This is a genomic window from Clostridium sp., assembly GCF_050717515.1.
GTDB lineage: Bacteria > Bacillota > Clostridia > Clostridiales > Clostridiaceae > Clostridium_AD.
In genome coordinates, this window is sequence record NZ_JBOITL010000039.1 from 57,672 (window position 1) to 173,014 (window position 115,343).

Consider the following 115,343-nt stretch of genomic DNA (forward strand, 5'->3'; position numbering starts at 1 on the left):
AGTAGATATACAAAATTGAACCTTATCACATCCATTTTCATAAAATTCATCTTGCAATTTTACTTCTATGTAAAATTTACTTTTTTCAAGTCCAATATAATTTAATTCATCTTTAATTTTATCTTGAAGATCTTTTGAAATATCACATCTAATTTCATGAATCTCACTGCCTAAAATCCTCATTTCACCCTCGTAAACTATTTTTTCTTTTTGAAGACCACTGATTATTTCACCACTATTAGTTAATTCTTCATATTCAGCTTCAATTTTTTCTTTATACTCATAAATGTCTTCAATAGTGGGTCCATACTTCCTCTTGCAAATGTTAATTTGATTTATTCTGCTATTCAAATATTCTAATTCTTTTTCATCATAATAAATTGTCTCTTTTAAGTTTCGGAGGTCTGTAATATTTTCTTCTATATTATAGTAGCTTTCTTCTATAGAATCCGTAATTGTTTTTATCTTTTCCAAATGTTTTTCTATGGTTCGGAGTTCCTTAATAGCAATAGCTAAATTGTAAAAAACAGAAGTATTTTCCTCATCGTTAATATACAACAATCCATAACTTTTTGATAAATGTTTCTCCAATTTCTCAGCATTACTGATGATTGCATATTTTTCTAAAAGTTCTGAGTCTTCACCAATTTTTATATTAGCGCTCTTAATTTCTTCTATTTGGTAATTTAAGAAATCAATTCTCTTTTCACGCTGGCCTTCATTTCCTTCAAGCTTGTGAATCCTGTTTTTAATCTCAGTAAGCCTTGCATATTTCTCATTATATATAACAAGAACCGCATTAATCTTATCATCCCCAAAGGAATCCACATAAAATATATGATTACCACTATCTAATAAATTATGATTATCATGTTGACCATGAATATCAAGTAAGGTCTTACTAATATATTTAACCTTTGATAGTAGCAATGATTTACCATTAACTTTAGCAATACTTTTTCCAGATTGAAATGTTTCGCGACTTACAATTACCATGTCTTCATAATCAATTTCCATCTCATCTAGTGCACTTTTATTATTTTTATTATCGATGGTAAATATAGCTTCAACATAAGTTTTATTTTCCCCTGTCCTAATTGTGTTTTTATTGAATTTCCCACCTAATACATAATTTATAGCATCAATCAAAATTGATTTTCCTGCTCCTGTTTCACCAGAAAGCACGTTAAATCCCCCTTCAAAATTAATACTTAAATTTTCAATTAGAGCAAAATTTTTAATATTTAATTGTAGGAGCATACTGACTCCTCCTATTCGCTAATCATTTTTTTGATTTTTTGAACTATCTCTTTTGTATCTTCTTCGCGCCTAACTAAAATAAAAACAGTATTATCCCCAGCTAAAGTTCCTACAATACCATTGAATTTTAAAGAATCTAAAGCTTCAGCAGCAGCAGGAGCAGCTCCTGCTATAGTTTTTAAAACTATAAATTTATCTACATGGTCAACATAAAGCACGGTTTGACAAAAAATATTAACCAATTTATTTGATAAGAAACTATCCTCTGGAGAAATAGTAGAATATTTGTGAGTTCCATGTGAATTCATAACCTTAATTAATTTTAATTCTTTTATGTCTCTAGAAACTGTTGCTTGAGTAATATCAAAACCTTTACTTCTTAGCTGCTCTGCTAGCTGTTCTTGAGTTTCAACTTCTCTAGCCTGAATGATTTCAATTATTTTCGCATGACGTGCAATCTTCATTTTTTTCTCCCTCGCAATCTGTAGTTCTAGAAATTATTTTTTTTCTTAAAATTTCAAAATAATTATAATCATTAAATTTCACCAATCTACATTTTTCATTTGAAACACTTACTAATATTTTCTCATAGTTATTTAGCTTTATCGCACGTTGTCCATCCAGTGTCAAAAATATACTTTCATGTTCACTTTTTATGTTTATAGATATTTCACTTTTACAGTCCAGCACTATAGTTCTCATAGATAGTGATAATGGGCAAATAGGTGTTACAGCTATAACATCTAGATTAGGATAAATTATAGGACCACCTGCTGATAGGGAATATGCTGTAGAACCTGTTGGCGTAGCTATTATTAGCCCATCCCCCGTAAAATCAATATAGAACTTACTATCTATGTGAAGTTCATATTTAACAACTCTGGCTAGCGTCCCCTTCGATACTACTATATCATTTAAAGCAGTATATTCTTCTTGATTATCTCTACCAGGCAATGTACAATTGAGAATCATTCTGTCTTCCACATAATAATCATCTTCAATAAGTTTTTTCATAGCCTTTTCAAATTCGTTTAGCTCCACACTGGAAAGAAACCCTAAATTACCTATATTCACTCCGAGTATTGGAATACTCGAGTTATTTAAATTTCTAGATGTTCTTAAAATAGTTCCATCTCCACCTAATGCTATAATAATATCTAAATCCTTATATTTTATATTTTCAAGACCAATTGAATCTTTAAACATAAATATGTTAGTTTCATCAATATATTTGCTAATAATATTTTTTACATATTTAATTATTTTGCCCTCTTTGTCCTTTGTGGTATTTATATTAATGCCAATGCTTTTCATAGTTCCCCCTTACCCCTAATTTAAATTTTTATGGGCTTCACTAACTAATAGTTCTATATTTTCCACCTTATAATTCACATAATGATCTTTAGATTTTGTAAAATAAATTAAATATTCAATGTTACCATTTGGTCCTTTTATTGATGAGTAATCCATATTGATAACATTTACATTGAGTTCTTCCAATAAATTCAAAACTCTAGTTATCACCTCTATATGTTGACTCTGTTTTTTAACCACGCCTTTTTTATTAACTTTGCCTACGCCTACTTCAAATTGTGGCTTTAATAGTGCTACACCACTAGCATTATTTTTTAATAGGCCCAGCAAATTTGGAATAATTTTTTCCAGCGATATAAATGACACATCAATACTTGCAAAGTCGGCAAGTTCCCCTATACTATCCAGGCTTAAATACCTTATGTTTGTATTTTCCATTGACACTACTCGCGCATCGCATCGCAGCTTCTTATCTAATTGGTCGGTTCCAACATCTATAGAGTATACTCTGCATGCTCCATGCAGCAGCATGCAGTCTGTAAACCCTCCTGTGGATGCTCCTATGTCCAGGCATACTTTATCTTTAAGGTCAATGTGAAAGGAGTCTATAGCCTTTTTAAGTTTTAATCCCCCTCGGCTTACATAAGGAATATCTTCTCCAATAAATTCAATCTTGGATGATAAATCTATTTTTTTTCCGTATTTGCGAGTTATAATTCCATCCACAAATATATTACCAGCAATAATATTTTCCTTTGCTCTTTCTCTAGAAAACAAAATTCCCCTTTGGACTACAAGAACATCTAATCTCTCTTTATTTTCTATCATGAAAAACTCCTTATAAATCCACTAAAGTGGATTGTTTAAATTAACTTTAGAATGCTTTGGAAAATTCCAGAAGCGTCTAGTTTATATAATTTATATAATATATCAACTGTTCCATGAGGAATAAATTCATCTTTAAAACCTAAATTAATAACCTTTGTTTTCTCCTCAAGTGTGTTTACATATTCTAGTACTAAGGAACCTAATCCTCCATGGACAATGTTATCTTCTATAGTTACTATTGAATATTTTTTATAGACTAACTCTGAAATTAGTGCTTCATCAATGGGCTTAATAAAGCAGGCATTAATTACTGTAACTTCTACTCCCATGTCTTTCAGTTTTTCTCTAACTAAAACAGCATTTTGGACCATTTTGCCTGTAGCTACTAATGCTATTTTACCGCCTTGGAAAAGAATCTCCCATTTTCCTCTTTTAAAATTTTGAATAGCTGACATGCTAATATTGGGATTGTCTCCTCCCCTAGGATATCTTATAGCAATTGGATAATCTTGTTTAACTGCAAAAGTGAGCATTGACTTAAGTTCACTGATACATTTTGGAGCCATAATTGTCATATTAGGAATATGAGATAAGTAAGATAGATCAAATATACCTTGGTGTGTTTCCCCATCTTGGCCAACTATGCCAGCTCTATCTATGGCAAAAATAACGGGTAGCTTTTGAATGCATACATCATGTACAATTTGGTCATAAGCCCTCTGAAGAAAAGTGGAGTAAACTGCAAAAATAGGTTTTAAACCTTGTGATGCCATTCCTGCCGCCATAGTAACTGCATGTTGCTCCGCAATCCCTACATCAAAAAACCTATTAGGAAACTGTTTTGAAAACTTCTCTAGCCCAGTACCTTCAGGCATAGCAGCTGTTATTGCAACTATATTTTTGTTTTCCTTTGCAAGGAGTGCAACCTGCTCCCCAAATCCATCTGAGTAACTTTCCTTAGAACTACCACATAACTCTCCAATTAAGGGGTTAAATGGGCCTACTGAATGATATTTACGTGGCTGGTTTTCAGCAAATTTATAGCCCTTCCCCTTTTTTGTTATAACATGAATAATTACTGGTCCCTCTGTATTTTTAGCTAGCTTTAAAACCTTACTTACTGCTTTAATATCATGTCCATCTATAGGGCCTAAATATTTTATACCCATATGCTCAAATAACATACCCGGAACAACAACCTGTTTAATTCCATCCTTAATTTTATGAATTGATTTGGCCATACCATTGCCTACAGTAGGAATTTTTCTAAGGGTAGAATTTATTTCTTTTTTTAATCTATTATAAGTTGGATCAATTCTAAATCCACTTAGGTACTTAGATATTCCTCCAACATTTTTAGAAATAGACATTTGATTATCATTAAGTACAATAATCATTTTAGTTTTCCTAAATCCTACATCATTTAAAGCCTCCATTGCCATCCCGCCTGTAAGCGCACCATCACCTATTACTGAAATAACATCATAATCTTTACCTTGCAGATCTCTAGCTCTTGCCATACCAAGCCCTGCAGAAATAGAAGTACTACTATGTCCTGCTTCAAAGCTATCATATTTACTCTCTTCTCTTTTAGGAAATCCGCTGAGTCCATCAAAATTTCTAAGTGTATCAAATTTATCTTTTCTGCCTGTAAGAATTTTATGCACATAAGATTGATGCCCTACGTCCCATATTATTTTATCACTATCTAAATCAAAAACATTGTATAAGCTTAGGGTTAATTCTACTATACCTAAATTTGAAGCTAAATGCCCTCCCGTTTTAGAAACTTTTTCAATTAGAAAATTTCTAATTTCCACTGCAAACATATTCAATTCTTCTATAGACATTTTTTTCACTGTATTTATATCATTAAAATCATCTAAAATTCTACTCATATTTCTCTACCTTCTTTATTAATTATAATATTAAAAAATCTCCAAAATAATATCACACAAATTTATTAAAAGAAACTTATTATAAGAAACTCATAATAGGAATGTATGAATACTACTAAGGTATTGATTTTATTTTGCCCACATTTATGGGGACATTATATCATATAATAATATTTAATTCAAAATCTATTTCCACTTAAATCATCACCTGCTGTGCTACATATTAAGGATTTTAGAAGGTTATCATTAATCGCAATAAATAGTTATTTTCAAAATTCCCTTTTCAATAAAAATTCTGTGATTTCTTCTAAATATTTTGTATCTGCCTCAAGTTTTTTTAATATTTGAAAACATTCCTGGGTTAAATCATTGCACTTTGACCTACACTTTTCTAAGCCATACATGGTTATAAAAGTTGTTTTATTATTACACTCATCGCTTTTTACATTTTTACCCAGGACATCAACATCTCCAATTACATCTAATATATCATCTCTTATTTGAAAGGCCAGGCCTAATTTTTCACCATACTCACTTAAATCCTCTAAATCTTCCACCGATGCATTTGCAAGAATTGCACCACTCACTATTGCCACTTTAATTAGTTGGCCTGTTTTATTTCTATGCATATAAAGAAGCTCTTCCTCAGATATTGCGATGCCTTCACTTAAAATATCGCAAATTTGACCAGCTATCATTCCTTGAGATCCAGAAGCAGTTGCTATGGTTGTGCTTGCTTTAATTTTGTTTAAATTTCCATCTAAACACTGATTTAGCATTATTATCATGGCCTCATTTAATAGTCCATCTCCTGCCAATATCGCTATTCCTTCCCCGTAAATTTTGTGATTAGTAGGTTTTCCTCTACGCAAATCATCGTTATCCATACTAGGCAGATCATCATGAATAAGAGAATATGTATGAATCATCTCAAGCGCCGCTGCAAAAGGCATTATATCTTTATAATCATTCTTGTACATAGCATATGTAAGAAGCATTAAAATCGGTCTAACTCTTTTCCCTCCAACTTTTATGCTATAAATCATTGCTTCGAAATTTCTATTGTCAATTTCAGGCTTATCATCAAAATAATCGCTTATCCACTGTTCTAATGTATCTTTAATGGATTTTGTATTCATTTTATCCCTTCTTTTCTTTATAAATTGTGGAAATAATATAGTTTAAGGCACATGAAAATAAATAACAAGCGCATATGCTACTCTATTTTGATTTGTTATTTATTTTCATGTGCCTAAATTAATTCTTAAGGTCATTTTAGAAGGAAAGTCTCCTATTTAACCGCTTCTGGTTGAGCTACAAATTCTTTTTCACCTTCAGCTGTTAGTACTTTTATTTTACCTTCTGTATCATTTAAAATTTTATATAAACTGTTGCAGATTTTTATACCTTCTTCATAAATATTCATAGTCTGTTCTAGTGTAATTTCATTTTCATCCATGACATCTACAATTTCTTCAAGTCTGACCATCATATTTTCATAGGATTCTTTTTTCTTTGCCATTAAAATTCCTCCAAATTGCTTATTTTAAACTCCGCACTACCATCTTTTAAGGTGATTTTCACCTGTTTTATATTATTCAAATTGCTAATTTCACTAATAACTTTATTTTCATTGTTTTGCAATAGTGCATAGCCCTTATTTAATACATTCAAGGGATTGTGTGCCTGCAAAAGAGCATTGAACTTTGAAAGTTTCTGCTTTTCTAATGAAATAACCACATTAAATTTATAACTTAAATTTTCTTTTAAATTATCTATACGAATATATTGATTAACTATATAATTTAAAGGATTATTTATCTTTAGTGATTTATTTAGTAAATTAACTTTATTGTATTCCTTGGTTAACTTAGATTCCACAGATCTCAATAATAATTCTCTAAGTGCTTTAATTTCATTATTTAAATCCTTTATATTCTTCACAGCAATTTCAGCTGCTGCTGATGGAGTTGGCGCTCTGTAGTCACTTGCAAAATCTGCTATAGTAAAGTCTGTTTCATGGCCAATTCCAGTAATTATAGGTATTTTAGAATCGTAAATTGCGTGAGCTAGGTTCTCTTCATTGAATGCCCATAATTCCTCTATAGAGCCTCCACCTCTTGCAATAATAATTAAATCAACATTTTTTGTGCTATTAAAATATTTTATACCACCTGCAACCTCCGCGCTTGCATTTACCCCTTGAACTAGGGCTGGATATATTAGAATGTTAACCAATGCGTTACGTCTTGTAGCCACATTAATAATATCCTTGATTGCAGCGCCAGTTGGTGATGTGATTATTCCTATTTTAGTAGGAAATGAAGGTATATTTTTTTTGTGTTCAACTGCAAATAATCCTTGTTTTTCTAATTTTTCCTTAAGATTTTGAAAAGCTAAATATAACTGCCCTTCTCCGTCTGCCTCTATATCATTACAATAAATCTGATATGCTCCCTCACGTTCATAAACAGAAACCCTGCCACGAACAATAACATTCATGCCATCTCTAGGGGTGATTTTAAGTTTATGTGTTTGTGATTTAAACATTACACAATTTATCTTTCCAAATTCGTCTTTTAATGAAAAATATATGTGCCCACTAGAATGTATTTTTACATTAGATAGCTCGCCTTTAACATTCGCATTGTTTAATATAAAATCACTATCTACTATTTTTTTTATATATCCATTAAGGGCAGTTACTGTTATTACTTTAATAAACATTATTCCTCCAGGCGGAACAAACATTTTTAATAAGCATTGTAGTAGTCATTAGCCCCGTTCCACCTGGTACAGGGGTAACAAAGCTTGCATGATCAATTACATCGTAAAAATTTACATCCCCTGTAATTTTACCATCTACCATTGTAGTTCCAACATCTATAACAACTGCTCCTTCTTTAATAAAATCGCCTGTAACAAACCCCGGTCTACCAATAGCCGCAACTATTATGTCTGCTGTTTTACAAACTTCTTTTAAATTTTGTGTTTTAGAGTGACATATAGTTACTGTTGCATCTTCATTAAGTAGTAATTGAGCTGCTGGTTTCCCTACAATATTGCTTCTACCTAAAACAACAGCATGTTTTCCTTTAATAACGCAACCAGTATTTTTAATCATTTCAATTACCCCTAAAGCAGTACAAGGCATAAAACACTTCTCTCCCTTATAAAATCTGCCCATATTCTTATCAGTTAATCCATCAATATCCTTTTTATCTGAAATTTTAGAAGTAATTTCTTTCTCATTATATTTTTTTGGTAAGGGCAATTGAAGTATTATACCGTCTACACTATTATCTTCATTAAATTTTTCTATAAGCTCTATAATATCTTTTTCGGAAACGTCTTTATCCAAATGAATACAACTATATGAAACACCCAATTTATCACAGAGATTATTCTGACTTTTTACGTATGACAAGGACCCGCCATCGTCCCCAACTAAAATGGTTTTAATTGAAGGCGCCCTTAGCCCCTTTAATTTACCTTCGCTTATAACTGCCTTAATTTCATCTCTGTATTTTTCAACTATTATTTTCCCATTAACTTTAATTCCCATATTATCCTCTCCTTTTGGTTGAAACATTAATTATTATAAGAGATTTCTCTTATAATTTCAAAATTCCTCTTTTATAGTAATAAAATAAAATAGACTAGCATATATCTAGTCTATTTCCAAGATGATTCCTCTACCATTAATACGAAAGGCTTCGACATTTAAGCCAAACTTTTAAATCATTTTTGCTAAGATACCATTTATAAAAGCTGGGGAACTATCTTCTCCATATTTCTTAGCAAGCTCTATCCCTTCGTTTACAGAAACCACACCTGGTATATCTTCCTCGAATAGTATTTCATATGTACTAATTCTTAAAATAGCTAGATTCATTTTTGATAGTCTATCCAATTTCCACTTAATTAGATACTTTTCAATATTTTTATCAATTTCCACCCCATGTTCATGAATTCCCGCCAGGACCATTGTAATATATGACATATCAATTTCTTTTAAATCCACATCTGTATACTCTTTGAAGTTTTCAATTATATCCTCATAACTCTCTTTATTTATTGACATTTCAAAAAGTAATTTCATTGCTACTTCTCTTGACTTTCTTCTATTCATTAGTAATCCTCCTAGTTTTTCTATCTTATATCATAATAATCACCATAAAAATATAAAATTAGTTTTAATTGAATTATTATGGAACTAATTATAATTATGTCCAAATTCACATATTTTTAACGACATTTCAGAAGGAAGGTCTCCCACCTATATTAAGTGGAGGCACATACTACAAGAAAAAGAAAACTTCAATAGATGTCTAAATTTCCTTCTGAAGTCGTTAATATTGCAGCTGCGAAGGTGATGATTTAACGTGGAAACACCCTCTGATTAGAGAGGGTGTTTCTTACTATGATTCTATTTCCTCTACCTTTTCTGTTTTGGGTAGTACAACATTTTGTACATACACATTTACTGCTGAAACTGCAAGGCCAGTCATTAGCTCTACAGATTTTTTTACATTTATTTGTGCTTTCTCCGTTACTTCTGGAATTTTAACTCCATATTCAACTACAATGTGTAAATCAATTACTGCACTATTTTCTCCTACATTGACTTTAACGCCTTTAGATAAATTTTTCTTACCACTTAATATTTGAGTTATTCCACCAACAAGACTAGCACTCATTCCAACAATTCCCTGTATTTCAGCAACAGCGAGTCCCGCTATAACACTAACTACATCCTCTGATATCTTAACAGTACCCATTTCTGTTTCATTTAAAATTTTATCTTCCATATTAGTACCCCCTTGTTTAGCTTAGGTAAAACATGATAATGCTACATTTATTATAGCAGATAAATATTTGATTTACAATTATTATTCTTTGATCTTAACATCAATATTCTCTAACTTTGTTTTACTCATAACAACATCTTGAATAGCACGAAGCTCTTCTTCTGAAAGTTCTTTCTTTGCACTCTTAACAAATATTTCTACCTTGTCATCTACTATACTGCAAAATGCTTGGTCAAATCCTTGAGCTTTTAATGCAATTTCTATGTCTGATTCATTCTGCGTTGACTTTGATACAGCTAAGTATTCATCCCCAGCCTTTTCCTTTTGTTCTTTTGGAGTTTTAGCGTCATCCATTAGTGCTTTAATGTTTTGAAGAGTTTTTGCACTGTTTTGATCTCTTGATAATATTGCTTCCGTAAAAAAGGTTGAAGAACTTTTGTTTTCTTTTAAAGATATTGCGCTTTTCTCTTTACTAAAATCAGCATCATTTACATATAATGGTCCATTTACCTGTGTTGCAAGATATGCTGCACAAACTATAAGCACTACCAAAGTAATAATTATACCAGATTGTTTTTTATTCATAATATTTCCCCCCATCTACCTTTCTAAGAAATTATATGCTAATTATTCATAGGATATACATTAACTTTTTTTTCAGGCAAATTAAATAAATTAATTACTGCCTGTCTAATCCTAAGTTCAGTAACTTTTTCATTTGAACCTTCTGCCACTACGCAAACGCCAGTAATAATGGGCTTGTATTTTTTTACAATTAGTGGTTCATTTGCATTTCCGTTATTGGACATAACAACCGTTCTTCCGTCATTTTTTTGAGTGGTATTTCTTTTCCCTCCTCCGGTATCATTTTCTACTGTTAGACTTTCAGAATCATTTATGTTTACTGCAGGAACACTCTCCTCCCCACTCTCAAAATAGATCATAAGCTGTACCTTTCCAACTCCATTAATTTGTTCCAGTGTTGATTTAAGTTTGTTTTCTAATTGTGATTCATAATCATTTAATCCCAAAATGTTTGTTTCTTTTACAACTTTATCCTTCTGAGTCTCGTCTAAGACAGCTGACGTTGAACTGGTGTTTTTGAAAAAACTACTAGCTAAAACTATTACAACTGCCACTAAGATCATTAATACCAAGTTTCCGAGTAGCTTGTCAGATTTTTTACCCTTACCAATTTTCTTTTTGTCATCACCACCATTTATTTTTGATTTAATATACTCAGTAAATTTACTAAGTAAATCATCATTGTTCATAGAAATCCCCCTCTTCTTTTATTTGCAACCTTAGGCCCATTTATATAAATATAAAATCAGTATGCAATTCTATTTTAATGAGCCTTATGGAATATGTTAATTGCAAGTCCTATGTTTTATGAATTTAATTTATAAACAGTAACAATACTCGCAGATATTTTAAATTTACTACTTAAAAGCCTTTTTATTTTATCCCCTTGTTCACCCTGCAAAATATCTCTTTTAGACGCATTCACACTTTTAGTATTAATTTCTATTTTCCTAATATTTCTGACCCCTTTATCTGCAATTCCAATTTCAATTTTATTAATATTGAATACTGCCTTTTTATCATCATAAACAATGTCTATATCAGCATTGTACTGATTTTCCGGATAAGCTTCTTGTAAATTTATAATACATTGCTTCTCTAAATTCACTTTAAAATTCTCAGTTGTGTTTAGTATATTAATATCTTTATACTTTTGTATATCTGTGACTACGGTACTTGATTCCATATAACTTGTTGCTTTCTTGGAATAAGAATAAAAATCAAAATTCTTATTAAAAATCTTTATTATAGGGTTTATAATTACTACAATTAGCAACAGTCCTAACACAAATTTAGCATATTTTTTCATATTATTATCTGGCAAAATCATCTCAACTGCAGTGATAAAAAACATTGCAATAGTGATGTTGATTACCCAGGCTTTTAATAACTCAATCAAATTAGCACCACCCCCTTTATAAATAGGTTTACAGTGGACAGTTAAGAGCTTAATTGCTTCAACCCATCATTATGCCTTTTCCAGTAGATGCTATTATTGCCACCATTATGAAAAACATTATACTTACAGATATTACACAGGACATTAAAAGAATAATAGAATCCCCTACTGAATTTATACAATCTACTATGCGTTTATCACTTATTGGCTCAATTAGTGCAGCTGTAACTTTATATATAAAAGACATAATTAACAGTTTTATAATTGGCAATAAAACTATTATTAAAATAATAACCAGGCCTAGTCCACTTATGGCATTTTTTAAAAGGAGCGAATATCCTGCTACCGTAGAAATTGCATCAGATAAACATTTCCCAACTACAGGTATAAAATTATCTACTGCAAATTTTGCTGTTTTAATAGTAACTTGATCTATGGTTTTTGCTGCTATGCTTCTTATGGTAATTACCCCAATAAAGACGGTCATTACTATTCCCTGAACCCAAATAGCAATTTGTTTTAAAAGCTTTGTTAAATTACTTATCTTATAATCACTGGATATATTGTTAACAAATTGTAGTACGAAGCCCATAAATATTATAGGAATGAGAATATCCACATAAACTCTAGAACTTATAGTAGCAAAGCCCATTATTACAGGGTCCAGCAGTGTAGCTTCTGTAAATCCTCCCACACTAGCCAGCAGCATCATTAATACTGGCATAAGTGCTGCCATAAAATCTGTCATACTTTGAATTGTGTTTTTAGCCAGGTCTACTCCTATATAAAAACTTTTAGTTATGAGAATGATCATTACACCATAACAGGCAAAATAAGCAATATTGGATAAACTTTCATTACTAAAAGCACTTTGGAGATTATTAAGTAGTGCGCAAACAATAGCAATAACTAAAAGACTCACAATTAACTCCATTGACGCATAAACTTCTTTAAATGTGGCTTTAATAAGGTAATTAGAGATCTTTTTTAAACTAAAACCATTTTCTCCTGTTTTCATAAAGCCATCAACAAAAGCTTTTGGTTGCATATCGTTAAATATCTCATACTTTGTTTTTATATTAGTAATATAATCATATAAATTGCTTATTTCCTTTTGCTGTTTTTCCCCAATTTTACCTATTTCGGTAGCCTGTACACTAATAGGCAAACATATTAAAAGCAATAAAATTATTATTATTTTTTTCATATTATACCTCTACATTATTTTTAGAATAGATTGCATTACTGCCATTAAGATAGGTATTGCTAAAACTAATATCAATATTTTCCCAGAAAACTCAACTTTTGCGCCAATGCTATTTTCACCAGCGTCTCTGCAAATCTCACTGCAAAAGGATGCTAAATAGGCAATTCCTAGTATTTTGAAAACTGTGTTTAAATAAACAACATCAATGTTGGCCCTATTTGCTAGTGTTTGTAAAAAACTCATTATTATTGTAAGTTTGTTTATCATAAATAAAAAAATTAATATTCCTGCTGCAATACTAACTTGAATAGCTAAATCATCCCTTCTGTCTTTAAATATAAAAACAATAAATAAAGCCATAAAAGCAAATGCAACAACTTTAATTATTTCCATAATGCCCCTCCTGTTTCTCTCTGTAACAGATAACAATTTTCAATTATTATCTCCTCTATGCTAAAATTGAAACAAAGTTTTAACAGAAGTAAATAGTTTGCTTACTAGATTTATCACCATCATAAGAATTAATATTACTCCGGCTAAATTTGCAACTACAGCAATGTCTTCCTTACCCCCACTTTTTAAAATCTTGTCAATAATAATTATCAAAATACCTGTTGCCCCTATTTTAAACAGCAAACTAACATCTAACACCAGAAAAACCTCCCCACTATATTAATACTATTACAATCATTGCCCCAAAAGAAAAGCCTAAATATCTGTACATTCTTATATTTTTATTCATAAAATCTTCTGATATTTTAATTTGTTTTTTTAAATTTGCAATTGTCAATGAAAATATACTGATTTGCCCTTCAATATCAGACTCTCCTAAGGTTTTAGATAAATCCAAAATAACATTTATATCATCAGGGTTTAGATATATTCTGTTTTTTATTAAATTCATGGCACTATTCATCGCCTCATATACATTTTCATAGTTATTATCAGATAATAATTCACTAGTTTTATTAAAAAGTTCACCTATAGGCTCTTTGCTTTTTTGTGCTACGCTTTTAAACGCATCTGGCAAAAGAGCATGTACATAAGTTATTTCATTTTGAAGTTGATATATTGCTCTTTGAACTTCATTTAGCTGAAAAACTCTATACTTTAACCTTTCACTATATATAAAACCAGCTAAAGTTGAAGCACTTAAAATCACAGCACATGCAATTATTTTAATCATTTACTGACCTCCATATATCTGTGCCTTTAGTAAAATCATAAATACATTCTATTGTCCCAATTCCTTTTTTGTTAGAAAGCACTATGCCTCTTGAAAATACGTAATTTTCCATAATATCTTTAAAAACTAATCTTTTATACAGATCTTCAATTCCAAAACCATGAATAGTTGTAATTAAACTAATACCAGAATTTAATGCCATTAAAATACTTTCCATATCATTTTGAGTGCCAATTTCATCACATATAATAACGTCAGGTGACATGCTTCTAATAGCCATCATTATCCCTTGGCTCTTTGGACAATTATCTAGTACATCTGTACGAGTGCCTACATCCATTTGTGGTATGCCTTTAAAGGAGCCTGCTATTTCAGACCGTTCATCAATTATAGAAACATTTTTACCATTAAAATTTCTATTTTTATCCCCCTGGGATATAATTCGCGAAATATCTCTTAGTAGAGTTGTTTTTCCACATTTAGGAGGAGATATAATAATTGTATTGCGCACTGAATTATCGTACATAATATAAGGCATTACTTTATCAGCGCAGCCAATAATTTCTTTGCATGCTCTTATGTTTATAGATGATATATCTTTAATAGTTTTTATGCTATTGTTCTCAATAACACAAATCCCACATAGTCCAACTCTATGTCCACCTTTTATAGTTATATATCCCTGTCTGATTTCATCTTCAAACGCATATATTGAGTAATTGCTAATTCTCTGCATTATATATTTAATATCTTCGGTCGTTGCAATATAGTCCCAAATTTCTTCAATATTCCCAATATGAATAAAAATAGGCTTGTTTACTTTTATTCTAAGTTCTTCAAGTTCCTGTATTTTACTAATCTGTTCCAATTTACTTCTAATAGTCTTAGGTAATATTTCAAATAAATCTTTTGTAACTAAAATTTTCATCACCCTCTCATATATAATTTCTATTATGGATTGCTGTAAAATATTCCATATAAATCTAAAAATCATTAGCTTAAACCATTCATTTTACATAATATATGTGGTACTTCTCCAAAAAAGAATAAAAAAAAAGAACCAAATTAGGTTCTTTTCAAATATATAATCTATAACTTATATTTATACTCTTAGCATGTAGTCGCCATTTCTGGTATCTATTCTTATAGTTTCACCTTCATTAACGAACATTGGAACTTGAATTATTGCTCCTGTTTCTACAGTAGCTGGTTTTGTTACACTTGAAGACGTATTGCCACGAACACCTGGTTCAGTAGCTGTTATAACTAGTTCTACAAAATTTGGAGCTTCCACTGAGAAAGCTTCATTTTTATAAAATTTTATTACAGCAAACATATTTTCTTTTAAATATTTTATGGCATCTTCAACTTTTTCATAGTTAAGTGGTATTTGTTCATATGTTTCTTGATCCATAAAGTAGTATAATCCATCTGCTGCATATAAGTACTGCATTTCTTTTCTTTCTATAACTGCCTCTTGTAATTTTGTAGTTGGGTTAAATGTTTTTTCTGTAACCCCTTGATTAATAACATTTCTTAATTTAGTTCTAACAAAAGCAGCCCCCTTACCGGGTTTTACATGTAGAAATTCTATTACTGTATAAACTTGTCCACCTTCATCAAATGTGGTTCCTTTTCTTATATCTCCTGCTGAAATCATTAAGTATCCCTCCAAAATTCATTGTTGATTCAATAACCCATTATATTATAACCTTATTAGATATATTAATACAACTTCTACAGTTATACTGCAGAAATTTTTTTTATCCCAGTAAATTTAAATTTGACTCGTTTATAATTCAAATTTTCATATGTGGTGATCCTTTTAAAATTTTTTTATAATCACAGTAAATATAAACATTACAGTGGAACAATGTTATTTTATCAAAACTTAATGATATTTGCAAATATAATTATGTAATATTTAAATAATTTACTTATTTTTTTTAAAATCAATACTTATAGTTGTAGTTTTAGCCTCTTTATTAATATTAATACTATTTATGCTTAAAATATTTTTACTTTCATTTAAAGAATATAAGGAAGTATGCAATAATTTTATATCTCCGATAAAATCTACAACCATATTACATTTATCTTTATCTATCATATTAATAGTTTTAACTCCAAAATCACTGTTTTTTCTTAAAAGTTCCAAAATGTCACTGTATCCATATTTTTCTACTACCACAAGATTTTTATCCACTGTAGTTTTAGCTACGCTTTGGTTTTTAATCCCATGGATTTTATCCATTACAAAAATTAGTTTAAAAGACAAAATCCCCATTATCATTATTAAAATAGTTAAAATCCCTTTAAATTTTCTATTCTTATACATCACTATACCTATAATATAACTTTGAAGTTAAAATTCCCTTCTTTTTTAATGTTTGGAGTTAATTTTTTAATTGAATAGTGCTCTTCTATTTGTCTTATCACATTAATATATTCCTCATAGTTATTAACTTCAATATCTATTTCCAAATTATCTTTTGTTATATTTATATTCTGGTAGCTGAAATTATTATCCTCAAAAAACTTGCTGAGTCCTTTATATTTTTCAATAATAACTGTATCTTTTTTACGAGTTTCTATAACATTAATAGTTTTATTTTCCCCAGCTTTCTCCCCCTCTGCATTCTTTATCTCATTAGAAATATTTAATATAAGGCTCATCAAAATAATGTTTACTATTAAAACAATTTTAGTACATAATTTAACTTTTTTATTCCATATTCCACTTTTTCTATCTTCGTACCAATTTGGGATGAATGTTTTTTTCACCATACTATCTACCCTTTTATTATCATATATTTTACCAATTGTTCCCGTTTTAAATTTTCTAATATTACCTTAGATAATGTAAGATATTTGAATCCTTCTATATTTAACCCTTCTACATTTGCATAATATATTTTTTTGCATAGTTTAGCATAGTCATTATACTTATCTAAAAACTCATTCATTGCATATGAAAATTTAAATAAGTGCAAATCCACAACCCTTACTATAGTATTAGCCACAATTTCATCGTTATGGCATATTAAAAAATATAAAATACAATTATAATAGAAAACAAATATATAGTTTTTTTCATTGATTTTGCTTGAATAATAATTTTTGAAACAAAATTGAATTAAGTTTACTTTTTTCAATTTTATATTATTATCAATGCAGCTTTCTAATAGGCCTAAGTTGTTTCCACTAAGACAAAAAACTAATATTTCCATATTAAATTTATCTTTTTTAATAAACTTATAGGTAAATGAAATATGATCTATGTCTTTATAATAATATCTTAGTTCATTTTTAATCAAATCATTAATCAGGTACTTTTTCACTAAAGGTAGGGTTACCATTTTAATATAAATCGTCTCACCCTCAACAAGAACATATAGGTTTTTGTTCTTTATGTCCATTTCAAAATCTTTTATATTTGGAGTATCCTTGTAATATGTATTTACATAAGCTATATTGTTAACCTTATTTAATATTATGTTTTTAGAAAATTCTATACCTGAAATTCTTTCTGCAGAAAATTCTAGGAGCATATTCCTTCTAAATTTCATTTTCACCACCACCATTTAATAGTATAATCAGTTGATATAAAGACACTTGCCACGTAGATGGCACCTTAATTATTAGTATAATCAGTTTTTATAAATACCATTTTAAAACTTTCACCATTTCCTTGTAGTTTAAAATAATCATTTCTATTTGCCCCATACTTGTAAGGTGTTGTAAAAATGAATTCATAGGTATTATTAGAATAACTCACCTTAGCTTTTTCATACTTTACTATGTAGTCTTTAGAATTATAAAAGAATTCATTTATTCCTATTTTTTTTATCACCTCATTATTTTCATTAATATAAGTAGAAAATAACGTCATTAAATACTCACTGTATCTTTGATAATTATCTTCTTTAAGTAGGTATTCTTTAGTATTTGTAGAATACTTTACTTCTGACATTTGGATATCAAATATATACATCATTATAATTAAACAAATTATTCCTACTAAAATAGTATAAACCATTATAAAGCCCTTTTTAGTTTGCATTTACTATTGCTAAACACCTCTCCATTGTTTGGCCATTGTACCAGCTCACTTTAATATAAAGTGTTCTTCCAGTTCTTGTAGCCACAAAGCCTTTCACATCATCTATAATTACACTTTTATAGGAACTATCCTCAGGTATACTATATTTTGTACCATATAAGATATAAAGATTGTTTTTGATACATTTTATGTGATTTATAGTGGTTTCATCAGAATAATTTATTTTAATAATATTATCCTCAGTTTTTACTGTACTTGCATCCTTATTCACTTCTTTTTCTATTATTGCTATGGCTTCGTTTAAATAATTAAACCCCTTATTTTCTAATACATTATTTTTATAATTTTTCAAATAAGAGTTGAGCATGATATCTACCACTCCTACCATTAAAAACACCAAACCCATAACAATTACTATTTCTATAAGTGTAACTCCACTTTTTTTCATTTATGGTCGCCTTTATATAAATCACACTGTAATTCTATAATATCCTCTGGACTACCCGAATGTAAGGTCAGCCTTAAAGTGTATACCTTAAATTCACATTTTAAGAAGCTCAATTGTATATAGGAATCCGTAAGGACTACCTTATCTGAAAACACGTCCATTACTCCTTTTTGAATTTTGTTCAAAGTCATATTTTCCTTATTTACAAAAACTCTGTTATTTTTTTGCAACTGCTCTAATCCCTCAAAGCTCATAGAATATATAATATTGTTTTTAAGGCACTCCATTATTGATATATTATTATTTATAGTTTTAATATCCTTTTTTATATTAAGAGAAGTTAAATTGAAGGACATTATGCAAATGAAAATCATAGAGAATATACCTAGGCTGCATAGCATCTCCAATAATGTAAATCCTTTTTTACTTATTGATTTTGACATATGATGTACCTACTCTCATTGTAATTTCGTGTTCTATTAAATTATTATCCCTTAATATTATTGTACATGCATCATTAGTAAAACCGTTTTTATCAATTTCAATGTCTCCATTTGTTCGCCTACCTTGAACTTTGTACAAGGTTATCTTGTTTGAAAATGCTAGTGTATTTACTGTACTAATAGCATTTTCTAAATTTATTTCATTCCTCTCTAAATCAAAAAACATTGTTGCGCTACAAGAATTTTTTCTACAATACATCTTTGAATTATTAATAAAACCTACTGTTGCATTGCAATAATATTCTGCATCTATTTTGTTTTTTACTGATTTATAGAACCTTACAGAAATAACGCTACAGCACACCATTATACTCATAATAGATATAGCTAAAATCATCTCGACCAATGTAAATCCCCTACGCATAAATTCACCTTTCTTATTTAATCATCATCTTCCATGCTGAAATGTCATTAAAATTTGCCCACGGAGTCCATAACGCTTAGCATTGGTAGCATAACCGCAAGTATTATTATTCCTATCATAACACCTAAAAATATTATTAGAATTGGCTCTAGCAGTGCAGTGGCTTTCTCTACGTTTTCCTCTGCATCTTCATAGAAGATATCTGCAGCTATTAAAAACATCTCATCTAAATTACCCGTTTCTTCTCCTATTTTTATCATAGCCACAAAAAATTGTGGAAATAGGTTCATTACATTTAGTGAGCTTGATAAATCTCCTCCTTTTTTAATATCATTAAAAACTGTTTTAAGCTTTAACTTAAAATATCTGTTTCCAATAACATCATGAATTATTTCAAAAGCTTTTACTAGCCCCACCCCACTAGTTAGTAATATATTAAGACCTCTAGTAAATCTTGTGTAAATAATACGTTTGTATACCGGGCCTAATATTGGGCAAACAAATTTAAATTTATCAATAGCCATCTTTCCATTTTCCGTTTTAAAGTATTCTATAAAAATAAAAATAAAAATTAAATTCATCATTAAAATCCATAAAAAGTTCGCTGCTAAAAAGTTACTCATCCCTAAAACCACTCTGGTTAACAATGGGATTTCAGCATGGAAAGAGTTTAAGTTTGTAATAAATACTGGAATTACCTTTATAAACAAAAAAAATGATACAATTGTTAATGTGACAAATACTGTGCAAGGATAAATCATTGAATTAGTAAATTTTTTTAATAGCTTATGCTCTTTTTCATAATAAACCGCCAATTCCTCTAGAATTATATCTAGTTTTCCACTCTCTTCACCTAAATAAATCATATTTATCATAAAATCAGGGTATACATTTATAGTGTTTTTCATACTTCTATGCAGTGAATTACCCTTTTGTACATTTTCTCTAATGCTTAGGAGACTGTTTTTTATAGATTTATGCAACATTTGCTGGTAAAGCAAATTAAGAATGTCACACATTGGAATTCCTGATTTAATACATATTGAAAATTGTTTGCAAAATATAGATATAGTTTTTAAATTGGGTTTAGTAGAAATTTCAGTTATTTTTTTTACACTCCTACATTTTATTAAAAATAATTCTTGTGCGCGAAGTCCTAATGCTAATTCTTCTATACTATCACTTTCACAACTGCCCTTTATTGTTGTTCCATTGGATGTTTTAGCCATATATTTAAATCTCATTTTATATTTCACCCATCACTAATCATCTAAAAAAGCAACTAGTAAGTATGCCATCTTTTTAGATGCCTTATTTAAAATTATAGCTGTGAGTAGCATTTACAAATTCTTCTATTGAGGTTACCCCTCTGCGCACTGCGTCGCTACAACTCTCCATAAATGAATCAGATTTTTTTTCACTGCAATATTTCCAAAGCTCATCACTTATGCCACTTCTTGCTATAATGGATTTATGAACACTATCTAACTTTAGTAATTCATATACCACTGTTCTACCTTTATATCCAGTCTCATTACATTTGTTGCAACCTGCTCCTTTATATATTTTCTCACCCCTATTAAATCCTAAATGCTGAAATTCTTCATTAGTAATCTCATATTCAATTTTACAAAAGCAACATAATTTCCTTATTAATCTCTGAGCAAGTACTACAACTAATGAATCCGCAACTAGATATGATGGAATACCCATATCTATTAGCCTAGATATAGATGTAACAGCATCATTTGTATGAAGAGTTGTTAATACTAAGTGTCCTGTTATTGATGCCCTCACTGCAATTTGTGCCGTCTCTTCATCTCTTATTTCTCCAAGCATTATCACATCTGGATCTTGCCTCAATATACTTCGGAGTCCAGTTGAAAAAGTAAGACCCGCTTTATTGTTTACGTTTACTTGATTAATTCTAGGCATATTATATTCTATTGGGTCTTCTATGGTAATGATATTTTTACTTTTACTATTAATCTCATTTAGTAGTGCATATAGTGTTGTTGATTTTCCGCTTCCTGTGGGTCCTGCCACGACAATCATTCCATGAGAAAGTTTTAATATATCCTTTAAAATCATAACTTTATCAGAGCTAAAGCCTAATGAGTCTAAATTAATAAATCTCTCTAACTTGTATAAAACCCTTATAACTAACTTTTCTCCATACATTGTTGGAAGGGAGGATACCCTAAAATCATAGTCTGTTCCATCTATATTTTCAGTTATCTTACCATCTTGTGGAATTAATTTAGTGGCTATATCCATGTTTGCCATTATTTTTATTCTTGTACATAGGGATTTATATACATTGCTTGGAATTTGATTTATTTCACTAAGAATTCCATCTACTCTCATTCTTAGTATTGCAAATTTCTTAAAGGGTTCTAGATGAATGTCGCTGGCTTCTGCATTTACGGCTTGCTTTAACAAGGAGTTTGTTATTCTTATAACCGGGGCATTTTCAGTCGAAAATTCTGAATGCGCCTCTTCATTTTTTTCACTTTCCTCTAACATATATTCTTTTCTCATTTCTTCAACTGCCACATCCACAATTTGTTTTCCATAGCAGTTTTCAATGGCCTCTGAAATATTACTAGCTAGTGCAAAGAATACTTTGATTTTTTTGTTTGTAATAAATTTAAGCTCATCAATAACTTTTATTTCAAATGGATTTGAAAAAGCAACATGCACTTCATTACTATTATCATAAAAGGGTATTACCCCATACCTATTAGCTACCTCCTTGGATATTAGTTTAAATGCTTGATTTTTTTTACTATTAGATTCCAGATCCGTATAAGATATGTTAAAATCATTCTCTACTATTAAAATAAGCTGATTTAAATCTATTTTTATGTCCCGTAGAATTATTTGTTCTTCACTGCAATTGTTCTTAAGTGAAATCGCCTTTACTTCTTTATACTCTTCCTCTGTAATTAGGTTTTTGTCTAATAATAATTGGAGTAGATTTTTTTTCATGTTATTATTTTACCTTTTCTTATATTAAATTTTTATAGGATCCTTTTGTAATTTTTGTCCACTTTTATAATTTTATTCACCTTTTAGGTCAGAAATTTTCGACAAAATAAAAAACATTGGTCAGAAGTTTTCGACAAAATAAAAAGCAACTGCGCTATTGTTAAATAGACAGTTGCTTTAAATCATCACCTTCTGAAATGTCATTAAATTAATTTAGAAAAAAACATCCTTCAAAGGTTACTTCTGCTGGACCTGTCATCAGAACCTCGTCTTTAGCAATCTCTACGTTAAGCACTCCACCGGGAACCTGTACCTCTACGCTTTTATCAATATATCCCAGTATGCTTGCTGCTACCACAGATGCACAACTACCCGTACCACAGGCTAAGGTAGGTCCTGCACCTCTTTCCCAAGTTTTGACCCTTATGATACCTCTTCCTACTATTTCGCAAAAATTTACATTTGTTTTTTCTGGGAATAGACTGTGTCTTTCAATATGCTTCCCTTCCTCAACCTGATAATCTTCCTGCGTTCCAAAAACAATAGTATGTGGTACTCCCATAAACAATGAAGTAATGTAATACTCTTTATGGTTAGCCTCTATCTTTTTATTAATTATTTCAGACCCAGATAACGCAGGAATACTACTAGGATTAAAATTATATTTCCCCATATTTATAGTTACACTTTCCGCTCTTCCATTTTTAATGCATATATTGGCTAGCTTTACGCCATCACCCGTTTCTATTTTCATGCTTTCTTGCTCTACATATTTTTTTTCAAAAACGTACTTCGCAAAGCACCTTATGCCATTTCCACACATAGATGCATAAGAACCATCAGCATTAATAATTATCATCTGAATATCTGCTATATTACTTTTTGTAACTATTAAAATCCCATCTGCACCTATTCCAAAATGTCTATCACAAAGTTTTATGGCCAATCCTTCCAAATTAGCATATTTGCCATCAAAATCTTCAATAACAATAAAATCATTTCCCGTTCCCTGCATTTTTGTAAAATTTATAATTTCCAAATAGCTCCTCCTTCTTGCAATACACCTAGTACGACTTTTCAATAATTTTCTTTAATGGTATAATATAAATATAACTTAACTTATTAATATTATATTATATAATGTGTTATTTACAAAGCATAAGTGTATAAATTTATAAAGTTTTAACAACATTTCAGAAGGAAAGGGTGATATGTATGGCATTAGATGGAATTTATTTATCTAGCCTCATTGAGGAAATAAAAGATGTTATTATAGATTGCAGAGTTGATAAAGTAACCCAACCAGAAAAAGATGAAATCATATTAAGTTTTAAAAAGAATAGAAAAATATATAAGCTATTAATAAGTTCAAGTTCAAACTATCCCAGAATCCATTTTACAGAATTTAATAAAGATAACCCAGCACAAGCACCTATATTTTGTATGGTTTTAAGGAAATATTTAAATACTGCAACGGTTTTAGATGTAAGACAAATAAACTCAGATAGGTTGCTAATTATAGACTTTAAAAGTAGTGATGAATTAGGCTTTGATAGTGTCTACTCACTTATAATTGAAATAATGGGTAGGCATAGTAATATTAGCTTAGTCCGTACCCGTGACAATTTAGTTATGGATAGCATAAAGCACGTTACAGCAGATGTTAACACTTTTAGAGTTTTATTTACTGGTGTGGATTATGCATACCCTCCTATTTCTACAAAACTAGATCCTTTTAATTTTAGTTATGATGATTTCTATGAGTATATAACTACTAAAGAAATACAATTCAAAGAAAAATTCTTTACAGGTACTTTCACAGGAATAAGTTCTAAACTCTCCTCTGAACTCTTGTATAGGTATTCTTCTCAATATACTGATTTTGATTTAGAACATGCCAAACACATTTATGACTTTACAGCAAATATTTTTAAATCACTATCTAAAAATACTTTTTTAGCTTCCTATACTGTGAAAGGTAAACTAGAAGATTTCCATTGTGTTAAGCTTACCTCTTTAAAAGATTGTGAATGCGAAGAGTATGATTCACCCTCTAAATTAATAGAAAATTTTTATTTTCAAAAGGATAACCATGACAGGTTAAATACTAAAAGCGCAAGCCTTCAAAAAATAGTTCATAACAATATTAATCGTTGTGATAAAAAGGTAAAAATACTTGTGGAGACCTTAAAAGAATGTGATACTAAAGGCTCTTATATGTTAAATGGTGAACTCTTAACTGCTAATATATACTCTCTTAAAAAGGGTGACAAATTTGCTGATCTTGTGAATTATTATAGTGAAAATGGGGAGTCCATAAAAATCAAACTTGATGAAAATAAAACTCCCTCACAAAATATTCAGTACTACTACAAAAAATATAATAAATTTAAGATAGCAGAGGAAATGGCCACAATTCAAATGGAACTTACTGAAAACGAATTGAAATATCTACATTCTGTACTTACTAACATAATAAATGTAGAAAACTATAATGGAATTGAAGATATTAAAAATGAATTAATAGAAACTGACTATATTGCATTAAAAAAACACACTAAAGGTAAAAATAAAAAGACAAAGGCAACTAAGCCTATGCACTTTGTTTCAAGTGATGGCATTGATATTTATGTAGGTAGAAATAATATTCAAAATGATTTCCTAACATTAAAACTTGCCCATAAAAATGATATGTGGCTTCACACAAAGGAAATTCCAGGTTCTCACGTTATTATTAAAAATTTTGGTGATATACCTGAAACCACACTACTAGAAGCTGGCAACTTATCAGCATTTTTTAGTAAATCTAAAAACTCTTCTAGTGTGCCTGTTGATTATACTCAGGTTAAAAATGTAAAGAAGCCTTCTGGTGCAAAACCTGGAATGGTTATTTACTCTACAAATAAAACTATGTATATAACACCTTGCGAAAGTACTTTAAAAAGGGTTGAATAAAAAATAGGAACGTGACCTATGGAAATTCCATACTAACGATGTATCTACATCATCCAAGGAAAAGTTCTTGCGCTTCGGTGAAACGGAATCAAATAGTATGTATTTTAACAATAGAAAAAGCAACCCAAAATCAACGGGTTTGATTTTGGGTTGCAAAAAATAAAACATGCTAATTATTTAAGATACCTCAACTACATTAAAGCCTTCTTTTTGTGCTTCATCCACAAAATTAGTTTCATCAATATGCATACAATAAACTTGTTTTCTATATTCTTTTGGAATGATTTCACTTAAAACTCTTAATGATGTGTGAACATTACCATCAAAATCATTAAGGCATGTATCATGATATATTAGATTACCTAACTTTAAAAAAGGAATTACATCTAAATTAGTCTCATATGTGTCTCCACTATAGAAAATATCATTTCCTTTATCAAATTTTAAGATATACGAATAGGTGTTAACTGCTTTAGAATGCTTAGTTAACGAAGGTGAAAATTCTAATTCTAAAGAATCAATTCTTCTATTTTCAGTATCAATGATAATAAAACTCTGGTTTTCAATTAAACCAACAAGTTCTAAAAAATTTCTTATTTTATCTTTCTCATAAAAGTAAACCTTTGTCACTATTTTATATTTCCAATAGCAAAATCCAATGAAGCTACCTAATGAACCTATGTGGTCTGAATGCATATGGGTAATCAAAACATGTACATTTTTTATTTCCTCAATTAAATCTTTTTCAACAATTGTTTTAAATACAGCATCTCCACAATCTAACAGTAAAAGTGTTTCATTTTTTATCATGTAAGCAGAAGTATTTCCTTCATTAGTAGTATATCCTGCTCCTCTTCCAAGGAATTTCAGTCTATTCATATCATCACTCCTAAAAAGTTATTTGACGTTATATTTCAAACCTTTCATATACATTAATCTTAAAACTATCTGGAGTAAGAATAAAATGTCCTACATCAATATAATTGGGTTTACTTATACCTAAAGGTTTACTTTTTTTAAAAATATTTAATAGTTCTTGAGTTTGTTCAGGTGAAATCTTTTCTAAGAAACGACAAATAGTAGCATGTGCCCCCCAAGGAAATTTAAGCTCAATTCCATATTCATGTGCATATCCAATTATTTTACTTGCATTTTCAAAAAAAGCGAGATTAGGAATTCCCCCAACAATTCCGCTATCTTGATTCATCAAGCACTCATAATACTCTATTTCTACTTTCTTGATTAATGAAGAGTTATTACAAACTATACTGGAGAGATTCTCTAACTTCTCTTTTACAGGGCTAAAACCATCTACCACTTGATACGTAGCTAACGTAGTGTGCATGTTGCTCCTGTCATATTTAATGGAAGAAGTGACTTGACTAATTTTTTCAGTAAACTTCTCTACACCAATCATTATATTCTCTGAATGTCTAAGAGCAATAATATATCCTCCTTTATTATCAGATATTTGTGGGATTAGTCCCTCTGCCTGGATTTTAGATGTATCTCTAAACTCAGCATATATCTTTTCCTGTTTCGCAAGGAATTCGTGAAAAACCATTTAATCACCTCTCATTCAAATCGATTTTTACCTCCTTCGTAAAATTTTGTTTGCAATATTTTTCTAATTTATATCTATGCTTATTATCATTATAGTTAAAAGGATCAATTTTAATGAATGATATTTATTATAAGCAAACTCTATGACTGTTTATTTTGCTTACTATACTCCGTCATAAAATACGACTACGAAACAACTTATAGATAGATTGCACCATTTAATACCAAAAACAACATTCAATTATGTATTTTGTATCCATAGCAAACACAAACTTCCAGTTTATGTCACGACCTCGGGGAACGTAATAATAACTGGAAGTTATTGTTTGCTATTAAGGAATTCTAATGGGATTTCAATATTTCTGCTCTTCTTATTTCAAGTCACGCAGGAGAAAGTCCATAAATGCCATTTTGAAGATTACTAACAAATCTATCTGGTTTCTTACCCACAGTATCTGGATCTAATATTCCCTCTGTGAATTTTGAAAGATAATACTTTAAATTTTCTTCTAACTCTGTTCCTTCTAAAGTTAATTTTTCACTTTTAAAATTAGATAAAATCAGCACTTGTTCAGTCAAACATTTTTTAAGTTGTGTTTTCATTCAGTTCCCCCCACCTTTTTTTATCAGTATTAAATACCATTATTCAAATATCGCAAATTAATATTGATTAAAAATTTATGAATATTGCGTACTAATGTCATATTATTTTCTCAGTTTATTTAAAAAAAGCATAACTTTAAATCTTCTCATCATTATAATTCCATAATCCTAGATGTCCATTTACTTCTAGCGGTTAAAATCCTGCTTTTTTTATAAATAGCAAACATAAACTTTCATTTTATGTCACGACATCGAGGGACGTAACAATAACTGGAAGTTATTGTTTGCTAAATAAGTTGGGTCGAACTTTTAGAATATTGTGAATCAACTTAAGTCTATATGCTATATTATTCCACACATTTAAAACTCTTAAATTGCAAATTAGAATTTACATGCTAATAGAACTTTAAGATTGCATTAAATTTCTAAGAAAGTCAGCTGTTGATAAAACTTCTTTAATATTTTTTTCGTTCTTCATATTTAATTTTACATATTGCATAATTTTTCTAATATCAGTTAATGAATTTTCAAATAACTCATTCATCCAATTATATTTTGGAAAAAGCCACACATGAAAGTGGTTTGAACGTTCTTCTTGAATAATAACTACTTCATTGATATCACTAATCTCATTTAAAGCTAATCTAGATTTATATATCAGGTTAGTAAGCTCTGTTACTTCATCTAAAGTAAATTGAGCAATTGATCTTAGATGTTTTTTTGATGCTATGATGAGAAAGCCCTTTAGAGGAATTTCTAAATCTTGCTGTATAAAAAAATTCTCTGTTTCCTTTATGATTCCGCCTGGAGGTATAATATTACCTTTACCTATTTCACAACCAATACATTCAGACTTCCACTCATTATTCATAAAATCTTTCATTATAATTCACTCCTTCTTTTTCTATATCTATAAATAAATACGAACCAGAATTGTTAAAGTTACAATATTCTACGACTACGAAACAACTTATAGATGGATTATACCATTTAATACCATGAAATAACATTCAATTATGTATTTTGTAACCATATCCTAGGTGAAATCCATGATTTTTTTAAAATATATAATTAGTTTTCTAATTCATTCAGCGAAATATAAGTCAAAAAATAAGACAAAGAATATATGTATAATATATCCCTTGTCTTATCTTCATTTAAAAATCCTCATAACCCTTCCAACAGTAGGATAGCGAATCCCTTGTCCTTCTACAGTAAGATGCATGATAGTATGAGCTTTCTCCAAAGTGACTTGCAATAAGAAGCGAAAAAACATTGAAATTCAATTTACAAATTCTTCTTTTTCCAATATAAAATTCTCGTAAGCCTGACAGGAAGCATAACAATTAATAATTGTTATGTCCCCCAGCGACCTACCCAGAGGTGGCTAGCGAACCTGAGCCAGGAAGGCGAATGTGAGTGTTAGAGAATTTTATATTGGAAAAAGATTAGAATTTGTTAATTGAATTTCACGTTTCGAGCTCATATTGCAAGGCACGGCGGAGAATTTTCATAGCTAGAACTCTTACTCTTCTTTTTTCTTTCTAGGTATTTCTTTTATATATTGGTAATAATAACATAAAAGTCTTCCATTATATAATTTCCTATTTTTATCTGCTTTATTTCCAAAGTCCTTTTGAAAGTCACCATTGGCGGTTATTACAAAGCAAGACCATTCATTTAGACTTCTATACATCTCTCCAAGATCAACCTGAAGTCTTTTTATTTCTGCTACTTCTCCTAATCTTTCTCCATAAGGTGGGTTTGTTATTATAACTCCATATTTCTGCCTAGAGGTAAAACTTTGCATTGGTATTTTTTGAAATTTTATAAAGTCCTTAACTCCGGCTTTTTCGGCATTAGCTATGGCTGTTCGAAGTAAACTTCCATCAATATCTGAAGCTAATATCTCGATTTCATTATTATTTACAGTTTTTCTTGCACCTTCGCGTACTTGCTCCCATATATCAGTCTCAATATTTGGCCAAGTTTCACTAACAAATTTTCTATTTATCCCTGGAGCAATATTTTTCGCTATAAGAGCTGCTTCTATGGCTATAGTCCCCGAACCGCAAAGGGGGTCAGCTAAAACTCTTGAACTATCCCATTTACTTATTAGCACAAGGGCTGCAGCTAAAGTCTCTTTAAGTGGTGCCTCACCAGCATATTCTCTATATCCTCTTTTATGCAGTCCCACACCTGAAGTATCTACGGATAGTGTTACTATATCCCTTAGAATCGCAACCTCTATCTTATACTCTGGGCCCTCCTCTGAAAACCATTCACTATCATATTTTTTCTTCATAGACTCAACTACTGCCTTTTTTACTATACCTTGGCAATCTGGCACACTATGAAGCTGTGATTTCACAGATTTACCTACAATATGCATATTGCCGTTTTCTGGTATTAAATTACCCCAATCAACTGCCAGCGTTCCTTGAAATAGCTCTTCAAAAGACAAGGCCTTAAATTCAGCCATCTTTATAAAAAGTCTTTCTGCTGTTCTAAGCCAAGTATTGCATATAGCAATGTCCATTTCATCGCCTTCAAAAGTTACTCTTCCATTTTCAACCTTTAAATCTTCGTATCCTAGTGCTTTTAGTTCTTTTGCTGTTACTGCTTCTATTCCAAAAGTAGTAGTGGCAATTAAAGTATACATCATATATTTATCTCTCCTATTTCTTCTTTTCTTTAGTCATCTTAAAAAAATAACTAGTAAGTATGCTAGTTACTCATTTAAGATACTTTATTGTTAGTATCACTCATATTATAATATCTCTATTTGTTATTATTGTCTAGAAATTTTAAATTTGAATCTAAATAAAAATACAAGTGCCAGAATTAAATCTGACACTTATTTTTAAAAATTATACTAATTATCTCCTGACTTGCTCTTTTCAGGTAAAACTAAGTTCAGTATTATGCCCACCAGGGTTGCAAGGGCTACCCCTGCAATCTCAAATTCTCCACCTGCAAATGGGAACTTAATGCCTCCTCCACCAACACCTAAAACTATTATCACTGAAGCAATTATAAGATTTCTCTTTTTACTAAAATCAACTTTATCTTCCACAAAAATTCTAAAACCAGAGGAAGCAATTATTCCAAATAACATTACACTAACTCCCCCGATTACTGGAAGTGGAATATTGCCTATTACTGCTGAAACTGGTCCTATAAAGGATAATATAATTGCTATTATTGCAGCTCCTCCAATAACCCAAACACTGTAGACCTTTGTAATTGCCATAACTCCTATATTCTCACCGTAAGTGGTATTAGGCGGTCCTCCCACAAACCCTGCAAACATTGTAGCAATTCCGTCTCCCAAAATTGATCTGTGTAGCCCTGGATCTTTTGTGAAGTCACGGCCGCAAACATTACTTGTAACATATACATGACCAATATGTTCTGCAAGTGTAACAAAAGCTACTGGAGCCATAAGCATAATAGCATTTATATTAAAGGTTGGCAAAACAAAACTTGGTAATGTAAAAAATTTCGCTTTAGCTATTTCCTGTAGAGCTTCCTTTGGAATTACTCCAAGGGACATAGAAAGTGCATATCCAATTACCATAGCAATGAGTATGGGTACTACCCCGAAAAATCCTTTGAAATACATAGTACCTATTATAGCAATTGCAAGAGTTGACATTGATACAAATATCCATGCGCCTCTAGATACACCTTCAAGTGCTGGAGTTGTAAAGGTTGAATTTAGACCTGCCCAATTTATTGCAACTGAAGCGAGACTTAGTCCTATTACAATTACAACCGAACCTACCACCACTGGAGATAACATTCTATCTAACCATTTGGTTCCTGCAAATTTAATAATTAAAGCTACAATTACATATACAAACCCTGCAGCAATAATTCCCGATAACATAGAACTTTGTCCATATGCCTTTGTGGCTACACCCATAGGTCCAATAAACGCAAAGGATGAACCTACATATGCAGGGAGCTTAGCTTTTGTACATAAAATATATAGTAATGTTCCCACACCACTACAAAACAGTGCAATTGAAGGACTAAGACCTGTAAGCATTGGTACAAGTATAGTTGCTCCTACCATAGCAAATAAGTGCTGGAAGCTTAGGGGGAGAGTCTTAAGTATTGGTAATTTTTCATTAACATCTACAATATTATTCATTTGTTCCTCCTTTTAGTCTCGCTGGACTATTTTAAAAGATTATTTATCTTCTTCGAAGTTATATCTCATATATACTTACTGAATCACTTTCGTCAATTTCTAAAAGCTCCACAGAAATCATTTCCTTTCCTGAAGTTGGTATGTTTTTCCCTACATAATCTGCTCTAATAGGTAACTCTCTGTGTCCTCTATCTACTAAAACCGCGAGTTGTATCATTTGAGGCCTACCACTTGCTATTATTGCATCAATTGCAGCTCTGGCAGTTCTTCCGGTATACAATACATCATCTACTAAAATTATTTTTTTCCCTCTTACGTCTATACCTAGTTCTGCATTGTTTAAAACTGGTTGCTCATTTATAGAGGTAAGGTCATCTCTATATAAAGTAATATCAACACTGCTTACGGGAACTTTAGTTCCTTCAATCTGTTCTATTAATAGAGCAATTCTTTTTGCAATTGGTACCCCTCTTCTTTTTATTCCTACAAGGATAATATCCTCTATTCCCTTGTTTTTTTCAATAATTTCATGAGCTACTCTTGTCAATGTTCTTTGTATGGCTTTTTCATCTAATAGCACTGATTTAAATTCCATAACTTTGCCCCCCTATTAAATAATATTTTTTACTTTTATTTTTAAAATATAAAAAAGCCTTTACCATAAAGGTAAAGGCATACTATACGCATAATAGTATTGCTATCATTATCCTTATGAACTCTCTGGAACATTTAAAGGCATAATTATTTAATTAACAACATATTATCACATATTATGTTCTATTTCAACTCATTTCTTAACTTGATTATAAGTTTTTCAAAATAATCTGGAAGAGGTGAAATAAATTCCATGTACTTCTTAGTACTTGGATGGATAAATCCAAGCATTTTTGCATGAAGAACCTGACCTTTCAAATTAAAATGCTGCTTTTTAAATCCATATACCAAATCTCCTACTAAAGGATGTCCTATCTTTGCCATATGTACTCTTATTTGATGAGTTCGTCCTGTTTCTAAGTTACATTCTACTAAGGTATAGCTGCCAAACCTTTCTATTACTTTATAGTGGGTAATAGCCTTCTTACCACTTTCTACTACTGCCATTTTAATCCTATCTTTAGGGTGCCTTCCAATAGGTTCATCTACTGAGCCGACCTCTTGCTTAATTATACCTTCTACAAGAGCTAAATAACTTCTTGTCATTGAATGATCTTTAAGCTGCTCCGCTAAAGAGCTATGTGAATTATCATTTTTAGCTACTACAAGAGCTCCAGATGTATCCTTATCGATTCTATGTACTATTCCTGGCCTTAGAATACCATTGATGCCTGATAGGTCCTTGCAATGATATAACAATGCATTAACTAATGTCCCACTATAATTTCCTGGCGCTGGGTGAACCACCATATCCTGTGGTTTATTAATTACAATTACATCGCTATCTTCATATATAACATCCAAAGGTATATCTTCTGCTACAACGTCTAACTCCGCAGGCTCTGGAATGGATAACTCAATTATTTCATCTACTTTTAATTTGTAATTACTTTTTCTACATTTGCCATTTACAAAGGCCGCTCCACCTTCAATTATTCCTTGAACATATGACCTAGATTTATTCTCAAGTCTAGTAGAAATAAATACATCTAATCTTGTACCAACTGAATCTTCATCAACTTTATACTCAAAACTGTCCATTTATACCTCATCCTTTACTATAGAAATTGCCAAAATCAAAGTACCTACAACTACTAACATATCCGATATGTTAAAAGTCGGAAAATAATATATATCTTTATAATGAAGTAAAATGAAGTCCACTACATATTTATAAAATAATCTATCATATAAATTTCCCAATGCTCCACTTATAATTAGTGAAAGACCTATCCTTAAGAATTTTGATTTTGGCTTATATTTAATAATATAATATATCATTCCTGATATAACAAGTAGAGTAACTAACGCTAGCAATATGGTTTTGTTTTGCAAAATTCCAAAAGCTGCTCCTCTGTTTTCTAAATATTCTAATCCGAAAAAATCTTTAATTAATATAATTCCATTATTATCTTTTAAAGAACCTAGGGCCCAAACTTTAGTTAATCTGTCCAATAGCAAACCTAAAAAAATAATTAATAGTTCCATACTTTTCCCCCTATTTAATATGAACAATTAAGTATATACTGCTACGAATATGTTTTAACCTAAATAATTCTAAACACATCCGCAGCAATATATACTTTTTTTAATCTGGTAACTGGTTTCTATATTGATCATTACTTATTTTCTCTATAGGTTCAACGTAGCCACCTTCGTCGTCATCATCATAATACTCAATAATGTCATCTAATTCATTAAAGCGGTCTACTACCATATAAGTATCTTCAGCGTCTATACCTACTTCACCAGTACTACTGTATCTAAAAGGCGTACCCAGTACATCTTCTTCAACTGGTCTATCATTTTTCAGCGCTGGTTTTTTATCACCTAGGTCATTTTCACATCCCACACAATTCTCTGCGTAAGGTATAAATTCTAGCCTCTCCTCAATTATATCCTTACCACAACTTTTACATTTCCCATAGGTATTATTTTCTATGCTCTTTAATGCATCTTGAATCTTTTTAATAATTGACATTTCATTGGCCTTAAGTGCTAATCCTTTTTCCATATCAAAAAGTTCCGTTGCAGTATCTGAGGGATGATTATCATAAAATGATATTTCAGATGCCATTTCACTATTAGAATTTATAACCCCATTTTGTTTAAGCTCTTTAATAAGACTTTGAACTCGCAACCTCTCATTTATTAATCTTTGTTTAAAATATTGTATTTTTTCCTCTTCCATGATAACAACTCCTCTAGTTATTATTATAGTAGTATTATCAAACTGATAAAATTCCTATAGGCTTATGTTTTCTCATGGAGTGAATTTTATTACAATTATTTAAAATTATTTTAATAATTATATATCTTAGTCCCTAAACATCCCATCAAATTTTTTTACATTTTTCACTATTTGATCTACGGTGTCTATTGACACTGTTTGCCTTGCGTCAGATATAGCATCGTCCGGAGTAATATGACTTTCAATCATTAATCCATCCGCACCTGCAGCTATTGAAGAAAGTGACATCCTTGCTACTAATTCACGCCTGCCCGTCCCATGGCTTGGGTCAACAACTATTGGAATACGATATTTTTGTTTAATTGCAGCAACACTACCTAAATCTAGTGTATTTCTTGTGTAGGTATCAAAGGTTCTAATACCTCGCTCGCAGAGTACAACATTTTCATTACCATTTGCCATAATATACTCTGCAGCATAGAGCCACTCTGATAGTGTTGCACTCATACCTCTTTTTAATAAAATAGGTGTTTTTAACTTTCCAACTTCTTTGAGTAAACTGTAATTGTACATATTTCTAGACCCTATTTGTAACATATCAGCATACCTTAGAACTAAATCTATATCCTTAGAATCCATAACTTCTGTTACTATTGGCATATTAAATTCATCGCCAACAATTTTAAGTGTTTTCAGTCCTTCTTCCATGAAACCTTGAAAGTCATAGGGTGAAGTTCTTGGTTTAAAAGCTCCTCCCCTTAATATATGTACACCTACTTTTTTCAAACCACCTGCTATGGCATGCATATTATCGTAACCTTCAACTGAGCAAGGTCCTGATATTATTATTTTTTCTTCTCCACCAATAATTATATTTTTAACCTTTACCAATATATCTAATCCACTATTTTTATGAACTAATAACTTTTCCATATACAAGACTCCTAAATTAGTTTTAACATATTATTTAAAATTTTTGTTGAATTCTCTACAGCAATATCCTTGAATTTTTCGTAATCCATATGAGCTCCATTATTTGCATTGTCTGATATTGATCTAATAACAATAAATGGTATTTTATTCAAATAGCACACTTGCGCTATACTTGCTCCTTCCATTTCACAAGCCAAACATTCAAACTCAGAATTAAGCGATTTTATTTTATCAATGCTTGCAATAAATTGATCCCCTGATACAATTCTCCCCATAAAATAATTGTGACCACTTATATCCTTACAAGCTTCTATTGCATGCTCTATTAGTTTTTTATCACATTTAAAATCAAAAGTATCCAGTCTCGGAATTTGTCCTAGCTTATCACCAAATATAGAAGTATCCATATCATGCTGTACTAAATTATCCGCTATTACAATATCTCCAGGGTATATATTATCCACAGTACCCCCTGCAATACCAACATTTATAACATAATCCACCTTAAAATCATCTATTAATATTTGGGCGCAAACTGCAGCATTAACTTTACCAATGCCACTCGTAACTATGACTACATTTTTATTATGTATAATACCAAAACTAAATTTCATATTAGCCTTAACCTGACATGTTTCAATTTCCATATCTCTAAGTAAAAATTCAACCTCTTCACTCATTGCTCCAATAATACCTATATTCATCCTTTTTCCTCCTTGCGTTTGCTCTATGATGCAGATGACAAATACTTATTTGAAAGTTCCTAATATATTATATCACATTTGCTACATAAAAAATCTCACCCATTGAGTGAGATTTTTTTGTTTTTACTCTTTTGCAAAAAAACTTTTTATTTCTTCCATGTCATGGTTATGAAAATCTTTTTCATCAATGTTTTTTAATGTTAAATTTGAACATTCTAATGGAGAAATATTTTTTTTATCTATGCTATTATCCTCAATTTCATTACCTGACTTGTTAATTTCACTACCCACATTATAACTCTTAAAGTAGTCACTTTCTAGACCTTCAAACATCTCAACTTGGCAATTCATAAAATTCCTAAATTTTGTCCTAAACTTTGCAAATTCTTGCTTAGTTCTATCATATTCATCATTTATCTTAAGTATATCTTCATGAGCTTTATCTACCATTCTTTGAGAAGAATCATTTGCACTTCTGATAATCAATTCCGATTCTTTTTGAGCAGAAGACTTTGCTTGTTCCGCAGCATTTTGAGCCAGCACCAAGGTATTTTGAATTGTAGATTCTATTTTAACATGATGATCTAATTTTTCTTCTAAAAAACTATTTTTTTCTCTTAAGGTTGAATTTTCTTTGTACATAAATTCATACTCTTCAGCTACCTTATCTAAAAACTCATCAACTTCATCAGCATTGTATCCTCGTAAGCTCTTTTTAAACTCCTTATTATTAATATCCATGGATGTCAATCTCATGCCTGTTCCCCCCTTAACTATATATATTGCTTTATTGCAACTTTTAAACGGTCCTTTTGAGTGCTTCCTATAATCTCTGACACCACGATCTTACCATATCCTCTAATGGTTATGGTATCATTACACTTTATAATCTTATCTTTTTTTAAACACTGAAAATAATTCACCAATATTTTACCGGTGGATATAAGTCCCACTGAATTATTTCTTGAAACATTGCATATAGCTGATACCATGCCATCAAGGCGAAGTGAGGTAGATATAATAATTTTTTCTTGGAATTTCGGTTCTGGAAGGTCCTGTGATGTATAAGGGTGTTCACTGACTTCACATGGACATTTACCTATATCATTCAAATTACTAATTATGTAACTGCTTATGTCACTGCACACTGGTACATAGCAAGATTCATCTCTAATTACTAAATCTCCTAATTTTTCTCTTTTAATTCCTAGTGACATTATTGCACCTAAATAATCCTTATGATGAAGGGTAGTAAATCTCGAGTTATTACTTATTTTCAATAATTTTATGGGATATATTAAGGGTTCTTCAAAAGATGAAAATGATAACATCCTTCTGTCTGAATCTTTAAATATCCCATTTGTAAATGATTTTACTTTATAATTTTCACATAGAACTGAAATTTGATTCCATATAATTGGCGATAAAAAATCATTAGTAAATATGATTTTATTTGTTTTTTGTGCTATTTGCATTTTACTAAATATATTAGAAATCAAATTTTTGTCTTCATGATTTATACTGTTTAAAAAATAGTTCTTATCCATTTAACTCATTCCTTAATCTACTAATTCAATAAACCAAGCACCATTGATTTTAAAATCATTATAATAAAAAGTGCGATTATTGGTGAAAAATCTACCATTGTATTGCCAAAATACTTATCTTGAATTTTTCTACCAGGCTCAAGTAGAGGCCCTGTAATTTTATGCAATAATTCTGTATATTGATTTGTACCCCTATAAACCCAAGATAAAATCACTTCTATAAATATTGCACCCTGCAGTACATTAAAAAATAAATCAAAAAATCTATAAACCAAATTTAATAACCTCCTGTATTCCTCTAATTATTTATTCCAATTAAAAATTCCCTTTGAACTTAGTTCATTTTTTAATTCGTTATCAACCTCTACATTAGATGGTGATAATATATATACTCCTTTTTCTACTTGCTGAAGGTCTCCACCTAAAGAGTAACAAGATCCTCCAATAAAATCCAATAATCTTTGCCCAGTTTTAGCTTCTAATCCTGTAGTGTTAACTACTACAATTTTTCTAGACTTCAAGTTATCACTAATTGTAGTTGCTTCATCAAAATCTTCTGGTTTAATAATAACCACTTTTGTAGATGCTGTAGTATGAATATTAACTACTTTACTTTGTTTTTTGTTTGCAGTCATCAAGGATTCAATATCCATATTATCATCATCTTCTTCAGTCTCCATTTCTTCAATTTCATCCGATGCATCCTCTGCCATACCTAAAAAACCCATAACCTTGTTCATTACTTTACCCATTGTTATACCTCCAGTTTTTTATAATCTCTTTCTCCAAATATTTTCTTACCAAGCCTTATCATATTAGATCCTGCTTGTAATGCAATTTCAAAATCTCCACTCATACCTAAAGATAAAAATTCCATGGTCACATTTTTGTATTTAAAAGTTTTTAGATTATCAAACATACTTTTCATCCCGTTAAAGTACATCCTGCAATCTTCTACATTACCAATTGGAATTGTAGCCATCAGACCTTTAACTTTTACGTTGTTACATTTCTCACAAGCTTGTATTAGAGAATCTATATCCTCCGCCGCTATGCCCGTCTTAGCGCTTTCTTGCCCTATATTAACTTGAATTAAAACACTGGCAATTTCATCTTTAGCCCCATATTGCTTTTCAATTTCTTGCAATAAGCGTATGCTATCTAAAGAGTGAATAAGATGAACTTTTCCAACAATATATTTCACCTTATTCCTCTGTAAATGTCCTATAAGGTGCCATTTAATGTCTTCTTCTAGGCTATCATGTTTTTCCATTAATTCTTGTACTTTATTCTCCCCAAAATCTCTAGCTCCAGCTGCATATGCTTCTTTTATTTCATGGATTTGTCTAGTCTTAGAAACGCATATTAGTGTTACATCTTCTGGAATTTCATTTTTTAAGACCTTATAAGCTTCGCTAATCCCCAACTATCCCTGCCTCCTTACTGCTCTTTTAATACAAAATCAATTACTAATTGGTTTCTTCCATTTCTACTTTAATTCTTCATTGAATGGAAAAATCCCTTCATTATTTTTATATTTTTATGTAATTTTTAATTATACTATTTCTTTTTATCTGTGTCACTCATGTACTCACTCTTAAATTTGCCTGTATACCCCAATATTTTAATATCATCTGCCTTAACAATGCTAATTTTAACTTGATTGATCTTTAAATCTTTTATATATGTGGCCTGCAACGTTAAATAATTATATAAAACATCTTCATTTCCTATGGCATTAATGTAGAATGGAACTACTATCTTAACTCCATTTAAATCAATAGGCGCGCCATTACATAATGCGTAATTATCATAGGTAATTCTTTGACCATTAACAGAAATCGCTTCTGCTCCTGCACTTCGGAGGTTATTTATCACTTGCGCAATATCACGATCATGAATTAACGGCGGATACTCCCCAAACTCACCCTCACCATCCTCCAATGTGATTTTAACCCCTGGGCCTTGAACATCAGTCTTTCCTAATATAATATTATTTTCATTAACTTCCTTTTGAATTTCTTCTAAAACCTTATACTTTTTTATATCACCACTATCATATTTCTTAAGCTTTAAGGTGGCATCATAATATTGCTGTTTTAAATTGTTTAGTTCAGAATATAATTTACTTCTTTCATTATAAGCTTCATTGTACTGTTTTACATCTAAAAAATTACTTTTTCCTTCAAATCCAATATTCATAGCTATAAGAAGTCCTACTATTATTGAAGCAATAAACACAAATATGGTAGCTTCGTTATTTTTCATTTAATCACCTCATTAATGAGATTTAGTTTTGTCTATTAAAAGACGTCTAATAATTGCGAAATTATCAAATATTCTTCCGCCGAATACAATAACTGCAGCCAAATAAATTGGAATTCCTAATTTATCTCCTAGATAAACCATTGCTACAGCTAGTGCTGAATTCCCGAAAAATCCTGATACGAAAATATCTGCTCTGAAATTACGAGAAATCGACCCTCTGAGCGCTCCGAAAACAGAATCTAAACATGCAAAAATCGCTACAGAAATATATGGAGAAAATTTAATTGGAATATCTATATTCCAAACCACCCCTAATATAATACCTATTAACAATCCTACAAAAGCAACCATTTTATCACCTCTATTTCTTTTCTATTGGTTTAGCAAACTCGAATTTATATGCTTTACTATATTTATTAATCTTAATTTTGCTTGATTTTTCCATACTTACATCGCAAACCTCACTCAGTGCCGTTGGAATTGCTCCTTGAAAACTGAGAACGCCTTCCAAAATGTCTTTTTTTCCAATTGCTTTAATAGTAACTCTTTCACTATAAGATATTCTTTGATCATTTATAATAATTGCATTCCCTGCATTTCTTATGCCACTTCGAGAAGTAAGTCTAATATCATTAATAGAAATTGCTTCAGCATCCGCCGCATTTAATTCATTTACTATAAGAACTAACTGTGTATCGTTTATACGCTGCGTCTTAGGATCACTACCAAAAATGTCACTTTTAGGAGTTATGTAGATTATTAGACCTTCTCCTTCTACTTCGGTTCCTCCAGTAAGTATCCTTGTCTCTTCCAGCTCTTTGTACAATAATCCACTTTGTTCATCTCTTCCCTTAGCAGCATTTTCATATGCCTTTGTCTTGGTATCTAATTCATCAATTTTTTTCTGCATCGCATCTTTGCTCTTTTTTAATTGTTGGTTTTCAGTTATAATTTCTGGCGTGTTCTTATTAGTATCCTCTGTTATACTTTGTTTGCCTATCATTTTAAATTGGTAAGTTATCATAAATCCTAACAATATGCATATTATACCAACAGACATTTGAGATCTAAACTTCTTCATAGACTTCCTCCTTGCTACTCTCTGGGGGAGATAATTGTTATTAATTTTCAATGCTATTTTCCTATAAAAATAACTGGGTTGGATTTAGCACTAACATCTACATATCCCTTGGACCCCTTATATTCAGGTTGTGAAATAATATTTATCGCCTTATTAAATTTGCTTGCCAAATCATCTGACGTTCCAAATTTAATGCACATTTCTCCAGAAAAAACCTTCACATCTAAAATATTATTTACATCTACCATAGTTATTACAACTGCACTACTAGTCTTTCTATACTTCGCAATAATATCTGTTATTTCATTTGCAATAGTTATTTTTCTATCATCCTCTGATACAATTAAATCTCCAACTTTACATTTTTCATAATTAAATCCAATTAAATTTACTAAGTTCTTATTTTTAATATCAGATCTTATTTCTAGCAGAATTCCTTTATTATCTAAAATATAATAAGTGTTGTTTACTTTCCCATAAAATACAGCTGTTCTTTCCTCTATTTCTATTACAATTTTATTTGGAAAAACTTTTTTAAATTTTGCACCTAGAATATAAGGATTTTGGGTAATTCTTTTTTTACTATCATTAAAACTTGCATAAAAGATATTACTTCCGAGCTTAATTGTAGCTGCCTCCTTAATTTCAACTTTAGAAGCATTTGAATTCCCTAGGATTTCAATAGTTGTAATGTTAAAATAGGGTAATTTAAAGCATAATGTAATCAATGTAGACAACATAATTATGGATAACAACACTAAACGTTTTACTCTTTTTTTGTGCTTTCTTTTATGTAATAATTTTTCTTTGTTTTCTATAATATAATTCCCATTTCTAAAACTATCACTTTTCTTGCTCATTCACTTCCCCGCATTCGATAATACATATTTTTTTGGAGTTTGCTCTTCTAAAATATAAATTTGTAGATTATAGCTCATGTTTTAGTTTAATTTATATTAATTACCTTTATAACTCACTTATCTATATATAATACCACTTAATTTAATTATTTTCATCCCAATTTGAATGTATTTTTTAGTATTTTTAAAAAATTAATATTATGTATGAGAGAGCACTATAAAAGGCATGCATTTGTGCATGCCTTTCCTTTTAATTTTTATTTACATTATGCCTTGACACATTTAAAAGTATTCCTATGGCAAACATATTGAAAACTAGAGCTGAGCCACCATAGCTTATAAAAGGAAGTGGTACACCCGTAACTGGCATTGAACCAGTAACTACTGCTATATTAATAATTGCTTGAATAGCAATAACAGATGTAATTCCAATAGCTAAGATGGTACCGTACATATCTTTAGCAGTAACTGCTATTTTAATACCTCGCCATACAAAAATTACAAATAATAAAATTATAAAAGTGCCTCCAATTAAACCTAATTCTTCACAAATTATCGGAAAAATAAAATCCGTGTGTGGTTCAGGTATGTAAAGGCATTTTTGTCTTGATTGTCCAATTCCTGCACCGGTTACCCCTCCTGATCCAAGAGCAAGCAATGATTGAACTAGTTGATATCCCTCACCTTGACTATCAGCAAAAGGATTTCTAAAATTCATAAGTCTTTTCAATCTATAATCTGCAGTAATTGCTAAAACACCAACTGCAGCTACTAAGGTAGTGCCTATAGCAAACATGTGTAAAAATCTTGCCCCTACCCCAAATAGAATAATTACAGTAACAATCATTATAACAGTTGCTATACTTAAATTTGGTTCGATCAAAATTAACCCGGCATAAAATCCTGAAACTAATAGGTAGGGCAATACCCCTTTAGAGAACTCTTTAACTTTTTCGCCTTTTATCTCTAAGCTTTTAGCCATATATAATACTATAGCATATTTTGCAATTTCCGAGGGTTGAAACCCTGCAAAGCCTAATGGAATCCATCGCCTAGCGCCATTAACGTCTTTAAAGCCAAATACAACAAGTAAACAAACTACAGTAAATACCATAATAATGCCAGTATATTTTTTAATCTTATGATAATCTATTTTAATTGCTACTATCATAAAAACAAAGCCAATACATGCCCATAATAGTTGCTTTTTTAAATAGTATTCTGGATCATTAACTTTAAAAGCCATCTTATATGAGCTGGCACTATAAACCATTACAACTCCGATGGCCACAAGAATCATTATGGTTGCAAATAATACAAAATCTATTTGTCCCATTTTAACCTTGGATTTTCGCATAATATACCCTCCTTAAATCATCTCCTGGGTCTCTGAGATTAACGACTTCAGAAGGAGATTTATCCTCCCACCGAAGTTTTATTTTTGTTATAGCATATGACCCCGACTTATAGTAGTGGGAGACTTCCTTCTGAAATGTCGTTAAACTCTAATAAGTAAAGGATAGAAATCCAAATATACATAAAATTACTGTTACAACGGAAAATATGGCTACGATTTTAGTTTCCTTCCACCCGCTTAATTCAAAGTGATGATGAATTGGAGACATTTTAAATACTCTCTTACCAGTAGCCTTAAATACTAAAACTTGAATAATAACAGAGAGCGTCTCTAGAACATATATACCACCTACAATAATAACAAGTAGTGGTAACTTTAGTATCATACCCACTGCTGCTACTGCGCCACCAAGTGCTAGGGACCCCATATCTCCCATGAAAATTTCTGCTTTATAAGAATTGAATTTTAGAAATCCTAATAAGGCACCTGCAAGTGCCGCGCAAAATATTGCAAGGGTAGAATGAAACATCATATTACTAACTAATGCAAAAAATGTCATGATTACTATTGTAACGGAGGTACATAAGCCATCTAATCCATCTGTTAAATTAACTGCATTTGTAGTTGCTGCAAAATAAACAATGATAAAAGGCACATACCAATAACCAAAATCTACACTTTTATTGAAAAAAGGTATTCTTATATCCGTTCCTATTTTAATTGAAGCATAATAACCAACCACGCCTCCTACTATGAGTAAAAGTAACATCTTTTGTTTAGATGTAAGTCCTTCATTTTTTTTACGTTTTATTTTTAGAACATCATCAATAAGTCCAATTAACCCAAAAGCTATAAAGCAATATAGTGCAATCATGGCTTCATCGTTTGTGTGCCTAACAATGATTAACATTGTAATTATTGTTGAAGTCATGAATATAATACCACCCATAGTAGGCGTGCCTGCTTTTTTAAGATGACTTCTAGGTCCTTCTTCCCTTATATTTTGACCAAATTTAAGTTTATGTAACATTGGAATCAATAGCGGCCCTTGTATAATTGATAGAAAAAATGCAATTAGAACTGCATAAATAATTAAACTCATTTCCCAGTCACCTCTTTAGCATTTATATGCTCTAGCGAATTTAAATTCGCACGCGAATTGAGATTCGCATGTGAATTAAGATTCACAAGTTCACTAACTATACTCTCAAATTTCATATATCTTGAAGCTTTAACTAAAACAACATCATTTGTAGCGATAATTCCTTTTAAAAATGAAATAACCTCATTGTAAGTTTCAAAACACCTATATTTATTTATATCACTAAATCCTTGTTTATATGCCTCATTAAATTCCCCTAAGGTAATTAATAAATCAATATTTTTAGCTTTTGCATATTCTCCAACTTGTTTATGTGCTTCGAAAGCATTATTCCCAAGTTCTCTCATAGTACCCAATATGGCAATTTTAGACTCTCCACTAACATTACAAAGCACATCCATTGCTGCTAGCATTGAATCTGGACTAGCATTATAACAATCGTTAATGATAGTGAATTTTTCACCCTTTGTTATATCTAAACGCATAGAGGTAGCTTCTAATTTTTTAAAGCCCCTAGCAATTTCATCATAATTCATACCCATTACCCGGGCGCAAGCTACTGCTAGTAAAGAATTTAGCACGTTATGTCTTCCAGGTATATTAACTTCAATTGTATTTTTAGTTAAAATTCCAGCCTCTATTAACCCGAATGTTATTTTGTGCTCAAAAATATTTAAATCACAAGCTTTAAAATCCGCCTTAGAATCAATTCCTGTTTTTATAGTTTTATAGTTTGCTGGGATTATATCTTCTAATAAATCATTATCTGAATTTACAATTAAAACGCTGTCCTTCGTAAAAAAGTCTGTTATCTCCATTTTAGCCTTTAAAATATTTTCTCTTGTTTTAAGATTTTCAAGGTGAGACATTCCAATGTTAGTAATAATACCAATATTAGGTTTTGAAGTTTCACATAGGTTGTGAATCTCTCCAAAATCACTCATGCCCATTTCCAGCACTGCAACATCATAACTTTTATCTAACATAAATATCATCATAGGTAATCCTATTTCGTTGTTAAAATTTCCTAAGGTTTTAAAAACTTTGAATTTTGCTGATAGTACCGCTGCTACTAAATCCTTTGTGGATGTTTTGCCTGTAGAACCTGTAATCCCTACTACTTGTAAATTCAGCTTATTTAAATAAAATTTTGCAAGATCCCTTAATGCTTTTTTAGTATCCTCTACCTTAATTACAGTAGTTTTCTTATCTAGCGAAGTTATATCAAATTTTATTTCATCAATTATGCAAATTGAAGCTCCTTTTTTGCTAGCCTCGCAGGTAAAATCATTAGCATTAAAATTTTCACCCTTTAATGCTATAAAAACATCCTTGTCTTTTATGGCTCTTGTATCCATGCAAACATTGTTATACAATGTATTTTCGCCTTTAACTAATATTTCTCCAAGCGTTGCGCAAATTATCTCATCTAGTGTAATATACTCCATCTAAAAACTCTCCTTTATTATCTCTGAAACAATTTCTCTTTCATCAAAATGTATTGTTTTATCTTTCAAAACCTGATAGTCCTCATGGCCTTTTCCTGCAATAACAATTACGTCACCTTTCATAGCAATTTCAATTGCTCTTTTTATAGCACTTGTTCTATCCTCTATAATTTCAAACTTCTGGTTTCCAATGCCGGATACTACATCATTAATTATTTGCATTGGGTCTTCAGTTCTTGGATTGTCAGAAGTTATTATTGATATATCACTAAGTTCGCTACCAATTTTACCCATGATAGCTCTTTTGGTTTTATCTCTGTCTCCACCGCAACCAAAAACACATATAAGTTTACCTTTTGTAAATTCTCTCACAGTTTTCAATATATTTTCTAGTGCATCAGGTGTATGTGCATAATCTAAAATTATTTCAAACCCCAAGTTATGTTTACTTTTAACAATTTCACATCGACCAAGCACTTGTACTTTTTCTAGCCCTAGTTTAATTGCAGATATGTCTATCCCCTCATTTAAACAAACTCCTATACAAGCAAGAGCATTATATATATTATAATTTCCTGGTATATTTAATTGGATTTCAAAAGAGTTGTCTTTACAATGTAGCGTGAAATTACTTCCCCTTGAATTCATTTCTATATTACTAGCCCTAATATCCGCACTAGAATTTAATCCATAGCTAAATTTGCTACTCTTAATTAAATTATAGGCATTGCCGCCATATGTATCATCAATGTTAATTACAGAGTTTTTGCTATACTTAAATAATAGTAGTTTTGCATTGAAATAATTTTCAAAGGTTTTATGAAAATCTAAATGATCTTGTGTTAAATTTGTGAAAATGCTCTCACAAAACTCTATTCCGTATACCCTATCTAAAGTCAAAGAATGAGAAGACACCTCCATAACACAATAATCCACACGTGCCTCTACCATTTTTTTGAAAAGTTCATGTAACTCTAGTGATTCTGGAGTAGTTCTTTCCGTATGGATTTTCTCGTCTCCAATAAAATTTGCTATAGTTCCAATAAGTCCAACTTTATGCCCTTGCTCCTCTAAAATAGCTTTAAGCATAAAGGCTGAAGTTGTTTTTCCATTAGTACCTGTAATTCCTATTATTTTCATCTTGCTACTAGGGTTATTATAGTAATTTGATGCACTTAGGGCTAAAGCCTTTCTGCTATCTGCTACTTTAATTACGCTGCAATTTAATTGTTTTGCTATATTCTTCTCACATACAATAGCAACCGCTCCATTGTTAATTGCATTTTGTATATATTCATGACCATCAACTTTATACCCTTGTACACAGAAAAATAAATCTCCACTTTTAATTTTTCTTGAATCATATTGAATTTCTTTTATATCTATATCAATATCCCCACTAATTAAATCCAAATTAATATTCTCCATAATTTTTTTAAGTTTCATATTATCACTCCCTTAAGTGTGGTCACTCATAAATGTGTGGTTACTCATAAATGTGTGGTTACTCATAAATGTGTGGTTACTCATAAATGTGTAGTTACAAATATAGCATGCTTACAAAAAAATATTTTTCTTATTATTACTAACCTGTTTTGAAAATAGTATACAGAATAAAGAACATTTCATAAAAAAATTACTATAACTTACAACATGGCAAATCAGACAATTCAAAAATTCTGAATGCCACCTTTTTTTATCATCTTTATGTTACACGAAAAGAAATAACAAGTCAAAGTTGCTCATTACTGACTTGTTATTTCTTCTCCTGTTCCTTATATAGTGTTTACACCATATTTAACTAGTCAGCCATAATATCTAAATGTAATGTAATGGTGGTTCCTTTTTTTACCTCTGCGCCTTCTACGCTTTGTTCCGAGACTATTCCATTGCCAATAAATTCAGCTTTCAAACCAAGACTATTTAACACCTCAGTAGCTTTTTCTGGACTATTCCCTTTAATATTTGGAACTATTACTGTATTACTATACTCTACTTTTTTATCGGTGTGTAATATAATTTGAGTCCCTTCTTTAACTGTATATCCAGGTTTTGGAGTCATATCTGTAATAACTTCTCCGCCTGTTGTTATTTTTAGTTTTAAATTACTTTCTCTTAATATTTTTTGAGCCTCGGCTTTTTTAAGACCTCTTACCTCAGGCACAATAATATCTCTAAGTAAACTTTTAGAAATTTCCTCATTAGAAGCATCAGATTTTAGTGCTAAGTAATTAAATATATCATTAAAAGCTTGTTTTGCAACCACTGTTGCAATCTGTCCACCATAATACCAAGATGGGTCTGGTTCATCAATTGAGACCAAAAGTGTTATTTGAGGGTCACTAGCAGGTGCCATTCCAGCAAATGAAGCAACATATTTCCCTGGTGCATAACCCACCCCTGTGGTATTAATCTTTTGAGCAGTTCCAGTTTTTCCAGCAATATGATATCCTGCAATATATGCTTTCTTACCGCCACCATTTTCTACAACCTGTTCTAGGTAAGATCGAAGCTGCTTTGCTATTGATTCATCCATTATTTTTCTTTCATTATAATTTGAAAATGCTTGGAGAACCGTTTTATTGCCTAAATCATCATAAGCTGCTATCTCTTTCATAACGTGAGGAGTTATTAGTTTTCCTCCATTTGCAATAGCATTAAAAGCCGTTAAATACTGCACTGAAGATAGAGTATTACCTTGACCAAAGGATGTTACTGCTAAATCAACCGGAGTCATATCTTTAGTTTTTCTAATTATTCCTAGAGCTTCTCCACTTAAATCAATACCAGTTTTTTTGCCAAATCCAAACAAGTAAATGTACTTGTTTAGTTTTTCTGCACCCAATCGTTTGCCAAGTTCCATAAATCCAACATTGCAAGAGTTTTTTAAAATATCAACAAAACTTTGAGATCCATGCCCTGTGGTTTTATGACACCTTATTACTTTACCGTTAACAATACTGCTACCATTGCAGACAAATCTATCAGTATCCTTAACTACCTTCTCTTCCATAGCCGCTGTAGCGGTAACTACTTTAAAAATAGATCCTGGCTCGAAGGTATCGCTTACTGCTCTGTTTCTCCAAGCTTTTTGATTTTCATCAAAGCTTTTAGTAAGGTCCCAAGGTTCATTTGGATTATAGTCTGGTTTATTAACCATACCTAAAATTTCTCCATTTTTAGGATTCATTGCAATTATAGTAACTGCATTTGCTTTATTATCAATCATAGCCTGCGCCGCTGCTTTTTCACAAAAATATTGAATCATCTCATCAATAGTAAGCATTACGTCTTTACCATTTATCGGCTTTGTATAATCTGATATTTTATAAGGCAAATCTTCACTTTTTCTATCAGTTTCAGAAAGGTTTATTCCAGGTACACCAGACAGATATTTATCGTAACGAAGTTCAACTCCTGTTAATCCATTACCATCAGCATTAGTATGTCCTAGAACGTTTGCTAAGAAATTATTATTGGGATAGTATCTTTTTGTATCTCCAGTAATTACAATTCCACGGAGCTTACTACTCGCCGAAAAATCAACAATTTTATCAGCTATCTCCTTATCTATCCTTCTCTTCAAAATGGCTGCCCCAACAGGTTTTCCCTTTGAATTTTTCTGAGTTAAAATAGATAAAACATTTTTAGAATCCATTCCAAGTATTTTAGCCAGTTCTGGTGCTATACTCTCCATAGTTAATTTGTTTTTTTCTGTAGTAGATCTTAATGAATTAAGGTCTAAGTCTACTCTAAAAACATTTGCACTTATAGCTAATTCTTTTTCATTTCTGTCTAAAATCCGTCCTCGTTGTGGTGCAATACGAACGTCACTTGTCCACTGCAATATTGCTCTTTCTTTGTACTCCTTTCCTTTAACTATCATTACGTAGCTTAACCTACTAACTAATAGCAAAAACAAAAGAAAAAGTATGAAAAAGACAGTAAGCATTCTACGTTTAACTAGTACCTTGTCCCTATACTCTCCTTTTGGCAATGTGGTTCCTCCTTACTAATATCTGTGAAAATGAAAATATAAAAGTATAATAATAATAATAATAATAATAATAATAATAATAATTGCTATCCTAAAACATAAATTTTTTTATCTTATTTACTATTTCGTTACTTACTTTAACTTCTATTTTTTTCTCTACTGCTAAATTATTTTTGTTCAAATTGCAGTATTGTACATCGCTAATCCGTGGTTTAACCATATGAAGTTTCTCTGTAGCTGTTTTCTCAATATAACTTATATTTCTAAACTTAATTAGTTGTACTTTATAGGCATCATTTTCTTTACTTATTGTTTCTATTTGGGCTCTAGTTTTAGACGTTGCATCCTGATAATTATAAATCATACAATATCTAGCAATAATAACAATTCCGATAACAAAACCTATAAGAATATTTGTAAGAACATTCTTTTTATTTTTTATATCCTTTAGTCTTTTACTTTGGTTTGTCTGTTGTCGTGATTTTTCTAAATCCTCATACTTTCGTTTTCGAGTCTCATGCTCTGGTGATAATACAGTATTCCCATCCATTCTAAACTTGTTTTTTTCTACTATCACTTTATTCACCCCATCCCTAAATTAGAACTAAATTTTTTGGGCCACTCTTAGTTTTGCACTTCTACTTCTCTTGTTAATTTCCAATTCTTCTTCTGTTGCCACTATAGGTTTTCTACTTATAAGCTTCACAATTGGCATTTTACCACACACACACATAGGTAACTCTTTTGGACATTTACAAGGATCATGTAATTCTTTAAATTCATTTTTAACAATTCTGTCTTCAAGTGATTGGAAGGTAATAACTGCCATTCTTCCGCCAGGGTGTAGTCTATTTACTCCATCTTGTATTGCCTTACTTAATATTTTCAGTTCTCCATTAACTTCAATTCTTATACCCTGAAATGTTCTTTTAGCAGGATGTCCGCCTTCTCTTTTATACTTAGCTGGAATAGCTGCATCTATAACATTCACTAGTTGTAGCGTAGTATCAATGGATTTTAAAGCTCTTCTATCAACTATAAAATTAGCTATCCTTTTAGAAAATTTTTCTTCTCCATAATTTCTTAAAACATCCCCTATTTCCTGCTCACTGTAATTATTCACCACATCATATGCTGACAAATCTTGACTTCTATCCATTCTCATATCAAGCCTTGCATCTTTCATATAACTAAATCCACGCTCCGCACTATCTAATTGAAAAGAAGACACCCCTAAATCCATAAGAATACCATCTACTTTTTCTATTCCCAATTTTTGAAGTATAGCTTCGATATTGTAAAAATTATCATGAACATATGTAACATTATTATATTCTTTAAGGTTTTCCGCGGCTGCTTTTAATGCATCCACATCTTGATCAATTCCAATTAACTGACCCTTGGGCGATAATCTTTTTAAAATCTCTAATGAATGCCCTGCGCCACCTAATGTACAATCAACATAAATTCCATCTTCTTTAATATCTAGTGCATCCAGACACTCATTTAATAAAACTGGTAAATGCTTAAATTCCATAATTTATCTCCTTTTATATACCTATTTCAATCTATATGCCGAGTTCCATCATTTTTTCTGCTATTTCATCAAAATTCATATCCGAATCATTATATTCATCCCATTTATTTTTAGCCCATATTTCTATCCTAGTTGATACTCCTATACTTACTATTTCCTTTTCTATTGAAGCATATTCACATAAATTTTGTGGTATTAAAGCTCTTCCTTGCTTATCTATTGTTATTTCATTAGCACCTGAGAAGAAAAATCTTACAAAGGCTCTTGCATCTTTACTGGTTAATGGAAGTTTTTTTAGCTTGTCCTCCATTATTGTCCATTCTGATAATGTGTATATATATAAACAACCATCTAAACCCTTGGTCAATATAAAGTCGCTCCCGAGTCCCTCTCGAAATTTGGTGGGAATGATTATTCTGTTTTTGCTATCAATGGCATGTTGATATTCACCAATAAACATTTTATTCCCCACCTTATAAATATTTACTCCACTTTAATCCACTTTAATCCATTCTAAACCACTTTTTAATATTATTCTATAGAAAAACGAAAATTCCTTCTTATTTTAAGGAGTTATTATCAATTTTTAATAATAATTAAAATTATTTGTTCTTTTGGTGGAATGTATTTACTTAAAATACATCTTTATCCTCACTCCATCTTTAATAAAAATTCATTACTATAATTTACTTTCTTGATATGCATTAGAATCTAGAGTATAATTCATAAGGTGTTAATAATTTAAGAGTAAGAAAGGAATGTACATATATATGAAGCTAGGAATTGTAGGTTTACCAAATGTAGGGAAGAGCACATTATTTAATGCAATAACAAAAGCAGGGGCAGAATCTGCTAATTACCCATTTTGTACTATAGAACCAAATGTAGGAGTTGTTAGTGTTCGTGACAAAAGATTAGATGTGCTAAAAGCTCTTTATAATAGTAAGAAGGTAATTCATACCGCAATTGAATTTTACGATATAGCAGGTCTTGTAAAAGGAGCCAGCAAAGGAGAAGGCCTAGGTAATAAGTTTTTATCTCACATCAGAGAAGTAGAATCTATAGTTCATGTAGTAAGATGCTTTAAAGATGACAATATCATTCACGTAGATGGAAGCGTTGATCCACTGCGAGATATAGATACTATTAATTTAGAACTTATTTTTTCTGATCTTGACGTTTTGGAGCGAAGAATGGAAAAGTCAGTAAAACTAGTTCGTTCTGGTGACAAAACAGCAAAAACAGAATATGAACTTATGGAAAGAGTAAAAAACCACCTTGAAGCAAACCTTCCAGTAAGAACACTTACATTTACTGAGGAAGAATTTATTTTTGTAAATAGCCTTTTCCTAATTACTTCAAAACCAGTATTATATGCTGCAAACATTAGTGAGGATGATTTAGTGTCCGGTAATCTAGATAATGATATGGTCAAAAAAGTTAAAGAATTTGCTGCAAATGAGAATTCAGAAGTAATTATAGTTTGCGCAAGACTGGAAGAAGAACTTTCCACTCTTGAGGATGACGAAAAAATGGAACTTCTAAGTGAATATGGCCTTGATGAATCAGGCCTAGATAAACTTATCCACGCAAGTTATAAGCTACTAGGTTTAATGAGCTATCTAACTGCAGGCCCTCAAGAAATTAGAGCATGGACTATAAACAATGGAACTAAAGCTCCCGCTGCGGCCGGAAAAATTCATTCTGATATTGAAAGAGGCTTTATAAGAGCAGAAATAGTTTCCTATGACAAATTAGTTGAATGTGGCTCGGAAGCCGCTGCTAAGGAAAAAGGACTATTTAGACTTGAAGGAAAAGAGTATATTATGCAAGATGGCGATGTAGTTAACTTCAGATTTAACGTTTAAAATATGAAAAAACAGGACTGATATTTAAAATATATCAGTCCTGTTTTTTTAATAGCGTTCAATCATCTCCTGGGTCGTTAAATCATTTTTTGCTACTATATTTTTTTAATTCCTTGGTAATAGCCGTCATCACTGCTTGAAAGTCCGTATCAGAATCTCCCATTAATACCTCCATAGCATCTTCTATAGATGTCATCGTATATATATGAAAGTTTCCATTTTTAATCTCTTTCTCGACTTCTGCACTTAAAACCAAGTCATCTGCATTAGACAGTGGTATCACAACGCCTTTGCCCACTATTGTATCTATTTCCTTGCAAACTCCAAAAAAACCCTCTATTTTATCATTTACTCCACCTATAGGTTGAACATCCCCAAATTGATTTACAGAACCTGTGACGGCGATATTTTGTTTTATAGGTATCTTGCTTAAGGCAGAAAGCATACATATTATTTCTGCCACTGAGGCACTATCCCCCTCTATTTTGCCGTAAATTTGTTCAAAGCTCAAATGAAAATCCACTGGTAGCTTATTGAAGCCCCCATTAATAGCACTTATATATCCCTTTAAAATATTAATAGATTTACTATGGATATTTCCACTTAGATTACTCTCCTTTTGAACATCGACAATATTTCCTTCTCCCTTATAGCAACAGCAAGTAATCTTTATTGGCTTACCAAAACATAAATATCCCGTATCAATTACTGATAATCCATTCACTTGTCCGATTTTACTATTTTTAACGTCAATAAGCATTTTCTTTTCAGTATAGTTATTTAAAATCTCCTTTTCCATAATGTCTTGCCTATAAGCTATGTGAATTATATCTTCTGCACTAATCTCTTGCTTATTTTCTTCGCACACCTTATTGTTTGATAGTGTTAATAACCTATTTATTTCATATTTATCATAGTATATTTTTTTCCTACTCTGAGCCTTTCGTGATAGGACCTTTGCAACTTCGCGTACAGCCCCTTTTGTAAGGACTTTAAAATTATTTTCACTACAAATATTATTTATCTCAAATATTAAAGAGCTCTTTAAATCATTGTTTATATTCTGCATAGGACTACACTCTGCTTTTATGGTAAAAATTTTTTTAAAGTCTTCATCGTAATTATAAAGCAAGTCATAAGTTTGATAATCCCCGATAAGAATCACCTTTTCTTTAATGGCTATAGGTTCAGGTTTTATGGTGCTTAATGAGACCAGGTCATAATAGCTTCTGTTACAACTCACATCCACTTTCTCTGTTTGCAATGATTTTTTCAAATAATAGTAAGCTGAAGGATTACTTAGCAGCGTGTTTGTTCTAATAAGCAAACATCCCTCATTTGCTTTTAACATACTACCACTTTTTATAAGTTCTATATTAGTAGAATAAGCCCCATTGTGATTTTCATATTCTATATTTCCAAGTAAGTTTGTTAAACTAGGATCTTGTTCAAATATTACTGGTGGACCGGCCTTCTTACTATTATCTACCATTACGTTTACAGCATATTTAAATATGATTTCATTTATTTTTTCCTCATCCTCATCAAAGCTTAGGGAATAATTATCTATAAGTTTTTTCTCAATATCACTTTCTACCATATGAAAATATTTTTGAACAACTTCATCTTCATTAAATCTAATTTTATATTCTTCTTTTAAATCATTCATTTCATTTTTGTAGTATTCTTCCATTATTTGTTTTAGTTTGTCTATATCCCTTTCTTCAATATCTTTTAATTCATCTAATATTTCCTTAGCCTTATCTTTTAAAATACGCACTGTATCCAAAATTTCTTCTCTTTTTTCACTATCTAGTATATCATATTCATTTTCAGTCATTTCTTTGCCGCTACTTAAAGGAATGAATGTAAATCCATTATTAGCAGATTTTATATCGAAGCCTTTGTCTTTAGCTGTTTCTATTAGTTTTGTAATTAGTTCATTTCTTTTCTTTTGAATATTTTCCTGAATTTCTTCCTTTTCTTTATTTGTAGAATTGTTATAAAACTGGAATGTGCACTCTAAATATTCATTCTGCATATTTTCCAGTGTTTCTTTTAGCTTATTACCCCCACCATTACTTACAAAAATTGGTTTAGGTGATTTCTCATCTTCATAGGATACATAACAAATATCTTTTGGTTTTGACCTGTTTTCGAAAATTTTATTTACATATTTCATAATATCTTTAAGAGCCTCTTTAGAAAAATCGTCTATTAAATAAATATTAAATCCCTCTTTATCTATACTAAGGGCAGTTTTAATATTTTCTATTACATCTAAATACTGTGGCAATGAATCTAATGGTTCTCGTGCACTCATATCTTCAATATCAAATTCGTATATAATGTCCTTTGGAGTTAATTCCCTATTCATATTCCGCCTCCTTTCAATCCTTTATTATATTAATATTCTTAAATTACGAATTTAGGAACAAATATTATCATTGTGAAATAATAATATTTTTCACAACTATGCATATATATTTTTTTATTAATGAAATGTCGTTAAAATTTAAAATAGACTTTTTTTAATACTTGAGTTAAATTACAACATAAGATATAATAAGTTATTGACTTTTTATATTTTTTATAATTTTCATTGTAAAGGAGTAATACTGATGGGGTTTAAAGACAAATTAACTAATAGCTATACACAGGCTTATTTAAAAAGATATGGTGATAGACTTACTCAAGCACAAGGTAGAGTTCTATCTGTCAAAGTAGAGGAAAAAAGTTACTTTAAAATATTTTACAAATTACTTGTAACCATCTTAGTTAAGGCAGATGGAAGTAAATCTATTGCTAAGTGCGTATTTAAAAAGAAGCGTTGGTTCAAAAAAATCAACTTTATTTCTGTGCTTCAAGGGCATTCTGTTATAATACAAGGAATGAAGGGTAAAAAAGGAAAAGAACACAGAGAGCAGATTCAAATTGTGAATATTAGGAATTTAACTACAAAGAAAGATCTGGTTCCCACAAAAGGGAATGCTCCTACTCCAAAAGTTCAAAGAGTAAGAGCTGATAAACGTTTTAAATAAATAAAAGCTATATGACTTTGTCATATAGCTTTTATTTATTTAATGGTTGTGAATTAAATATAAATACAAGCTATTTATAAAAGAAATAATCCCAGAGAAAAATACAATAATTGCCCATTGACCAAGATGGAGTGGTATCGTATGAAATACTGTTTGAAGCATTGGAATGTAAACTATGCTAAGTAGCATAAGTACGGATATTCCTGTAGCACCTATTAGGTACAAATTTGTAAAGGGATTAATTTCAAATAGTGATAGCTTTTCTGATCTACATTCAAATACATGTAGGAGTTGTGATAAAACTAGAGTTCCAAGGGCCAAAGTTCTACATGCCTCAATACTCATACCATAATATTTACCACCAATAAAAGACAATATTGTGCATACACCAATTAGACATCCGCGAATGACAATCTTTTCTGTAAGCCCTCTTGAAAATACACTTTCATTCTTTTCTCTTGGCTTTTCAAACATAATATCACCATCAGCAGGATCAACTCCAAGAGCAATAGCAGGAAGTCCATCTGTAACTAGATTTACAAATAAAATTTGTATTGGAAGCAGCGGATTTTCTAAATAGAACAAGGAGGCCAGAAACATGGTAAGTACTTCTCCTAAATTGCAGGATAATAAATACCTGATAAATTTTCTTATATTGTTATATATTACGCGCCCCTCTTCCACTGCTGCAACAATGGTTGCAAAATTATCATCTAAAAGAATCATTGAGGCTGCCTCTTTAGTTACATCTGTTCCGGAGATTCCCATGGCTATACCAATATCTGCTTCTTTTATAGCTGGGGCATCATTTACACCATCTCCAGTCATGGCAACAATTCCGTTACTCTGTTTAAAGGCTTTTACAATTCTTAGTTTATGTTTTGGGCTTACTCTTGCAAATATCTTGTACTTATTGATATTTTTTTCTAATTGCTTGTCATTTAATAGATCAAGTTCATCTCCAGTTATAACTTCACAAGGATCACTGCAAATATCTAACTCTTTCCCAATAGCATAAGCTGTATTTTTGTGGTCTCCTGTTATCATTACAGGTTTTATCCCCGCCACCTTGCATTTTATAACTGCCTCTTTTACTTCAGGCCTAGGAGGATCAATTATACCTGCAACACCTATGAAAATTAAATTAGACTCTAAATTTTCATTTTTCATAATACCTGACACTTTATAAGCCGCGGCGATACATCTTAAAGCCTTATAAGACATGGAATCTACAGCCCTAAGTAGAGCATTTTTATAACTCGGAAGCATGGGCTGCACGTTTCCATCTACCAATATATAATTACATTTTTCTATAACTCTTTCTGGAGCACCTTTAACATAGCAAACTTCTCTATCACCTTGGCGAACAATAACAGACATAATTTTTCTTGTTGAGTTAAAAGGTATTTCATATACACGTCTAGATTTGCTCAAAAATTCTTGTAACTCCTTAGAGCTTCCAAAAAATCCTTTAATCAATGCAGTTTCTGTAGGATCTCCAAAAAGGCATTTTCCTAGGTTTTTTCCATTGAAATCGTAATTACAATCATTACAGTATGTATATGCACTTTTCATAACTAGATTTAATGGAATTTTATCTGTGTCAACATGGTAAATCTGCCCATCAAAATACAATGCTTTTACTGTCATATTGTTTTCAGTTAGAGTTCCTGTTTTATCTGTGCATATTACAGAAGTACAACCTAGTGTTTCAACTGCTGGCAATTTTCTAACTAGCGCCTTCCTTTTAAGCATTCTAGATACCCCAAGAGCCAACGCAACCGTAACAATGGCGGTTAACCCCTCTGGTATAGCAGCTACTGCTAGACTTACCCCAAGTAAAAACATTGCGTACTTATCTTGTCCACGCCAAATACCCATAAGTGTCACAAGGGCGCAAATTATTATACAAAGTGCAACTAATATTTTTCCAAGATGATCCAGTCTTTCTTTCAATGGAGATTTTTCATTTTCAATGTTATGAAGCATATTTGCTATTTTACCCATTTCTGTGTTCATGCCCGTGGCAACAACCTTTGCTCTAGCTTTTCCTGTAAGCAGTATTGTTCCCATATAAATGTTACTATCACTAGAACCTGCACTTTTGTGTACTCCAGCCGACTCTCCAGTAAGCAGTGATTCATCTAGCATTGCGTTATTATCCTCAGTCAAAATACAATCTGCTGGAATTCTATCTCCACTTTCTAAAATCACTAAATCACCCTTTACTAGATACATGGCATCTATTACCAGTATCCCTCCACTTCTAATTACTTTAGCAGTTGGTGCTGAAAGCTTACTTAAAGCCTCCAGAGACCGCTCAGTTTTATACTCTTGAATAAAACCTAATATTCCATTCATTATAACTATAATAAATATAGTTATTGCATCCGCTTTTTCACCCATGACTCCTGAAATCAATGTTGCAGCAATTAATATCCAAGTAATAAAATCATTAAATTGAGAAAAAAATATTGAAACTGGAGATATCTTTTTTTTATTTTCTAATTTGTTATATCCAAATCTCTTTAGTCTAGTCTCAGCCTCTTCTGTGGTAAGCCCCTTTGATATGCTTATACTATCAAAAGCAGATCCTCCTTTCTTGTTTTTATCCTTTGACAATTGTTCGTTAATCACGTGCATGCCCCCTTATACTTCTCCCGCCTATATACCACTTACTAATTTTGTGATCTTACTATATTTTTTATTCTTTAATAATATATGTGTTTATTTGCTTACATATGAAAAGAATATAGTGTATTATTTTATTTAAAATACATAAGGAGTCAACTCAAATTAGTAATATGTAGAGCCTTAAAATCAAGCTTCTTTAGTTGAGAATCGAGAGTTAAGGTTGATTTTCCCTTTACAATATGGCAATTTCAATATAAACTAGTAGTAACAATGATTGTTAATAAAAATGACAAAAGAAAAACTAGGAGGCCATACGTGAAAAACATTATTTATGTTACTGGACATAAAAATCCAGATACTGACTCTATTTGCTCTGCTATTGCATATGCAGAGTTTAAAAATAAAACAGGAAAAATTCCTGCAGTTGCTATAAGACTAGGTGCAACAAATCTGGAAACACAATTTATTCTTAATTACTTTAAAGTAGCAGAACCTGAGCTTATAACTACGGTTAAAACACAGATTTCTGATTTAGATATAGATATTGTAGCTCCTATATCACCTGATATTTCTCTAAAAATGGCCTGGTCCATTATGAAGAAAAATAATATTAATACTCTACCTGTTATAGACGAAAATGAACGGCTCGCTGGTGTAGCTTCAATTTCAAATCTTGCCGCAAGCTATTTAGACATTTGGGATAATTCTATTCTTGCCAAAAGTAATACTACCCTTGAGAATATTTTAGATACTCTAGCAGCTAAATGCTTGTTTAAACCAGACGATACTTTTAAAATAACTGGAAAAATTATTGTAGCTGCTATGAATCCCGAAAGCACGAAAACTGTAATAGAGGCTGGTGACATTGCCATATGTGGCGATAGAGAAGATTCTCAGTCTTTAATAATTAATTCTAAAGCTTGCCTTTTAATTATTACAGGAAATCACCCTCCAAAGGATCAAGTTGTAAAACTTGCAAAAGCGAATGGTTGTACAATTATATTAACCCCTTATGATACTTTTACAGCTTCTAGATTAATAACTCAAAGTATTCCTATAGATTATGTTATGACCAAAAAAAATGTTTTAAGCTTTAATACAGAGGATTTTATTGAAGATATAAAGTATATTATGCTTGAAACTAGATACAGGAGTTATCCAGTAATTGATGAAAATAATAAAGTTATTGGAAGTGTATCCAGATTCCATCTAATATCCCAAAACAGAAAAAAAGTAATACTTATGGATCATAATGAAAGAAGTCAATCTGTGTCTGGCCTTGAAGATGCTGAAGTATTAGAAATAATAGACCATCATAGAATTGCAGATGTTCAAACTGGTTTCCCTATATATTTTAGAAATGAGCCTGTAGGTAGCACTTCAACCATCGTAGCCTCCATATTCTTTGAAAATGGAATTAGGCCTTCAAAAAGTGCTGCTGGTCTTCTATGTGCAGCTATAATTTCTGATACACTGCTGCTTAAATCTCCTACATCTACTATAGTAGATGAGCTTGTATTAAAAAGATTGGCTCAAATTGCCAATTTAAATGTAGAAGAGTTTGCTAAAGAAATGTTTAAAGCTGGTACATCTCTTGAGGGTAAAACTGCTCAAGAAATTTTCTACCAAGATTTTAAGACCTTTTCTCTTAATAATTATAAAGTAGGAGTATCACAAGTTGGTACCATGTATATTGATGGCTTTGACCCATTAAAAGAAGACATAATAAAGCTTATGAATAAAAAAGCCAAAGAAAGCAGCTACGACATTATTTTACTAATGTTAACTGACATATTAAATGGCGGTTCTGTATTAATAGCTGCAGGGCAACATAAAGATATTGTTTCAAAAGCCTTTAATGTTACTCTTAATGATAATGGTGTATATATACCTGGTATAGTGTCAAGAAAAAAACAAGTTATACCACCTATTGCCGCTGCCATAAATCAAATAAAGTAAATTATATAATACGAAATAAAAAGCAAAGCATTTGTTTTCATATGCTTTGCTTTTTTATTTAAATTTATTATACCCATAAATATTGTTATAGAACTATACTAATTTCAAAAGCAGAATAGCAATAAAGAGTACAAAACATATAGAATAGCTTATACTTAAATAATCCTTAATGCATGCGTCATCAATCTTGTTATTGTATTCTCCATAACTTTTTAGATAATGCATATTATTACCATTATAATGAAAATAAAAATTAACAGATTCTATATAAGCCGCTAGTATATCCACATTAAGAAGAGGTGTTTTCCAAAGATTATTAATATAATCCCCTTTAAACTTTATCTTTAAGTTTTTGTTTTTAAAAACATAAATTGAATATAAAAAAATTTCACCTATTAATGCTGGAATTATACAAGCTATAGATAGAATCCTACCTATTATATTCAAATTCTCATCAAAACTCAAATTGTAAACTAAAGTGAATATTACAGCAGCTCCGTTTCCAAACATTATAATATAAAATAAAGGCGCAATAAATCCACATATAAGCGATCTAGATATAGTGGACATTGTGTCATAAAAGTGTTTTCTTTCAGTGTGATGTAAATTCTTTCTTTCTGTATTACTTATATCTATTACTATAAAAGCTGTCAATGCATTGTATACCTCACCGTTTTTTATAAGAGAACTATTCTCCATAAAAGTAAGCCCAATATATATAGCAATTACAGCAGAAAAGTATATAAATTGCAACACATATATATTTTTTATTTTTTTCCTTAATTCTATATTAACGAAATTAAATAGCCCTTGCCTATCTAGTCTCCATAGCAATATACTAAGCAAACACCCAAATACATATCCTATTCCCATTTCCATCCCCCCCAAATCATTTTATTACGCGCTTTATTATTAATATATGAAGGGGACTCTTTAATTAAAACTATTTTTATATTATTTTTAAATCAACTAAAAATAGACATGCTTATATAAGCATGTCTATTTTAATAATAAATTTATTTACGCATGTTATTGACCATTTGCCACATTTCATCAGCAGTTTTTAAAGTAGAAGAAGTAAGCTGAAAGGCTCTTTGAGTTACAAGCATATCCGTCATTTCTTCTCCCATATCAACGTTGGATAGTTCTAAAAATCCCTGCATTATAGAATAATCAGTACTTTGCACAACCTGTGCACCAGGTTTCGGCATATACATACTATCTCCTATGGAAATCATTGAATCATCGCCAATAATATTTGAAATTTTTACTTTTCCCACAGGTAAACCGCCCTTGTTATCTTTTATAGTTACAAGACCTTTTTCATCTACCGTAAAATTATTTCCACTAAATTTATAAGGTCCATTTGCCTTATTAATATTATTACCCTGATTATCAATTATACTTAATCTATTCCCACCCTCGTCAACTATAGTCCCACTTGCATCTGTTTTAAAATTACCAGCTCTTGTATAAGCCATGCTACCATTCGGCTGAAGTACCTCAAAATAGCCTGTACCATCTATAGCTAAATTCGTCGGAAGCTCTGTAGCTGTGAGATTACCTTGTTTACTATCTCTTGTCCATTCGGAAGTCCTAACACCAGTACCATTTTGCAGTATTGCTTTACCGTTTTTATCAGTAGATACTGGATATCCTTTTCTATCAAGTGACTCGTATAGAAGGTCTTTGAAATTTGTACTAAGTTTTTTATAACCATCAGTATTTACATTTGCAATATTATTTGATATACAATCTAATTTTTCCTGTTGAGCCATCATAGAACTTTTGCTATTCCACATAAGTCTTAACATCTACTACATCCCCCCTCTTTTGCATGTTTTATCTTACTGTACCTACTTCATTAACAGCTTTTCCCAGTGTTTCATCCATGGCTTGTAAAACCTTTTGATTACTTTCAAAATTTCTCATAATTGTCATCATATTCACCATTTCATTTGCAACATTAACATTAGATTTTTCTAATGCACTTTGCCTAACTGTAACCGTTCCATTATCAATTGGATTTGCGGCCTCATACAAATTATCTCCAATTTTTTTAAGAGTTTTATAATCTGCAAAATCCACCGTGTTTAATTTATATAAGTTTTGACCATTAACTGAAATATTTCCACTTTTATCAACTTGAAGTTTACCATCGGAAACATTTAGAGGTTCTACTGCATTTGTTGCTTTATTTTTACATAGTACCTTGTCCCCACTATTGGTTACTAAATACCCCTGTCTATCAACATGAAAATCACCACTTCTGGTATAATAATTTTTAGATGTAATACCATCATTTCTTTGCACTGTAAAAAATCCCTTTCCTTCAATTGCAAAATCCGTGGATTTATCCGTTGTTTGAATAACACCTTGAGCGAAATATGTATTTAAATCATCGATTTTACTTCCCATGCTAAGGGAACCAATGACATTCCTAGTATTTACACCATTTGACATTTTGTCATAGTTTTGTATTAATACATCATCGAATTTTTTAATAGAAAGATTATCACCTTTAAAACCAATTGTACTAGCATTTGCTAAATTATTAGATACTACGCTTTGTTTAGCCTCTCCAGTTATGAGACCTGTCACTGCTGTATAAAGACCTCTAATCATTTTCCCACTCCCTTTTCCTTGTTAATAATTGGCATTTCATCAGGGTAACGCATTCCATAACCTCTAGCCTTTATTTCAACCTTACCTTTACTCATCTCATAATTTATCTTTGCACCACTTAATAAAATCGCTGAAATAATCAGACCTATCCCTATTCCTATTAGAAGTTTTCTATCACTTAGAAAGTCTATTAAATTTTTTATCTTATATATAAATCCTTTATTAATAGTACTTCCCCCTTACCTAAATGCATTATTTCTGATATTTCTTCCACAGATAGTCCTTCACTAAATAATTTTTTTATTTCCTTAACCTTTTCACTACTTTTGTTAAGCTCTTCATCTATAGTAATTTCATTTTTGTTTTCATCATAAATTTTTTCGCTATTTTCTATATGGTGAGTTTCTTCTAAATATGAAGTATTCAAGCTTTTTTTTGTGATCTCATTTTTTTTCATAGTTTCTTTCATATACATTATTTCACTTTGAAGTTCCAAAATACTTTCAGAAAATTCTCGTCTAAGTTCTCCTATTCTAATGTCGTAATCATGAGTATTTTCTATAGCATTTCCCAGTACTCCATCAAATGACTTATTCTGCTTTTTTATAGATAAGACATTTAAAATTACAAGAATCAATCCAATAAAAATTAATAACCCTGGCATATAATTCACTCCAAATTCTATACTATTTCATATTTCAGTTTTACAAAAGCTTTTCTTAGATTTACAAGTGCTCTGCTGTGAAGTTGACAGACTCTTGATTCAGATACATTCAAAATATTTCCTATTTCTTTTAGTGTAAGTCCTTCGTAATAATATAGTGTTAAAACCATTTTATCTTTCTCTTTTAGGATATCTAGGCCTAAAGATAAATATTCAATTTTTTCTTTTTCTTCTAATGCATTTTCGGGGCTTGGACTCCTATCGTCTTTAATTGTACCACTAAGGGGCATTTCATCCTCATCAGAAAATATTAAATCCTCCAGAGAAACTACAGATATATAATTTATATTGTTCTCAATGTCAGCCACCTCATCAATTGTAATTCCCAGTTCCTTCGCAATTTCATGATTTGAAGGCTCTCTATAAAGAAGTTTCTGTAGCTTCTCTATAGCTTCATTATACCTATTAAGTTTATCCATAGCGCCCTTAGAGATGGGACTATTCTTGCGAAGCTCATCAATCATAGCACCTTTTATTCTTATTGATGCATAACTTGAAAACTTCATGCCCTTAGTTGCATCGAATTTCCCTAATGCATCCATGAGTCCGAGCATTCCATAACTAATTAAATCTTCATATTGGACATATTTAGTTTTTCCAATTATTACTCTAGATGCGATATATTTAACTAAGGGTATATTGTTTTTAACAATTTGCTCACGCACATCAACTATACTCGCTATGGACATATAAACGCCTCCTAAATTTTTTTCATCTGTTCTCTCATAAGCTGAAATATATATTTAATAATTCTTTCTCTCGTTAAATTATCTAAGAATTCAAAACTGAGTCCGCAAACAAATCTACCTTCATCATCTTTTTGGATCCTCTTTGCTTGTCCCACTATATGTATATCTTCATTATTAACCCTTAAATTTAGCAAAATAAAGTCATTCATCATAATTTCTTCTGCTACTCTGACCTTCATACCACCACCACTTAAATCAACTATTACAATCTTCAAATATTCGCTCTCATTTATGGTCCTTGGATTTATTTTAGGCTCATTCTTAAGGTTTTTATATTTAGCGGTTTTTATCAATGGTACCCTAACATATTTTCTTCTTTGAATCTTTTCTATTTCCACAGGTTTTGATATGATTAAAATGGGTATATTTTCAAATTTACGCCCTATAACTGAAGACTTAAATTTATAAAGATTCTCTTCTTCATAATAAATTACATCTATAATAGCTCCTTTTGGCAATGGAACATATTGACCTGCGCTCATAGGAATACTAATTTCTATATAATCCTCTGTTAAATCTTGTATGTTGGTATTGTAATATTTTTCATCAACGAATATTTCTAATTTCTTGTTTATTACAAAATCCACCTTAATCATTATCCCAGCCCCTTACGAAAAAATGCTAAAAATTTTTTTAAATAACCCTTCAATACCTATACCACTTTTCTTATCATTCATACCTTCAATTTTACTTGCGATATTATTTATATCCCTAGCGGCCTCTGAACTGGGATAACTTACGATTACAGGTTGTTGAGCTCTTACTGCATAAGCTATTTTCTTATCTTCACCTATTTTGCCTAAATAGTCTAATTTCATATCAAGGAATTTAATAACAGCATTATTAAATTTATTAAAAGTTATATTAGCTTCATTATTATCTAATGATCTATTCACAATAACTTTCGCAGAATTTTTAATATTAAAATGTTTAACAGCTTTAAGCAGACTATACGCATCCGTTAGTGAAGTAGGCTCTGGTGTTGTTACAATTACTAAATCATCACAACAAGCAATAAAACCCAAGACACTTTTATTTACACCCGCACCCGTATCCATTATTATATAATCTAGTCCCGTTAAAGCAGTAAGTTTACTTAAAAATTCATTTCTTTGGGTTTCTGTCAAATCTTCCACTTTCATAAGAGCGGAACCTCCGGGAAGAAGTTTCACCCCAAATGGTCCATTTACTACAACCTCCTCAATTTCTTTGCCATTACTTATAACGTCAAATACGTTATACCGGCAAGAGCATCCCATTATAATATCATCATTTCCCATGCCTATATCTGCATCAAAAATCATAACTTTCCTACCCATCTTTTGAAGTGCAATGGATAAATTAACTACTATATTACTTTTACCCACTCCACCTTTACCAGAGGTAACTGTTATAATTCGAGGCTTACTATCCACACTATCAAGATTTTTCAATGCCATTTGTCTTAGCCTTTGTGCTTGGTCTAGCATATAGTATCCTCTCCTAATATGAGGCTAACAATTTTATCCTGGGATAACTCTTTAATATCATCAGGTACATTTTGACCAGTTGTCACAAAACTTAAGGGTGATTGTGCAGTTTCTAATATATTAAGTATGGAACCATAGGTGGAAGTTTCGTCTAATTTAGTTACTATTATACTATTATAATTCAAAATTTGATATCCTTCAATAATATATTTAATATCTTTGTTCTTTGTTGTAGAACTTAGCACTAATTGGATGTTTTTTGTATCTGCCTTTTCCACAAAAGTTCGAAGTTCGGATATTTGCATTTTATTTTTACTACTTCTTCCAGTAGTATCAATTAACACTACCTCGCATTCACTCATAGCTTCTATAGCATCTTCCATATCCTTCATATTGTATACCACTTTAAAGGGTATACTCATAATATCGGCATAGGTTTTAAGCTGTTCAACTGCCCCAATCCTGTAAGTATCTACGGTAATTAACCCTACTTTTTTCTTCTCAACTAGTGCAAGCCTTCCTGCAAGTTTTGCGATGGTGGTTGTTTTTCCTACGCCTGTTGGTCCTACAAGCACTATTCTGCCCTCTAATTTTGGCTTTGTAATATAAATCATTTCTTTTAAAACTAGTTTCAATTTTTCATAATCACTAGTTTGGAGTTTATTATCTTCCATTCCATAATCTTTGGTTTTAAAATTTTGAATTTTTATCATTATATTTACTATAGTTTCGCTATCTACATCATTGTCTTCTAATAATTTTTCTATATCACTTTTATTATTATTTCCTGGGCTATTATCGCTGGTAAGTTTACTAGAACTAGCCAGCTCACTAATAAGTGAGAGTTCACTCACACGTGAGAGTTCACTCACACGTGAGAGCTCACTTATCATAGTTTTCATTTGTTTCATTTCGCTCATTAGGTCAATTGTGGAATCAATACTGTTAACCTTTGCGTTAACAGTATTGTTCTCCTGTGCGTACCCCGAATTTCTGTGTACTACACTATTTTGTTTTTCAATCTCCTTAGGATACGGTTTAATTTCATTTTGCTTTTGCACAACTTTTTTAATTGCTTCTATACTTTCTTTCACATTTTGATCTTGCTCATTTATTTCATTTTCAATAGCAGCAGTAACTTCAATAATCTTTGCTGAGAATAATCCTTTTATTCCTGGTTTTCGGATTTTTCTTTGACTTATAATTACAGCTTCCGAGCCTAATTCATATCTTATTCTTGTCATGGCTTCGTTCATGCTACTCACTACATATCGTTTTATAATCATTCTAGAGTCACAACTCCTTCAGTTTTAATCTCAACTTCATTTGGTATCTCATTGAGAGAAAGCACACAAATGGTAGGAAACACCATCTCAATCAACCTTCTAAAGGCTGGTCTTATCTTTGGAGACACTAGTATTACTGGTTGATTATTATGAAAATAAATTGTGCTAATATTATTTTTGATAGAATTCAATATCCTACCTGTGGTATCTGGATCTACTGCTGGAAAAGATCCCTGTATGGACTTTTGAATATTACTAGAAACAACATTCTCAACTTCCGGTGAAAGCGTTATAATTGTTATACTTCCATTGTCATCAACTAGTCCATTACAGATACTTCTTCCCAGTGAAAAACGAACATATTCTGTTAACACTTCTATATCCTTAGTTATTCTAGAATTATCTGCTAGAGACTCGAGTATTGTAACCATATCCTTTATAGCTACTCTTTCTTTAAGTAAGCTTTGAAGGACCTTTTGTACTTCACCAATAGTCATAAGATCTGGTATTAATTCTTCCACTACAGTATTATATTTTTCTTTTACAGAATCAATTAGTAACTTAGTTTCCTGTCTACCTAGAAGTTCATAGGCATGATTTTTTATAGTTTCTGTTAAATGAGTAACCATTACTGTAGTTGGATCTACCACTGTGAGTCCTTTTATTTCAGCATCTTCTCTTTGATCATTATTTATCCATACTGCTGGCAGTCCAAAAGTCGGTTCAATAGTATTAATACCTTGTATATTAACATCTTCAGAACTAGGGTCAATACAAAGTAGCATGCTTGGCATTAAACTACCTTTAATTATTACAGTACCGCGGATCTTAACTACGTATTCATTTGTTTTAAGTTGCAAATTATCCTTAATTCTAATGGGCTGAACAACAATTCCCATTTCTAATGCACACTGCCTTCTTACTGAAGCAATTCTTTGCAGTAAATCTCCCCCTGTAGCTTCGTCTGCTAGTGGAATTAGTCCATATCCTATTTCTATTTCCATAGGCTCCACAGAAATCAGACTCATTACATTTTCTGGTTCTCTGTTTTCAGTTTCAATATTTTCTTGTTCATCAATTTCTATTTTCATAATCTTTTGATCTTTTTCGTCTTTATGTAAGAAATATGCACTAATTGCCGTAGCAATGGATAGCATAATGAAAACAAGACTAGGCATACCTGGAATTGCAGCCAATACTAATAATACCACTGATGCTATGGCAATAACCTTTGGAAATGCTGTAAGTTGCGATGTTACTTGAGTTCCTAAATTTGTAGTGCTACCAGATCTAGTAACCAAAATACCAGAAGCAACTGATATTAAAAGCGCAGGAATCTGGCCTACAAGACCATCCCCTACTGTTAGCCTAACATAAGTGGTTGCAGCTGTTCCAATTGGCATTTTAAGCATTACTACGCCTATAATTATCCCACCAAAAATATTAATGATGGTAATAATTATACCTGCTATTGCATCTCCCTTTACAAATTTTGAAGCTCCATCCATTGCTCCATAAAAACTAGCTTCATCTTGCAATTTTATTCTTCTCTCTCTTGCCTGTTCTTCAGTTATAACCCCTGCATTCAAATCAGCATCAATACTCATTTGTTTACCTGGCATAGCGTCCAGTGTAAATCTGGCAGAAACTTCAGAAACTCTACCAGCACCGGCTGTAATAACTATAAATTGTATAACTATTATTATTAAGAAAATAATTATACCAACTACATAATTACCTCCAACAACAAATTCACCAAAGGCCTCAATTATATCCCCTGCATAAGCTTCTGTTAGTATAAGCCTAGTAGATGAAATATTTAGCCCTAATCTTAAAAGTGTTGTGATAAGCAATAATGTTGGGAAAACTGAAAATTGCAAAACTTCTGTTGTAAACATTGTTAATAGTAAAATTACAACTGCTAGTGTAATATTAAGTGCAATTATTACATCAAGGAGCTTTGGTGGTAATGGAATAATTATCATTAAAATTATCCCCATTACGCCAAAGGCTACTAAAACATCCATATTATTTTTTATGTTGAATCTCGCTTTTTCAGCCACGGTTATCCTCCACTACTTTTTTTTCTTTAATTTGTATACTAATGCTAATATCTCGGCCACTGCTCCATACATTTCAGTTGGAATTTCTGAGCCTATATCTAACTCTTTATATATTAACCTTGCTAGTGGTTTATTTTCAATTATTGGGATATCATTAACACTTGCAATCTCCTTTATTTTTATAGCAACATTATCTGCACCAATAGCCACAACTATTGGTGCCCCTTCCCCTCCCTGCTCATATTTAATAGCAATAGCAAGGTGAGTGGGGTTTGTGATGACCACAGTAGCATCGGGAACTGCTTGCATCATTCTACTAGCTGCCATTTCTCTTTGCTTTTGCCTAATTTTCGATTTAATCTGTGGGTCTCCTTCTTGTTGTTTATATTCTTCTTTAACTTCCTGCATACTCATTTTAAGTTCTTTATTATGCTTATACTTTTGGTATGCAAAATCAATGACAGATATTATAAGCATTATTATGGAAATTTTTAAAAATATATCTATAACTAATTTTCCAAAAGCACCTAAAATAGCCTCTATTTTTAAGCTTCCATAATTCATTATATCTAAATAATTGTCTTTAACATAATTATAAGCTACAACTCCTATGGTAGTAATTATAGCTAAATTTTTAAGTAAATCCACCAAGGATCTTGTAGAAAAAATTTTCTTAAATCCGCTTATAGGACTTAGTTTTTTCAAATCTGGTTTAAGTGGTTCACCGGTTAATATAAAACCAGATTGCATTAAGCTTGCCACCACTCCCATTATCATAATAGGCACCATAATTGGTAAAACCAAAAGACCAAATTTCATTATAGAAACAACAAGCACAGTTTTGAAAGTTTCCTCAGTAACACTCAAGGTTAAGTAATTACTTAAAAAAAGACTTACCACCCCTTTTAAATTATCTAACATATAGGACCCCAGCATTATAAGCAAAAGTGTTGAGGTTATTAGTGTAATGGTAGATGATAATTCCTTACTTTTTGCTACTTGACCTTTTTTCTTTGAATCACTTTTCTTTTTAGGAGTAGCTTCTTCGGTTTTTTCACCACTATCTGCTGAAACAATAATAAGCATGGGTATTACTTTATAAAAAGCTTTAATTATATCTGGAATAGTATAAAAAGAACCTACTATTAACTTTATAACAGCTGGTAGCACTAGTGCAAAGCAACTGAGTCCTACTAGTATTTTTATTGGCATACCTAAAATCATAACATTTAATTGTGGTACTGTTCTTGATATAAGTCCCAAACATAAATCTGTTATAATAATTATCAAAATAATTGGTATAGCTATTTTGAGTCCCAGTGTGAAAAACTCTATAAATATTTTTACCATCATCATAGCTGTTGCTTGTGATAATATAAACTTACCAAGCACAATAACATTAAATGAATCAATAATAGCCCTTATTAGCATATGGTGACCATCTACAACAAAAAACATTACCAGACTTACCCAGTAAAGTAGCCTTCCAAGCAGCGTAACATTCTCATTGGATATAGGATCAAACATGCTCATCATGGAAAAGCCAACTTGGAAATCCATAAGCTGCCCAGCCATTTGTGCTGAAAAAAAACAAAACTTTGTTATGTACCCTAAGGTTAAGCCAGTAATAACCTCATCTATACAGAATATTATGAGTCCAGTGTTACTCGTAATTAATTTTACATTCTCATAATTAACGCCTGGTAAAATCAGAAAAGTGAAAACAACACAAAATCCAACTTTAGCCATGGCAGGAGTACCCTTAGGGAAGAAAATTGGTATACCCACAACGAATGATGATATTCGCAGGAGCACCATTATAAAGCCTAAATAATAAGCTGTATTAATCAATATAACTCCACCTAACCTCCCATATTAGCAATAAGTTCAAAAATTCTAGTTGTAAAATCAACTAAAATATGAAGCATCCAACTACCCATTAATAATCCAATTAGTGCTGCTGCAAGTAGTTTTGGCACAAAGGTTAAAGTTTGCTCCTGAATTTGAGTAGTAGCTTGAAATATACTTATTATTAACCCTACCAAAGTAGCTGTAAGTAGAATGGGGGCAGATACCATTATTGCAGTTTGAATAGCATCTTTTATTACAGATAATACAATACTCTCAGTCATTTAATTCACCTCAACTAAAACTCATAATCAATGATTTTACCAATAGATTCCATCCATCTACCATAATAAATAACAATAATTTAAATGGGAGAGAAATCATAACCGGCGGTAGCATCATCATTCCCATAGCCATAAGAATACTACCCGTAACAATATCTATTATAATGAAAGGTATAAATAATAAAAATCCCATTTCGAAAGCTCGCCTTAATTCACTTATTATAAAAGAAGGTACCACTGCATATAGGGGTACTTTATCATAGGTAAGTTTAGGCTTTCCATTGCTCATTACCACTTTGCCATTTGCATCAACTTCATTTTTAACTGTATCTTCTAATTTTCCCACCTCTAAAAAAAGTTTTAAGTCCTTAGCTCTTGTCTGTTTTAACATAAAATCCCTCATGGGTTTAGACCCTTTATCGATGGCAACAGATTGAGTTATTTTATTATTCAAATAGGGAGTTAAAGCTTCCTTATTGACTTTTGTAAAGGTTGGTGCCATAGTAAAAAATGTTAAAAATAGAGCAAGTCCAATTATAACCTCTTTTGGTATTGCCTGTTGAACACCAATAGCACTTTTAAATAAGGATAGCACTATAATTATCCTTACAAAACTGGTAGTCATTATAATAAATGAAGGAAGTAGGGTAAGTATAGTAAGCATAACTAACAGCTTAATATTATCCACATAATCTTTTGGAGTAGTTGCTTTATCAATAGAAAGATTAATTTTTGGTATTGGTAGTGTTTGTGGAGCAGCATTTACAACTTTTATTGTGACAATCCCCATTATTACCATAATCAAAGCAAAAATGATTAAATTTTTATTTTTTATTTTCATCTTTAGCACCCTTTTTCATAATATGTTTTTTGAAAAGTTCCTTCATGTCATCATATTGAGGTAGCTCTTTAATATTTTCAATTGTATTAATCTCTTCCTTTGGTAACTCAAATAAAATATGAATTTCCTTAGAACTAGAAGAAATCGCATAGGCTTTTTCGCCAATTTTTACAACTACAATACTATTTTCCTTAGATAGTGCAATCCGGTCTAAGACTTTCATGTATCTACCATTTTGCAATTTTTGAAGCTTAGTACCACCATATTTTAGAGATAGATATAAAATAAGTAATATAAAAGGTAAAAATATTATGATTTTAAAAAGTAATGTCCAAAATTCTAAATCCATGATTTTACCACCTACTGTACCAATATATCGTTAAAGTATATATGGGATATCTTTCCTTTTGTTAATATAGGATTTATGCCTGCAATTAACTGATTCTTTATAGCATCAACACCTGTTGCACTAAAGTCCGTAGTTTTTTTTGATCTAAGAGCTACAATGACTGCATCCCTAATTGTGGGTGTTTTTGTTACTAGCTCTGCTGCTAAATCCGCATTATCTTCGTATCCAATAACAACCTTGACCTTTAGATAACGCTTTCCATCCTCATCCAGTAAATTTACTAAGAATTCCTCCAAGGGATAAGTTACCTCATTACTTTCCACAGCTTTAGTTGTTGTAGACTTTGCGCCTGCTCCCTTTTGACCAATTAAATATGCCCCTGCCCCTGCACCACCTACTACAATTAATGCTAGCAGAACTATAATAACTATTTTTAAAGAATTTCCTTTTTTAGGTTTTTCGCTCATTTTTTAGTAGCCTCCTTTGCACTTGCAACAATTAAGATATTTACTCTTCTATTTAATGCCCTATTTGCTTCATTTGAATTGGGCACAATAGGTTGATACTCAGCGCAAGCAATAGATTTAAATCGCGCAGGATACGGTTGCCTCTTGACTGTTACAAAATATTCAAGCACATTTAAAGCTCTAGCAGAAGATAATTGCCAATTATTTCTATATTCAAAATTACTAATTGGTAAACTATCTGTATGTCCCTCTATTACAATATCATTAGGCAGCGTAGATATTAGTCCATTTATTGAATCTAACACGGGTTTACTTTTATCTATAATTTCGGCTTTTCCACTTTGGAACAAAATATTTGCTTTAAGTTGAATAATAACGCCCCTACTATCAGATTTTATAACTACCGTACCTTCAAGTTTTTGTTTTTTTATAAAGCTTTGAACCTTTTCATATATATCTTCTGTATCTTTAGTTTGTGTTGTAGTAGGTTCAGGTTCCCCCACCAATGGAACTTCTCCATTTTTTACATTGAACTCTAAAATACTTGTTCCAGTTTCACCTGTGAGTACTGATTGAAGTGAGGATGCAATTTGTTTGAATTTAGCCGCATCAACTGTGGAAAAAGAATATAATAAAACAAAGAAAGTTAGAAGAAGAGTCATGGTATCTGAAAAGGTAGCGATCCACGCATCTGTTCTCATTTCTTCTCCGCCACTTTTTTTTCTAGACATTATCTGTCACCCCAGCTGCTTTGGCTTGTTCTTCAATAAATTTAGCTCTATCTAAAGGAGATAAATAAGATGTCAATTTTTCTTCAACAATTCTTGGATTTACTCCAGATTGTATTGCTAGTATTCCCTCAAGCATCATTTCACGATTATTTACTTCAATGCTAGATTTATAATTAAGGTTTTGAGCCATAGGAATTAATATTAAGTTTGCAAGTAATGCGCCATAAAATGTAGTTATTAATGCTTTTCCCATACCAGAAGCCAGCGCTGAGGAATCACTTAGATTTGCAAGCATTTGAATAAGCCCTATAAGTGTACCAATCATACCAAAAGCTGGTGCATAAGCTGCCCAAGCTTTTAACATATTAGCTCCGTCACTATGACGGCGCTCCATTTCTCCTATTTCTAATTCCATAATGTCCTTTATTGTTTCTGGTTCTAGACCATCCACCACCATTTGAAGTCCTTTTTTTAAAAATTCATTTGTTAATTGTGCCATTTCATCTTCAAGGGATAAAAGTCCTTCTCTTCTTGCTTTTTTAGATAGTGTTGTAAAGCTATTAATAATCTCTGAACTAGAGGATGTACTTTCTTTAAACGATTGTATTGTAACCTTTGTTACTCTCCTCATGGCTGAAACAGGGTAAGCTATTAGAAGTGCAGCAAATGAGCCTCCTACAGTAATTGCTATGGAAGCAGGATCATAAAATATTTTTAAATTAGCTCCACCAGCTGACATACCCCATATAATTAACACAAATCCGATTAAAATTCCAATAGTGGTCAAATTATCATGTTTTTTCATGCCCCTACCCCCTATAACTTACCAGTAAATATCCTGTTTTTATATTTTATTATTTTATCAATTACTACATCTGTGCTCTCAAGCACAATGTACCTCTTGCCGTTTACTAAAGTTATTAATGTTTCTGGCATTGTTTCAATTTTTTCTATAACTTCAGCATTTAAGATAAATTCTTCTTTATTTAAGCCTGTAAGTTTTATCATGGGACCTCCTATGATTTACGATTTATTATACGTTATCTTTAATAAAACGACTAAAATCAAAGGAATTTGGTAAGCCTCAAATGCTTTTAGCATTTGAGACCTATTACAAATTCACTTTAGAATTTCCTGATTTATACTATCTCTTTAAACCTATTATATCCTGTAAAATTTCATCTCCAGTGGTAATTGTCTTACCTGCTGCTTGGAAGGCTCTACTTGCAACTATCATGTCTGTAAACTGCTCAGCTAGGTCAACATTTGACATTTCAAGCATTCCTCCAAGCATATCTCCGTAGCCTTTACTATTATCTAAACGTGTCTCACCATCAGCAGCAGTCGCATCAGCAACTACATATTTTCCTGTTCTTACTACTGGCTCACCAGAGTTAGAAGTATTTTGATATACATTTCCCCCTAATTTCGAAAGTCCAGCAGGATTCTTAAAGGAAGCTACAGCAATTTGCCCGAGTATTGCAACTTTACCACCCTCTAAAACAGCTTTTATTATGCCGTCCTTTTCTATAGAAAAAGTTGTAATTCTTACAGTTCCTGCTGGAGTTACAGGATCAGTAGTGGTATTCTCAGGAATAGCAATTTTTTCTGGTATAACAAGAGGAATAAGTTTTTGTTCTGTTTTTATATTTTTACTATTTGCATCAGCATAGTTTATAATTGCCTTGCCATTTGCATCATAATCTATGCTTGTATAAGCTTCACCATCAGTAACAGCACCATTTTCGTCAGTAATATTAGTAGTAGCTGTAACACCATAACCTAATACTCTCAATCCGTCTGAATTTAGTAAATTCCCTTCAGTGTCTAAAGTTAAAGCGCCGTCTCTTGTGTAAAATAAATTCATTCCATTCGTAGCATCTACTGTATAATCTGCTTTTAAACTTACACCAATTGCTGATACAGTTTCCGCTGAAGTTGCAATTGTAGCTCCACCTTTTGGTGTTGCGCCTTTAGCTACCATTAAATACCCTTCTCCATCCATAGCAACATCTAGAGGTCTAGATGTTGGTTGCATACCGCCTTGGCCTGTCATAGTGTCTATTCCTGCAACTTGCACACCTAGTCCAACTTGCCTTGCGTTAACTCCACCTTGGTTTGTTCCAGGAGCTAAAGCCTGAGTCATACTTTGACTTACCATATCTTGAAATCTAACTCTTGAACTTTTAAAAGCTGTAGTTCCACAGTTAGCTATATTATTTCCTACAACATCTAATTTAATTTGATTTGCCTTCATTCCACTTATTCCTGCATATAATGATCTTAACATAATATTACCTCCATTTTTTTATTCTTTTGGACTAACTTATAATGTAATCCTAATTTTTTATTAATCACTTTGCTTCTGTATTTCCACAAAGTTAAGCTTCCTAAAAGGTCCAGCTTATATCATAACTACACTATCTATATTGGTTATTACACTCGCTCCGCTTCCATTTTTATCTAAGGCGGTAATTACAGTCCTATTTTTAATACTGGTTATAAGAGCCATATCCTTATATAATATTAAGGCTTGTTTTGCGCCTTTATCCTCCGCCATATTTATTCCTTGGTTAATCTTCTTCATATCAGCATCATCAAAGTCAATATTACGACTATTTAGTCTTTGTGCTGCATGCGAAGATATGGTAAAACATTCTTCTTTTTTTATTTGTTTATCTAGAATTTTGTTGAAGGCATTCTTTTCTTTATCTAAGAAATTATCTTCAGTATTAACTTTATTGTTTTTATTTTTCAAACCTAGGTCTGCATACTGCGTAAAATCTGCTGTTGAATACAGTTTGCCATTTACTACTCTATAAGACATATCTAAGCGTCACCACACCATCACAATTAATTACTTCTTTTCTTCTACTTTTACGATGTACTCATAGTTTATATCCTTAGTTTTTTCAACACCATCTTCTTGCCACGCAATAGTTAGATTAGCTCCATTTGCATCCCTGAAGACACTTTTAACTATACCAGCATATTTTTTACTATCTTTTGGATCGGCACCTACTGGTATCAAAGCTTCAACTTGTTTGCCCATTAAACTAACTGCACTTGAAAAGCTTGTGTTTCCATTTATATAGTCTAATCTATAATCTGGTACATCTAAAATATCTGACAAAGTGTCCGCTGGAAAATTTTTCATAGACCCGTCTGTAAGTTGTACTGCCATCTTAGTCGTACCTGCTTCTTTATAAACTGCCTTGACAATCCCACCATATTGGACACCATTTGCATCAGAACTACTAAAAGCTACCATCTTACCCACTAGTGAAGACGATGTGGAAAAAGCCACAGTACTGTTTAGATTTGTCATCTGCTCGAGAGCTGCAAATTGAGCCATTTGAGATACAAATTCTGTACCATCCTTACCCTTGGTTGGATCTTGATTTTTAAGTTCTGCAGCGAGTATTTTCAAAAAAGAGTCTTTGTCCACTTCACCTTTTTTTACAATTCTAGTTCCTCTGTCAGTTGCTCTTCCTGATTTATTAGCTTCCTTTGTTGCTTCAATCTTCGCATCATTAGCTTCCTTTGTTTCTGCTTGTTTATTAATAGGAACTGCACTATTAGGTATAACTGGCGGTGCTATTATTGGTGATATAATCGGTCCATCTATAGGCATATTTATCACTCCTCTATGCTAAATTTTTTTACACAAATTTATTTACCTGATTTTCTTCTATAGCATAGTTATTGCTTATAGAAATATCTTCTTCAACATCTAAACCCATATTTGTACTTTTGTTATTATTTTTATTTCCATTGTTATTTTTCTCATTTGAGCCTTTATTAAAAAATGTGGAATCCTCATAAATATTTATATCTAAGCTCTGAATTTTAATATCCATGTTTTTTAACTTATCACTTATATCCTGAATATTTTGATTCAATAAATTATAAGTATCTTTATTTAGAGCCGATATACTAGCCTTCATGATTCCGCTTTCCATAGTAAGCTTTATAGTTATCTCTCCAAGTTCCTTAGGATTCATTCTTACTGTTAAATCCTTAATGTTATTGATTTCCATGAATTTTATATTTTTAATTACATCTGCTCCAAAATTACTTTTATCAATTACCAAGTTTACAGCTTGTACCTTTGCTGTATCTACAGTTTTTACAGTTTCAAATTGATTCATAAAATTAACTGCTTTTGATATTTTCATGTCATCCTTATCTTCGCCAAGCAAATTATTAAGAAATTTTTCTTCGGAGGAACTATTTCCTGAAAATTTACTTCCACTTTCAGAACTATTTGAGCTTTGCATTTGGGTTTTAGGAAGAGTTTCAGAAATAGTCTTATTACTTAGTTCTATAACTTTTTTTAATAGACTGTCTGTTATTGACTTATCCTCACTATTAATGCTAAGAGCTTGCATACTAGGACCTTTTAATAAGCTCAAATTTCCTTTTAACTCATCAACTACAGTAGTTAATTTTTGTAGAACTTGAACTATTTCAGAAGGTATAAGGTTACTTTCTTTTGATTTTTCTAGCAGTGCAACTATTTCACTAAGGTTGCCTTTTAACATACCTTTTGCATCTGGAGTTAATTCTTTTACAGCTGTTAACTGTTCTGCGCCTTTTAATTTCTCTATACCTGTTATTTGTTCTGCGCTTTTTAATTGCCCTACAGCTTTTATTTGCTCTATACCTGTTATTTGTTCTATACCCATGGTGCTTTCTAAATTAATAGAGTTAGGTTTACTTTCCACGTTTATAGTGGCGGTCGCTTCGGGAACCTTTTGAAACATAGAACTTAATAATTGAAGTAACTGCTGAAGTTGCGCCATTTGTTCCACAGATTTATCTGTAACTTGAAGCTCACTTGGTGAACTTTCTAAGGTCTGCTCAAGTTTATCTATAGCCACTTCTATTAAATTAATTATATTTGTTTTTAACTCCACATTACCGCAAGAATCATTAGAATCTTTTGGAATAATGTACTCTACTTCGCTTTTTTCAATGTCCTTACTTTCAACATCCTTACTCTCAACGCTCTTGTTTTCAACATTCGCGCCCTGATTTTCAACTTTTGTTTTATCTTGTTTCTCATCTTTACTGCATTTTTTCTGGGCATTTTCCTTTGAAGAATTCACAGAATTCAAGCCATGGTTATCTAAAACACTTTTGAAATCTTCACTTTTATTTGATCCATTTGGAATGCTTTGTTTTTTAGAAGTAGTATTAGTCATTACATTCATATTTACGTTCACTTTTTTCACCTCCTCTCCCTGTGGTTATTTCTAATAAAAGCATAAAGTGCAAACTCATCATTAGTCTTTTGCTCTATTAGATTCTGCTCTTTTATAAAAGCACTCTTTTGATTTTCTTTTAAGATTTCAACCGTTTTCTTTTCAACTTGGCATTGTTTAAGTTCTCGTCTTTTTTGCTCTACTATCTCTTCCTTATTCTCTAAGACTACTGAAGTCTCGTCCATAGCCAAATTCAGAGCATTTAAATAATTTTGTTTCATTTTCTGCTGAACGATAGATTCGTATGAATCTATCGTTCTATAGATTTTATATTTTTCTTCTAAACTATTTAGCTGCTCTTCCACCAGATTTCTCTGTCTTTGTGCTTCTTTAAATTGGAGTTTACTTTTATCTTCAATATCTTTTCTAATATCAAGAAGCTTTTGCATTCTAAACTTGTATACATCTGCCAATTTAAAAACTCCTCCCCTGAAACTACCTAAAATTTTTTAATCAAATATTTTTTTAAGCGAATTAATGCTAATGCTAAAATCCGTAGTTTCATTTACACCCTGTTTTAAATAGGACTCTATGTTTTCATTATACTTAATTGCATTGTCAATTTTTGTGCTACTTCCTTTTACATAGGCGCCAATATTTATTAAATCTTCTGAATCTTTATAAGTTGCCATAAGTTCTCTTGCTGTAGAGGCCGCTTGTTTATGATCTACCGTAGCAATTTCAGACATTAGCCTGCTTACACTAGCTAGAACATCAATAGCGGGATAATGATTTTTAGCAGCAAGGGCTCTAGATAACACTATATGCCCATCTAATATACCACGAACAGCATCTGCTATCGGTTCATTAAAATCATCGCCATCAACAAGCACTGTATAAAATGCAGTAATAGATCCTTTCTGTGACATTCCGCTACGTTCCATTAATTTAGGTAACATTGAGAAAACTGATGGAGTATATCCTTTAGTAGCTGGTGGCTCACCTATAGCTAGTCCAATTTCTCTCTGTGCCATGGCGAATCTTGTTACTGAATCCATCATTAAAATGACTTTTTTACCTTGATCTCTAAAGTACTCTGCAATCGCTGTAGCTGTAAACGCGCCCTTGAGCCTTACTAGGGCTGGTTTATCAGAAGTTGCACATACAATAATGGATTTTTTCATTCCCTTTTCCCCTAAATCTTTCTCTATAAAATCTAGTACTTCTCTTCCTCTTTCTCCTATAAGTGCAATAACATTTACCTCTGCTTTTGCCTCTCTTGCTATCATTCCAAGGGTTGTACTCTTACCTACCCCACTACCTGCAAAGATGCCTATTCTTTGACCTTCTCCGCAAGTTAAAAAACCATCAATAGCTCTAATTCCAGTAGGCAATACCTCTGTTATTCTACGTCTTTTTAGTGGATCTGGAGGAGATGTATTAAGTGAGTAAGCTGTGTATTTACTAATTTCAGCTCCAGCTAATGGAATGCCCAGGCCATCTAGGACTTTTCCAAACAATTCCTCAGAGCATTTAACGCTTAAGGGACTTCCAGTTGGTACTACTCTGCAACCTGGTGATATACCCACTAGTTCCCCAAGAGGCATTAAAATTACATCCTTATCTCTAAACCCAACAACTTCACAAGAGATTTCCTCATTTGATATATTATAAATTTTACACACTTCACCAACAAAGGCTGTTATTCCTTGAACTTCAATAGTAAGTCCTATAACATTCTTTACCACACCTTCGCAGTAAGTATAGTTAATATCAGGAAGTTTATTCATTAGGTAATCAAAATTCAGATTTATCATAATAGTTCTCGCCCTTCTAAATTTATATTAGTTCTTCCTTAAAAACTTCTATTATTTTTTCTATACCGTAAGCTATACTTACAATACTTTTACCTGTATCTTTCTCAATAACAGCAGTTCCATCATCTAAAAAATCATCTTCAATTACAAATATATCCCCTTGAAAAGCAAGTCTTTGTTTCCAATTTTCAATTTGCTCTACTATGGTAGCAAAATGAGAACTATTACTTTTTATAATATAGGATTTTATATTTCTTTCAGCTTTTAGAGTATTAAAAATCATTTCGTTTAAAGCATCTTTTTCCACTACTTCTCTTTTTAATATATTCTCAGCTATACTTATAACTAAATCCTTTATATGCTGCTGTTTATCTATTAAATACTGATTATACTCACTTTTAGCTGCAGTTAATAGGTCATCTGCCATAGCTCTCACTGCTTCTGCATCTAACCTAGCAGTTACCATAGCTTCGTTATAACCATTCTCGTAGCCTTTTTCGTAGCCTTCATTTTGCCCTTCTTCAAAAGCTTGCATTTTTGCCGCTGTTGCATCTATAAAAGATTTAGAAAGGATTTTCTCACTTTCTATTCGTGCATTCTCTAATATATTGCCAGCTATGTTTTCAAAACTTTCCATATTATCTCTTTTGGCCCCATGATTTTCATCCATAATTTCTCCGTAGGTAACATCTCTTAGCTGGGTGGTTATTTCTTTATCACCTTGCTCTATAATCCTTGAATTTTTTATAATATTAAAGGACGAGTGCATCTTCGCCACCTCTTGAAAGTACAATTTCTCCAGCTTCATCTAACCGCCTCAAAACACCAACAATTTTTTGTTGTGCTTTTTCAACATCCATAAGTCTAACTGGCCCTAAGAACTCCATGTCTTCTTTTAAAGATGCTGCTGCTCTCTTAGATTGGTTTTTGAAGATACTATTAGCAACTTCTTCTGAACATCCCTTTAATGCAAGAGATAAGTCCTTAGTATCTATTTCTCTTAATATTCTTTGTATTGAAACATCATCCAAGGTGATAATATCCTCAAATACAAACATTGATTCTTTAATCTTTTCTGCAAGTTCCGCATCTTCTCGCTCTAGCCCCTCTGTAATGTTCTTTTCAGTGGTTCTATCTACTTGGTTTAAAATATCCACTAGAGATTCAATTCCACCAATCACAGTAGTATCTGTTCTAATAATAGAAGATAACTTTCCATTTAAAACTTTTTCAATTTCTTTAATAACCATAGGTGAAATATTACTCATAGTTGCGATTCTAAAAGCTACTTCACTTTGCAAATCCAGTGGCAGTTCTGCCATTACCTGAGCAGCCTTATCCGCCTGCATATAACACATAATAAGCGCTATGGTTTGTGGATGTTCATTAGATATAACATTCAAAAGTTGATGAGCATCTGCTTTCCTTGCTATGGCAAAGGGTCTATATTGTTGGGTTTCTTCCATAACTTTGTCTAATATTTCCTTTGCCCTTTGTGAACCAAGTGCTTTTGAAAGCAAATTTCTAGCATACTCAACTCCACCTTCTAAAAGGAAATCCTTTGCCTTATTCATTTCCATAAACTCATCTAAAATTGACAGTCTTTGCTCAGCTTTAACTGAAACTATGTTAGCAATTTCGTAGGTTATCTTTTGGATATCCTTTTCTGGCAATTTCTTTATTATGCCCGATGAAGCGTCCGGACCTAAGGTTATAAATAAAATAGCCGCCTTTTGAATCCCTGTAAGTTTTTCACCTTTAGCCACTATTTATCACCTCTCATCTTCCGTCAGCCAAGACTTAATTATATCTGCAACTTGTTCTGGTTTCTCTTCAGCGTACTTCTTAACTTGTTTTTCCATATTAGAATTTTTATCATTAACTTCAAATTCAATAGGAGCAAAGAATTCTTCTTGCTTTGGAGCAATATTGTCTCCAATCACCATATCAATACCCTCAGTTTCTGTTTCTTTAGTCTTTTTGGACTTACGAATTACAACAAACAATAAAATCAATAATAAAATAGCTAAAACACCAAATGCAATGCGTTTGTATAGTGCAGATTTAGCAGCTGCTTTATCAGCATTTTCTATATCTAAAAGTGCTTTTTCAGCGGCTTTTTTACTCTCACTATCAAAATTCAAACCTTCTACAGTTATTGAGTCCTTTCTCTCTTCAGAGTACCCTATTGCTTTGGCAACTAAATTATTTACAGAAGTTTTAGTGTTTTCATCCAAATTACCATCTAGTACAACTGACGTAGTAATTTTAGTAATCCCACCAGGAGCTTTCACTGTACTTTCCACTACTTTCGAATTCTCATAATTTTTTGTTGATTCTTTATTAACCACATTCCCATCTTTAGGAGTTGTAGCTGTAGTGTTTTTTGAAGCTTCGTCTACAGGACTAGTTGTTAAATCTTTAGTAGTACTATCATTTATTGTCTGTATATCATGTGAACTTACTACTGCTCCCTTTGGGTCATATTTAACAGTGTCTTTTTTAACTGCATCAAAATTAAGTTCTGTATTAACGGAAACTCTTACTCCAGTTTTATATATAGGCTCTAATACCTTCATTATTTTTGCTTCTAAATTCTTTTCAACTTCTTTTTTTAACTCTAGTTGCTTATCCGTAGAACCAGTTAATGTATCCGCTTCTTTATCATATAAGCCCTCAGTTAAAAGCAAAAATTTATCAGATACTATGCTGACATTTTCCTTTGGGAGGTTTTCTACGCCTCCAGTAAGCAATGCAACTATTGCCTTTACTTGCGCTGTATTAAGCTTAGTGCCGGCTTTAAGTTTAATTACAACTGAAGCACTGGCAGGCTCCGTTTCGCGAACAAAAGCTGTGCTTTCTGGTAAAACCAAATTAACCTTAGCTCCTTCAATTTCTGGAAAAGACTTAATAGCTCTTTCAATTTCCCCAGCTAAAGCTCTTTGGTACATGATTTTAGTTTCTTTATCCGTAGGTGCCATTTTACCATTATCAAAAAGCTCAAATCCTTGACTTCCCTCTGTAATCTTAACCTCAGATACAAGCTCCATTCTAAGGCTATCAATGTCTGCCTTAGGTACTAATATGGAGTTATCACTCACCTTATATGTAACTTTTTTCTCTTTTAATTTCGCTAAAATAGCACCTGAATCCTCTGTTGTCATATTTGAAAATAACACATCATATTTAGTTTTCGATGCTATTACAATAAAAGAACCAAGGGCCACTATAACTACGGCCGCAAGTAAACTATAAGCTATTTTTTTACTTTTACTTAAATTACCCCAGCCTTGCGAAATCTTAGTCCTTACTTCGAGTAGCTTACTCATACCCAGCACCCCTTACTATATCTGCATTCTATTAAATTCCTGGTATGCCTCTACAAGCTTATTCCTAATTTGCACTGCCAGTTCTAGTGACAATTTAGCTTCTTCTGTAGATAACATAACCTTGTGCACGTCTTCTTCTTCACCTTTTATAAACTTTTGAGTAAGGTTATCTGCTTCTAATTGTTGATCATTAACTTCACTTAATTTTTCTTCTAAGGTGTCTAAGAAGTTATTGCTTTTCTTCTCACCTTCTACAGGACTACTTTGAAGTTCATTAAATATTTTTGTATTATTGACATAAGCATTAATATTCATAAATCACTCTCCTATTTACCGATTTCTAAAGCTTTAGAGAACATATTTTTTATAGCATTCATAGAATTTACATTTGCCTCATACGCTCTTGAAGACGCAATCATATCCGCCATTTCATTCAAAATATTTACGTTAGGCATAGTAACATACCCTTCTACATCTGCATCTGGATGTGATGGATCATAGACCCGTCTTAAAGGCGAATCATCATTTACAAGACCAACACTCTTTACTCCTTTAAAACTATCCTTGTATGTACCAGTAGATTTATCTAATTCCTGTTGAAGATTTTCTTGAAATACGGCTATTTTCCTTATATATGGTTGTCCATTTTCTCCCCTAGTTGTAGTTGCATTTGCTATGTTAGATGCAATAGTGTCCATCCTTAGTCTTTCTGCGGTTAACCCACTAGAACTTATTCTCATTCCCCTAAAAGCATCATTCATTACTATCTACCTCCTCCTATAATATAACTTGTAAGTGCAATCTTACTATTAGTTTGCTTTACCAGAGCGTTAAACATTAGTGTATTTGCCGCCTGATTGGTCATTTCAAGGTCTATATCCACGTTATTGCCGTCTTGCCTCATACTGGTATTCTCATCTCGCTTTATTGCAATATCTCCACTTCTACCAGCTGTTTGCATATGTTTCACGTTATCAGTTTTCATTATATTCTCACCCATACTGTCATTTAATGTGTCTTCAAATGTAACATAGAGTTTCTTATAACCTTTTGTATTAATATTTGCAACGTTGTTTCCTATAACTTTACCTCTAACTGCAGAAGCATCCATACTCTTTTTCAACAAGTTATAAGTATTTTCGCTTAACGAGCTTCCAATTATGCCCACAATAACCATCTCCCTTTATTTAAGGTTAGACATATAATATGAATTTCCTTCTTTAAATCTTAAATTTTACTAAAAATAGTTATTTTTTTTATTAACCCTAATAAATTCCACTTTAACAATTTCATTATATACTATTTAATTATCATAGTGAAGATTTTTTGAGACTTTTCATGAATTAAATTAATTCTAAAATTCAAACTGCCCCATTTCAATGTTAAAATGTCTATTTCAATGGTTATGTTTCATTTTAGTATTTTTTTAGTGTTTGCTTTTTGTTTACATACTCCTTTTATATTATACATTATTGTTGTAAATTGTCTATTAAATTAACAAAATAAGAAAAAAAAATAAATAACAAGTCAAATATCTTAATATACGACTTATTATTTATTATAATGTGCCTTATACAAAAGGAGACATGATTTTCATCAAGTCTCCTTTTGCTACTCTTATTTTTATCAGCTTCTAACATTTTCTAATATTCTTAATGCATCCTGTGGTAACTTGTTTGATTGAGCCATCATGGCATTTCCAGCTTCTATAAGAATATTATACTTAGAAAATCCCATCATTTCCTCAGCCATATCTGCATCTCTTATACCGCTTTCAGCAGATTGTATTTTATCTGCTATCTCAATTGTAGAATTATAACTACTTTCAAATCTATTCTCTAAGGCTCCAAATTTACTTCTAGCACTGATGATTACACCAAGGGCTTTGTCTACAAGTTCTAGGGACTTATCTATATCATTCACATTTACCTTTACCTCAGTCTCAGTCTTAAGTTCTAGCCCTATGGTAGTCAAATTATATTTTGGTATATCAATTTTTTCTCCTACATTAGCACCTGTAGCCATTTCTATAACCCTTGATCCTTTATTATCATTAGGAACATCATCAGCTAAAAGTTTAACTCCATTAAACTCAGTATTATTTGCCATGTCATCTGCTCCAGCTAACATTTGGTTTATTTCCTTTTGGATGGTTTCTTTGTCTTCTGGAGTTGTAGCTCCTCCAGCTGCTACTAATAACTCTCTAACTCTTTGGATACTACTAGTAATACCCTCAAGACCGCCTTCTGCGGTTTGAATCATACTAATTCCATCTTGTGTATTTCTAGCCGCCATCTGAAGCCCTCTTATCTGCATTCGAAGTCTCTCACTTTGAGCCATTGCATTAGGATCTTCTTTTGAACTATTTATTTTAATACCGGAAGATAGTCTCCCTAAGGCTCCACTTTGCTTAGTAAGATTCTTACTGTATGCTCTATATACATTTAAAGAGGCAATATTCTTATTTATTCTCATAAAATCAACTCCATTAAAGTTTTTTATTTACTTTCTATTTTAATATATCGGATATACTGAATTTCACTTTAGGAATTTACATGTATTTTCAACCCTATAAGTTCACAATTTCGTTTATTATAAGTTTTTACTATAACTTAAATAACACTAATATACCATAACATCTAAAGGGAACATACTCAAGCAATTTTCAAAGGAATCCATGGCATCTAGTTCTGATATCCTACCACTCATAAGATTTCTATATAGCATATATAGCTTTGTATGAAGGTCTGGATTCAATTGCTTAACTTCAACCATTTTTTCAAATATTTCATCTTCAACAGAACGTTTACTGCCCAAATCAAAAACACTAGATACATAACTTTGTAATCCCTCAATTTTCATTTTTAAATGAGGCTCAGAACAGAGATGACTTATTTCGCTCAGTTCTTTAATGATTTTCTGCATTACTTCTACTTTAACTGGAACTCCTTTATTGCTACTCATATAACTTCACCTTTCTTGATTTATAATATTACTTAAGGATATATTTAATACTTCGTTTAAAAAGTTAATAACTTTAGTCTAATGTTTATTTATGGATAAATTCTGTAGATAGATTTTAGGTATCCTATTTATATGCGCTTAAATTGCTTCGCAATTTGGTTGAGAATGGAGAGAAGATTTATTAGATATTCAAATGGCGCTTATACCTTGATTTTGGAAATAGGTATAAAGTATAGTCATAATTGGTCGATAATGGGTATATATATATAATTTTCTATACAGTTAAAAGATTTTGTTTGAAATTCTGGGAGGGAGAATAAAAAGCATCCACCCAGAATTGAAATAAATGGGGGCCTAAGGGTTTCTGAATTCACTATAAAATATTAATGGGAGATGGAATTAATGAAAAAGTTTTTATCAAAGGTACTAAGTGTAATAGTAGTTGCATCAATGGTTTTACCGGCTAGGGGAGAGGTTTTTGCGGCGGGAAAGATTAATTTCAAGGCAGATGTTACTAATAATGCCGGAATGCCAGATACGGTAAAGGTTACTGGTTTATTGGTGGGAGATATAGTTAACGTATATTCAAATTCATCATCATCTCCAACCCTCAAATCTTACGCAAACAAAGGCGAAGGAATAGGGAAAGCAACAGCAAAATTAGACAAAGGAGCAAAAGGAGAAAAAGGCTCAACAAAAGCATCAGCAATAGTAAGCGCTCAATTTCCAGTAATATCAAACGGTGTCTTTTCTGAAGAGCAGCCAGGATACATATTGGTAACAGTAACAAGAAAGGGTTTGACTGAAAGTCTTCCACTAATAGTAGATTATCCTATAGAAACACGAACTCCGACACCTGCAGTTGCTAATGTCACCGTTGCAAATAATGCAGGAATGGCAGACACAGTAACACTAACAGATTTAAAAGTAGGGGATATAGTTAAAGTATACGCAAATTCAGCAGTAGTAGCCGAAGAAGCATCAGAATCAGTAGCTCCAATGGTAACAACTACGGGGGAAACATCAATAATAAATCAACTTAATAGTGAGATGACTAACGCAGACAAAAAGCTTAACTACGTAAACGCATTTAGTAATAACTATTATAAGACCGCAACTATAAATTTTAAAAATGCTATAGATGCAGCTACTGCGCATTCAAAACTGATAAACGATATATACGCTATAACCGATATAACCGTTATAAACGATAAGTTAACCTTAATAAATTTACCCCTACATCAAAACCACCGAATATCAAAAATGCAATTTGGTCAAACACCTGAAAATTACCAAAACCAAATTGCATCAGCTGGACTAAGTATACTTGCTAAAGCTACAACTGATTTTGAAGGTGAATTTCTTAAAGCACCAATCGGAACTGCAACAGCAAATGCAACTAAAAAAGTAAAAGGTGCAACAGCAACACCAGGAGCAACAGCAACAGTAAGTATTCCAGACCTTGGAAGCAAGGGCGTATCCATATTTATAACAGTAACAAACAAGGGATCTCTTGAAAGTTTTAAAAGTTCTGAAATAAACTCTGTTGCAGAAATTCAACATCCATTACCAAATTCAATGGTAACTATTGTAAACAACGCAGGATTACCCGACACAGTAACGGTTGAAGGTTTAGATTTAGGTGTAGGAGATATAGTTAGCGTATACAAAGGCACCATCGACAACTATCAATTTATACAAAAAGCAACAGCAAAAGCAAATAAAAAAGTAAAAGGATCAACAGCAACACCAGGAGCAACAGCAACTGTAAGTATTCCACAACTTGGTGGAGATGGAGGAACCATAACTATAACAGTAACAAGAAAGGCTTTAGTCGAAAGTAAGCATTCTAACCCAATATATTTTAAAGGAGAAGGACAAACGCAACCACCTTCACCTTTAAACTAAAAGCGCTCTCAAAGGTGCCTGTCACTTGGGTGAAAAAGGAAAACCAAAAGACAAGTCATCATGCCGAAAGGTGTGGTGGCTTGTTTTTTAATTTTCGGACAGTCCGGGGTCTGGTGAAGGCTTGCAGACGTTTATTAACAATATACTTCTAAAACTTTTTTTCATTCTGTCCTATTTCCACCTGAACTTCCTCTATTTTACCTACCAGTCCTTTATTTTTTCTAAAATCAAAAATCAAAAGATAACCCTCATCTAATCCGTACTGCTCCAAATACCTTCCTAGCTGAATAAGCCCTTTTTTATGGTACGCTTCTCCATACCATATTTTTTAGCAAGCTCGCTTCGCTCACAAAGCTGCCTGTCACTTGGGCAAAAAAGGAAAACTAAAAGACAAGTCATCATGCCAAAAGGTGTGGTTGCTTGTTTTTTTCCTAGAAGCAAGTTCAATCATTTTATTCCATCGCTCGTTTACCTGTGATTTAGTATTTTGTGTCGAAAAATGTAACAAAATAGAGTGTTAAGTTTGTCCATATAATATGCATACTATATCTTAAAATTGGAAATATAATTCAAATTTATTTAGCAAGCTCAGGCAAGCCTTTACAAGTACCCCAGGGGTGTAGCAAGCTCGCTTCGCTCTCAATGGTGCCTGTCACTTGGGTTAAAAAGGAAAACCAGAAAACCAAAAGACAAGTCATCATTCCGAAAGGTGTGGTGGCTTGTTTTTTTCTTAGAAAAAAGTCACTCATTTTATTCCATCGCTCGTTTACCTGTGATTTAGTATTTTGTGTCGAAAAATGTAACAAAAGCGAGCGTTAAGTTGGTCCATATAATGTGTATACTATATCTTAAAATTGAATATAATTCAATTTTTTTTAGCAAGCTCAGGCAAATCTTCGCAAGTACCCCTGGGGTGTAAATTTTGGAAATTCATAAAATAATCACTATAGCAACTTAAAATCTAAGTTACTATAGTGATTAATTTTTTAGTTATGCACAACCTTCTGGTGGTCTTTGGTAGCAAAGCTAGCTTTCATTGTAATCTTTAGTTATTTTGTTGTGAATTCTCTCCATTCAACTGGTGAGTAATTATATTTATCATCTTTCAATACTATATAAACATTGTATTTTGTTTTTGGTGTTAATCCAGTTATAGGTATAGCTAATAATTCATCTTTTATAAGAGTCTTTTCATCTCTTGATATAACTAAATTATTATCTAAATTTCCATAATTTAATAATAGTTTTTCATCTGGCACCTCAGAATCTGCCGGTAACACTACATAGTAGGCGGTGGCAGCTTCTTTTGCTTGAATATTTAAATTGGCTAAACTTCCAACCACATCCACATCCACGTTGGGGTACTTCCATTCAAACCTTGGAGCATCTACATCCAAGTCAGATGTTAATATGCTTGTAACTCCCCCTAATGAATTTAAAAAATATAAAAATTTGCTTTTTAAACTCTTAAAAGTAGCTGTTATATTCTTCTGACTCTCCTTTTTAGTATCTAGTGTATTGTTTATAATTTTATTCGCACTAGGTAGGTAAGAAATTAAACTGTTCATTTTGGTCAAGGTATCTTTATTTGTAATAATACTTGTATCCGTACTTGCCAATTTCTCATTTACTTCATAAACCAAGTTAATTAGTTCATCAGTCTTCAACATAATATTAACATAATATGCCGGTGAAACATTGCCTGCATTATCTACTACTACAATAGTATAATTTGGTTCTATACTATCTAAAGCAGCTTCTAAGCCCGTTGTATCTATTTTATAGGAAGTTTTATTTTGTACCTTAATAACTTTTCCATTTCCAGCTTTCACTGAATTCTCAAGTTGTTTTATGGTAATTATACTATCATAATCCTTTACAATAAATACTCTTGCCTCTTCAGATTCACCTGGCATATTTGGATTTTCTGAAGTTTTAACTATAATTGATTCTCCTACTTTTACAACTATATTTGATAAAAGAGCTAATGTGGAGCTTTGGTTATCCACTATAATGCTGTCATTTGTATCTCTTAAAGACGCTCCTCCTTCTGAGGAAGCTCCCACACCATTAACTATAAATAACTTGTACTTTTTATCTATATAGCTTAACCCATCCTCCATGCCCAAAGGAGCTTTAATAATTTTACTAAATCCATCTCCAACTAATTTTGTAACATCTTTATTTTGTAGTGCCAGAGCTTTAAATGGATCATAGGGATTACTCCCGCTAGGATCATTCCACGTACTTAACCCTATCCATTCTTTCTTATCCTTATCTTCCCATTTCCACCCTTTTACTTGCGGAAGATTTTCTAGGGGTATAAGCCATGCAGTTTCCCCTAGAGCAGGTGCAGTGGTTAATGTAATTTCAGTTCCTGCCTTTACCCTTTGTTCAAGCATAATTGGTTTTTTAGGTAATATTTCTTCTTTAATAGTTACTATAGAAGGAGTATCACTAGATACCTTTCCATACACTTTTGGAACTCTTCCATAAGTATCAGGAGTTCCAAGGCCCGAATACTCAGTCGCTATATACACATCATAATTCCCGGCTTTGATCAAAGTTTTTTTACTATCTAATTTACGAAGTTCCAATTTTTCACCAATTAATTTATTATACAATTGTGTTCCGTCCCAAGCATTAGCACTCATTCCATTTAAATTGTCCATTGCTCCAAAATTCTTCATATCTAATACTACTTTAGAAGGCACAATATAAATATATTGATCTAAAGGGCTATTCTTAACTGAAGGTGTCCAATTGCTAATTGTAAAATCTCTTACATCTACCCCTAAATTGGCATTATCATTATCTTTAGCCGCATTATCTTTTATAAGGGGTGCTTCTACTTGTTTGACCTCCGTTGGTGCACTTTCCGCTCTTCCCAATCTAGTTATAGTAATCCATATGCTTTTTCCATATGCATCTAAATCTAACTTTTGGGTTAATGCGATTTTATCTCTAGTTACCTTAGCTTCTCCTAATTTATATTTACATGATTCATCACTATATATTCTTACTAGTTCTCCCTCTTGTATTTTCCTAGAATCATAGCTGATGCCTGTTTCAATGCCTATTACCTCAACTGAATCATTTTTACCATTATTATTATAAATGGATATCTTATTAGTATCGTTTAGCATTTCTGAAGGCAATACTAAATCTAAAGTTATAGTTTTGTTATACCCAATTGCACTACCCTTATAAGTCCTAATTCCATCTTTTACTGTAACCTTTTCCGTATCCCAAATTACCACAAGCTGCTTCATAATATTGTCACCCATTATAGCAGCTACTTTTTCTGGCAGATATTTCTTCTCAATAAATTTAATATCTTCATTAACATCACTAAAGTCTACAACTAATTTTAAGCTATCCATATTCAAAACATTTTCTGTTGTGTTTTTTCCACCAATTTCTTCTGGCTTTACATCTATACTACCATTGAGGGCAACTCTAAAAAGTTTTCCTTTAGTTGTGTTGTAATATATATATCCTGCAACAATATTAATATATCCTACTGAATCCTCCGTGAGCTTAATTTTTTCTCCACTTCCATCAGTTTTAACCTTGTATAATTTGCTACCATCATCATAATTACTATAATAAAGCCAGTCATCAAGTACATTTATATGGAATCCTTTGTTTATTTCTGATGCCTTACCCTTAATTTCTACTACACCACCAGTACCATCTTTTTTAACCTTGCTTATAGTTCCATTCCCTGAACAATAATAAACCCAATCTCCAAATACTTGCAGGCTAGTTGCATATTCATCACTTAGTTTACCTCTATAAGTTCCTTCTTTGTTTATTACATAAGGCTTATGTCCATCAGCATGATTAATATAATAAATCCAATCTCCATCAATGTTAATATAAGCAACCTCACCCACTTGTGAATTACTGCTGTTATTATCAGCTATAACTTTACTACCATGATTAAGTACAGCATCAGAACCATTTTTTTTAACCTTATACAGCATGCCTCCATCTGAATGGTTACTATAATAAATATCATCTCCAGATAAAGTTATATAAGCTGCTTTATCATCAACTACAAGCTGCTTTTGGGAACCATCTAATTTAGATTTATATAATCTACCTCCATCAGTGTAATTACTATAATAAACATAATCTTGGGATACATTTATATATTGTGCTTTATCTTCACCTATTTTTTTATTGTACACCCCATCAAATGCCATTTTATAAAGAGCTTCCTTATCCCCTGGATTTGAATAATAAATATATCCCTCTGAGTCCAATGCAGCTATACCATTATTAACAATATTTCCTCCCGTATTACCTGCTCCATAGTCATCAAAGGTATATAAGGAACATTTGTTTACCAAGTTATACTGAATATTGAAATATCCTTTTGCAAGGATTGTTTTGTCACTAGCCAATATGGATATTTCTTCTGTTATTTCACTAGAAGTATAAGCTATAATTTCCCCTAAATTTTTAATGGCACTACTATGCTTTAACTTAAAATACTTTGCCCCGGTTATCCCAATTAAATTAGTTGGGGTAACACTAATTAGCTTAACATCGCTTCTTACTACGATTTGTAAATCTATACTTGGAGATTGTAATTTATACTCCTGAGTATTTATATTCCATACATATATATGATTTTTTCCTTGTGGATCGATATAAGTCATCTTATCATATTTTCTCGTTACATTATTTCCATCTAAAAAACCGTATTTAAGTATACTTGAAAGCTTCTCATAATTTACATCATAGGTAAAATAAACATCATAATCCTTATTTAAAATAATCTCATTAACTTCTTTGGAATGGGTTAATAAATAATCAGCGCAGTAGGCCTTGTCTGCAATTATAACTAGTCCATTTTCTCCTGGTAATCCAGCGTATATATTTTTTATGTAAAAATCCATAATAGTTGGCTTTAAGGTCTCATGGCCGTCTTTTGTTTTTACATTTGTAATTTCGATTCTATAACCCTTACCTTTTGTGTAATTGGTATAAGGCTTAATTGTAAAAGACTTATAATTGCTGTAATCCACTATTATATTAATCGATATAGGTATGTTTGTAGCCTTATCATAAACTTTAACGTTATTGTAATTTATAGTGGTTAAATCTACCTCTTTATTAAAGTTAATCTTCCATACTTTATCAGGCATTACATTAAATTTATTAATAATGGTCTTATTATCATTTGTTATTCCTCTAGCCATACTTGAAACACAAAAGACACTTACCATAAGTACAAATATCAATGCACTAATGGTGCTTATAAATTTATTCTTTACATACATAGTTCGCTCATCTCCCTAATATTTTACAATATTATTAATTATTGTTTAATTAAATCATTCTTCTATTAATACTTCGTTTAAAGATCTAATAACTTTAATGAAAGGTGCCTGTCACTTGGGTGAAAAAGGGAACCCAAAGGGCATCAAATTGATGAAAACTACTTAACTATATGCTTCACACCGAAAAAACCACAAATATATACCTTCATATATTTTGTGGTTCCCTAGTTACCCCCGAGATTCTCTTGTATTTTAAGTCCCTGTTGAACCCCAAATAAGCATCAGTAACTATTACTTTAGCTACTGATGCTTATTTAAATATTATTCTATATTTCATTTTTCTTCCCTCTCCGCCTATTACTCTAACTTTGCTTGCTAATTTACTTTTTTAAAATATCACTTAGCATCATACACATTATTTTATAGCCTTTAGTTTTGCAATATCTGACCAATTGTTTGCTGTGATAATTTCTACACTACTCATGTCTTTTCTTATACTCTTAACTTCACCTTTAATTTCGAAAGCTTCATGTTTCAAGTTTTCTTGCTCCGCTGAAATAACATCAGTTTTATGCTCCAAAGCTCTTAATATTTGAGTATGTTCTTCCTGTGTGGTTTTAATTGATATAATATCACCTTGTATTGATATTATATCGCCTTGTATTGATTTAATATCACCCTGCATTGATTTCATGTCACCTTGCATTGATTTCATGTCACCTTGCATTGATTTCATGTCACCTTGCATTGATTTCATGTCACCTTGCATTTCCTTTAGAATATCTAATATTTCCTTATCCATAAATTCACCACCTAAATCTTTTTATTTTATTATATCATATCACAACTGTGGTTGAAATATAATTTTTTTCTAAAAATAGTATCTGCCATAACCTTTATGCTATCTACTACCTTTCCATCTTCTATAGCCTTTAACATTTTAGTTTGTTTTTCTGCATATATTTTTTGAGTTTCCTCCATAGCCTTTTTGATATTTTTTTAACTTCTGTAGCTCTTTGTTTAGACTTATTTGCATTATTACTTCCTTCCATGGATTTGGACGAAAGCTCATTTATATTTTTATCTGTTTTTCAAGCATTAGACTTTAAATTGTAAATTATTTGAATACTAGCTTGATGACATTGCCACTTGGGTGCTTGAGAAGGCTACCTGAGCTTGCTATATTTATTTGCATTATTTTACAAGTGCCTGTCACCCTAGTGAACACTGCTATCAATAAAATCTTTATATCTTTTTCTTTGGTTACTCTTCGAAAAATAGGATAAAATTTTATTTGAAGTTATTAACTCCTCTTTCTTATCTCCAATATACATCCCATAACTGCTCCACTTATAATCTTCTGGCTTTTCAACCATTTGTGCTCTTTTAGGATTTAAGTGTATATACCTACTTACCTCTAATACATATTCATCTTTCTATATTATTTCAGCATTATATCTTGATTGAAACAAATGACCTATAAAATTATATTTCTTATTAAAATTCTTTGCATAAAAATTATTAATTCTACCAATATAAAAATTTATAGGCTTTTCCTTTGCTTCTATTTGTATGTGTACATGATTTGTCATCAAACAGTAACTTATAATTCTATAACAATCTTTGTAATAACTTAGTGCCTCTTCCATACATTTTAAATAAAATTCAAAATCAATTTCTTCTTTGAATATATCATTTCTACGGTTACCTCTAGCTGTTACATGATACATAGCTCCAGGATACCATTCTAGCTTTTTTCTTCCCATTTCAAGATTCTCCTGTCAATTTTTATTATCTATATTATTGACAGGCTTTACTATTTTAATACTTTTATTTTTACATTCTTTTACAAGTGCCTGTCACCCTAGTGAGGAGGTTAATACTGCATGTAATATTGTGAGAATGGTGAACTTATTATGGACAAGTTCCCAGGCTGGCTTTGCTATTGCCAAAAGTTAATCTAAGATAACAATTATGCTAGATTAACTAAAAAACACTTCATATATTCTTCAGAAATTAAAGAATATATGAAATATTTATTCTTATTATCGCAATCGCAAAATTTAATTGTAACTTTAAAATAAATGAATACTATTCATTTATAAGAGATATTATATTTTTAACCTGCTTTTTTCGGCAGTTTCCCTGGGGTACTTGCGAAGGCTTGCCTGAGCTTGCTAAAATCAAACCAAACCAAACCCTTGTAACCCAATAAAAGGATTTGATTTGATTTTAAATGGAAGCCATTCACGGAATCTCTGAGGGGTCGTTTGTGAGCGAAGCGAGCTTGCTATCATTTTTATTTTACATACTCTGACACAAACCACCAGATAGCAGGTAGCATTGCGAAGGAATACATAAACATTTACTTCCTTCTTGCTATAAAATAAATCCAACTACAAGATATAATAATGCTGATACAGCAGCAGCTACTGTTGCATATGGCACTTGGGTCTTAACGTGGTCTATGTGATCAGATCCCGAACCAAGAGATGCAAGTATCGTTGTATCTGATAGTGGTGAACAGTGATCTCCATAACATCCCCCACCCATTACTGCTGCAATCGTTGCATATACAAGTGTTGTATCAGCTACTCCGCCTGCCAATTGTAATGCCATCGGTATTGCTATTGGTGTCATTATTGCGTATGTTCCCCATGATGTACCTGTGAAGAAGGCTATAAATCCACATACTAAGAATGTAAACACTAAAAGTAAAGTAGGAGTCATCCAAGCTTGTGTCAAATTAATTACAAATTGAGCCGTACCTAACTCTTTGCTTATTGTGTTAAGTCCATACGCTAATGATAATATAAGCATAGCGGACATAACACCTTTAATACCATTTGCAGCTGTTTCCATAAGTTCTGTGATTGTACCCATTTTCTGTATAAGCATTACTACAAATTGAAATGCTACCGCACACATAAAACCTTCTAATGTCTTTGCTGTTCCAATTGCTATATAAGTTCCTAATGTTACTGTAATTATTATTATCGCTGGTGCAAAGAAGTTTATGATTAAGTTAGGTTTTATGCCTTCATTTGGCTTAATATCAGTTAACTCTTTACCAAGTAAAGGTTTTGCTTTATCCCACATAACCTTTCCTGTTTCCATTGTTCTTTTCTCTGCAGCTTTCATAGGTCCAAAGTCAGGTATTATTTTCATAGCTATTAACCCAACCATAAGTGTTGCTGTAATACCATAAAAATTATATGGCACCATTTTTATAACTGCATTCATTGCAAGGTTCTTATCTGTAAAAGCTCCAGTTGCAACAAGTAATCCTGCCATATATACACCCCAGGATGAAAAAGGGATAAGTGTGCAAACAGGCGCAGAGGTTGAGTCGCATATGTAAGCTAGCTTTTCTCTTGATACTCTTGCTTTATCTGTGATATTCCTCATAACTGTTCCAACATATAAGGGACTGAAATAATCACTAAAGAATATAAATATTCCAAGAAGCCAAGCTATTATTTGAGCACCTTTTGCATTTATGTTTCTTTTACTTATTGCTTTTGTAAAAGCATCGATTGCTCCTGACTTTTGAAAGAATGCCACCATGATACCTACAAAAACTTCAATACTTAGTACCCAAATAAAGTCAGCAGTTCCTAGTGCCTTTTGTAGCAATCCAGAAAATCCGAATAGGACATTTTGTCCAGTAATAAGTATCCCAACTAGTACACCCATCAGAAGTGAGAATATTGCTTCCCTTGTAATAAATGCTAGTACTAATGCTACAAGAGCAGGTAATAGTGATAAAACTCCAAAATTTGCTGCGGAATCCATAATATTTCCCCCTTTTTATTAAAAAGTTCTTTTAGTGAATTTAATGTTTTTTTACAAATTCTAATCTCACCCTCTTTCCTCTTAACTTGCTCGTATACTTAAATGTTCCATTAAGTTCTTCCATAGCTTCTCTAAACCATATTACATCACTAGTGTTTCCAGGGAGTCGCCTAGACGATCATCGTTAAGATTGCTTGGATTTATGCCCTGTCCCAAAAGGATTTCACACTCCAACTGTGAAAATGTGTTTTCTACATGAACAAGCGGAGTTCTACCCATCAAAACATTTATAATCATTGCCTTTATTAAAACACCAATACTTATTTTTACTCTTGGATCTAGTGGCCCAACAAATTGGTCTATAAACTCTGGACTATTAAGTACATCACACATTGCAGAAATTACTGGTTTCATTCCTAAATTGTTTACTTCAATATATTCTGATGCTACCATTTCTTCATAATCAATATCTTCATTATTACTTGACATTATACTCACCTCGCTATAGAATTCTATGTGAGTATGTATATTCGACATAATTAATAAAATCATTTTTGTATTTATTGCCCTTTTAATGAATTTATTGTAAAAGTAATTTGTTAAAAGGGTTTTTATATAGCCACTGATGCTCATTCTAATTTTTTTCCGCCTTTTGTTCTTCTGCTATCGCTATCTATAGCACTAACCTGTGCTGCTAACTTGTCTAGCCTATGATTCAAATTTCTTAGTTGTTGTGGAGTAACGGCGACTTGCTTACCTTGTTCCGCTATCTCTCTCATTTGAAGCAGCTTCGCCTCTATGATGCCCAACATATTTTGTCTATACTGCACCCACTCTAACTGTTGCTGCAATTCTTGTTTTAGCTCTTCTTTCTCATCCATTATTACTATGCCCAAGCATCCAAATTTTGTCCTACACTAGTGTCTACCGCAACATTCTTCATCATATCTGTCATCTGAGTCATATTTTCTTTCCCTGTATCCATAGCTATTTTCATTACTGCTATACCTGCATCTTGTTGTACTCTTGCTTGGCTCATTACCATTGACAAAGATCCTATGTCCATATGATTACCTCCTATTTACTATTTTTTTCAAGTAAGAATTACCTTACCGCTATTCCAATCTTCCCAAATCTTTCAGTTATATCTTGAAAAACATCATCCTCAATTTCATCATAAAAATGCTTATCTTTTTCTCCCCAATAAACTTCAACCTTTAAATGATTTATTTGTGGTCTAAGGGTAATTAAATTTTTTACATTTTTTCTTTTCCGAGCATTCTCTAACAATTCAAATACAAAAATATTCCCCCCATTTTCTTTGTCATTTCTCCAAACTCCATTATAGCAATAATTTAAGCTACATAGTTTGGTATCAAGTTCCCACAAATTTAGCTTTACACCATCTGATAAGTAATTATATTTTTCATCGGATACAAAACTTTCTTTATTTTCCATGTGATATCATCCTTCCTATAGTAAAAAGAACCAGAGTTTTCACCCTGATTTCTAAATTTCACACCCCTGAAGTGCTTTTACGGATCAACGTTACATCTTGCTATAATTAAGGTCGCACCCGCATCAACTATTCCATCTTTGATGAATTTCTAATTTCCTTATATTATCTGGCTGACACTACCCCTTTCCAATAAATATATGAACAAAGTGAATACGTTTATTGGTTGCTAGCGAGGGATTTAATCCCGAGCTTGCTATGATGTCCAAGACTCGCTATGAGTGGTTTGCTAAACCTTTCTCAGCGCGGTTCCCACCCGCTATATGATACGCCCTTATCTTGGCGCTCTGTCTGTCACCCTAGTGCTAATTTTAATTTGAAAACAGTGTGTTTTTTAGTTTTGTTATTTCCTCTTCACTTAATTTAGAATATTTTTTAATCTTCTCAATTGATTCACCATCTAATAGCATTTCTGTTGCTATTCCTATTCTTTCTTCAAACTTTCCTTCTTCTCTTCCCTCTTCCTTGTAGTGCAACTTTCTAATCTCGTCTATACTCAATTTAAATGCACCTCCATTTTCCTTTTTATATTCTTCATATCTCTTTTCTAACTCCGGATTTTCAATTAAAAATAAGTATTCTAAAAAATCTACTAATGCTTTTATTTGATCAATATTTTTAACTTTATCATAACTTTTTAATTCCTCTGCTAATTTTATTTTTGCCTTTAATATATCTAAATCATGTGCTCCAGTTTCTAATAAAGCCTTTGCCATTTTAAAAACTAATTTCAACGGGTTATTGTCATTAATTTTTTCAAGCTTTATTTTTTCTACGTCAATAGTTTTAAAATTATATATTAGTATATCACTCTTTATCTCAGGTAATTTATATACATATTTTTTATCTTTTCCTCGCTGGCCTTTATACGTATATATTGCTGCAGCCACGATTTCTGACGCATCCTTATTTTTATACCTGAATTTGTCCCATATTCTATAAAAGTATCTGAACATTCTTTCTGCAAAAACTTCATATCCACTGCTATAGCTTTGTACTTCTACATGTATAAATAAGATCTTGCTTCCTTTATCTTTTAATCTTACCTTTATTATTTTATCTGATATTACCTTTTCACTACTATCTTTATCAAATATATCTTTCTGTATTTCTAGTAGTTCCTTATCTAAGGATTCTGCTTCTAATTTCCAATCTATTTTATTAAATATCTCTGGAAAAAGTAATTCTACGACTTCTATTTCAAAAGCTTCTAATATGGACTTCCAAGCTGCATCAAAATCATGTTTTTTCGTCAAAGTTTATTCACTTCCTTGTAATTCTGTAATTCATTATTAGTTTTATTATATCACATTGATTTTTCCTTTACACTACTTTAAGCTATTAAAATAATATCATGAAACTATCCCCCACGACAAAAAACCTACTGAAATATATTTGTATATCTCCGCAGTTTACAGCCTTCAAATTTCCTTATATTAAGTAGCTTAGCCTCTATTATGTCCAGCATCTTCTGTCTATACTTCACCAATTGTAGCTCCCGCTCCAATTCTTTCTGTAGTTCTTCCCTTTCATTCATCAGTTCTCTATGGCTTAGTATCCAAGTTTTGTCCTACATTAGGGTCTACTGCAACGTTCTTCATCATTTCTGTTATCTGAGTAGCAGTTTCCATTGCCATCTTCATTACTGCGATGCCAACTGATTCTTGTACTCTTGATTGACTCTGAGCTTGCTATATTCATTTGCATTATTTTACAAGTGCCTGTCACCCTAGTGAGGAGGTTTGCCGACGAACTTGCTTAGCTTCCTTTCCTGTATCCATTGCAATTTTCATCACTGCTACACTAGCTGATTGTTGTGCTCTTGATTGACTCATTATCATTGATAGTGCTCCTATGTCCACTTGATTACCTCCTATTTACTTATTTCCAAAATTTACACCCCTGGGGTGCTTGCGAGGGCTTGCCTGAGCTTATTGCGCATTTCCTTGCCACTTAGTCATAAGATTTAATACACTTTTCTGCATTTCATCAGCTTGCTTTAGCATTGATTGTGCTGCTTCTTGTATTATACTGCTTTTAGTCATTTGCATTACTTCTTTTGCCATGTTTGCATCATTTATTCTAGAATCTGCACTTGTTAAATTATAGCCATAGTCACCTACATTGCTATATATGTGTTCTAATGCATTTTGGTATGAACCAAATTTACCGCGCTGTGTTGAAACTATTTCTATAGCTTTATCAACTTTTTCAAGTGAATTTTCAGCTTCTTCAATAGAAATAACTGTTACATCATCTATTCCTAAATTCTTTGTTCTGGCATCAAAAAGCTGAATTTGAAATTTTTCACCTGAATTTGCGCCCACTTGAAGTTCTAGTGTGGGCATTTCATCCTCTTGTTGTGTATGCATGCTAGCAGGTATTGAATTTTTAATTTCTTGGACTAAATCATTTTTTAATTTATCAGAAATATCTGCTGCTCCAGTTGGGTGATATATCTTCCCACCAGTATAATCTGTTATTTCATTAAAATCATCATCTGGAAAAATTCCTCCCATGGCAAAAAAGTATGTCTGAATATCATCACTGTCAAATCCCGTAGAAACATTTAAACCTTCAACAGCACTTTTAGCATTTGATTCTGTTGAACTACCAGCTTCATTTTTAGTATCTGTAAATACAATAAAAACTTTTTTAGAATCTTGTCTATATGATAATTTGTTACCAATTACACCTCCTGGAACAGAATTCTCTATTATTTCATAAGGTTTTGTACCATCAGTAGCACTTAACCCATTTAGTTCATTTGCTATTTGATTAGGATCGCTTTCAAAGTTTTTTATATCATATGGATTCCCAACACATAAATTCACTATAGCAACTTTAGTATCTGCAACACCATTTAAGCTTGAAACAAAATCCCCTATCCCACTTTTCACTGTATTGATATTAGTTGTCATACTTGCTGAATTATCCACCATAAACACTATATCCAATTTAGAGCTAGAAATTGGTTGTATTGCTTTATCGTTATTAATAGGTGGTGATAAAACATTTATTGTATTAAATTCAGTATCATTAGCTATATCATTAATGGAAGCTTTTACACTTTCAAGTTCATTTTGAATTTTCATTCTATCTGCTCCATTTAAAGTTCCATTTAATGCCTGTATAATAAGATCCCTCATTCTTAAAAGATTAGGGTTTTGTATAGAACCAAGTCCCGCTTCCGCTGTTTGAATAAGAGAAACACCATCTTGAATATTCCTACCTGCCTGTTCAAGTCCTCTAATTTGTGCCTTCATTTTTTGATCTATAGCCGATCCAGCTGCATCATCAGCAGCACTATTTATTCTAATCCCTGAGGAAAGCTTTTCCATAGCATCAGATTTCACTTTTCCTGCAGTATTAAATTTATTATAAGCAGTTAGTGCATTTATATTATGATTTATTATCAAAAGAAACACTCCTATCAAAAACATATAAAATTAATTAAGTAACATTTAACTATCGGTTATTTTTACCATAACTTAACTTAGTATAGACTATTATCTAATTTCTTTTTTTTAAATGCTTTAGACTTATAAAACCCGAGTAAAATATAGTATTAGTTCCTACCACAAAATGAGCAACAGTAGCTATTTATATAGCCACTGTTGCTCATTCTAATTTTTTCCCGCCTTTTGTTCTTTTGCTATCGCTATCTATTGCACTAACCTGTGCTGCTAACTTATCTAGCCTGTGATTCAAATTTCTTAGTTGCTCTGGAGTAATGATAGCTTGCTTACCTTGCTCCGCTATCTCTCTCATTTGTAACAGCTTTACTTCTTTGAGGTTAAGCATCTTCTGTTTCTCCTGTGCCCACTTTATTTCCTGTTGTAACTGTTTATGTAGTTCATCTTTCTTGTCCATCTGTTTATCAGCAATTACATCTAATTTCTGTCCGATATTAGGATTTATTGCATCATTATGTTTCTTTTCTATCATTGGATTATTATTTTTTTCCCCTGTATCTATATTCGTCTTCAATACTACATTGTCAGCACGTTCTTTAACCATTGATAGTGCTGCCACATCCATGTGATTACCCCCTATTTATCATTTTACCAAGCCAAAGCTATCCTAATTGAATGAGCCTATTTATCTTGTTTTTCTATTTTTATAGCCATTGATACTCATTCAACTATTCCTTCATTTTCTGTTTTTCTACTTTCTTCATCTAATGCATTTATCTGTGTTGCTAAATCATTTAGCTTACAATTTAGAACTTCAATCTCTACTTCACTAAAATTCTCATCTTTAGCCTGCTTCGCTATTTCTCTCATTTGCAGTAGTTTTACCTCCATGATGCCTAGCATATTATGTCTATACTTTACCCTATTCAATTCCATCTTTAGTTCTTCTTTTTCACCCATACCTATGCCCTAGTATCCAAGTTTTGTCCTACATTAGAGTCTACTGCAACATTCTTTATCATTTCCGTCATCTGAATAGCATTTTCTTTACCTGTATTCATTGCTATCTTCATTACCGCTATACTAGCTGATTGTTGTACTCTTGATTGACTCATTATCATTGAAAGTGCTCCTATATCCATTTCATTCCCTCCTTGTATCTTATTTTTTTCAAAAATAGTCAGCGAAGATTCTCGCTCTTTATGAAAACCTATTAATATTGCTTAATTCTTTATTAAAATAGACATATATGCCATAGTATCATATCCATTTTCTTTAAAAAGCTTAAATGTATTATCAAAAAATGTTTTATTATGTTCTATAGCCCTTGAAAAAGAATATATAACTCTGACAACTGAAGCTTCATCTAGTTTTTTATTATAAGCAGCCACACCAATCAAGAGCATTTTAATAAGTGAATAATTTACAACTAGCTTCATATAGTCATCAAAAACTCCATCCTTAGAAATTATAGGAAACATTTCTCTAAATGAATTATTTACAAGAAGGTTTTCAAAAATATATTCGTGTTCCCTCACAAAAGGCTCATAATAGTTTACATATGCCTCTTTATAGTTTTCTCCTACCTCTTCTACTTTAGCTTCAGCAGTATATTCTATTCCTTTTAAAAATTCATTAACACAGTCTATATACGGCTTACTGTTTTGACAAAATCCTATTGAAAACCTTTGGTCATTAAATTCTTTCATAAGTTCCATCTGTATTGTTAAATTTATAGGAATGTCTCCAAGAGATTTTTTCAAACTTTCATTTTCAATAATGTTATTGTATTCTTCAATAAGTTCAGGTATTTCATGCACTCTATTATTATTAAGATATTCTTGCACTTTTTTCATGCATATACCTAGAATAATCAATCTATCCGTTAGTGAGTATTTTCTATTTTGAATAAGAGATATACTAAACATCCTAAGTAACCAAAAATGCTTCTTTACATTATTAGAATTCTGAATATTATCAGTGTCTATACTGTGGGCAATATCATGTTGTGCCTCTTTTAATTCTTCAATTTCGTCAAACTCCATAACTTTAGAATTTAACAAAACTAATCTTGCAGCTTCCGGACAGGAAAGCGTTAATGATTTTTCATATACTCCATTAACTACATTTGTGACTCTTGGGTACGTTATACACACCTTGGATAGAAATTCAGCTCCTAGTTTTTTTTGAATACCACATAATTTATCTTCGTCAAAAAAGGGGCAACAGCCGTTGTCATACATCTTTATTTTTGCATAATTCTCAGTAGAAGGATTAGAGCGGTTTCTAGTTACACTTTTATTAAGTAAAGGCTTTAGCACTTTATTTGAAACCCTTCTGTACTTTTTATAAGTGTTCTCATCGATAGGCACCTTCCAACCATAACAGCAGTTATCTTCGCAAATAGGACCTATACACTGAAAATATTTCATATATTGTGGTGTCAGTAATGTTCTTTTTTCCATAAAAAGCACCTTCCTCTGATTGTTTAAGTTAAAAAGATTAAGGAGCCAGAGCTTTCACCCCGACTCCTTAATATTACTTTATAAGTTTTTAAATTATCTTAATAATTGAAGAACTTGTTGTGGTTGTTGGTTAGCTTGAGCAAGCATAGCTTGAGCAGCTTGGTTAAGAATATTGTTTTTTGAGAATGTTGACATTTCTTTAGCCATATCAACGTCTCTGATTCTTGATTCAGCTGAAGTTAAGTTTTCTGCTGATGTTCCAAGGTTTGCTATTGTATGCTCTAATCTGTTTTGGATTGCTCCAAGCTTACCTCTTTCAGTTGAAACAGATGCAATAGCTTTATCTAAAGTATCAAGTGCTAATTGTGCACCAGATTTTGAAGATACATCTACTCCTGCCATTCCTAGTGCAGCAGTTCTCATATCATTTACACCAAATGTAAGAGTTTGACCTCTGTTAGCTCCGATTTGGAATGTCATGCCACCATTTCCACCAGCTTCTGTTTGAGCTTGACTTAATCCTAAGTCAGCAACAGCAGATTTACCTACTTTATCAGTTAATGATACTGGACCACTCTCACTTATGATTTCAAAAGCACCATCTTTGGTTACATTAACTTTAACAGCTGCAATGAATCCTGGCTCTGCAGATGATTTAGCTCCTGATGATGTATTCGCAACAGTTATTGCAGCATTAATATCAGTCTGCATTAGAGCTGCTACATCAGCCATAGGATCAGTATTTGTGTACACAGCACTAGGTGTTACTTCCATAGTAACTCCATTTATTGTTGCATTATACAAATCAGTAACCGCAACAGTTGTTCCATTATAAGTACTTGCTCCTGCAGTTGTACCAGCACCACCAGCTGTCATAACTTTTGCAACACCTGCAGCTCCTACAGTTACTTTAGAGTCTACTCCCTTAGAACCGCTCTCTATAACTAAATTTGATCCATCACTGTAAGCATTTACATGAGCTACATTTTTACCTGAAGCATCAATTGCTTCATTAATTTTTTGACCTATTAATGCAGCAGCTGCTTGCTTAGTGTTTGCGTCAGTTGTAGCACCTTTAAGTACATTCTGCTCATCTGAAGTTAGATTTTGCCAATTAACTTCTATAGCAGTACCATCAATAGTTATTGTTTCTTTTACAAAGTCAGTACCAGCAGCAGCTGCATTAGTAACTGCACCTTTTACGATACCTGATGTTAGTTTTGCAACTATTGATCCTGTAGTAGAATTTTGACCAACAGATGCTCCAGAAGTTTTTAAGCCACCATTTAAAAGTTTTTGTGTGTTAAATTCAGTAGTGTTACCTATTCTATCAATTTCACTCTTTAACTGTGTAACTTCATCTTGAATTGACTTTCTATCAGCATCAGTGTTTGTTCCGTTTGCTGATTGATCAGCAAGTTCTCTTACTCTTTGAAGAATTGAGTGAGTTTCGCTTAATGCACCCTCTGCTGTTTGAATCATTGAAATACCATCTTGAGCATTAGCTGAAGCTTGGTCTAATCCTCTGATTTGTCCTCTCATCTTTTCTGATATAGCAAGACCTGCTGCATCGTCTCCTGCTTTGTTAATTCTAAGACCTGATGAAAGTTTTTCCATTGACTTACCAGCCTTACCTGCATTGATTCCCATATTTCTGTTCGCATTCATTGCGCCCATGTTGTGATTAATTATCATAATAAATTCCTCCTTGAGTTTTTAGTAGGACATCCTTGTCCTCTATTTGTTATTTATAGTTAAGCTCGCTATGAGCTCTACTAACTAATTTGTTGAAATATTGCTTATCATTTTGTCGTTGTTACTTTCTTTGTTGAATTTCATCATCCAGTTACCATCAATGATTTCATTGCATATTCAACACCAGGTTAATTTTCATCAGTTAGGCAACCTTCTGCAGTCAATATTTGTTACTTACAACTAAAAAGTTTAATGTATTTATCAAATAACATCTTATTAGCTACTTACATTTTCAACTTCTATTATTTATATCGTAGACTAAATTATATACTTTATAGTTTTTTTAAAATTATTTTATAGATTTTAATCTTTTATTCATTTCTATATTTGTTTATTAAACGTGCCTGAATTAACATAAAAGCTTTTATTATAATTATTATTAGCATTTTTAGTTATTTGTATTTTATTTAATTCTTCTTTTGTATCTTCTTTCTTTGCTTTCATTAATTCTAATAATTCATGCTGCACCTTTAATATATCTAGCTCATCACATATATTCGCAAACTCTTCAGTAGTATATTCAATCTTTTCCATATTTTCAATAACCATCTGTCTACTATCTAATAAACCATCTAATTTATTAATTTCGTCCTGTTGCAGCGCCCTAATAAGTTCTATAGTTACCTGCTTAAATTGTACTAACATTTGTGTCAATTCTTTCATAAGAATTTCTCCATTCTATAGCTTTTGCAAGCAATTTACTGTCCCCCACTTAATTGTTGTGTTAACCAATTTGATTGGGAATTCAGTTTATTCATAGCTACTTCCAGTTTTGAAAACTGCATATAAAATCTATTTTCTCTAGCTGATAGACTTTTTATCATTTCATTTATCTTTTTATCTTTCTTTATAATATCCTCAGATAATATAGATTTTATATCCCCTTTTACGCCTGCTTTTTGAATTAAAATCCCTTTTTTACCAGTTGTTCTTGTATAATCTTGTATAATATCATTTATTCTTTGAAATATACCTTGTTCGCTGTTTCTTTTATTTCTAACAATACTTGTATCACCTTCACTATATGGTATTGTAGATTGCTTTGCAAACAAGTTAGCAACCTGTTCACCTCTAGTTTCAATAGCATTTTTTAGTTTTTTCTCATCTATTATAATCTTTCCTCTTTGAGTTGTATCTGCTGAAGTTGATAACCCAATATCTGAAAGATATATGCCTTCGCCTTCTACTCCTTGAAAAAAAGCACTTCTCATTGAACTAAGCATATTGTCTAAATTTGAGTCACCCTTTAACAACCCTTGTTTAGCCTTAATTTCCCATTGTTTAATTTCATCTTCCTTCATATCTTTTTTCTGTTCATCAGAAAGTGGAAGATACTTATATTGCTTCTTTTCATCAGTTTTTCGACTGACCTTCTCTACTAGTTCATTATATTTATCTATGAACCCTTTGATTTTATCATAAGTTTTTTGAGAATTTCCAGTAACGGTAATGTTATTTGTTGTTTTTTCCTCGGTTAAGGTATAGTTAACTCCATCTATTGAAAAAGTATTACCTGGTTTTGTAACAGGAATTCCATCTGTAGAACCTGGAGGAGTTATTGTAACTTTAGCATTTTTTCCAGCTATTAGATCTCCACTAACATATGACTTTGCTATTCCATTTGCATCTTTAGTTGAATTTAATTTTAACCCTGTTAAAACACCACCCGCTACGCCCTCTGTTACCTTTAATGATGCTGACTCTCCTATTTGTAAACTCTCTAGACTAAAACTCTTTGTCAATTCACTAAAATTTAGTTTAACAGCTCCAGAAGTACCTTGGTTAATCTTATCCATTAATTGTGATATTGTATCACCCGCTAATACAGTTATCGATTTATTTGTTTGTGGAGGTCCATTATAATCAAAGGTCAGCGTTCCATCACTTATACCTAATTCACTTAATTTTGTAGTATATTTATCTATTTCTCCACCTAGCGTTGTTTTTATTTCATTTGCACTCTCTATCTTTGCTGCTGTAGCTAATTGATTTACCACCACACTATAGTTTCCAATTACAGCTCCCACAGAAGTCGTAGCGCTAACTCCAGCACCTTTCGTTGTGTCACTATTAACGGCCTTCACATCAAACCCCGCATAGTTGTTTTTACTTAACATATTAGTATCGGATTTTAAGTTATTAAAATATGTATCTGTAATAGTAGCTGTATCTGATAATATATCCCTATAAAGTTCTTGCCTCCAAGATACTATTTGTCTATCCTGTTTCATCTTATCCACTCTCATGGTATAAGGTTTCATCATTTGCTTTACAGTAGCCTCTGTATCCATCCCTGAAGCCATACCAGTAATTCTCATTTAATACACCCTCCTCTTTTATATAATTGATAGTTGAGAATTTTTTTTATACTACGTATAAAAATTTCCATTCTCCGTTCTCAATTTTTCGTCTATTTCCCGCCTTTAGATATCTTATAAGCCTCATTCCAAGTATCCCTAACATCATCAATCAGCGGGATTATCTCATTCATGATTTCTTCACTTTTCTTAATATTAGCATCCGTAAGCCTTCTTACTATAAAATCATAAACCTTCATTAAGCTTTCCGCCCATTCACCACCCTTTGCCACATCCAATGTTGCCATTAATTCATAAAATATATTTTGAGTTTTTACAATGTTTTCATGAGCCTTTTTAGCATCCTTATCTAAAATAGCTTGTCTACCTATTTTTGAAAATTTTACTGCTCCATCTACTAACATCAAAAGCAATTGCTCCTTTGATGCGAAATTCACACTATTATTTTTATAAGTATTGAATGCATTCCCATAAGCGTTCATTGCCATATCCAATCACCTCTACTTTTTAGTATCTATAAAATTCCCCATGATTCTTTGTTCTTTTTCTAAAACATCTTTAAAAACCTCTACGTCATATTGATTATTTCTAAATGCACCTACAGTTATTTTATGATTGTTCTTATATTTTAAAAGCTTACTGCTAAATTCTTGATAAGACTTTGAGTTTTCTTTAGGATTTCTATCTTTATTTACAGATATTGACCCTTTTCTATGAATTACACCAGACTTTGTAGTATCTTTAACTCTTTGTCTTATTTCAACATCAATTTTATTTAATTTAAATTCCATAATACCCCTCCCATCTTTATCCTAGTGGGTTACGCATTTTCTCTAAAAGGTTACTACTTTTCATACTGAAAATTATGCCTTTTTATCTACTAAAATACCGGCCATTTCGCACATTTTAGCTACCATATCTAGTATTTTTTTTGAGGGGATTTCTTTTATCACTTCATTGGTATTGTTATCAATTACCTTTATAATCATTTGATTAAGAACATCATGCTTTTCATACTGCACATGAGTACCTTCACCCTCTAAAAATTTATTTATTTTACTTACTGCATTTTTAACTTCTTTTTCACTATTATCACTTCTACTTAGTGAACTATTGATTTCAACAGGCTTTGAAACCACAAGATTTTCTGCAACTTTATAAAATTTATCTAAATCTGCGGATTTTTTTCCACTAATACCCCCAATATTCATGCTTGCCCCCCCTAATTTATTTTTTTAATTTTTCTAGAGTTGATGCATCAAAAACCATAGCTCTTTGGTTTTCATCTGTAACTTCTTTATAAAGTTCACTCCTTAAAATACTAATTTCCCTTGGTGCACTTATAGCAATTTTTACAGAGCCATTTTCAATTTTAACTATGGTTATTTCAACATCGTCACCTATTAATAAGGATTCGCCTTTTTTTCTACCTATTACTAACATCTATTCGTCCTCCTTGCCTCTTTCTGGAGTACATGACAATTATCACTTGTTATCCGCTTTATATAGTGGTTGTTTTATTTTGTATTTATCATTATCTAATATTAGTTGTTCCCCTAAATTTTCTTTTATATTAATAATTATAGGAGCTTTTAAATTAGTAGTCATATCTTCAATATTTGAACTTAAAGTTACTGTAGTTAATACTAATACTGCTTCAGGCGTCGCAATTTGGAGTTCTTTTATATATGTATCCGGTATTTTAAATTCGTAATCCATAAGGATTGTAAAGGGTGATACCAATACTAAACCCACTTCAGCATCTTCAATTGAGTGTAATATACTAAAAATTTCATTACTTTCTAAGGGAAAAATTATAAAGTTTTTAAGTTCCTTAAATCCCGGTAGACCTTTTTTGAACACTATAACATCTTCATCACCATATGCTCGAGCGCCATGGTACTTAGTAACTATCTCCATAATACAAATCAACTCCTTTAGTGAAAATCATTTTGCTCTCGATTTTCAATTTCCAACTCTCCACTACCTCAAGTAATCTAGCAATGAAGGCTGAAGTACCTTAGCACTAGTTTGTAGCGATGCCATATATATGGTTTGCATAGTAGCATATTCCATGGATTTTTCTGTAATATCTATATCCTCTGTTGAAGACAGGATTTCTGTCATATTAAAATTTGCATCTACATTCCTATCTTCAGCACTTTCCATTCTATTCTGCTTTGAACCAACCTCAGAACGTAACTTTAAAACATTTGTCATAGCTTTTTTTATTCCTGCTAAATCCCCCTTGATCAACTCTTTAATCTCATCAGGTTTTACTGAATCAAGATGGCTAGTAATATTACCCAGTAATTTCATAAGATTCTCATCACCTGTTCCATAATTTATAACTTGTGATGCTGTAATATTATAATCCATAGTAACTCCTTGGGACACTTCTACGAGTAGCTTGTCAGGTCCTTGGACTAGGCCTAAATCTTTAGTTGCAGCGGTATCGGAGAATCTTATAACACCTGATGCACTACTAATTTCAAATCTTCCATCAGCATTTGCTTTAACTGTAACTATTGTAGTTGGTGGTGGTGTTGTTCCATTAATACTTTTTTCAAGGATCTTAGCTGCATCCCCCATAGTTGTACCACTTTTAATATCATCAGTTATTTTTACGTCCATCGATACTCCATCTAAATACATGTTAAATGTATCACCTTTATTTACCGCTGTACCCGCATAAGCCATTTCTATCCCTGTACCTTTAGTGACCACTTTTGGTTTTAGGTTACAAATCAACTCATCATTTTTTCCACTTGCATCTTTTCCTGTTCCCGTAGGGTTACTTGTTCCGTCTGTGCCACCAAATATATATTTACCATCAAAACTTGTGTTAAGTATTTGTGATAATTCCCCCACCTTTTGATTTATCTCATCCTTAACAGCTTGTCTTTCATCTGCACCATAACTACCATTTCCAGCGGATAATAAAAGATCTTGAATTCTTCCAACTACATTCCCTACCTGTCCTAATGCTGTATCCGTTGTATCAAGCCAATTTATTGAATTTTTAATGTTACTATTATATTGTTTATTTGCATCTATCTCTGAATACATTTGCATTATTCTAGAAGCTTTAGAAGGATCGTCCGAAGGTCTTTTTATTTCTTTACCAGAGGACATTTGATTCTGAAGCCTACTCAGATTAGTTAAATTTGTTCTCATATCTCTCAAGAAATTATTTGAAAGCATTTTATTGGTTACTCTCACATCTTCACCCCTTAACAATTAAATTCTATTTTTATCTTTTTAAACCATTAATAACCAAATCTAGAAGTTCATCCACGGTTGAAATAATCTTTGCATTAGCTTGATAAGCATGTTGATATTGAATCATGTTAGCCATTTCCTCATCCAAAGATACACCTGAGATGGAGGCTCTTGATTCATCTAAATTTGCCAGTACTATTTCATGGTTTTTTACAATTCTTTTTGCCTCTTGGTTATCTACTCCTACCCTATTAACTATATCTGTAAAATAACCATCCACAGTCATTCCATTTGAATCGGATTTAACCATCATCACTCCTAAAGTAGCATCTTGCGCAAATTTACCCGTCAAAAAACCATCTCTTGTTGTATCCACATTAATGCTTTGAATCCCTAATCTTACATCTCTAAGCTTTGCAATGGCTAATGCTCTATATCCATTAGTTGCTCCTGGAGTATCACCTTGTCCAACCTTAATCTTCATAACATCATCAAGAATTTCTTTGTTAATAGAGATGTTACCTGCTGTAATTTCTTGCTCCGTGCCTCCAAGCTCGCTATTAACAAAAAACATTAACTTATCCTTCGTTGCATCACTTTCCCCGCTATGCACCGCATTTATAGAGAATGCAATACCCTTAGCTAGACTATTTAACTCATTTACATATTTATCTATATCTGCTTGCACGGACATAAATCCTTTAAGCTCTCCCGTTGCTGGAGAAAATAGTTTTAAATCAGTAAATGAAGCACCATCCTCAATTTTACTACCATCTGCTTTAATAGCATTACCCTCATTATCTGACCAAAGCACTCTACCTTGATCTAATTCTTTATATTCAGCAGCACTCAAGGTCATGGTCATAGTTACCTTATTTTTATCCGTTGCCATATTCCCGTTTTTGTAGTAAGTCACCTCATAACTTCCATCTTTACCTGGTTTTTGATTATCCTTTGGTACAATACTACTTACATAAGAAAATCTTCTTACTTCGTCATTTGGGTTAGACTTTATAAGGTATGCATTTCCCATACCTGAGGTCTCATCCGGTTTAAGATCTTCCCCACCTAATGCTTTTTTATCAATAGTTATACCAAATTTAGTACTTAACTGATCTACTAACAAATCTCTTTTATCCATTAAATCATTAGGCTCATTTCCACCAATTTTTACACTTATAACCTGTTTATTTAATTCATTTATTTGATTAAGCATACTGTTTACATCCACTACATTCTGCTTAATAGTCTTTTGGCTATTATCTTTTAATTTTATTAACTGATTATATGTATTATTTAATTCATCTGTAAGCGCTTTGGATTGTTGTGCCACTACAGTTCTTGCATTTGAACTTTCTGCACTATCTGAAAGTACTTGCCAAGATTTAAAAACCTTACTTAATAAAGTTGACACCCCTGTGTCGCTAGGCTCATTCATAATACTTTCAATTTCTGAAAGAAATTTTTCACGTCCTTCATACCAACCCGTTGTTCCATTTTCTGTTCTTATCTGATAATCTAAAAAGGTATCTCTAATTCTTACTATAGAAGAAACCTGTACCCCAGTACCTAATTGTCCTGGT

General features: G+C 31.7%; 123 protein-coding genes and 3 pseudogenes (2 of these 126 cut by a window edge). 5 read left to right on the forward strand and 121 right to left on the reverse strand.

The annotated features are described in order from the left end of the window. The 30 genes from recN to dapF form a co-directional block, all read right to left on the reverse strand. Positions 1–1,260 carry the 5' portion of a DNA repair protein RecN gene (gene recN / locus ACREV6_RS22320; RefSeq protein ID WP_431580251.1) on the reverse strand. The gene continues 429 nt to the left of window position 1, outside the view, so 1,260 of the gene's 1,689 nt are visible here — the first part of the coding sequence; it begins with the start codon at positions 1,258–1,260; its stop codon lies beyond the left edge, outside the window. An 11-nt stretch (positions 1,261–1,271) separates the two neighbouring features. Continuing rightward, positions 1,272–1,724 (reverse strand): arginine repressor, encoded by a 453-nt coding sequence (locus ACREV6_RS22325; RefSeq protein WP_431580252.1) that lies wholly within the window; start codon positions 1,722–1,724, stop codon positions 1,272–1,274. Then, entirely contained in the window at positions 1,693–2,574 is an 882-nt protein-coding gene (locus ACREV6_RS22330; RefSeq protein WP_431580253.1) for an NAD(+)/NADH kinase, read from the reverse strand. Before ACREV6_RS22330 ends, ACREV6_RS22325 begins: the two co-directional genes overlap by 32 nt. A gap of 15 nt (positions 2,575–2,589) precedes the next feature. Beyond that, complete coding sequence (locus ACREV6_RS22335) at positions 2,590–3,402, reverse strand: TlyA family RNA methyltransferase (RefSeq protein WP_431580254.1); 813 nt, start codon at positions 3,400–3,402, stop codon at positions 2,590–2,592. A 35-nt stretch (positions 3,403–3,437) separates the two neighbouring features. Next, positions 3,438–5,300: a 1-deoxy-D-xylulose-5-phosphate synthase gene (dxs, locus tag ACREV6_RS22340; RefSeq protein ID WP_431580255.1), complete on the reverse strand. Its 1,863-nt coding sequence runs from the start codon at positions 5,298–5,300 to the stop codon at positions 3,438–3,440. A 269-nt stretch (positions 5,301–5,569) separates the two neighbouring features. Continuing rightward, complete coding sequence (locus tag ACREV6_RS22345; RefSeq protein WP_431580256.1) at positions 5,570–6,439, reverse strand: polyprenyl synthetase family protein; 870 nt, start codon at positions 6,437–6,439, stop codon at positions 5,570–5,572. 152 nt (positions 6,440–6,591) lie between these two features. Then, positions 6,592–6,822, reverse strand: a complete 231-nt coding sequence (locus ACREV6_RS22350; RefSeq protein ID WP_431580257.1) for an exodeoxyribonuclease VII small subunit — start codon at positions 6,820–6,822, stop codon at positions 6,592–6,594. Continuing rightward, positions 6,822–8,027: an exodeoxyribonuclease VII large subunit gene (gene xseA, locus ACREV6_RS22355; protein ID WP_431580258.1), complete on the reverse strand. Its 1,206-nt coding sequence runs from the start codon at positions 8,025–8,027 to the stop codon at positions 6,822–6,824. The genes ACREV6_RS22350 and xseA overlap by 1 nt, the downstream gene beginning before the upstream one ends. Further along, a complete protein-coding gene (locus tag ACREV6_RS22360) occupies positions 8,017–8,865 on the reverse strand; it encodes a bifunctional 5,10-methylenetetrahydrofolate dehydrogenase/5,10-methenyltetrahydrofolate cyclohydrolase (protein WP_431580259.1) in 849 nt (282 codons plus the stop codon). The genes xseA and ACREV6_RS22360 overlap by 11 nt, the downstream gene beginning before the upstream one ends. A gap of 171 nt (positions 8,866–9,036) precedes the next feature. After that, positions 9,037–9,432: a transcription antitermination factor NusB gene (gene nusB, locus ACREV6_RS22365; RefSeq protein WP_431580260.1), complete on the reverse strand. Its 396-nt coding sequence runs from the start codon at positions 9,430–9,432 to the stop codon at positions 9,037–9,039. 289 nt (positions 9,433–9,721) lie between these two features. Then, entirely contained in the window at positions 9,722–10,111 is a 390-nt protein-coding gene (locus ACREV6_RS22370) for an Asp23/Gls24 family envelope stress response protein (RefSeq protein ID WP_431580261.1), read from the reverse strand. An 81-nt stretch (positions 10,112–10,192) separates the two neighbouring features. After that, a complete protein-coding gene (locus ACREV6_RS22375; RefSeq protein WP_431580262.1) occupies positions 10,193–10,696 on the reverse strand; it encodes a SpoIIIAH-like family protein in 504 nt (167 codons plus the stop codon). Positions 10,697–10,734: 38 nt separating this feature from the next. Continuing rightward, on the reverse strand, positions 10,735–11,385 hold the full coding sequence (spoIIIAG, locus tag ACREV6_RS22380) for a stage III sporulation protein AG (protein WP_431580263.1): 651 nt from the start codon (positions 11,383–11,385) through the stop codon (positions 10,735–10,737). 116 nt (positions 11,386–11,501) lie between these two features. Beyond that, positions 11,502–12,095: a stage III sporulation protein AF gene (gene spoIIIAF, locus ACREV6_RS22385; RefSeq protein WP_431580264.1), complete on the reverse strand. Its 594-nt coding sequence runs from the start codon at positions 12,093–12,095 to the stop codon at positions 11,502–11,504. A gap of 58 nt (positions 12,096–12,153) precedes the next feature. Continuing rightward, the gene (spoIIIAE, locus tag ACREV6_RS22390; RefSeq protein WP_431580265.1) at positions 12,154–13,302 is read right to left on the reverse strand and encodes a stage III sporulation protein AE; all 1,149 of its coding nucleotides are present in this window, start codon (positions 13,300–13,302) and stop codon (positions 12,154–12,156) included. 9 nt (positions 13,303–13,311) lie between these two features. Continuing rightward, on the reverse strand, positions 13,312–13,695 hold the full coding sequence (gene spoIIIAD / locus ACREV6_RS22395; RefSeq protein WP_431580266.1) for a stage III sporulation protein AD: 384 nt from the start codon (positions 13,693–13,695) through the stop codon (positions 13,312–13,314). Between the two features lie 60 nt (positions 13,696–13,755). Beyond that, positions 13,756–13,953 (reverse strand): stage III sporulation protein AC, encoded by a 198-nt coding sequence (gene spoIIIAC / locus ACREV6_RS22400; RefSeq protein WP_164955803.1) that lies wholly within the window; start codon positions 13,951–13,953, stop codon positions 13,756–13,758. Positions 13,954–13,969: 16 nt separating this feature from the next. After that, positions 13,970–14,488, reverse strand: coding sequence for a stage III sporulation protein SpoIIIAB (spoIIIAB, locus tag ACREV6_RS22405; protein ID WP_431580267.1), 519 nt, complete (start codon positions 14,486–14,488; stop codon positions 13,970–13,972). Next, positions 14,481–15,416: a stage III sporulation protein AA gene (gene spoIIIAA / locus ACREV6_RS22410; RefSeq protein WP_431580268.1), complete on the reverse strand. Its 936-nt coding sequence runs from the start codon at positions 15,414–15,416 to the stop codon at positions 14,481–14,483. The genes spoIIIAB and spoIIIAA overlap by 8 nt, the downstream gene beginning before the upstream one ends. 174 nt (positions 15,417–15,590) lie before the next feature. Next, positions 15,591–16,148, reverse strand: a complete 558-nt coding sequence (gene efp, locus ACREV6_RS22415) for an elongation factor P (protein WP_216296641.1) — start codon at positions 16,146–16,148, stop codon at positions 15,591–15,593. 273 nt (positions 16,149–16,421) lie between these two features. Next, entirely contained in the window at positions 16,422–16,742 is a 321-nt protein-coding gene (locus tag ACREV6_RS22420; protein WP_431580269.1) for a hypothetical protein, read from the reverse strand. A 92-nt stretch (positions 16,743–16,834) separates the two neighbouring features. Beyond that, positions 16,835–17,275 carry a hypothetical protein gene (locus ACREV6_RS22425; protein WP_431580270.1) on the reverse strand — a complete coding sequence of 147 codons (441 nt, stop codon included), beginning with the start codon at positions 17,273–17,275 and terminating at the stop codon, positions 16,835–16,837. A 5-nt stretch (positions 17,276–17,280) separates the two neighbouring features. Next, positions 17,281–18,057 carry a hypothetical protein gene (locus ACREV6_RS22430; protein WP_431580271.1) on the reverse strand — a complete coding sequence of 259 codons (777 nt, stop codon included), beginning with the start codon at positions 18,055–18,057 and terminating at the stop codon, positions 17,281–17,283. Between the two features lie 65 nt (positions 18,058–18,122). Continuing rightward, positions 18,123–18,551 carry a hypothetical protein gene (locus tag ACREV6_RS22435; RefSeq protein WP_431580272.1) on the reverse strand — a complete coding sequence of 143 codons (429 nt, stop codon included), beginning with the start codon at positions 18,549–18,551 and terminating at the stop codon, positions 18,123–18,125. After that, positions 18,541–18,999: a hypothetical protein gene (locus ACREV6_RS22440; RefSeq protein WP_431580273.1), complete on the reverse strand. Its 459-nt coding sequence runs from the start codon at positions 18,997–18,999 to the stop codon at positions 18,541–18,543. Before ACREV6_RS22440 ends, ACREV6_RS22435 begins: the two co-directional genes overlap by 11 nt. Next, positions 18,996–19,442: a type II secretion system protein gene (locus tag ACREV6_RS22445; RefSeq protein ID WP_431580274.1), complete on the reverse strand. Its 447-nt coding sequence runs from the start codon at positions 19,440–19,442 to the stop codon at positions 18,996–18,998. The genes ACREV6_RS22440 and ACREV6_RS22445 overlap by 4 nt, the downstream gene beginning before the upstream one ends. Beyond that, positions 19,423–19,866: a PulJ/GspJ family protein gene (locus ACREV6_RS22450; protein ID WP_431580275.1), complete on the reverse strand. Its 444-nt coding sequence runs from the start codon at positions 19,864–19,866 to the stop codon at positions 19,423–19,425. The genes ACREV6_RS22445 and ACREV6_RS22450 overlap by 20 nt, the downstream gene beginning before the upstream one ends. A 47-nt stretch (positions 19,867–19,913) precedes the next feature. Next, positions 19,914–21,110, reverse strand: a complete 1,197-nt coding sequence (locus tag ACREV6_RS22455; protein ID WP_431580276.1) for a type II secretion system F family protein — start codon at positions 21,108–21,110, stop codon at positions 19,914–19,916. Positions 21,111–21,177: 67 nt separating this feature from the next. Further along, on the reverse strand, positions 21,178–22,857 hold the full coding sequence (locus ACREV6_RS22460) for a GspE/PulE family protein (RefSeq protein ID WP_431580277.1): 1,680 nt from the start codon (positions 22,855–22,857) through the stop codon (positions 21,178–21,180). A 208-nt stretch (positions 22,858–23,065) separates the two neighbouring features. Further along, positions 23,066–23,887, reverse strand: coding sequence for a diaminopimelate epimerase (gene dapF / locus ACREV6_RS22465; RefSeq protein WP_431580503.1), 822 nt, complete (start codon positions 23,885–23,887; stop codon positions 23,066–23,068). A 185-nt stretch (positions 23,888–24,072) separates the two neighbouring features. Here dapF and ACREV6_RS22470 point away from each other — a divergent pair, with 185 nt between their 5' ends. Continuing rightward, positions 24,073–25,812 carry an Rqc2 family fibronectin-binding protein gene (locus ACREV6_RS22470; RefSeq protein ID WP_431580278.1) on the forward strand — a complete coding sequence of 580 codons (1,740 nt, stop codon included), beginning with the start codon at positions 24,073–24,075 and terminating at the stop codon, positions 25,810–25,812. A 177-nt stretch (positions 25,813–25,989) separates the two neighbouring features. Here the strand turns inward: ACREV6_RS22470 and ACREV6_RS22475 are convergent, their stop codons facing one another. From ACREV6_RS22475 to mraZ, 30 genes are all read right to left on the reverse strand, one after another. Beyond that, positions 25,990–26,691 carry an MBL fold metallo-hydrolase gene (locus ACREV6_RS22475; RefSeq protein WP_431580279.1) on the reverse strand — a complete coding sequence of 234 codons (702 nt, stop codon included), beginning with the start codon at positions 26,689–26,691 and terminating at the stop codon, positions 25,990–25,992. A 28-nt stretch (positions 26,692–26,719) separates the two neighbouring features. Beyond that, positions 26,720–27,376: a hypothetical protein gene (locus ACREV6_RS22480; RefSeq protein WP_431580280.1), complete on the reverse strand. Its 657-nt coding sequence runs from the start codon at positions 27,374–27,376 to the stop codon at positions 26,720–26,722. Positions 27,377–27,756: 380 nt separating this feature from the next. Continuing rightward, positions 27,757–27,978: a hypothetical protein gene (locus tag ACREV6_RS22485; protein WP_431580281.1), complete on the reverse strand. Its 222-nt coding sequence runs from the start codon at positions 27,976–27,978 to the stop codon at positions 27,757–27,759. 406 nt (positions 27,979–28,384) lie between these two features. Beyond that, entirely contained in the window at positions 28,385–28,861 is a 477-nt protein-coding gene (locus ACREV6_RS22490) for an HIT family protein (protein ID WP_431580282.1), read from the reverse strand. Next, positions 28,842–28,988 (reverse strand): hypothetical protein, encoded by a 147-nt coding sequence (locus tag ACREV6_RS22495; protein WP_431580283.1) that lies wholly within the window; start codon positions 28,986–28,988, stop codon positions 28,842–28,844. Before ACREV6_RS22495 ends, ACREV6_RS22490 begins: the two co-directional genes overlap by 20 nt. Positions 28,989–29,503: 515 nt before the next feature. Beyond that, positions 29,504–30,643 carry a THUMP domain-containing class I SAM-dependent RNA methyltransferase gene (locus ACREV6_RS22500; protein ID WP_431580284.1) on the reverse strand — a complete coding sequence of 380 codons (1,140 nt, stop codon included), beginning with the start codon at positions 30,641–30,643 and terminating at the stop codon, positions 29,504–29,506. A 210-nt stretch (positions 30,644–30,853) separates the two neighbouring features. Then, positions 30,854–32,137 (reverse strand): uracil permease, encoded by a 1,284-nt coding sequence (gene uraA, locus ACREV6_RS22505; protein WP_431580285.1) that lies wholly within the window; start codon positions 32,135–32,137, stop codon positions 30,854–30,856. Between the two features lie 58 nt (positions 32,138–32,195). Beyond that, complete coding sequence (pyrR, locus tag ACREV6_RS22510; RefSeq protein ID WP_431580286.1) at positions 32,196–32,732, reverse strand: bifunctional pyr operon transcriptional regulator/uracil phosphoribosyltransferase PyrR; 537 nt, start codon at positions 32,730–32,732, stop codon at positions 32,196–32,198. Positions 32,733–32,914: 182 nt separating this feature from the next. Next, positions 32,915–33,832: an RluA family pseudouridine synthase gene (locus ACREV6_RS22515; RefSeq protein WP_431580287.1), complete on the reverse strand. Its 918-nt coding sequence runs from the start codon at positions 33,830–33,832 to the stop codon at positions 32,915–32,917. Further along, positions 33,833–34,279: a signal peptidase II gene (gene lspA / locus ACREV6_RS22520; RefSeq protein ID WP_431580288.1), complete on the reverse strand. Its 447-nt coding sequence runs from the start codon at positions 34,277–34,279 to the stop codon at positions 33,833–33,835. Between the two features lie 100 nt (positions 34,280–34,379). Beyond that, positions 34,380–34,982 (reverse strand): TraR/DksA C4-type zinc finger protein, encoded by a 603-nt coding sequence (locus tag ACREV6_RS22525; protein WP_431580289.1) that lies wholly within the window; start codon positions 34,980–34,982, stop codon positions 34,380–34,382. 126 nt (positions 34,983–35,108) lie between these two features. Then, complete coding sequence (gene aroF, locus ACREV6_RS22530) at positions 35,109–35,915, reverse strand: 3-deoxy-7-phosphoheptulonate synthase (RefSeq protein ID WP_431580290.1); 807 nt, start codon at positions 35,913–35,915, stop codon at positions 35,109–35,111. A gap of 11 nt (positions 35,916–35,926) precedes the next feature. Then, on the reverse strand, positions 35,927–36,619 hold the full coding sequence (locus ACREV6_RS22535; protein WP_431580291.1) for a 5'-methylthioadenosine/adenosylhomocysteine nucleosidase: 693 nt from the start codon (positions 36,617–36,619) through the stop codon (positions 35,927–35,929). A 123-nt stretch (positions 36,620–36,742) separates the two neighbouring features. Continuing rightward, positions 36,743–37,375 carry a DivIVA domain-containing protein gene (locus ACREV6_RS22540; protein ID WP_431580292.1) on the reverse strand — a complete coding sequence of 211 codons (633 nt, stop codon included), beginning with the start codon at positions 37,373–37,375 and terminating at the stop codon, positions 36,743–36,745. Positions 37,376–37,392: 17 nt separating this feature from the next. After that, positions 37,393–38,166 (reverse strand): YlmH family RNA-binding protein, encoded by a 774-nt coding sequence (locus ACREV6_RS22545; RefSeq protein ID WP_431580293.1) that lies wholly within the window; start codon positions 38,164–38,166, stop codon positions 37,393–37,395. Positions 38,167–38,186: 20 nt separating this feature from the next. Beyond that, complete coding sequence (locus tag ACREV6_RS22550) at positions 38,187–38,441, reverse strand: YggT family protein (protein ID WP_431580294.1); 255 nt, start codon at positions 38,439–38,441, stop codon at positions 38,187–38,189. A gap of 27 nt (positions 38,442–38,468) precedes the next feature. Further along, positions 38,469–38,918 (reverse strand): cell division protein SepF, encoded by a 450-nt coding sequence (locus ACREV6_RS22555; RefSeq protein ID WP_431580295.1) that lies wholly within the window; start codon positions 38,916–38,918, stop codon positions 38,469–38,471. Positions 38,919–38,920: 2 nt separating this feature from the next. Further along, positions 38,921–39,592: a YggS family pyridoxal phosphate-dependent enzyme gene (locus ACREV6_RS22560; RefSeq protein WP_431580296.1), complete on the reverse strand. Its 672-nt coding sequence runs from the start codon at positions 39,590–39,592 to the stop codon at positions 38,921–38,923. A gap of 134 nt (positions 39,593–39,726) precedes the next feature. Continuing rightward, on the reverse strand, positions 39,727–40,434 hold the full coding sequence (locus ACREV6_RS22565; protein ID WP_431580297.1) for a DUF881 domain-containing protein: 708 nt from the start codon (positions 40,432–40,434) through the stop codon (positions 39,727–39,729). Between the two features lie 12 nt (positions 40,435–40,446). Beyond that, entirely contained in the window at positions 40,447–40,785 is a 339-nt protein-coding gene (locus ACREV6_RS22570; RefSeq protein ID WP_431580298.1) for a small basic family protein, read from the reverse strand. Positions 40,786–40,795: 10 nt separating this feature from the next. Beyond that, positions 40,796–41,515: a DUF881 domain-containing protein gene (locus ACREV6_RS22575; RefSeq protein WP_431580299.1), complete on the reverse strand. Its 720-nt coding sequence runs from the start codon at positions 41,513–41,515 to the stop codon at positions 40,796–40,798. 53 nt (positions 41,516–41,568) lie between these two features. Continuing rightward, positions 41,569–42,375, reverse strand: coding sequence for a cell division protein FtsQ/DivIB (locus tag ACREV6_RS22580; protein ID WP_431580300.1), 807 nt, complete (start codon positions 42,373–42,375; stop codon positions 41,569–41,571). 250 nt (positions 42,376–42,625) lie between these two features. Next, entirely contained in the window at positions 42,626–43,732 is a 1,107-nt protein-coding gene (gene spoVE, locus ACREV6_RS22585; RefSeq protein ID WP_431580301.1) for a stage V sporulation protein E, read from the reverse strand. Positions 43,733–43,880: 148 nt separating this feature from the next. Next, a complete protein-coding gene (gene mraY / locus ACREV6_RS22590; protein ID WP_431580302.1) occupies positions 43,881–44,834 on the reverse strand; it encodes a phospho-N-acetylmuramoyl-pentapeptide-transferase in 954 nt (317 codons plus the stop codon). Beyond that, positions 44,831–46,282 (reverse strand): UDP-N-acetylmuramoyl-tripeptide--D-alanyl-D-alanine ligase, encoded by a 1,452-nt coding sequence (locus ACREV6_RS22595; RefSeq protein WP_431580303.1) that lies wholly within the window; start codon positions 46,280–46,282, stop codon positions 44,831–44,833. The genes mraY and ACREV6_RS22595 overlap by 4 nt, the downstream gene beginning before the upstream one ends. Further along, complete coding sequence (locus ACREV6_RS22600; protein WP_431580304.1) at positions 46,283–47,728, reverse strand: UDP-N-acetylmuramoyl-L-alanyl-D-glutamate--2,6-diaminopimelate ligase; 1,446 nt, start codon at positions 47,726–47,728, stop codon at positions 46,283–46,285. Positions 47,729–48,083: 355 nt separating this feature from the next. Beyond that, positions 48,084–50,279, reverse strand: a complete 2,196-nt coding sequence (locus ACREV6_RS22605) for a stage V sporulation protein D (protein WP_431580305.1) — start codon at positions 50,277–50,279, stop codon at positions 48,084–48,086. 91 nt (positions 50,280–50,370) lie between these two features. Next, on the reverse strand, positions 50,371–50,856 hold the full coding sequence (locus ACREV6_RS22610) for a hypothetical protein (protein ID WP_431580306.1): 486 nt from the start codon (positions 50,854–50,856) through the stop codon (positions 50,371–50,373). A gap of 27 nt (positions 50,857–50,883) precedes the next feature. Continuing rightward, positions 50,884–51,816 carry a 16S rRNA (cytosine(1402)-N(4))-methyltransferase RsmH gene (gene rsmH, locus ACREV6_RS22615; RefSeq protein WP_431580307.1) on the reverse strand — a complete coding sequence of 311 codons (933 nt, stop codon included), beginning with the start codon at positions 51,814–51,816 and terminating at the stop codon, positions 50,884–50,886. A 31-nt stretch (positions 51,817–51,847) separates the two neighbouring features. Next, positions 51,848–52,276, reverse strand: a complete 429-nt coding sequence (mraZ, locus tag ACREV6_RS22620; RefSeq protein ID WP_431580308.1) for a division/cell wall cluster transcriptional repressor MraZ — start codon at positions 52,274–52,276, stop codon at positions 51,848–51,850. Between the two features lie 310 nt (positions 52,277–52,586). On the opposite strand from mraZ, the gene ychF reads away from it, so the two are divergent. Then, positions 52,587–53,684, forward strand: a complete 1,098-nt coding sequence (gene ychF / locus ACREV6_RS22625; RefSeq protein ID WP_431580504.1) for a redox-regulated ATPase YchF — start codon at positions 52,587–52,589, stop codon at positions 53,682–53,684. A gap of 82 nt (positions 53,685–53,766) precedes the next feature. On the opposite strand, the gene ACREV6_RS22630 is transcribed toward ychF, so the two are convergent. Continuing rightward, positions 53,767–56,061, reverse strand: a complete 2,295-nt coding sequence (locus tag ACREV6_RS22630; protein WP_431580309.1) for an AAA family ATPase — start codon at positions 56,059–56,061, stop codon at positions 53,767–53,769. A gap of 244 nt (positions 56,062–56,305) precedes the next feature. On the opposite strand from ACREV6_RS22630, the gene ACREV6_RS22635 reads away from it, so the two are divergent. After that, positions 56,306–56,725 carry a hypothetical protein gene (locus ACREV6_RS22635; RefSeq protein WP_431580310.1) on the forward strand — a complete coding sequence of 140 codons (420 nt, stop codon included), beginning with the start codon at positions 56,306–56,308 and terminating at the stop codon, positions 56,723–56,725. A gap of 39 nt (positions 56,726–56,764) precedes the next feature. On the opposite strand, the gene ACREV6_RS22640 is transcribed toward ACREV6_RS22635, so the two are convergent. Continuing rightward, positions 56,765–59,302 (reverse strand): cation-translocating P-type ATPase, encoded by a 2,538-nt coding sequence (locus ACREV6_RS22640; RefSeq protein WP_431580505.1) that lies wholly within the window; start codon positions 59,300–59,302, stop codon positions 56,765–56,767. 372 nt (positions 59,303–59,674) lie between these two features. Between ACREV6_RS22640 and ACREV6_RS22645 the strand changes: the two genes are divergently transcribed. Next, entirely contained in the window at positions 59,675–61,318 is a 1,644-nt protein-coding gene (locus ACREV6_RS22645; protein ID WP_431580311.1) for a putative manganese-dependent inorganic diphosphatase, read from the forward strand. A gap of 93 nt (positions 61,319–61,411) precedes the next feature. Here ACREV6_RS22645 and ACREV6_RS22650 read toward each other — a convergent pair whose 3' ends face one another. The 31 genes from ACREV6_RS22650 to ACREV6_RS22800 form a co-directional block, all read right to left on the reverse strand. Continuing rightward, a complete protein-coding gene (locus ACREV6_RS22650; protein WP_431580312.1) occupies positions 61,412–62,191 on the reverse strand; it encodes a hypothetical protein in 780 nt (259 codons plus the stop codon). Positions 62,192–62,334: 143 nt separating this feature from the next. Further along, the gene (locus ACREV6_RS22655) at positions 62,335–63,132 is read right to left on the reverse strand and encodes a flagellar hook-basal body complex protein (RefSeq protein WP_431580313.1); all 798 of its coding nucleotides are present in this window, start codon (positions 63,130–63,132) and stop codon (positions 62,335–62,337) included. 28 nt (positions 63,133–63,160) lie between these two features. Beyond that, positions 63,161–63,943 carry a flagellar hook-basal body complex protein gene (locus ACREV6_RS22660; RefSeq protein WP_431580314.1) on the reverse strand — a complete coding sequence of 261 codons (783 nt, stop codon included), beginning with the start codon at positions 63,941–63,943 and terminating at the stop codon, positions 63,161–63,163. A 199-nt stretch (positions 63,944–64,142) separates the two neighbouring features. Continuing rightward, positions 64,143–64,607, reverse strand: coding sequence for a DUF6115 domain-containing protein (locus tag ACREV6_RS22665; RefSeq protein ID WP_431580315.1), 465 nt, complete (start codon positions 64,605–64,607; stop codon positions 64,143–64,145). A gap of 17 nt (positions 64,608–64,624) precedes the next feature. Next, positions 64,625–65,356 carry a FliA/WhiG family RNA polymerase sigma factor gene (locus tag ACREV6_RS22670; RefSeq protein ID WP_431580316.1) on the reverse strand — a complete coding sequence of 244 codons (732 nt, stop codon included), beginning with the start codon at positions 65,354–65,356 and terminating at the stop codon, positions 64,625–64,627. Positions 65,357–65,367: 11 nt separating this feature from the next. Beyond that, positions 65,368–66,012 carry a flagellar brake protein gene (locus ACREV6_RS22675; protein ID WP_431580317.1) on the reverse strand — a complete coding sequence of 215 codons (645 nt, stop codon included), beginning with the start codon at positions 66,010–66,012 and terminating at the stop codon, positions 65,368–65,370. 12 nt (positions 66,013–66,024) lie between these two features. After that, entirely contained in the window at positions 66,025–66,885 is an 861-nt protein-coding gene (locus ACREV6_RS22680) for a MinD/ParA family protein (RefSeq protein ID WP_431580318.1), read from the reverse strand. Beyond that, positions 66,879–68,171 (reverse strand): flagellar biosynthesis GTPase FlhF, encoded by a 1,293-nt coding sequence (flhF, locus tag ACREV6_RS22685; RefSeq protein WP_431580319.1) that lies wholly within the window; start codon positions 68,169–68,171, stop codon positions 66,879–66,881. The genes ACREV6_RS22680 and flhF overlap by 7 nt, the downstream gene beginning before the upstream one ends. Beyond that, the gene (gene flhA / locus ACREV6_RS22690) at positions 68,168–70,198 is read right to left on the reverse strand and encodes a flagellar biosynthesis protein FlhA (RefSeq protein ID WP_431580506.1); all 2,031 of its coding nucleotides are present in this window, start codon (positions 70,196–70,198) and stop codon (positions 68,168–68,170) included. The genes flhF and flhA overlap by 4 nt, the downstream gene beginning before the upstream one ends. A 48-nt stretch (positions 70,199–70,246) precedes the next feature. Continuing rightward, positions 70,247–72,085 carry a fused FliR family export protein/FlhB family type III secretion system protein gene (locus ACREV6_RS22695; RefSeq protein ID WP_431580320.1) on the reverse strand — a complete coding sequence of 613 codons (1,839 nt, stop codon included), beginning with the start codon at positions 72,083–72,085 and terminating at the stop codon, positions 70,247–70,249. Positions 72,086–72,096: 11 nt separating this feature from the next. Then, complete coding sequence (fliQ, locus tag ACREV6_RS22700) at positions 72,097–72,366, reverse strand: flagellar biosynthesis protein FliQ (RefSeq protein WP_431580321.1); 270 nt, start codon at positions 72,364–72,366, stop codon at positions 72,097–72,099. A gap of 10 nt (positions 72,367–72,376) precedes the next feature. Next, positions 72,377–73,201 carry a flagellar type III secretion system pore protein FliP gene (locus tag ACREV6_RS22705; protein WP_431580507.1) on the reverse strand — a complete coding sequence of 275 codons (825 nt, stop codon included), beginning with the start codon at positions 73,199–73,201 and terminating at the stop codon, positions 72,377–72,379. Further along, positions 73,191–73,556 carry a flagellar biosynthetic protein FliO gene (gene fliO, locus ACREV6_RS22710; protein ID WP_431580322.1) on the reverse strand — a complete coding sequence of 122 codons (366 nt, stop codon included), beginning with the start codon at positions 73,554–73,556 and terminating at the stop codon, positions 73,191–73,193. Before fliO ends, ACREV6_RS22705 begins: the two co-directional genes overlap by 11 nt. Before the next feature lie 11 nt (positions 73,557–73,567). Continuing rightward, on the reverse strand, positions 73,568–74,023 hold the full coding sequence (locus ACREV6_RS22715) for a flagellar basal body-associated FliL family protein (protein ID WP_431580323.1): 456 nt from the start codon (positions 74,021–74,023) through the stop codon (positions 73,568–73,570). After that, positions 74,020–74,754 (reverse strand): flagellar motor protein MotB, encoded by a 735-nt coding sequence (locus tag ACREV6_RS22720; RefSeq protein ID WP_431580324.1) that lies wholly within the window; start codon positions 74,752–74,754, stop codon positions 74,020–74,022. The genes ACREV6_RS22715 and ACREV6_RS22720 overlap by 4 nt, the downstream gene beginning before the upstream one ends. Continuing rightward, complete coding sequence (locus tag ACREV6_RS22725) at positions 74,747–75,559, reverse strand: motility protein A (RefSeq protein WP_431580325.1); 813 nt, start codon at positions 75,557–75,559, stop codon at positions 74,747–74,749. Before ACREV6_RS22725 ends, ACREV6_RS22720 begins: the two co-directional genes overlap by 8 nt. Before the next feature lie 11 nt (positions 75,560–75,570). Then, positions 75,571–75,762 carry a flagellar FlbD family protein gene (locus ACREV6_RS22730; RefSeq protein ID WP_164955859.1) on the reverse strand — a complete coding sequence of 64 codons (192 nt, stop codon included), beginning with the start codon at positions 75,760–75,762 and terminating at the stop codon, positions 75,571–75,573. A 136-nt stretch (positions 75,763–75,898) separates the two neighbouring features. Continuing rightward, complete coding sequence (locus tag ACREV6_RS22735) at positions 75,899–77,044, reverse strand: flagellar hook-basal body complex protein (protein ID WP_431580326.1); 1,146 nt, start codon at positions 77,042–77,044, stop codon at positions 75,899–75,901. Positions 77,045–77,158: 114 nt separating this feature from the next. Further along, on the reverse strand, positions 77,159–77,581 hold the full coding sequence (locus tag ACREV6_RS22740) for a TIGR02530 family flagellar biosynthesis protein (protein WP_431580327.1): 423 nt from the start codon (positions 77,579–77,581) through the stop codon (positions 77,159–77,161). A 30-nt stretch (positions 77,582–77,611) separates the two neighbouring features. Further along, positions 77,612–78,388, reverse strand: coding sequence for a flagellar hook capping FlgD N-terminal domain-containing protein (locus ACREV6_RS22745; RefSeq protein WP_431580328.1), 777 nt, complete (start codon positions 78,386–78,388; stop codon positions 77,612–77,614). Positions 78,389–78,416: 28 nt separating this feature from the next. Continuing rightward, a complete protein-coding gene (gene fliK, locus ACREV6_RS22750; protein ID WP_431580329.1) occupies positions 78,417–79,982 on the reverse strand; it encodes a flagellar hook-length control protein FliK in 1,566 nt (521 codons plus the stop codon). A 5-nt stretch (positions 79,983–79,987) separates the two neighbouring features. Then, complete coding sequence (gene fliJ, locus ACREV6_RS22755) at positions 79,988–80,410, reverse strand: flagellar export protein FliJ (protein WP_431580508.1); 423 nt, start codon at positions 80,408–80,410, stop codon at positions 79,988–79,990. 60 nt (positions 80,411–80,470) lie between these two features. After that, positions 80,471–81,778, reverse strand: a complete 1,308-nt coding sequence (gene fliI, locus ACREV6_RS22760) for a flagellar protein export ATPase FliI (RefSeq protein ID WP_431580330.1) — start codon at positions 81,776–81,778, stop codon at positions 80,471–80,473. A 22-nt stretch (positions 81,779–81,800) separates the two neighbouring features. Then, complete coding sequence (locus ACREV6_RS22765; RefSeq protein WP_431580331.1) at positions 81,801–82,547, reverse strand: FliH/SctL family protein; 747 nt, start codon at positions 82,545–82,547, stop codon at positions 81,801–81,803. Further along, entirely contained in the window at positions 82,531–83,544 is a 1,014-nt protein-coding gene (gene fliG / locus ACREV6_RS22770; RefSeq protein WP_431580332.1) for a flagellar motor switch protein FliG, read from the reverse strand. Before fliG ends, ACREV6_RS22765 begins: the two co-directional genes overlap by 17 nt. Positions 83,545–83,550: 6 nt before the next feature. Further along, complete coding sequence (gene fliF / locus ACREV6_RS22775; protein WP_431580333.1) at positions 83,551–85,107, reverse strand: flagellar basal-body MS-ring/collar protein FliF; 1,557 nt, start codon at positions 85,105–85,107, stop codon at positions 83,551–83,553. Positions 85,108–85,122: 15 nt separating this feature from the next. Further along, positions 85,123–85,422: a flagellar hook-basal body complex protein FliE gene (gene fliE, locus ACREV6_RS22780; protein ID WP_431580334.1), complete on the reverse strand. Its 300-nt coding sequence runs from the start codon at positions 85,420–85,422 to the stop codon at positions 85,123–85,125. Positions 85,423–85,433: 11 nt separating this feature from the next. Beyond that, a complete protein-coding gene (gene flgC / locus ACREV6_RS22785; protein WP_431580335.1) occupies positions 85,434–85,868 on the reverse strand; it encodes a flagellar basal body rod protein FlgC in 435 nt (144 codons plus the stop codon). Between the two features lie 2 nt (positions 85,869–85,870). Then, positions 85,871–86,275 carry a flagellar basal body rod protein FlgB gene (gene flgB / locus ACREV6_RS22790; RefSeq protein WP_431580336.1) on the reverse strand — a complete coding sequence of 135 codons (405 nt, stop codon included), beginning with the start codon at positions 86,273–86,275 and terminating at the stop codon, positions 85,871–85,873. Between the two features lie 458 nt (positions 86,276–86,733). Next, positions 86,734–87,582: a flagellin gene (locus tag ACREV6_RS22795; RefSeq protein ID WP_431580337.1), complete on the reverse strand. Its 849-nt coding sequence runs from the start codon at positions 87,580–87,582 to the stop codon at positions 86,734–86,736. 147 nt (positions 87,583–87,729) lie between these two features. Continuing rightward, the gene (locus tag ACREV6_RS22800; RefSeq protein ID WP_431580338.1) at positions 87,730–88,071 is read right to left on the reverse strand and encodes a hypothetical protein; all 342 of its coding nucleotides are present in this window, start codon (positions 88,069–88,071) and stop codon (positions 87,730–87,732) included. A 402-nt stretch (positions 88,072–88,473) separates the two neighbouring features. Here ACREV6_RS22800 and ACREV6_RS22805 point away from each other — a divergent pair, with 402 nt between their 5' ends. Beyond that, positions 88,474–89,979: a hypothetical protein gene (locus ACREV6_RS22805; RefSeq protein ID WP_431580339.1), complete on the forward strand. Its 1,506-nt coding sequence runs from the start codon at positions 88,474–88,476 to the stop codon at positions 89,977–89,979. Between the two features lie 134 nt (positions 89,980–90,113). On the opposite strand, the pseudogene ACREV6_RS22810 reads toward ACREV6_RS22805, so the two are convergent. From ACREV6_RS22810 to flgK, 28 genes and pseudogenes are all read right to left on the reverse strand, one after another. Continuing rightward, a pseudogene (locus tag ACREV6_RS22810) lies at positions 90,114–90,307 on the reverse strand (AAA family ATPase); the annotation flags it as partial. Positions 90,308–91,028: 721 nt separating this feature from the next. Beyond that, positions 91,029–95,273 (reverse strand): DUF5050 domain-containing protein, encoded by a 4,245-nt coding sequence (locus tag ACREV6_RS22815; protein WP_431580340.1) that lies wholly within the window; start codon positions 95,271–95,273, stop codon positions 91,029–91,031. A gap of 415 nt (positions 95,274–95,688) precedes the next feature. Next, positions 95,689–96,075, reverse strand: a complete 387-nt coding sequence (locus ACREV6_RS22820) for a hypothetical protein (protein ID WP_431580341.1) — start codon at positions 96,073–96,075, stop codon at positions 95,689–95,691. 74 nt (positions 96,076–96,149) lie between these two features. Continuing rightward, positions 96,150–96,352 (reverse strand): annotated as a pseudogene (locus ACREV6_RS22825) (methyl-accepting chemotaxis protein); the annotation flags it as partial. 138 nt (positions 96,353–96,490) lie between these two features. Then, positions 96,491–96,649, reverse strand: a complete 159-nt coding sequence (locus ACREV6_RS22830; RefSeq protein ID WP_431580342.1) for a hypothetical protein — start codon at positions 96,647–96,649, stop codon at positions 96,491–96,493. A gap of 60 nt (positions 96,650–96,709) precedes the next feature. After that, complete coding sequence (locus tag ACREV6_RS22835; protein ID WP_431580343.1) at positions 96,710–97,039, reverse strand: transposase; 330 nt, start codon at positions 97,037–97,039, stop codon at positions 96,710–96,712. A 613-nt stretch (positions 97,040–97,652) separates the two neighbouring features. Further along, positions 97,653–99,068 carry a Na+/H+ antiporter NhaC family protein gene (locus ACREV6_RS22840; protein ID WP_431580344.1) on the reverse strand — a complete coding sequence of 472 codons (1,416 nt, stop codon included), beginning with the start codon at positions 99,066–99,068 and terminating at the stop codon, positions 97,653–97,655. A 141-nt stretch (positions 99,069–99,209) separates the two neighbouring features. Next, entirely contained in the window at positions 99,210–99,557 is a 348-nt protein-coding gene (locus tag ACREV6_RS22845) for a DUF4277 domain-containing protein (RefSeq protein WP_431580345.1), read from the reverse strand. Positions 99,558–99,697: 140 nt separating this feature from the next. Then, the gene (locus tag ACREV6_RS22850; RefSeq protein ID WP_431580346.1) at positions 99,698–99,964 is read right to left on the reverse strand and encodes a hypothetical protein; all 267 of its coding nucleotides are present in this window, start codon (positions 99,962–99,964) and stop codon (positions 99,698–99,700) included. Next, positions 99,955–100,134, reverse strand: coding sequence for a YjfB family protein (locus ACREV6_RS22855; RefSeq protein WP_431580347.1), 180 nt, complete (start codon positions 100,132–100,134; stop codon positions 99,955–99,957). The genes ACREV6_RS22850 and ACREV6_RS22855 overlap by 10 nt, the downstream gene beginning before the upstream one ends. Before the next feature lie 38 nt (positions 100,135–100,172). Then, complete coding sequence (locus ACREV6_RS22860; RefSeq protein WP_431580348.1) at positions 100,173–100,526, reverse strand: hypothetical protein; 354 nt, start codon at positions 100,524–100,526, stop codon at positions 100,173–100,175. Positions 100,527–100,895: 369 nt separating this feature from the next. Beyond that, entirely contained in the window at positions 100,896–101,840 is a 945-nt protein-coding gene (locus ACREV6_RS22865; protein ID WP_431580349.1) for an Rpn family recombination-promoting nuclease/putative transposase, read from the reverse strand. Positions 101,841–102,128: 288 nt separating this feature from the next. Next, a pseudogene (locus ACREV6_RS22870) lies at positions 102,129–102,446 on the reverse strand (YjfB family protein). A gap of 69 nt (positions 102,447–102,515) precedes the next feature. Continuing rightward, a complete protein-coding gene (locus ACREV6_RS22875; RefSeq protein WP_431580350.1) occupies positions 102,516–104,003 on the reverse strand; it encodes a flagellin N-terminal helical domain-containing protein in 1,488 nt (495 codons plus the stop codon). A 202-nt stretch (positions 104,004–104,205) separates the two neighbouring features. Beyond that, on the reverse strand, positions 104,206–104,625 hold the full coding sequence (locus ACREV6_RS22880) for a hypothetical protein (RefSeq protein WP_431580351.1): 420 nt from the start codon (positions 104,623–104,625) through the stop codon (positions 104,206–104,208). A 95-nt stretch (positions 104,626–104,720) separates the two neighbouring features. Beyond that, entirely contained in the window at positions 104,721–104,960 is a 240-nt protein-coding gene (locus ACREV6_RS22885; protein WP_431580352.1) for a hypothetical protein, read from the reverse strand. 2 nt (positions 104,961–104,962) lie between these two features. Beyond that, positions 104,963–105,142, reverse strand: a complete 180-nt coding sequence (locus tag ACREV6_RS22890; protein ID WP_431580353.1) for a YjfB family protein — start codon at positions 105,140–105,142, stop codon at positions 104,963–104,965. 81 nt (positions 105,143–105,223) lie between these two features. Next, positions 105,224–106,465 (reverse strand): flagellin lysine-N-methylase, encoded by a 1,242-nt coding sequence (gene fliB / locus ACREV6_RS22895; protein ID WP_431580354.1) that lies wholly within the window; start codon positions 106,463–106,465, stop codon positions 105,224–105,226. 93 nt (positions 106,466–106,558) lie between these two features. Next, positions 106,559–108,160: a flagellin N-terminal helical domain-containing protein gene (locus tag ACREV6_RS22900; RefSeq protein WP_431580355.1), complete on the reverse strand. Its 1,602-nt coding sequence runs from the start codon at positions 108,158–108,160 to the stop codon at positions 106,559–106,561. Positions 108,161–108,541: 381 nt separating this feature from the next. After that, positions 108,542–108,883: a flagellar protein FliT gene (gene fliT / locus ACREV6_RS22905; RefSeq protein WP_431580356.1), complete on the reverse strand. Its 342-nt coding sequence runs from the start codon at positions 108,881–108,883 to the stop codon at positions 108,542–108,544. A 35-nt stretch (positions 108,884–108,918) separates the two neighbouring features. Then, complete coding sequence (fliD, locus tag ACREV6_RS22910) at positions 108,919–110,538, reverse strand: flagellar filament capping protein FliD (protein ID WP_431580357.1); 1,620 nt, start codon at positions 110,536–110,538, stop codon at positions 108,919–108,921. 92 nt (positions 110,539–110,630) lie between these two features. After that, complete coding sequence (gene fliS, locus ACREV6_RS22915) at positions 110,631–111,026, reverse strand: flagellar export chaperone FliS (RefSeq protein ID WP_431580358.1); 396 nt, start codon at positions 111,024–111,026, stop codon at positions 110,631–110,633. Positions 111,027–111,038: 12 nt separating this feature from the next. After that, the gene (locus ACREV6_RS22920; RefSeq protein ID WP_431580359.1) at positions 111,039–111,329 is read right to left on the reverse strand and encodes a hypothetical protein; all 291 of its coding nucleotides are present in this window, start codon (positions 111,327–111,329) and stop codon (positions 111,039–111,041) included. Between the two features lie 72 nt (positions 111,330–111,401). Next, positions 111,402–111,749, reverse strand: coding sequence for a flagellar protein FlaG (locus tag ACREV6_RS22925; RefSeq protein WP_431580360.1), 348 nt, complete (start codon positions 111,747–111,749; stop codon positions 111,402–111,404). A gap of 16 nt (positions 111,750–111,765) precedes the next feature. Further along, a complete protein-coding gene (gene csrA / locus ACREV6_RS22930; RefSeq protein ID WP_431580361.1) occupies positions 111,766–111,981 on the reverse strand; it encodes a carbon storage regulator CsrA in 216 nt (71 codons plus the stop codon). A 42-nt stretch (positions 111,982–112,023) separates the two neighbouring features. Beyond that, positions 112,024–112,458, reverse strand: a complete 435-nt coding sequence (gene fliW / locus ACREV6_RS22935; protein WP_431580362.1) for a flagellar assembly protein FliW — start codon at positions 112,456–112,458, stop codon at positions 112,024–112,026. A gap of 63 nt (positions 112,459–112,521) precedes the next feature. Then, entirely contained in the window at positions 112,522–113,760 is a 1,239-nt protein-coding gene (gene flgL / locus ACREV6_RS22940; RefSeq protein ID WP_431580363.1) for a flagellar hook-associated protein FlgL, read from the reverse strand. Positions 113,761–113,791: 31 nt separating this feature from the next. Further along, on the reverse strand, positions 113,792–115,343 hold the 3' portion of the coding sequence (gene flgK / locus ACREV6_RS22945) for a flagellar hook-associated protein FlgK (protein ID WP_431580509.1). It continues 179 nt past the right edge of the window; only the last 1,552 of its 1,731 coding nucleotides appear in the window; its start codon lies off the right edge, out of view — the gene reads right to left on this strand; the stop codon is at positions 113,792–113,794.

What these genes read in the sequence shown, in the direction of transcription:
- ACREV6_RS22475 (WP_431580279.1), bottom strand. Translation starts at nt 26,691, where the DNA reads ATGAATAGACTGAAATTCCTTGGAAGAGGAGCAGGATATACTACTAAT.
- ACREV6_RS22575 (WP_431580299.1), bottom strand. Translation starts at nt 41,515, where the DNA reads ATGAAGAAGTTTAGATCTCAAATGTCTGTTGGTATAATATGCATATTG.
- ACREV6_RS22890 (WP_431580353.1), bottom strand. Translation starts at nt 105,142, where the DNA reads ATGGATATAGGAGCACTTTCAATGATAATGAGTCAATCAAGAGTACAA.
- ACREV6_RS22900 (WP_431580355.1), bottom strand. Translation starts at nt 108,160, where the DNA reads ATGATAATTAATCACAACATGGGCGCAATGAATGCGAACAGAAATATG.
- fliI (WP_431580330.1), bottom strand. Translation starts at nt 81,778, where the DNA reads ATGATAAATCTGAATTTTGATTACCTAATGAATAAACTTCCTGATATT.
- ACREV6_RS22680 (WP_431580318.1), bottom strand. Translation starts at nt 66,885, where the DNA reads ATGCTAGACCAAGCACAAAGGCTAAGACAAATGGCATTGAAAAATCTT.
- fliO (WP_431580322.1), bottom strand. Translation starts at nt 73,556, where the DNA reads ATGGATTTAGAATTTTGGACATTACTTTTTAAAATCATAATATTTTTA.
- efp (WP_216296641.1), bottom strand. Translation starts at nt 16,148, where the DNA reads ATGATTTCAGCAGGAGATATAAGAAAAGGAACCACATTTGATGAAGGT.
- ACREV6_RS22370 (WP_431580261.1), bottom strand. Translation starts at nt 10,111, where the DNA reads ATGGAAGATAAAATTTTAAATGAAACAGAAATGGGTACTGTTAAGATA.
- ACREV6_RS22880 (WP_431580351.1), bottom strand. Translation starts at nt 104,625, where the DNA reads ATGGATGTGGCAGCACTATCAATGGTTAAAGAACGTGCTGACAATGTA.
- ACREV6_RS22665 (WP_431580315.1), bottom strand. Translation starts at nt 64,607, where the DNA reads ATGCCAGGGTTATTAATTTTTATTGGATTGATTCTTGTAATTTTAAAT.
- ACREV6_RS22765 (WP_431580331.1), bottom strand. Translation starts at nt 82,547, where the DNA reads ATGCACTCGTCCTTTAATATTATAAAAAATTCAAGGATTATAGAGCAA.
- ACREV6_RS22860 (WP_431580348.1), bottom strand. Translation starts at nt 100,526, where the DNA reads ATGGAAAATAAAGAAAGTTTTGTATCCGATGAAAAATATAATTACTTA.
- ACREV6_RS22485 (WP_431580281.1), bottom strand. Translation starts at nt 27,978, where the DNA reads ATGAAAACACAACTTAAAAAATGTTTGACTGAACAAGTGCTGATTTTA.
- lspA (WP_431580288.1), bottom strand. Translation starts at nt 34,279, where the DNA reads ATGGAACTATTAATTATTTTTTTAGGTTTGCTATTGGACAGATTAACT.
- ACREV6_RS22455 (WP_431580276.1), bottom strand. Translation starts at nt 21,110, where the DNA reads ATGAGATTTAAATATATGGCTAAAACATCCAATGGAACAACAATAAAG.
- fliW (WP_431580362.1), bottom strand. Translation starts at nt 112,458, where the DNA reads ATGGAGATAGTTACTAAGTACCATGGCGCTCGAGCATATGGTGATGAA.
- mraY (WP_431580302.1), bottom strand. Translation starts at nt 44,834, where the DNA reads ATGAGTTTAATTATTTATGCAGTTCTAATTGCATTTTTTCTATCAATT.
- fliF (WP_431580333.1), bottom strand. Translation starts at nt 85,107, where the DNA reads ATGAGTAAGCTACTCGAAGTAAGGACTAAGATTTCGCAAGGCTGGGGT.
- ACREV6_RS22725 (WP_431580325.1), bottom strand. Translation starts at nt 75,559, where the DNA reads ATGAAAAAACATGATAATTTGACCACTATTGGAATTTTAATCGGATTT.
- ACREV6_RS22740 (WP_431580327.1), bottom strand. Translation starts at nt 77,581, where the DNA reads ATGTCTTATAGAGTAGTAAATGGCAAACTGTATTCAACAGCAGATTTT.
- fliJ (WP_431580508.1), bottom strand. Translation starts at nt 80,410, where the DNA reads ATGCAAAAGCTTCTTGATATTAGAAAAGATATTGAAGATAAAAGTAAA.
- ACREV6_RS22595 (WP_431580303.1), bottom strand. Translation starts at nt 46,282, where the DNA reads ATGGAGTATATTACACTAGATGAGATAATTTGCGCAACGCTTGGAGAA.
- ACREV6_RS22570 (WP_431580298.1), bottom strand. Translation starts at nt 40,785, where the DNA reads ATGGTTGCTTTTGTAGGATTGTTAATAGGTATTATATTAGGGGTGGTT.
- flhA (WP_431580506.1), bottom strand. Translation starts at nt 70,198, where the DNA reads ATGGATGTTTTAGTAGCCTTTGGCGTAATGGGGATAATTTTAATGATA.
- ACREV6_RS22440 (WP_431580273.1), bottom strand. Translation starts at nt 18,999, where the DNA reads ATGAAAAAAAGTGGAGTTACACTTATAGAAATAGTAATTGTTATGGGT.
- ACREV6_RS22830 (WP_431580342.1), bottom strand. Translation starts at nt 96,649, where the DNA reads ATGGTTGAAAAGCCAGAAGATTATAAGTGGAGCAGTTATGGGATGTAT.
- fliB (WP_431580354.1), bottom strand. Translation starts at nt 106,465, where the DNA reads ATGGAAAAAAGAACATTACTGACACCACAATATATGAAATATTTTCAG.
- ACREV6_RS22675 (WP_431580317.1), bottom strand. Translation starts at nt 66,012, where the DNA reads ATGATTAAGGTGGATTTTGTAATAAACAAGAAATTAGAAATATTCGTT.
- flgC (WP_431580335.1), bottom strand. Translation starts at nt 85,868, where the DNA reads ATGAATGATGCTTTTAGGGGAATGAGAATAAGTTCTAGTGGGTTAACC.
- spoIIIAE (WP_431580265.1), bottom strand. Translation starts at nt 13,302, where the DNA reads ATGAAAAAAATAATAATAATTTTATTGCTTTTAATATGTTTGCCTATT.
- ACREV6_RS22375 (WP_431580262.1), bottom strand. Translation starts at nt 10,696, where the DNA reads ATGAATAAAAAACAATCTGGTATAATTATTACTTTGGTAGTGCTTATA.
- ACREV6_RS22555 (WP_431580295.1), bottom strand. Translation starts at nt 38,918, where the DNA reads ATGGGTAAAGTAATGAACAAGGTTATGGGTTTTTTAGGTATGGCAGAG.
- ACREV6_RS22795 (WP_431580337.1), bottom strand. Translation starts at nt 87,582, where the DNA reads ATGAGAATAAATAAGAATATTGCCTCTTTAAATGTATATAGAGCATAC.
- ACREV6_RS22730 (WP_164955859.1), bottom strand. Translation starts at nt 75,762, where the DNA reads ATGATAAAACTTACAGGCTTAAATAAAGAAGAATTTATCTTAAATGCT.
- ACREV6_RS22460 (WP_431580277.1), bottom strand. Translation starts at nt 22,857, where the DNA reads ATGAAAAAAAATCTACTCCAATTATTATTAGACAAAAACCTAATTACA.
- ACREV6_RS22845 (WP_431580345.1), bottom strand. Translation starts at nt 99,557, where the DNA reads ATGTCAAGTAATAATGAAGATATTGATTATGAAGAAATGGTAGCATCA.
- ACREV6_RS22925 (WP_431580360.1), bottom strand. Translation starts at nt 111,749, where the DNA reads ATGAATATTGGGGGTATTAGTGGAAAAAAATCCGCAGATTTAGATAAA.
- ACREV6_RS22735 (WP_431580326.1), bottom strand. Translation starts at nt 77,044, where the DNA reads ATGTTAAGATCATTATATGCAGGAATAAGTGGAATGAAGGCAAATCAA.
- ACREV6_RS22435 (WP_431580272.1), bottom strand. Translation starts at nt 18,551, where the DNA reads ATGCAAACTAAAAAGGGCTTTATAATGGTTTATACTATTTTAGTAGGA.
- spoIIIAD (WP_431580266.1), bottom strand. Translation starts at nt 13,695, where the DNA reads ATGGAAATAATTAAAGTTGTTGCATTTGCTTTTATGGCTTTATTTATT.
- aroF (WP_431580290.1), bottom strand. Translation starts at nt 35,915, where the DNA reads ATGGAAAAGTTATTAGTTCATAAAAATAGTGGATTAGATATATTGGTA.
- pyrR (WP_431580286.1), bottom strand. Translation starts at nt 32,732, where the DNA reads ATGGAATTTAAATCAGTGCTATTAGATGAAAAAGCCATACAAAGAACA.
- flhF (WP_431580319.1), bottom strand. Translation starts at nt 68,171, where the DNA reads ATGATTATAAAACGATATGTAGTGAGTAGCATGAACGAAGCCATGACA.
- nusB (WP_431580260.1), bottom strand. Translation starts at nt 9,432, where the DNA reads ATGAATAGAAGAAAGTCAAGAGAAGTAGCAATGAAATTACTTTTTGAA.
- spoVE (WP_431580301.1), bottom strand. Translation starts at nt 43,732, where the DNA reads ATGCGAAAATCCAAGGTTAAAATGGGACAAATAGATTTTGTATTATTT.
- ACREV6_RS22360 (WP_431580259.1), bottom strand. Translation starts at nt 8,865, where the DNA reads ATGGGAATTAAAGTTAATGGGAAAATAATAGTTGAAAAATACAGAGAT.
- ACREV6_RS22715 (WP_431580323.1), bottom strand. Translation starts at nt 74,023, where the DNA reads ATGAGCGAAAAACCTAAAAAAGGAAATTCTTTAAAAATAGTTATTATA.
- ACREV6_RS22335 (WP_431580254.1), bottom strand. Translation starts at nt 3,402, where the DNA reads ATGATAGAAAATAAAGAGAGATTAGATGTTCTTGTAGTCCAAAGGGGA.
- ACREV6_RS22420 (WP_431580269.1), bottom strand. Translation starts at nt 16,742, where the DNA reads ATGGATAAAATCCATGGGATTAAAAACCAAAGCGTAGCTAAAACTACA.
- ACREV6_RS22350 (WP_431580257.1), bottom strand. Translation starts at nt 6,822, where the DNA reads ATGGCAAAGAAAAAAGAATCCTATGAAAATATGATGGTCAGACTTGAA.
- fliE (WP_431580334.1), bottom strand. Translation starts at nt 85,422, where the DNA reads ATGAATATTAATGCTTATGTCAATAATACAAAAATATTTAATGAACTT.
- ACREV6_RS22470 (WP_431580278.1), top strand. Translation starts at nt 24,073, where the DNA reads ATGGCATTAGATGGAATTTATTTATCTAGCCTCATTGAGGAAATAAAA.
- ychF (WP_431580504.1), top strand. Translation starts at nt 52,587, where the DNA reads ATGAAGCTAGGAATTGTAGGTTTACCAAATGTAGGGAAGAGCACATTA.
- ACREV6_RS22495 (WP_431580283.1), bottom strand. Translation starts at nt 28,988, where the DNA reads ATGTTATTTCATGGTATTAAATGGTATAATCCATCTATAAGTTGTTTC.
- ACREV6_RS22490 (WP_431580282.1), bottom strand. Translation starts at nt 28,861, where the DNA reads ATGAAAGATTTTATGAATAATGAGTGGAAGTCTGAATGTATTGGTTGT.
- rsmH (WP_431580307.1), bottom strand. Translation starts at nt 51,816, where the DNA reads ATGGAATTTAAGCATTTACCAGTTTTATTAAATGAGTGTCTGGATGCA.
- ACREV6_RS22345 (WP_431580256.1), bottom strand. Translation starts at nt 6,439, where the DNA reads ATGAATACAAAATCCATTAAAGATACATTAGAACAGTGGATAAGCGAT.
- csrA (WP_431580361.1), bottom strand. Translation starts at nt 111,981, where the DNA reads ATGTTAGTAATAGGTAGAAAAAAAGGCGAATCCTTATTAATAGGTGAC.
- spoIIIAB (WP_431580267.1), bottom strand. Translation starts at nt 14,488, where the DNA reads ATGATTAAAATAATTGCATGTGCTGTGATTTTAAGTGCTTCAACTTTA.
- ACREV6_RS22630 (WP_431580309.1), bottom strand. Translation starts at nt 56,061, where the DNA reads ATGAATAGGGAATTAACTCCAAAGGACATTATATACGAATTTGATATT.
- ACREV6_RS22445 (WP_431580274.1), bottom strand. Translation starts at nt 19,442, where the DNA reads ATGTCAAAATCAATAAGTAAAAAAGGATTTACATTATTGGAGATGCTA.
- mraZ (WP_431580308.1), bottom strand. Translation starts at nt 52,276, where the DNA reads ATGTTTATTGGTGAATATCAACATGCCATTGATAGCAAAAACAGAATA.
- ACREV6_RS22425 (WP_431580270.1), bottom strand. Translation starts at nt 17,275, where the DNA reads ATGGTGAAAAAAACATTCATCCCAAATTGGTACGAAGATAGAAAAAGT.
- ACREV6_RS22430 (WP_431580271.1), bottom strand. Translation starts at nt 18,057, where the DNA reads ATGAAATTTAGAAGGAATATGCTCCTAGAATTTTCTGCAGAAAGAATT.
- ACREV6_RS22450 (WP_431580275.1), bottom strand. Translation starts at nt 19,866, where the DNA reads ATGCGTAGGGGATTTACATTGGTCGAGATGATTTTAGCTATATCTATT.
- fliQ (WP_431580321.1), bottom strand. Translation starts at nt 72,366, where the DNA reads ATGACTGAGAGTATTGTATTATCTGTAATAAAAGATGCTATTCAAACT.
- ACREV6_RS22535 (WP_431580291.1), bottom strand. Translation starts at nt 36,619, where the DNA reads ATGAATATAGGTATTATTGGAGCAATGAGTGAAGAGGTTGAATTTTTA.
- dxs (WP_431580255.1), bottom strand. Translation starts at nt 5,300, where the DNA reads ATGAGTAGAATTTTAGATGATTTTAATGATATAAATACAGTGAAAAAA.
- ACREV6_RS22330 (WP_431580253.1), bottom strand. Translation starts at nt 2,574, where the DNA reads ATGAAAAGCATTGGCATTAATATAAATACCACAAAGGACAAAGAGGGC.
- ACREV6_RS22540 (WP_431580292.1), bottom strand. Translation starts at nt 37,375, where the DNA reads ATGAGATTGACATCCATGGATATTAATAATAAGGAGTTTAAAAAGAGC.
- ACREV6_RS22515 (WP_431580287.1), bottom strand. Translation starts at nt 33,832, where the DNA reads ATGGACAGTTTTGAGTATAAAGTTGATGAAGATTCAGTTGGTACAAGA.
- xseA (WP_431580258.1), bottom strand. Translation starts at nt 8,027, where the DNA reads ATGTTTATTAAAGTAATAACAGTAACTGCCCTTAATGGATATATAAAA.
- ACREV6_RS22800 (WP_431580338.1), bottom strand. Translation starts at nt 88,071, where the DNA reads ATGAGTAGCAATAAAGGAGTTCCAGTTAAAGTAGAAGTAATGCAGAAA.
- ACREV6_RS22500 (WP_431580284.1), bottom strand. Translation starts at nt 30,643, where the DNA reads ATGATGTATACTTTAATTGCCACTACTACTTTTGGAATAGAAGCAGTA.
- ACREV6_RS22660 (WP_431580314.1), bottom strand. Translation starts at nt 63,943, where the DNA reads ATGATTAGAGGTCTTTATACAGCAGTGACAGGTCTCATAACTGGAGAG.
- ACREV6_RS22920 (WP_431580359.1), bottom strand. Translation starts at nt 111,329, where the DNA reads ATGGAATTTAAATTAAATAAAATTGATGTTGAAATAAGACAAAGAGTT.
- ACREV6_RS22525 (WP_431580289.1), bottom strand. Translation starts at nt 34,982, where the DNA reads ATGGAAGAGGAAAAAATACAATATTTTAAACAAAGATTAATAAATGAG.
- spoIIIAG (WP_431580263.1), bottom strand. Translation starts at nt 11,385, where the DNA reads ATGAACAATGATGATTTACTTAGTAAATTTACTGAGTATATTAAATCA.
- ACREV6_RS22580 (WP_431580300.1), bottom strand. Translation starts at nt 42,375, where the DNA reads ATGAGCAAGAAAAGTGATAGTTTTAGAAATGGGAATTATATTATAGAA.
- ACREV6_RS22670 (WP_431580316.1), bottom strand. Translation starts at nt 65,356, where the DNA reads ATGTCCATAGCGAGTATAGTTGATGTGCGTGAGCAAATTGTTAAAAAC.
- ACREV6_RS22480 (WP_431580280.1), bottom strand. Translation starts at nt 27,376, where the DNA reads ATGGTTTTTCACGAATTCCTTGCGAAACAGGAAAAGATATATGCTGAG.
- ACREV6_RS22545 (WP_431580293.1), bottom strand. Translation starts at nt 38,166, where the DNA reads ATGGATAAGAACTATTTTTTAAACAGTATAAATCATGAAGACAAAAAT.
- ACREV6_RS22885 (WP_431580352.1), bottom strand. Translation starts at nt 104,960, where the DNA reads ATGGGTGAAAAAGAAGAACTAAAGATGGAATTGAATAGGGTAAAGTAT.
- ACREV6_RS22745 (WP_431580328.1), bottom strand. Translation starts at nt 78,388, where the DNA reads ATGCCTATAGATGGACCGATTATATCACCAATAATAGCACCGCCAGTT.
- ACREV6_RS22655 (WP_431580313.1), bottom strand. Translation starts at nt 63,132, where the DNA reads ATGTTAAGACTTATGTGGAATAGCAAAAGTTCTATGATGGCTCAACAG.
- ACREV6_RS22650 (WP_431580312.1), bottom strand. Translation starts at nt 62,191, where the DNA reads ATGGGAATAGGATATGTATTTGGGTGTTTGCTTAGTATATTGCTATGG.
- ACREV6_RS22325 (WP_431580252.1), bottom strand. Translation starts at nt 1,724, where the DNA reads ATGAAGATTGCACGTCATGCGAAAATAATTGAAATCATTCAGGCTAGA.
- ACREV6_RS22835 (WP_431580343.1), bottom strand. Translation starts at nt 97,039, where the DNA reads ATGGGAAGAAAAAAGCTAGAATGGTATCCTGGAGCTATGTATCATGTA.
- fliT (WP_431580356.1), bottom strand. Translation starts at nt 108,883, where the DNA reads ATGAAAGAATTGACACAAATGTTAGTACAATTTAAGCAGGTAACTATA.
- ACREV6_RS22820 (WP_431580341.1), bottom strand. Translation starts at nt 96,075, where the DNA reads ATGGATAAGGAAATATTAGATATTCTAAAGGAAATGCAAGGTGACATG.
- ACREV6_RS22635 (WP_431580310.1), top strand. Translation starts at nt 56,306, where the DNA reads ATGGGGTTTAAAGACAAATTAACTAATAGCTATACACAGGCTTATTTA.
- fliS (WP_431580358.1), bottom strand. Translation starts at nt 111,026, where the DNA reads ATGGCAATGAACGCTTATGGGAATGCATTCAATACTTATAAAAATAAT.
- uraA (WP_431580285.1), bottom strand. Translation starts at nt 32,137, where the DNA reads ATGAATAATATTGTAGATGTTAATGAAAAATTACCAATACTTAAGACT.
- spoIIIAA (WP_431580268.1), bottom strand. Translation starts at nt 15,416, where the DNA reads ATGAAAATTTTAGTTACAAAAGATTTATTTGAAATATTACCTAAGACT.
- ACREV6_RS22565 (WP_431580297.1), bottom strand. Translation starts at nt 40,434, where the DNA reads ATGAAAAATAACGAAGCTACCATATTTGTGTTTATTGCTTCAATAATA.
- ACREV6_RS22815 (WP_431580340.1), bottom strand. Translation starts at nt 95,273, where the DNA reads ATGTATGTAAAGAATAAATTTATAAGCACCATTAGTGCATTGATATTT.
- ACREV6_RS22855 (WP_431580347.1), bottom strand. Translation starts at nt 100,134, where the DNA reads ATGGACATAGGATCTTTGTCAATGGTAATGAGCCAAGCAAGAGTACAA.
- ACREV6_RS22805 (WP_431580339.1), top strand. Translation starts at nt 88,474, where the DNA reads ATGAAAAAGTTTTTATCAAAGGTACTAAGTGTAATAGTAGTTGCATCA.
- ACREV6_RS22720 (WP_431580324.1), bottom strand. Translation starts at nt 74,754, where the DNA reads ATGTCTAGAAAAAAAAGTGGCGGAGAAGAAATGAGAACAGATGCGTGG.
- ACREV6_RS22600 (WP_431580304.1), bottom strand. Translation starts at nt 47,728, where the DNA reads ATGAAACTTAAAAAAATTATGGAGAATATTAATTTGGATTTAATTAGT.
- ACREV6_RS22840 (WP_431580344.1), bottom strand. Translation starts at nt 99,068, where the DNA reads ATGGATTCCGCAGCAAATTTTGGAGTTTTATCACTATTACCTGCTCTT.
- fliD (WP_431580357.1), bottom strand. Translation starts at nt 110,538, where the DNA reads ATGAGAATTACTGGTATGGCTTCAGGGATGGATACAGAGGCTACTGTA.